The organism is Streptomyces sp. NPDC000345 (genome assembly GCF_042898825.1).
GTDB lineage: Bacteria > Actinomycetota > Actinomycetes > Streptomycetales > Streptomycetaceae > Streptomyces.
In genome coordinates this window covers 1-114,003 of the sequence record NZ_JBIAZE010000023.1, presented here as the reverse complement: position 1 = coordinate 114,003, position 114,003 = coordinate 1, and the positions used below count along the sequence as shown (strand labels likewise).

102 protein-coding genes and 1 pseudogene (1 of these 103 only partly in view) are annotated in these 114,003 nt (G+C 72.8%); 56 read left to right on the top strand and 47 right to left on the bottom strand.

Annotation, left to right across the window (positions count from 1 at the left end):
- Together ACFY30_RS37005 and rhaI are read right to left on the bottom strand one after the other, a co-directional pair.
- Positions 1-798, bottom strand: partial view of a bifunctional aldolase/short-chain dehydrogenase gene (locus tag ACFY30_RS37005; protein ID WP_390849538.1) — the start only. Its footprint begins 1,242 nt before the window's first position; the window shows 798 of its 2,040 coding nt (coding positions 1-798); it begins with the start codon at positions 796-798; its stop codon lies beyond the left edge, outside the window.
- A gap of 139 nt (positions 799-937) precedes the next feature.
- Complete coding sequence (rhaI, locus tag ACFY30_RS37000) at positions 938-2,098, bottom strand: L-rhamnose isomerase (RefSeq protein WP_390849537.1); 1,161 nt, start codon at positions 2,096-2,098, stop codon at positions 938-940.
- A gap of 272 nt (positions 2,099-2,370) precedes the next feature.
- Here rhaI and ACFY30_RS36995 point away from each other — a divergent pair, with 272 nt between their 5' ends.
- The 11 genes from ACFY30_RS36995 to ACFY30_RS36945 all read left to right on the top strand — a co-directional run bounded on the left by ACFY30_RS36995 (position 2,371) and on the right by ACFY30_RS36945 (position 13,958).
- Positions 2,371-3,888 carry a sugar ABC transporter ATP-binding protein gene (locus ACFY30_RS36995; RefSeq protein WP_390849536.1) on the top strand — a complete coding sequence of 506 codons (1,518 nt, stop codon included), beginning with the start codon at positions 2,371-2,373 and terminating at the stop codon, positions 3,886-3,888.
- Positions 3,885-4,955 (top strand): ABC transporter permease, encoded by a 1,071-nt coding sequence (locus tag ACFY30_RS36990; protein WP_390849535.1) that lies wholly within the window; start codon positions 3,885-3,887, stop codon positions 4,953-4,955. The genes ACFY30_RS36995 and ACFY30_RS36990 overlap by 4 nt, the downstream gene beginning before the upstream one ends.
- Positions 4,948-5,949 (top strand): ABC transporter permease, encoded by a 1,002-nt coding sequence (locus ACFY30_RS36985; RefSeq protein ID WP_390849534.1) that lies wholly within the window; start codon positions 4,948-4,950, stop codon positions 5,947-5,949. The genes ACFY30_RS36990 and ACFY30_RS36985 overlap by 8 nt, the downstream gene beginning before the upstream one ends.
- A 38-nt stretch (positions 5,950-5,987) precedes the next feature.
- Positions 5,988-7,067: a rhamnose ABC transporter substrate-binding protein gene (rhaS, locus tag ACFY30_RS36980; RefSeq protein WP_390656514.1), complete on the top strand. Its 1,080-nt coding sequence runs from the start codon at positions 5,988-5,990 to the stop codon at positions 7,065-7,067.
- Positions 7,068-7,086: 19 nt separating this feature from the next.
- Entirely contained in the window at positions 7,087-7,407 is a 321-nt protein-coding gene (locus ACFY30_RS36975; RefSeq protein ID WP_390849533.1) for an L-rhamnose mutarotase, read from the top strand.
- Positions 7,408-7,455: 48 nt separating this feature from the next.
- On the top strand, positions 7,456-8,880 hold the full coding sequence (locus ACFY30_RS36970) for a BNR repeat-containing protein (protein WP_390849532.1): 1,425 nt from the start codon (positions 7,456-7,458) through the stop codon (positions 8,878-8,880).
- Positions 8,881-8,971: 91 nt separating this feature from the next.
- On the top strand, positions 8,972-9,997 hold the full coding sequence (locus ACFY30_RS36965; protein WP_390656519.1) for a LacI family DNA-binding transcriptional regulator: 1,026 nt from the start codon (positions 8,972-8,974) through the stop codon (positions 9,995-9,997).
- A 103-nt stretch (positions 9,998-10,100) separates the two neighbouring features.
- On the top strand, positions 10,101-11,402 hold the full coding sequence (locus ACFY30_RS36960; RefSeq protein ID WP_390849530.1) for an alpha/beta fold hydrolase: 1,302 nt from the start codon (positions 10,101-10,103) through the stop codon (positions 11,400-11,402).
- A gap of 28 nt (positions 11,403-11,430) precedes the next feature.
- Positions 11,431-12,174 (top strand): PIG-L deacetylase family protein, encoded by a 744-nt coding sequence (locus ACFY30_RS36955; RefSeq protein ID WP_390849529.1) that lies wholly within the window; start codon positions 11,431-11,433, stop codon positions 12,172-12,174.
- A gap of 29 nt (positions 12,175-12,203) precedes the next feature.
- A complete protein-coding gene (locus ACFY30_RS36950) occupies positions 12,204-13,103 on the top strand; it encodes a sigma-70 family RNA polymerase sigma factor (RefSeq protein WP_390849528.1) in 900 nt (299 codons plus the stop codon).
- Between the two features lie 24 nt (positions 13,104-13,127).
- Positions 13,128-13,958, top strand: a complete 831-nt coding sequence (locus ACFY30_RS36945; protein WP_390849527.1) for a pentapeptide repeat-containing protein — start codon at positions 13,128-13,130, stop codon at positions 13,956-13,958.
- On the opposite strand, the gene ACFY30_RS36940 is transcribed toward ACFY30_RS36945, so the two are convergent.
- A complete protein-coding gene (locus tag ACFY30_RS36940; protein ID WP_390849526.1) occupies positions 13,920-15,479 on the bottom strand; it encodes a cytochrome P450 in 1,560 nt (519 codons plus the stop codon). The genes ACFY30_RS36945 and ACFY30_RS36940 overlap by 39 nt on opposite strands.
- A gap of 107 nt (positions 15,480-15,586) precedes the next feature.
- On the opposite strand from ACFY30_RS36940, the gene ACFY30_RS36935 reads away from it, so the two are divergent.
- A complete protein-coding gene (locus ACFY30_RS36935) occupies positions 15,587-16,198 on the top strand; it encodes a TetR/AcrR family transcriptional regulator (protein ID WP_390849525.1) in 612 nt (203 codons plus the stop codon).
- Positions 16,199-16,322: 124 nt separating this feature from the next.
- The gene (locus ACFY30_RS36930) at positions 16,323-17,048 is read left to right on the top strand and encodes a DUF2470 domain-containing protein (RefSeq protein ID WP_390849524.1); all 726 of its coding nucleotides are present in this window, start codon (positions 16,323-16,325) and stop codon (positions 17,046-17,048) included.
- On the opposite strand, the gene ACFY30_RS36925 is transcribed toward ACFY30_RS36930, so the two are convergent.
- The 4 genes from ACFY30_RS36925 to ACFY30_RS36910 form a co-directional block, all read right to left on the bottom strand.
- Positions 17,016-18,251 (bottom strand): lactonase family protein, encoded by a 1,236-nt coding sequence (locus ACFY30_RS36925; protein WP_390849523.1) that lies wholly within the window; start codon positions 18,249-18,251, stop codon positions 17,016-17,018. The two genes, ACFY30_RS36930 and ACFY30_RS36925, sit on opposite strands and share 33 nt — an antisense overlap.
- Positions 18,252-18,354: 103 nt before the next feature.
- Positions 18,355-19,440: a hypothetical protein gene (locus ACFY30_RS36920; RefSeq protein WP_390849522.1), complete on the bottom strand. Its 1,086-nt coding sequence runs from the start codon at positions 19,438-19,440 to the stop codon at positions 18,355-18,357.
- A 46-nt stretch (positions 19,441-19,486) separates the two neighbouring features.
- Positions 19,487-20,740 carry an FUSC family protein gene (locus ACFY30_RS36915; protein ID WP_390849521.1) on the bottom strand — a complete coding sequence of 418 codons (1,254 nt, stop codon included), beginning with the start codon at positions 20,738-20,740 and terminating at the stop codon, positions 19,487-19,489.
- Positions 20,741-20,860: 120 nt separating this feature from the next.
- The gene (locus ACFY30_RS36910) at positions 20,861-21,355 is read right to left on the bottom strand and encodes an FBP domain-containing protein (RefSeq protein WP_390849520.1); all 495 of its coding nucleotides are present in this window, start codon (positions 21,353-21,355) and stop codon (positions 20,861-20,863) included.
- Between the two features lie 310 nt (positions 21,356-21,665).
- Between ACFY30_RS36910 and ACFY30_RS36905 the strand changes: the two genes are divergently transcribed.
- Both ACFY30_RS36905 and ACFY30_RS36900 read left to right on the top strand, forming a co-directional pair.
- Positions 21,666-22,955 carry an ROK family protein gene (locus ACFY30_RS36905; protein WP_390849519.1) on the top strand — a complete coding sequence of 430 codons (1,290 nt, stop codon included), beginning with the start codon at positions 21,666-21,668 and terminating at the stop codon, positions 22,953-22,955.
- A gap of 64 nt (positions 22,956-23,019) precedes the next feature.
- The gene (locus ACFY30_RS36900; protein WP_390849518.1) at positions 23,020-23,247 is read left to right on the top strand and encodes a hypothetical protein; all 228 of its coding nucleotides are present in this window, start codon (positions 23,020-23,022) and stop codon (positions 23,245-23,247) included.
- A 108-nt stretch (positions 23,248-23,355) separates the two neighbouring features.
- On the opposite strand, the gene ACFY30_RS36895 is transcribed toward ACFY30_RS36900, so the two are convergent.
- The 4 genes from ACFY30_RS36895 to ACFY30_RS36880 all read right to left on the bottom strand — a co-directional run bounded on the left by ACFY30_RS36895 (position 23,356) and on the right by ACFY30_RS36880 (position 27,218).
- The gene (locus ACFY30_RS36895; protein ID WP_390849517.1) at positions 23,356-24,384 is read right to left on the bottom strand and encodes an SDR family oxidoreductase; all 1,029 of its coding nucleotides are present in this window, start codon (positions 24,382-24,384) and stop codon (positions 23,356-23,358) included.
- Positions 24,385-24,453: 69 nt separating this feature from the next.
- The gene (locus tag ACFY30_RS36890; protein ID WP_390849516.1) at positions 24,454-25,425 is read right to left on the bottom strand and encodes an SDR family NAD(P)-dependent oxidoreductase; all 972 of its coding nucleotides are present in this window, start codon (positions 25,423-25,425) and stop codon (positions 24,454-24,456) included.
- A 59-nt stretch (positions 25,426-25,484) separates the two neighbouring features.
- Positions 25,485-26,141, bottom strand: coding sequence for an HAD family hydrolase (locus ACFY30_RS36885; RefSeq protein WP_390849515.1), 657 nt, complete (start codon positions 26,139-26,141; stop codon positions 25,485-25,487).
- Positions 26,142-26,177: 36 nt separating this feature from the next.
- A complete protein-coding gene (locus tag ACFY30_RS36880) occupies positions 26,178-27,218 on the bottom strand; it encodes a PHP domain-containing protein (RefSeq protein WP_390849514.1) in 1,041 nt (346 codons plus the stop codon).
- A 215-nt stretch (positions 27,219-27,433) separates the two neighbouring features.
- On the opposite strand from ACFY30_RS36880, the gene ACFY30_RS36875 reads away from it, so the two are divergent.
- Positions 27,434-27,670, top strand: a complete 237-nt coding sequence (locus tag ACFY30_RS36875) for a hypothetical protein (RefSeq protein ID WP_390656539.1) — start codon at positions 27,434-27,436, stop codon at positions 27,668-27,670.
- Here the strand turns inward: ACFY30_RS36875 and ACFY30_RS36870 are convergent.
- Positions 27,667-28,284 (bottom strand): VanZ family protein, encoded by a 618-nt coding sequence (locus tag ACFY30_RS36870; RefSeq protein WP_390849513.1) that lies wholly within the window; start codon positions 28,282-28,284, stop codon positions 27,667-27,669. The genes ACFY30_RS36875 and ACFY30_RS36870 overlap by 4 nt on opposite strands.
- A gap of 104 nt (positions 28,285-28,388) precedes the next feature.
- Positions 28,389-29,051, bottom strand: coding sequence for a DUF4230 domain-containing protein (locus tag ACFY30_RS36865; RefSeq protein WP_390849512.1), 663 nt, complete (start codon positions 29,049-29,051; stop codon positions 28,389-28,391).
- Between the two features lie 521 nt (positions 29,052-29,572).
- Between ACFY30_RS36865 and ACFY30_RS36860 the strand changes: the two genes are divergently transcribed.
- Both ACFY30_RS36860 and tuf read left to right on the top strand, forming a co-directional pair.
- Positions 29,573-30,526: a ribose-phosphate diphosphokinase gene (locus ACFY30_RS36860; RefSeq protein ID WP_390849511.1), complete on the top strand. Its 954-nt coding sequence runs from the start codon at positions 29,573-29,575 to the stop codon at positions 30,524-30,526.
- A gap of 56 nt (positions 30,527-30,582) precedes the next feature.
- Positions 30,583-31,776: an elongation factor Tu gene (gene tuf, locus ACFY30_RS36855; protein ID WP_390849510.1), complete on the top strand. Its 1,194-nt coding sequence runs from the start codon at positions 30,583-30,585 to the stop codon at positions 31,774-31,776.
- Between the two features lie 26 nt (positions 31,777-31,802).
- On the opposite strand, the gene ACFY30_RS36850 is transcribed toward tuf, so the two are convergent.
- The gene (locus tag ACFY30_RS36850; RefSeq protein WP_390656544.1) at positions 31,803-32,183 is read right to left on the bottom strand and encodes an anti-sigma factor antagonist; all 381 of its coding nucleotides are present in this window, start codon (positions 32,181-32,183) and stop codon (positions 31,803-31,805) included.
- Positions 32,184-32,375: 192 nt separating this feature from the next.
- Positions 32,376-32,843: a MarR family winged helix-turn-helix transcriptional regulator gene (locus ACFY30_RS36845; protein ID WP_390656545.1), complete on the bottom strand. Its 468-nt coding sequence runs from the start codon at positions 32,841-32,843 to the stop codon at positions 32,376-32,378.
- A gap of 103 nt (positions 32,844-32,946) precedes the next feature.
- Here ACFY30_RS36845 and ACFY30_RS36840 point away from each other — a divergent pair, with 103 nt between their 5' ends.
- Positions 32,947-34,401: an aldehyde dehydrogenase family protein gene (locus tag ACFY30_RS36840; protein ID WP_390849509.1), complete on the top strand. Its 1,455-nt coding sequence runs from the start codon at positions 32,947-32,949 to the stop codon at positions 34,399-34,401.
- Between the two features lie 66 nt (positions 34,402-34,467).
- Complete coding sequence (locus tag ACFY30_RS36835; RefSeq protein WP_390849508.1) at positions 34,468-35,574, top strand: NAD(P)-dependent alcohol dehydrogenase; 1,107 nt, start codon at positions 34,468-34,470, stop codon at positions 35,572-35,574.
- Between the two features lie 50 nt (positions 35,575-35,624).
- Here the strand turns inward: ACFY30_RS36835 and ACFY30_RS36830 are convergent, their stop codons facing one another.
- Positions 35,625-36,575 (bottom strand): NADP-dependent oxidoreductase, encoded by a 951-nt coding sequence (locus tag ACFY30_RS36830; protein ID WP_390849507.1) that lies wholly within the window; start codon positions 36,573-36,575, stop codon positions 35,625-35,627.
- A 71-nt stretch (positions 36,576-36,646) separates the two neighbouring features.
- On the opposite strand from ACFY30_RS36830, the gene ACFY30_RS36825 reads away from it, so the two are divergent.
- Positions 36,647-37,600: a GlxA family transcriptional regulator gene (locus ACFY30_RS36825; RefSeq protein ID WP_390849506.1), complete on the top strand. Its 954-nt coding sequence runs from the start codon at positions 36,647-36,649 to the stop codon at positions 37,598-37,600.
- A 71-nt stretch (positions 37,601-37,671) separates the two neighbouring features.
- Positions 37,672-38,523 carry a hypothetical protein gene (locus ACFY30_RS36820; RefSeq protein WP_390849505.1) on the top strand — a complete coding sequence of 284 codons (852 nt, stop codon included), beginning with the start codon at positions 37,672-37,674 and terminating at the stop codon, positions 38,521-38,523.
- A 10-nt stretch (positions 38,524-38,533) separates the two neighbouring features.
- Here ACFY30_RS36820 and ACFY30_RS36815 read toward each other — a convergent pair whose 3' ends face one another.
- Positions 38,534-39,097, bottom strand: coding sequence for a TetR/AcrR family transcriptional regulator (locus tag ACFY30_RS36815; protein WP_390849504.1), 564 nt, complete (start codon positions 39,095-39,097; stop codon positions 38,534-38,536).
- Positions 39,094-39,456 (bottom strand): DUF1304 domain-containing protein, encoded by a 363-nt coding sequence (locus ACFY30_RS36810; protein WP_390849503.1) that lies wholly within the window; start codon positions 39,454-39,456, stop codon positions 39,094-39,096. The genes ACFY30_RS36815 and ACFY30_RS36810 overlap by 4 nt, the downstream gene beginning before the upstream one ends.
- Positions 39,457-39,604: 148 nt before the next feature.
- Between ACFY30_RS36810 and ACFY30_RS36805 the strand changes: the two genes are divergently transcribed.
- Complete coding sequence (locus ACFY30_RS36805; RefSeq protein ID WP_390849502.1) at positions 39,605-40,069, top strand: pyridoxamine 5'-phosphate oxidase family protein; 465 nt, start codon at positions 39,605-39,607, stop codon at positions 40,067-40,069.
- 64 nt (positions 40,070-40,133) lie between these two features.
- A complete protein-coding gene (locus ACFY30_RS36800) occupies positions 40,134-40,526 on the top strand; it encodes a VOC family protein (RefSeq protein WP_390849501.1) in 393 nt (130 codons plus the stop codon).
- A 299-nt stretch (positions 40,527-40,825) separates the two neighbouring features.
- On the opposite strand, the gene ACFY30_RS36795 is transcribed toward ACFY30_RS36800, so the two are convergent.
- Both ACFY30_RS36795 and ACFY30_RS36790 read right to left on the bottom strand, forming a co-directional pair.
- Complete coding sequence (locus tag ACFY30_RS36795) at positions 40,826-41,122, bottom strand: DUF4235 domain-containing protein (RefSeq protein ID WP_390849500.1); 297 nt, start codon at positions 41,120-41,122, stop codon at positions 40,826-40,828.
- A gap of 81 nt (positions 41,123-41,203) precedes the next feature.
- A complete protein-coding gene (locus ACFY30_RS36790) occupies positions 41,204-42,223 on the bottom strand; it encodes a glutathione S-transferase family protein (RefSeq protein WP_390849499.1) in 1,020 nt (339 codons plus the stop codon).
- Between the two features lie 138 nt (positions 42,224-42,361).
- On the opposite strand from ACFY30_RS36790, the gene ACFY30_RS36785 reads away from it, so the two are divergent.
- Positions 42,362-43,330, top strand: coding sequence for a cation diffusion facilitator family transporter (locus tag ACFY30_RS36785; RefSeq protein ID WP_390849498.1), 969 nt, complete (start codon positions 42,362-42,364; stop codon positions 43,328-43,330).
- Positions 43,331-43,447: 117 nt separating this feature from the next.
- Here the strand turns inward: ACFY30_RS36785 and ACFY30_RS36780 are convergent, their stop codons facing one another.
- Positions 43,448-43,894: a nitroreductase family deazaflavin-dependent oxidoreductase gene (locus ACFY30_RS36780; protein WP_390849497.1), complete on the bottom strand. Its 447-nt coding sequence runs from the start codon at positions 43,892-43,894 to the stop codon at positions 43,448-43,450.
- A 154-nt stretch (positions 43,895-44,048) separates the two neighbouring features.
- On the opposite strand from ACFY30_RS36780, the gene ACFY30_RS36775 reads away from it, so the two are divergent.
- Positions 44,049-44,519: a nuclear transport factor 2 family protein gene (locus tag ACFY30_RS36775; protein WP_390849496.1), complete on the top strand. Its 471-nt coding sequence runs from the start codon at positions 44,049-44,051 to the stop codon at positions 44,517-44,519.
- Positions 44,520-44,627: 108 nt separating this feature from the next.
- Here the strand turns inward: ACFY30_RS36775 and ACFY30_RS36770 are convergent, their stop codons facing one another.
- The gene (locus tag ACFY30_RS36770) at positions 44,628-45,251 is read right to left on the bottom strand and encodes a LysE family transporter (RefSeq protein ID WP_390849495.1); all 624 of its coding nucleotides are present in this window, start codon (positions 45,249-45,251) and stop codon (positions 44,628-44,630) included.
- A gap of 314 nt (positions 45,252-45,565) precedes the next feature.
- Between ACFY30_RS36770 and ACFY30_RS36765 the strand changes: the two genes are divergently transcribed.
- Positions 45,566-46,774, top strand: a complete 1,209-nt coding sequence (locus ACFY30_RS36765; RefSeq protein WP_390849494.1) for a cytochrome P450 — start codon at positions 45,566-45,568, stop codon at positions 46,772-46,774.
- A gap of 12 nt (positions 46,775-46,786) precedes the next feature.
- Positions 46,787-47,023: a ferredoxin gene (locus ACFY30_RS36760; protein ID WP_390849493.1), complete on the top strand. Its 237-nt coding sequence runs from the start codon at positions 46,787-46,789 to the stop codon at positions 47,021-47,023.
- A 149-nt stretch (positions 47,024-47,172) separates the two neighbouring features.
- On the opposite strand, the gene ACFY30_RS36755 is transcribed toward ACFY30_RS36760, so the two are convergent.
- The gene (locus ACFY30_RS36755; protein WP_390849492.1) at positions 47,173-47,718 is read right to left on the bottom strand and encodes a TetR/AcrR family transcriptional regulator; all 546 of its coding nucleotides are present in this window, start codon (positions 47,716-47,718) and stop codon (positions 47,173-47,175) included.
- Positions 47,719-47,855: 137 nt separating this feature from the next.
- Here ACFY30_RS36755 and ACFY30_RS36750 point away from each other — a divergent pair, with 137 nt between their 5' ends.
- The 3 genes from ACFY30_RS36750 (at position 47,856) to ACFY30_RS36740 (ending at position 49,900) form a co-directional block, all read left to right on the top strand.
- Complete coding sequence (locus tag ACFY30_RS36750) at positions 47,856-48,317, top strand: nuclear transport factor 2 family protein (protein ID WP_390849491.1); 462 nt, start codon at positions 47,856-47,858, stop codon at positions 48,315-48,317.
- 9 nt (positions 48,318-48,326) lie between these two features.
- Entirely contained in the window at positions 48,327-48,854 is a 528-nt protein-coding gene (locus ACFY30_RS36745) for a flavoprotein (RefSeq protein WP_390849490.1), read from the top strand.
- A gap of 77 nt (positions 48,855-48,931) precedes the next feature.
- Positions 48,932-49,900, top strand: coding sequence for an aldo/keto reductase (locus ACFY30_RS36740; protein ID WP_390849489.1), 969 nt, complete (start codon positions 48,932-48,934; stop codon positions 49,898-49,900).
- Between the two features lie 6 nt (positions 49,901-49,906).
- On the opposite strand, the gene ACFY30_RS36735 is transcribed toward ACFY30_RS36740, so the two are convergent.
- Positions 49,907-50,680: a phytanoyl-CoA dioxygenase family protein gene (locus ACFY30_RS36735; protein WP_390849488.1), complete on the bottom strand. Its 774-nt coding sequence runs from the start codon at positions 50,678-50,680 to the stop codon at positions 49,907-49,909.
- Between the two features lie 61 nt (positions 50,681-50,741).
- On the opposite strand from ACFY30_RS36735, the gene ACFY30_RS36730 reads away from it, so the two are divergent.
- Together ACFY30_RS36730 and ACFY30_RS36725 are read left to right on the top strand one after the other, a co-directional pair.
- Complete coding sequence (locus ACFY30_RS36730) at positions 50,742-51,665, top strand: helix-turn-helix domain-containing protein (protein ID WP_390849487.1); 924 nt, start codon at positions 50,742-50,744, stop codon at positions 51,663-51,665.
- 286 nt (positions 51,666-51,951) lie between these two features.
- Complete coding sequence (locus tag ACFY30_RS36725) at positions 51,952-53,964, top strand: ricin-type beta-trefoil lectin domain protein (protein ID WP_390849486.1); 2,013 nt, start codon at positions 51,952-51,954, stop codon at positions 53,962-53,964.
- 12 nt (positions 53,965-53,976) lie between these two features.
- Here ACFY30_RS36725 and ACFY30_RS36720 read toward each other — a convergent pair whose 3' ends face one another.
- Entirely contained in the window at positions 53,977-55,326 is a 1,350-nt protein-coding gene (locus ACFY30_RS36720) for an SLC13 family permease (protein ID WP_390849485.1), read from the bottom strand.
- Positions 55,327-55,371: 45 nt separating this feature from the next.
- A complete protein-coding gene (locus tag ACFY30_RS36715; protein ID WP_390849484.1) occupies positions 55,372-57,738 on the bottom strand; it encodes a SpoIIE family protein phosphatase in 2,367 nt (788 codons plus the stop codon).
- Between the two features lie 299 nt (positions 57,739-58,037).
- Here ACFY30_RS36715 and ACFY30_RS36710 point away from each other — a divergent pair, with 299 nt between their 5' ends.
- From ACFY30_RS36710 to ACFY30_RS36690, 5 genes are all read left to right on the top strand, one after another.
- On the top strand, positions 58,038-61,121 hold the full coding sequence (locus ACFY30_RS36710; protein ID WP_390849483.1) for a glycoside hydrolase family 2 TIM barrel-domain containing protein: 3,084 nt from the start codon (positions 58,038-58,040) through the stop codon (positions 61,119-61,121).
- A gap of 159 nt (positions 61,122-61,280) precedes the next feature.
- Positions 61,281-63,521: a glycoside hydrolase family 9 protein gene (locus ACFY30_RS36705; RefSeq protein WP_390849482.1), complete on the top strand. Its 2,241-nt coding sequence runs from the start codon at positions 61,281-61,283 to the stop codon at positions 63,519-63,521.
- Between the two features lie 79 nt (positions 63,522-63,600).
- Positions 63,601-63,846, top strand: a complete 246-nt coding sequence (locus tag ACFY30_RS36700; protein WP_390656572.1) for a hypothetical protein — start codon at positions 63,601-63,603, stop codon at positions 63,844-63,846.
- Positions 63,847-63,849: 3 nt separating this feature from the next.
- Positions 63,850-64,227, top strand: coding sequence for a hypothetical protein (locus ACFY30_RS36695; RefSeq protein WP_055631619.1), 378 nt, complete (start codon positions 63,850-63,852; stop codon positions 64,225-64,227).
- A 410-nt stretch (positions 64,228-64,637) separates the two neighbouring features.
- Positions 64,638-66,266, top strand: a complete 1,629-nt coding sequence (locus ACFY30_RS36690; protein WP_390849481.1) for a ricin-type beta-trefoil lectin domain protein — start codon at positions 64,638-64,640, stop codon at positions 66,264-66,266.
- 25 nt (positions 66,267-66,291) lie between these two features.
- On the opposite strand, the gene ACFY30_RS36685 is transcribed toward ACFY30_RS36690, so the two are convergent.
- The 3 genes from ACFY30_RS36685 to ACFY30_RS36675 form a co-directional block, all read right to left on the bottom strand.
- The gene (locus ACFY30_RS36685) at positions 66,292-67,461 is read right to left on the bottom strand and encodes a lactate 2-monooxygenase (protein WP_390849480.1); all 1,170 of its coding nucleotides are present in this window, start codon (positions 67,459-67,461) and stop codon (positions 66,292-66,294) included.
- A gap of 64 nt (positions 67,462-67,525) precedes the next feature.
- Positions 67,526-68,221: an alpha/beta fold hydrolase gene (locus ACFY30_RS36680; protein ID WP_390849479.1), complete on the bottom strand. Its 696-nt coding sequence runs from the start codon at positions 68,219-68,221 to the stop codon at positions 67,526-67,528.
- Between the two features lie 91 nt (positions 68,222-68,312).
- The gene (locus ACFY30_RS36675; RefSeq protein ID WP_390849478.1) at positions 68,313-68,888 is read right to left on the bottom strand and encodes a hypothetical protein; all 576 of its coding nucleotides are present in this window, start codon (positions 68,886-68,888) and stop codon (positions 68,313-68,315) included.
- 335 nt (positions 68,889-69,223) lie between these two features.
- On the opposite strand from ACFY30_RS36675, the gene ACFY30_RS36670 reads away from it, so the two are divergent.
- Positions 69,224-69,658 (top strand): protease inhibitor, encoded by a 435-nt coding sequence (locus ACFY30_RS36670; protein WP_390849477.1) that lies wholly within the window; start codon positions 69,224-69,226, stop codon positions 69,656-69,658.
- A 139-nt stretch (positions 69,659-69,797) separates the two neighbouring features.
- Here ACFY30_RS36670 and ACFY30_RS36665 read toward each other — a convergent pair whose 3' ends face one another.
- From ACFY30_RS36665 to ACFY30_RS36635, 7 genes are all read right to left on the bottom strand, one after another.
- Positions 69,798-70,154, bottom strand: coding sequence for an STAS domain-containing protein (locus ACFY30_RS36665; protein ID WP_390849476.1), 357 nt, complete (start codon positions 70,152-70,154; stop codon positions 69,798-69,800).
- Between the two features lie 112 nt (positions 70,155-70,266).
- Complete coding sequence (locus tag ACFY30_RS36660) at positions 70,267-70,509, bottom strand: CDGSH iron-sulfur domain-containing protein (RefSeq protein ID WP_390849475.1); 243 nt, start codon at positions 70,507-70,509, stop codon at positions 70,267-70,269.
- Complete coding sequence (locus ACFY30_RS36655) at positions 70,490-71,164, bottom strand: HemK2/MTQ2 family protein methyltransferase (RefSeq protein ID WP_390849473.1); 675 nt, start codon at positions 71,162-71,164, stop codon at positions 70,490-70,492. The genes ACFY30_RS36660 and ACFY30_RS36655 overlap by 20 nt, the downstream gene beginning before the upstream one ends.
- Positions 71,165-72,184, bottom strand: coding sequence for an iron-containing redox enzyme family protein (locus tag ACFY30_RS36650; RefSeq protein WP_390849472.1), 1,020 nt, complete (start codon positions 72,182-72,184; stop codon positions 71,165-71,167). It lies immediately after the preceding gene.
- Between the two features lie 39 nt (positions 72,185-72,223).
- On the bottom strand, positions 72,224-72,397 hold the full coding sequence (locus ACFY30_RS36645) for a hypothetical protein (protein WP_390849471.1): 174 nt from the start codon (positions 72,395-72,397) through the stop codon (positions 72,224-72,226).
- 35 nt (positions 72,398-72,432) lie between these two features.
- Positions 72,433-73,437, bottom strand: coding sequence for a Ppx/GppA family phosphatase (locus tag ACFY30_RS36640; RefSeq protein ID WP_390849470.1), 1,005 nt, complete (start codon positions 73,435-73,437; stop codon positions 72,433-72,435).
- 128 nt (positions 73,438-73,565) lie between these two features.
- On the bottom strand, positions 73,566-75,068 hold the full coding sequence (locus ACFY30_RS36635) for an MFS transporter (protein ID WP_390849469.1): 1,503 nt from the start codon (positions 75,066-75,068) through the stop codon (positions 73,566-73,568).
- 162 nt (positions 75,069-75,230) lie between these two features.
- On the opposite strand from ACFY30_RS36635, the gene ACFY30_RS36630 reads away from it, so the two are divergent.
- Positions 75,231-76,229, top strand: coding sequence for an SRPBCC domain-containing protein (locus ACFY30_RS36630; RefSeq protein WP_390849468.1), 999 nt, complete (start codon positions 75,231-75,233; stop codon positions 76,227-76,229).
- A gap of 17 nt (positions 76,230-76,246) precedes the next feature.
- Here the strand turns inward: ACFY30_RS36630 and ACFY30_RS36625 are convergent, their stop codons facing one another.
- The 5 genes from ACFY30_RS36625 to ACFY30_RS36605 all read right to left on the bottom strand — a co-directional run bounded on the left by ACFY30_RS36625 (position 76,247) and on the right by ACFY30_RS36605 (position 83,285).
- Entirely contained in the window at positions 76,247-79,063 is a 2,817-nt protein-coding gene (locus ACFY30_RS36625) for an NHLP bacteriocin export ABC transporter permease/ATPase subunit (protein ID WP_390849467.1), read from the bottom strand.
- Between the two features lies 1 nt (position 79,064).
- Positions 79,065-81,287: an NHLP family bacteriocin export ABC transporter peptidase/permease/ATPase subunit gene (locus ACFY30_RS36620; protein WP_390849466.1), complete on the bottom strand. Its 2,223-nt coding sequence runs from the start codon at positions 81,285-81,287 to the stop codon at positions 79,065-79,067.
- The gene (locus tag ACFY30_RS36615) at positions 81,284-82,090 is read right to left on the bottom strand and encodes an HlyD family efflux transporter periplasmic adaptor subunit (RefSeq protein ID WP_390849465.1); all 807 of its coding nucleotides are present in this window, start codon (positions 82,088-82,090) and stop codon (positions 81,284-81,286) included. The genes ACFY30_RS36620 and ACFY30_RS36615 overlap by 4 nt, the downstream gene beginning before the upstream one ends.
- A gap of 84 nt (positions 82,091-82,174) precedes the next feature.
- Complete coding sequence (locus ACFY30_RS36610) at positions 82,175-82,390, bottom strand: type A2 lantipeptide (protein WP_390656589.1); 216 nt, start codon at positions 82,388-82,390, stop codon at positions 82,175-82,177.
- 481 nt (positions 82,391-82,871) lie between these two features.
- Complete coding sequence (locus tag ACFY30_RS36605; RefSeq protein WP_390849464.1) at positions 82,872-83,285, bottom strand: PaaI family thioesterase; 414 nt, start codon at positions 83,283-83,285, stop codon at positions 82,872-82,874.
- A 189-nt stretch (positions 83,286-83,474) separates the two neighbouring features.
- Between ACFY30_RS36605 and ACFY30_RS36600 the strand changes: the two genes are divergently transcribed.
- Positions 83,475-84,890, top strand: a complete 1,416-nt coding sequence (locus ACFY30_RS36600; protein ID WP_390849463.1) for a S1 family peptidase — start codon at positions 83,475-83,477, stop codon at positions 84,888-84,890.
- A gap of 84 nt (positions 84,891-84,974) precedes the next feature.
- On the opposite strand, the gene ACFY30_RS36595 is transcribed toward ACFY30_RS36600, so the two are convergent.
- Entirely contained in the window at positions 84,975-87,131 is a 2,157-nt protein-coding gene (locus ACFY30_RS36595; protein WP_390849561.1) for a SpoIIE family protein phosphatase, read from the bottom strand.
- A 154-nt stretch (positions 87,132-87,285) separates the two neighbouring features.
- On the opposite strand from ACFY30_RS36595, the gene ACFY30_RS36590 reads away from it, so the two are divergent.
- The 6 genes from ACFY30_RS36590 (at position 87,286) to ACFY30_RS36565 (ending at position 93,773) form a co-directional block, all read left to right on the top strand.
- Entirely contained in the window at positions 87,286-89,727 is a 2,442-nt protein-coding gene (locus tag ACFY30_RS36590) for a SpoIIE family protein phosphatase (RefSeq protein ID WP_390849462.1), read from the top strand.
- Between the two features lie 94 nt (positions 89,728-89,821).
- Positions 89,822-90,004, top strand: coding sequence for a hypothetical protein (locus ACFY30_RS36585; protein ID WP_390849461.1), 183 nt, complete (start codon positions 89,822-89,824; stop codon positions 90,002-90,004).
- Positions 90,005-90,062: 58 nt separating this feature from the next.
- On the top strand, positions 90,063-91,130 hold the full coding sequence (locus tag ACFY30_RS36580; RefSeq protein WP_390849460.1) for a glucose-1-phosphate thymidylyltransferase: 1,068 nt from the start codon (positions 90,063-90,065) through the stop codon (positions 91,128-91,130).
- Positions 91,127-92,095: a dTDP-glucose 4,6-dehydratase gene (rfbB, locus tag ACFY30_RS36575; protein WP_390849459.1), complete on the top strand. Its 969-nt coding sequence runs from the start codon at positions 91,127-91,129 to the stop codon at positions 92,093-92,095. The genes ACFY30_RS36580 and rfbB overlap by 4 nt, the downstream gene beginning before the upstream one ends.
- Positions 92,092-92,973 carry a dTDP-4-dehydrorhamnose reductase gene (gene rfbD, locus ACFY30_RS36570; protein ID WP_390849458.1) on the top strand — a complete coding sequence of 294 codons (882 nt, stop codon included), beginning with the start codon at positions 92,092-92,094 and terminating at the stop codon, positions 92,971-92,973. The genes rfbB and rfbD overlap by 4 nt, the downstream gene beginning before the upstream one ends.
- Positions 92,970-93,773 carry a class I SAM-dependent methyltransferase gene (locus tag ACFY30_RS36565; protein ID WP_390849457.1) on the top strand — a complete coding sequence of 268 codons (804 nt, stop codon included), beginning with the start codon at positions 92,970-92,972 and terminating at the stop codon, positions 93,771-93,773. The genes rfbD and ACFY30_RS36565 overlap by 4 nt, the downstream gene beginning before the upstream one ends.
- A 372-nt stretch (positions 93,774-94,145) precedes the next feature.
- Here ACFY30_RS36565 and ACFY30_RS36560 read toward each other — a convergent pair whose 3' ends face one another.
- Complete coding sequence (locus ACFY30_RS36560) at positions 94,146-96,062, bottom strand: glycosyltransferase family 2 protein (protein WP_390849455.1); 1,917 nt, start codon at positions 96,060-96,062, stop codon at positions 94,146-94,148.
- A gap of 238 nt (positions 96,063-96,300) precedes the next feature.
- Here ACFY30_RS36560 and ACFY30_RS36555 point away from each other — a divergent pair, with 238 nt between their 5' ends.
- Complete coding sequence (locus ACFY30_RS36555; protein WP_390849454.1) at positions 96,301-96,801, top strand: metallophosphoesterase family protein; 501 nt, start codon at positions 96,301-96,303, stop codon at positions 96,799-96,801.
- Between the two features lie 193 nt (positions 96,802-96,994).
- Here the strand turns inward: ACFY30_RS36555 and ACFY30_RS36550 are convergent, their stop codons facing one another.
- Positions 96,995-98,122, bottom strand: a complete 1,128-nt coding sequence (locus ACFY30_RS36550; RefSeq protein WP_390849452.1) for an XdhC family protein — start codon at positions 98,120-98,122, stop codon at positions 96,995-96,997.
- A 150-nt stretch (positions 98,123-98,272) separates the two neighbouring features.
- On the opposite strand from ACFY30_RS36550, the pseudogene ACFY30_RS36545 reads away from it, so the two are divergent.
- Positions 98,273-100,232: pseudogene (locus ACFY30_RS36545) on the top strand (GTP-binding protein).
- A 121-nt stretch (positions 100,233-100,353) separates the two neighbouring features.
- The gene (locus ACFY30_RS36540) at positions 100,354-102,213 is read left to right on the top strand and encodes a cellulase family glycosylhydrolase (protein ID WP_390849450.1); all 1,860 of its coding nucleotides are present in this window, start codon (positions 100,354-100,356) and stop codon (positions 102,211-102,213) included.
- A 64-nt stretch (positions 102,214-102,277) separates the two neighbouring features.
- Here the strand turns inward: ACFY30_RS36540 and ACFY30_RS36535 are convergent, their stop codons facing one another.
- Positions 102,278-103,522: a YncE family protein gene (locus ACFY30_RS36535; protein WP_390849449.1), complete on the bottom strand. Its 1,245-nt coding sequence runs from the start codon at positions 103,520-103,522 to the stop codon at positions 102,278-102,280.
- A 188-nt stretch (positions 103,523-103,710) separates the two neighbouring features.
- Between ACFY30_RS36535 and ACFY30_RS36530 the strand changes: the two genes are divergently transcribed.
- The 4 genes from ACFY30_RS36530 to ACFY30_RS36515 all read left to right on the top strand — a co-directional run bounded on the left by ACFY30_RS36530 (position 103,711) and on the right by ACFY30_RS36515 (position 110,800).
- Positions 103,711-104,397, top strand: coding sequence for a TetR/AcrR family transcriptional regulator (locus tag ACFY30_RS36530; RefSeq protein WP_390849448.1), 687 nt, complete (start codon positions 103,711-103,713; stop codon positions 104,395-104,397).
- 176 nt (positions 104,398-104,573) lie between these two features.
- Complete coding sequence (locus ACFY30_RS36525) at positions 104,574-106,532, top strand: ricin-type beta-trefoil lectin domain protein (RefSeq protein WP_390849447.1); 1,959 nt, start codon at positions 104,574-104,576, stop codon at positions 106,530-106,532.
- Positions 106,533-106,663: 131 nt separating this feature from the next.
- Positions 106,664-110,380 carry a choice-of-anchor D domain-containing protein gene (locus tag ACFY30_RS36520; RefSeq protein ID WP_390849446.1) on the top strand — a complete coding sequence of 1,239 codons (3,717 nt, stop codon included), beginning with the start codon at positions 106,664-106,666 and terminating at the stop codon, positions 110,378-110,380.
- Positions 110,381-110,398: 18 nt separating this feature from the next.
- The gene (locus tag ACFY30_RS36515; RefSeq protein ID WP_390849445.1) at positions 110,399-110,800 is read left to right on the top strand and encodes a hypothetical protein; all 402 of its coding nucleotides are present in this window, start codon (positions 110,399-110,401) and stop codon (positions 110,798-110,800) included.
- Between the two features lie 93 nt (positions 110,801-110,893).
- Here the strand turns inward: ACFY30_RS36515 and ACFY30_RS36510 are convergent, their stop codons facing one another.
- On the bottom strand, positions 110,894-111,259 hold the full coding sequence (locus ACFY30_RS36510) for a nuclear transport factor 2 family protein (protein WP_390656608.1): 366 nt from the start codon (positions 111,257-111,259) through the stop codon (positions 110,894-110,896).
- 191 nt (positions 111,260-111,450) lie between these two features.
- Here ACFY30_RS36510 and ACFY30_RS36505 point away from each other — a divergent pair, with 191 nt between their 5' ends.
- A complete protein-coding gene (locus ACFY30_RS36505; protein ID WP_390849444.1) occupies positions 111,451-111,741 on the top strand; it encodes a hypothetical protein in 291 nt (96 codons plus the stop codon).
- A 79-nt stretch (positions 111,742-111,820) separates the two neighbouring features.
- Here ACFY30_RS36505 and ACFY30_RS36500 read toward each other — a convergent pair whose 3' ends face one another.
- Positions 111,821-113,575 carry an ABC transporter ATP-binding protein gene (locus ACFY30_RS36500; protein ID WP_390849443.1) on the bottom strand — a complete coding sequence of 585 codons (1,755 nt, stop codon included), beginning with the start codon at positions 113,573-113,575 and terminating at the stop codon, positions 111,821-111,823.
- A gap of 159 nt (positions 113,576-113,734) precedes the next feature.
- On the opposite strand from ACFY30_RS36500, the gene ACFY30_RS36495 reads away from it, so the two are divergent.
- Positions 113,735-114,003: alcohol dehydrogenase catalytic domain-containing protein (locus ACFY30_RS36495; RefSeq protein ID WP_390849442.1), on the top strand; the 269-nt coding region annotated here is incomplete at its 3' end.

The window sequence follows — 114,003 nt, the reverse complement described above, 5'->3', positions numbered from 1 at the left end:
CACGGCCTCGGAGTCGTTGTAGTGCCCGACCTGCGGCCGGTCCTGCGAGGCGATCGCCCGCACGTGCGGCGCGAGCGCGGCGGCCCGTTCCCGCCGCTCACCCTCGGGCAGCGCCTCGTAGCCCTCGACGACCGGCCCGAAGGGCTCGGCCTTCCCCCGCTCGGCGAGGAACTTCTCCGCGGTCCGGATGATGTGCAGCGAGTTGCGCTCGCACTCCTCGGCGGTGTCGCCCCAGGCGGTGATCCCGTGCCCGCCGAGGACCACGCCGATGGCCTGCGGGTTGGCCTCCTTGATGGCGGCGATGTCCAGGCCCAGCTGGAACCCCGGCCGCCGCCACGGCACCCACGCCACACGGTCCCCGAAACACTCGGCGGTCAGCTTCTCCCCGTCGGCGGCGCAGGCGAGCGCGATCCCGGAGTCCGGGTGCAGATGGTCGACGTGGGCGGCGTCCACGAGCCCGTGCATGGCGGTGTCGATGGACGGCGCCGCCCCTCCCTTGCCGTGCAGGCAGTAGTCGAACGCGGCGACCATCTCGTCCTCGCGCTCGACGCCCGGATACACGTCGGCGAGTCCCCGCAGCCGGTCCAGCCGCAGCACGGCGAGCCCGCTCTCGGTGAGCGTACCGAGGTCGCCTCCCGACCCCTTCACCCACATCAGTTCTACGTCGGAGCCGGTGACGGGGTCGGTGTCCGTCCCCTTGGCGGAGGCGTTGCCGCCGGCGTAGTTCGTGTTACGGGGATCGGAGCCGAGCCGACGGGACCGGGCGAGCAGGGCTGCGGCTTCGGGATGGGTGGACATGGAGATTCCTTACTTCTCGAACGTGGGTGGGTGCATTTCCCCAGGGGCACGGGGCTGTATTGATGTGCGGCTCCGCCGCGTGGGCGCGACCGCCCACATCCGGCCCGCACCCCGCAACGACACAGAACAAGGCGGACGCTCACGCGCCCCAGCCGGCCTGCTCTCCTCCCACCCGCTCGGCGACGATCTTCTCGGCCCACCCGCTCCGCCGGTACGCGGCCAGCGGCTCGGGGTCCAGCCCCATCTCCTCCCGCACCTCACGCAGCAGCGGACGCACGTCCGTGTTGTACGCGTCCATCAGCACGGCGTTCGCTTCCAGCACGTCCCCGGACGCCTGCGCGGCGGCCAGCGCCGACCGGTCGACCAGCAGCGCCTTCGCGGTGGCCTCCTGCACGTTCATCACGGACCGGATGATCGCCGGGATCTTCGCCTCGATGTTGTGGCACTGGTCCAGCATGAAGGCCACCTCGGAGGTGAACCCGCCCCCACGCACGACCTCGTACATGATCCGGAACAGCTGGAAGGGATCCGCCGCGCCCACCATCAGGTCGTCGTCGGCGTAGAAACGGGAGTTGAAGTCGAACCCGCCGAGCTTCCCCTCCCGCAGCAGCGTGGCCACGATGAACTCGATGTTGGTCCCCGGCGCGTGGTGCCCGGTGTCGACCACGACCTGCGCCTTCGGCCCCAGCTTCAGGCAGTGCGCGTACGCCGTGCCCCAGTCCGGGACGTCGGTGGTGTAGAAGGCCGGCTCGAAGAACTTGTACTCCAGCAGCATCCGCTGCCCGTCGCCCAGCCGTTCGTACACCTCGGCCAGCCCCTCGGCCAGCCGGTCCTGCCGGCCCCGCACATCGTCCTGGCCGGGATAGTTCGTGCCGTCCGCGAACCACAGCTTCAGATCCGCGGAGCCGGTCGCGTCCATGATGTCGACGCACTCCAGCAGATGGTCGACGGCCTTGCGCCGCACCCCCGCGTCGGGGTGGCAGACGCTGCCCAGCTTGTACGCGTCGTCCTGGAAGGTGTTCGAGTTGATCGCCCCCAGCTTCACCCCCAGGTCCTCGGCGTGTTTCGCAAGTGCGGAGTAGTCCTCCACCTTGTCCCACGGGATGTGCAGCGCCACCGTCGGGGCCACGCCGGTGACCGCGTGGACCTGCGCCGCGTCGTCCAGCTTCTCCTGCGGGGTACGCGGCACACCCGCTTGCGCGAACACCTTGAAACGGGTCCCCGAGTTCCCGTACGCCCACGACGGCGTCTCGACGGCCTGGGTCTTCAGCGCGGCCTTCACCGCGGCGAGGTCGGTCACTTCGGGCTCCTGTGACATCGGTCCGGCACCAGGGCCGGATGAAACGATTCAGAACGGGAAGCTATGAGGCCACGGCAGGAGTGTCAACCCTTTCGTCCGCGCACCCTTTTCGTGACCGCCGCGTGACCTTCGGCTATCGAAAGATTTTCGAGACGGACCCATTGACGTGACATGCCCCGCATGCCTAACGTCCCGGCAATCCAGTTGAAACCTTTCACGACGCTGTGGCGCCCCGATGGGAACGGTCCGCAGCGGTCGTCGAGGAGCCACCCATGACCCACCCGTCCGACACGGGACCGGCCCCGGTGCTGGCGCTCAGGGACGTCGCCAAGTCCTTCGGCGCCGTACGCGCCCTGCGGGGCGTCTCCCTGGAGCTGTTCCCCGGCGAGGTGCACGCCCTCGCCGGCGAGAACGGCGCGGGCAAGTCGACCTTGATCAAAACCCTCGCGGGGGTGCACCGACCGGACGCCGGCCGGGTGCTGCTCGACGGCGAGCCCGTCGTCTTCCACGGCCCCGGCGACGCCCGAGACGCCGGCATCGCCGTGATCTACCAGGAACCCACGCTCTTCCCCGACCTTTCGATCGCCGAGAACATCTTCATGGGCCGCCAGCCCCGGCGCGCCCTCGGCCGGATCGACCACAAGGCCACCCACGCCGCCACCACCGCCCTGATGGCGCGGCTCGGCGTCGACCTCGACCCCGACCGCCCGGCGCGCGGACTGTCCATCGCCGACCAGCAGATCGTCGAGATCGCCAAGGCGCTCTCCTTCGACGCCCGCGTCCTGATCATGGACGAGCCGACCGCCGCCCTCACCGGCAGCGAGGTCGCCCGCCTCTTCGGCGTGGTGCGCGCCCTGCGCGAGCAGGGCGCGGCCGTCCTCTTCATCTCCCACCGCCTGGAGGAGATCTTCGAGATCTGCCAGCGGGTGACGACCCTGCGCGACGGCTCCTGGATCGCCAGCGAACCGGTCGAGGGCATGACCGAGGACGACCTGGTCCGCCGTATGGTCGGCCGTGACCTCGACGAGCTCTACCCCAAACAGGACGTCACCCCGGGCGAGGTCGCCCTCAGCGTCCACCGCCTCACCCGCGAGGGCGTCTTCACCGACGTCTCCTTCGAGGTCCGGCGCGGTGAGATCGTCGGTCTCGCCGGACTCGTCGGCGCGGGCCGCACCGAGGTCGCCCGGGCGGTCTTCGGCATCGACCGCTGGGACGCCGGCGAGGTGACGGTCGACGGCCGCCCGCTCACCAACGGCGCCCCCTCCACCGCGATGGCCGCGGGCCTCGCCCTGGTGCCGGAGGACCGGCGCGCCCAGGGCCTGGTGATGGACATGTCCATCGAGCGCAACATCGGCCTCACCGGCCTGCGCACGACCGTCAGGGCCGGCCTGATGGACCGCGGCGCCGAACGCAGCCGCTCCCTCGACTGGGCGGTCAAGCTCCAGGTGAAGTACGCCCGGATCGCCGACACCGTCAACACGCTCTCCGGCGGCAACCAGCAGAAGGTCGTGCTCGCCAAATGGCTGGCCACCGCTCCCAAGGTGCTGATCGTCGACGAGCCCACGCGCGGCATCGACGTCGGCACCAAGGCCGAGGTGCACCGGCTGCTGAGCGAGCTGGCCGCCGACGGGGTCGCCGTCCTGATGATCTCCTCCGACCTGCCCGAGATCCTCGGCATGGCCGACCGCGTGCTCGTGATGCACGAGGGCCGGCTCACCGCCGAGATCCCCCGCTCCGACGCCACCGAGGAAACCGTGATGGCCGCAGCCACCGGGAGGGCCGCCGCATGACGGTCACCGCTCCCGAACAGGCCCCCGTCGCCGAGGCGCCCAGGTCCAGTGGCACCCGCCTCGTCGACCGCGTCTTCAAGATGCGCGAACTCGCCATCCTGCTGGTCTTCCTGGTGATGATCGCCGTCACCCAGGCCGGCAACAGCGAGTTCCTCTCCGAGCAGGGCATCAAGGACCTGCTGCTGAACGCGACCATCCTGGTCCTGGTCGCCACCGGCCAGTCCCTGGTCGTCATCACCCGCAACGTCGACCTGTCGGTCGGCTCCACCCTCGGCATCACCGCCTTCGCCGCCGGCACCTACCTGCACGGCGGCGGCGACCCGGTGATCGCGATCGCGCTGGCCGTGCTGCTGGGCATCGGCTTCGGGCTCCTCAACGGCCTGCTCGTCAGCCTCGGTCAGGTACCGGCCCTCGTCGTCACCCTCGGCACGCTCTACATCATCCGGGGCATCGACTCCATCTGGGTCGGCTCCCGGCAGATCACGGCCGCCGACCTGCCCGGCGGCTTCGTGGACTTCGGTTCCGGCGGCATCTCGGCCGTGCCGTATCTCGCGCTGATCGCCCTGGCGGTGCTGGTGGCCACGGCGTACTACCTCAAGCACTTCGGCAGCGGCCGCGAACTGTACGCCCTGGGCTCCAACCCGGAGGCCGCCCGCCTCGCCGGCATCCCGGTGCGCAAGCGGATCCTCGCCGCGTACACCTTCTGCGGCGGCCTGGCCGGCCTCGCCGGCGCGATGTACCTGGCCCGGTTCGGCAACGTCGACTCCGGGACCGGCAACGGCTACGAACTCACCGTGGTCAGCGCGGTCGTGGTCGGCGGTGTCGTCTTCACCGGCGGCTCCGGCAGCGTCTACGGCGCCGCACTCGGCGCGCTGCTGCTGACCTCCATCAACAGCGTCCTGCCCGCACTCGGCGTGAGCTCGGTCTGGGTGCTCGCCATCAACGGCGTCCTGCTCCTGCTGGCGATCGCGGTCGACCGGATCGTGGCCCTGCGGGTGGCGCTCGCCCTGAAGAAGAAGCCGGCGTCCGTGAAGCCGGCCGCAGTGAAGGGGGACGCACGTGCCTGAGTCCGGAACCCTCGTGCATCGCGTGGTCCGCTGGGACACCGTGGTGAGCGCCCTCCTGATCGTCCTGCTGCTGTTCTCCTTCTCCTTCGTCGACGGCTTCGGCAACGCGCTGAACCTGTCCTTCCTGATCGGCAACACCCTGCCGATCGCGCTGATCGCCCTGCCGATGACCCTGCTCGTGGTCTCCGGGGAGATCGACCTCTCGGTCGCCTCCACGGCCGGTCTGTCCGGCGCGGTGATGGGCGCCCTGTGGAACCAGGGCATGACCATCGAGACGATCATCCCGATCTGCCTGCTGCTCGGTGTGGTCTGCGGGCTGGTCAACGGCCTGCTCGTGACCCGTCTCGGGCTGCCCTCCCTCGCCGTCACCATCGGCACCCTCGCCGCCTACCGGGGCATCGCACAGATCGTGCTCGGCTCCGACGCGGTGACCGACTTCCCCTCCCCGTACCTGGACTTCGCGGCCGGACGGGTCGGCAGCAGCTTCCTCCCGCAGGCCTTCCTGCCCTTCCTGGTCCTGCTCGCGATCGCGGTGGTCGTCCTGCACGCCACCCCGTTCGGCCGCTCGCTCTTCGCGATCGGCGCCAGCGAGGAGGCAGCGCGGTTCGCCGGCATCCGCGTCAAGCGGCAGAAACTGATCCTGTTCACCGTGACCGGCCTGATGGCCTCCCTCACCGGGATCTTCTGGGCCCTGCACTACGCCAGCGCCCGCTACGACAACGCCACCGGCCTCGAACTCTCCGTCGTCGCGGCCGTCCTCCTCGGCGGCATCGACTTCGACGGCGGCAAGGGCACGCTCGGCGGCGCGATCGCGGGAGTCTTCCTGCTCGGCGCGCTGCAGAACGTGATGAGCCTGCTCAACGTCTCCGCCCAGTCGCAGATCGTCGTCACCGGCGTCCTGCTCGTCGTCTCCGTGCTCGGCCCCCGGGTCGCACGCCAGATCTCCGTCGCACGGGCGGGCCGTAGGGCCGCAGCCTCGACCCCGACGGCGTAAACCCCGCTTCGCTCACCTTCGTAAAAAGGAACCCCGTGATGCGCAAGTCTTCCCTCCGTCGTGCCTGCGCGGCCCTCGCCGCCGTCTCCTCCCTCGCCCTCGCCGCCACCGCCTGCGGCGGCACCACCAAGGAGGACGTCAAGAGCGAGGGCGCCTCGGCGGCCGCCACCGGCAAGGCCGACCCGAACGCGGCCACCAAGAAGGGCCTGACCGTCGGCTTCCTGCCCAAGCAGGTCAACAACCCGTACTTCACCTCCGCCGACAAGGGCGGCGAGGCGGCCCTGAAGGAGCTGGGCTCCAGCTACAAGGAGGTCGGCCCGTCCAGCGCCACCGACACCTCCGGGCAGGTGTCGTACGTCAACACCCTCACCCAGCAGCAGGTCGACGCGATGGCCGTGTCCGCGCAGGACCCGGGCGCCCTGTGCACCGCGCTCAAGCAGGCCATGAGCAACGGCATCAAGGTCGTCACCTACGACTCCGACACCAACGCCGGCTGCCGCAACGCCTTCGTCTCGCAGGCCTCCGCCGAGGACCTGGGCCGCACCGAGGTGCAGCTGCTCGCCGAGCAGATCGGTTACAAGGGCGAGATCGCGATCCTGTCCGCCGCGCAGACCGCGACGAACCAGAACACCTGGATCGACTTCATGAAGGACGAGCTGAAGGACGCCAAGTACAAGGACGTCAAGCTCGTCAAGGTGGCCTACGGCAACGACGACGCCCAGCAGTCCTTCCAGCAGACCCAGGGCCTGCTCCAGGAGTACCCGAACCTGAAGGGGATCATCTCCCCGACCACGGTCGGCATCAAGGCCGCCGCCCAGTACCTCTCGGGCTCCAAGTACAAGGGGAAGGTCAAGCTGACCGGCCTCGGCACCCCCAACGACATGCGCAAGTACGTCAAGAACGGCACCGTCGACGCCTTCGAGCTGTGGGACCCCTCGAAGCTCGGCGCGCTGGCCGCGCAGACCGCCGTCGCGCTGGTCTCCGGCCAGATCACCGGCAAGGAGGGCGAGACCTTCAAGGCCGGCTCCACCACCTACACCATCGGCAAGGACGGCGTGATCAGCCTCGGCAAGCCGACCGTGTTCGACGCCAAGAACATCGACCAGTTCAACTTCTGATCCGAAGGAGCGGTACTTCATGCAGCGCGTCTGCTTCCTGCTCAAGGTCCGTCAGGACAAGCTCGCCGAGTACCGCGAACGCCACGCCGCCGTGTGGCCGGAGATGCTCGAAGCTCTCTCGGCCACCGGCTGGCACAACTACTCCCTCTTCCTCAGAGACGACGGCCTGCTCGTCGGCTACCTGGAGACCGACGACTTCGCGGCCGCCCGGGCCGGCATGGAGGCCACCGACGTCAACGCCCGCTGGCAGGCGGAGATGGCGCCGTTCTTCGAGTCCCTCGACGGAGCCCGCCCCGACCAGGCCATGACACCGCTCACCGAGGTCTTCCACCTCGCCTGACCCCGTTCGTCCTCTCCCCTTCCTCGTACGACAATGGAGTCCCCCGCGATGAAGAGACGTACGCTCCTGGGAGCCGCCCTCGCCTCGGCCGTGCTGACCCCCGCCCTCACCACCGGCACCGCACGCGCCGCCGACCCCGGCCCCTCGGTCACCCGCAAGAGCACCACCCAACTCGACGCCACGGCCCTCTTCTTCGTCTCCTACGACGGCCTGGTCAACAACAACTCGTTCCAGAAGAACGGCCTGCTGACCTACAAGGGCTACCAGTACGCCACCTGGTACACCTCCACCGGCAACGCGGTCGTCGGCCGCCGCGTCCTCGGCGGCGGCACCTGGTCGACCGTCACCCTCCCGCACGTCCTCAAGGCCAGCGACTCCCACAACGTCATCTCCATGGGCGTCTCCAGGATCGACGGCCGGCTGCACCTCAACATGGACTCCCACAGCAACGGCTACTTCTACGTGAAGTCGGTCGCCGGGCTCATGGACAACCCCGCCTCCACCGCCTGGACGTCGTCCGTCTTCGGCGCCGTGCAGACGACCATGGACGGCCTCTCCCTCACCACGCAGTTCACGTACCCGCAGTTCGTCTCCACTCCCGAGGGCAGGCTCCAGCTCAGCTACCGGGTCGGCGTCTCCGGAAACGGCCGCAACGCCCTCGCCGAGTACGACGGTTCGACGTGGACGGCGCTGGGGGAGTGGACCAGCGCCACCGGGACCTACACCAGCGAGCACGGCTCCTCGACCGCCCGCAACATGTACCTCCACGGCATCGACTACGACGTCAACGGCCGGCTGCACTCCTTCTTCACCTGGCGCGAGCAGAACGCCGCCGTCATGTGCAACAGCGGCGGCATCACCAACCACGACACCGGATACGTCTACTCCGACGACCGGGGCCGCACCTGGCGCAACAACGCGGGCACGGTCGTCGGCACCACCGGCGGCTCCGACAAGGTGACGGTCACCGACGGCGGCCTGGTCGTCGACCCGCTCAACCCGGACCACTCCCTGATGAACCAGGAGAGCCAGTTCACCGACTCCGCCGGCCGCCCGCACGCGATCATCAGCTACGTCCCCGGCCGCTTCGGCCAGTGCACCACCAACTACGTCAGCGACCGCACCGCCAACGGCCGCGCCTTCCACGTCCGCAAGAACTCCTCGGGCACCTGGCAGAAGACGGAGATCCCCGTCGTCCTCGGCTCCAGCCAGCGCACCAAGCTGATCCTGGACAAGTACGACAACGCCTACGCGATCTTCCCCTTCGGCCGGATCGCCGGCGCCTCGAAGTCCTCCGGGTACACCGACTGGACGGTGCTGTTCGACGGCAGCGGGCTGAACGCCTTCGGCGAGGTCGTGATCGACGAGCTGCGGGTCAAGGCCGACAACACGCTGTCGTTCATGTACCAGGAGAAGTCGAGCGGGACGACCCCCTCGGCGCTCCACGTCATCGATTTCGCGCTGCCCGCATGACCCGGACAGCGCCCCGGACAGCGGTGCGGCGCCGTGACGGTAATGTGAAGGCCGTCCCGCCGTACCGCGCTCACCTGGAGGTCCCCGCCTGATGGCCCAGTCGGTGGGTATCAAGGACGTCGCCCGTGCCGCCGGAGTCTCCGTCGGCACGGTGTCCAACGTCATCAACCGCCCGGACACCGTCGCGACCGAGACCCGGGCCCGGGTGCTGTCCGCGATAGACCGGCTCGGCTATGTCCGCAGCGAGTCGGCGCGCCAGCTGCGGGCCGGCCGCAGCCGCATCATGGGGCTGCTCGTCCTCGACATGGGCAACCCCTTCTTCGTGGACGTCGCGCGCGGCGCCGAGCGGGCCGCCCGGGACGCCGGGCTCGGTGTGATGGTCTGCAACAGCGCCGAGAGCGTCGGCGAGGAGGCCGAGTACCTCTCCCTCTTCGCCGAGCAGCGGGTGCGGGGCGTGCTGCTCACCCCGGCCGACGCGACCGGCCGCAACATCGAGTCCTTCCGCCGCCACGGCATCCCGTTCGTGCTGGTCGACCGGGTCTCCGAGGGCACCACCGAGTGCTCGGTGTCGGTGGACGACGTGGCGGGCGGCGCGCTCGCCGTACGGCATCTCGTCGACGCCGGACACCGCTCCATCGCGTACGTCAGCGGGCCGCCCGGCTTCAACCAGGTCCGCGACCGCCGCACCGGAGCCCTGAACGCGCTCGCCGAGGCGGGCCTCGGCCCGGAGTGCCTGCGCGAGCTGCCCACCGAGCGGCTCGACGTGGCCGCCGGCCGGGACGCCGGCGCCCGCCTGCTCGGGCTCGCCGACCGCCCCACGGCCGTCTTCTGCGCCAACGACCTGCTCGCCCTCGGTGTCCTGCAGGCCATGTACGCGGCCGGCGTCGGGGTCCCCGACGATCTCGCCATCGTCGGCTACGACGACATCGAGTTCGCCGCCGCCGCGGCCGTCCCGCTCACCTCGGTCCGCCAGCCCGCCGTCACCATGGGTGCCCTGGCCGCCGAGATGCTGCTGGAGGAGACCGAGGAGAGCGGGAGCGGCCGCAGGCACGAGCACCGGCGGGTGGTGCTCCAGCCGGAGCTGGTGGTGCGCCGTTCGAGCCTCTCGGCGCGCTGAGCCGCCGTTCAGTAGCCGTTCATGATCCCCCGGGCTCCGCAAGCGCCCGGACATGTGCTGAAGTGGGACGCGGCCCGTACACCGAGCGTCCAGGAGACCCCTGTTGTCCTCCAGCTACCGCCAGCCCGGCGTCGTACTCACCGACCGCCGTTTCACCGTCCCCCTCGACCACACCGACCCGTCGGGGGAGACCATCGAGCTGTACGCCCGTGAGGTCGTCGCGAGCGACAAGGCCGGCCAGGACCTGCCCTGGCTGCTGTACCTCCAGGGCGGCCCCGGCTTCGGCGCCCACCGCTTCGTCGGCAGGCCGGCCTGGCTCGGGCGCGCCCTGAAGGAGTTCCGCGTCCTCCTTCTCGACCAGCGCGGCACCGGCCACTCCACACCCGCCAACCGCCAGACGCTCCCGCTGCGCGGCGGCCCGGCCGAGCAGGCCGACCACCTCACGCGCTTCCGCGCCGACTCGATCGTCCGCGACTGCGAGACCATCCGCCCCGAGGTCACCGGCGGCGCCCCCTGGACCGTCCTCGGCCAGAGCTTCGGCGGTTTCTGCACGGTCAGCTACCTCTCGCTCGCCCCCGAGGGCCTCGCCGCCGCCCTGATCACCGGCGGCCTGCCCTCCCTCGACGCCCACGCCGACGACGTCTACCGCGCCGCCTACCCGCGCATGGAACGCAAGGCCGCCGCCCACTACGCCCGCTACCCGCAGGACGTCGAGCGGGTCCGCCGGATCGCCGAGCACCTGCTGCGGCACGAGGTCACCCTCCCGAACGGCTACCGGCTCACCGTCGAGGCCTTCCAGACCCTCGGCATCATGCTCGGGGGCGGCGAGGGCAGCCACCGGCTGCACCACCTCCTCGAAGAGGCCTTCGTCCGCACCCCGCACGGCCTTGAGCTCTCCGACGCCTTCCAGGAGGAGACGCAGAGCCGGCTCTCCTTCGCCGGCCACCCCCTGTACGCCCTCGTCCACGAGGCGATCTACGGGCAGGACGCCCGTCCCACCGCATGGTCGGCCGAACGGGTGCGCGCCGAGTTCCCGCAGTTCGACGCGGCGAAGACGCTCACCGGCGACGGACCGCTGCTGCTGACCGGCGAAACGATCCACCCCTGGATGTTCGACACCGACCCCGCACTGCGCCCGCTGCGCGAGACCGCCGAACTCCTCGCCGCCCGCACCGACTGGACGCCGCTGTACGACCCCGCCCGCCTCGCCGCCAACGAGGTACCGGCGGCCGCCGCGATCTACCACGACGACCTGTACGTCGACACCGCCCACTCCCTGCGCACCGCCCGCGCGATCCGTGGTCTGCGCACCTGGGTCACCGACGAGTTCGAGCACGACGGCGTCCGGGCCGGCGGCCCCCGGGTCCTGGACCGGCTGCTGGCCCTCGTCCGTGACGAAGTGTGATGTCGGTGTCACCGATTAGTCTTCAGGCATGACCGAGCCGACGATCACTCAGCTCCGGCCCATGCCGGAGGACTGGCGGCGCGCCCTGGCCGTCGTGGCGCACCCGGACGACCTGGAGTACGGGTGCTCCGCGGCCGTCGCCGCCTGGACCGACGCCGGCCGCGAGGTCGCCTACGTCCTGGCGACGCGCGGCGAGGCGGGCATCGACACGATCGCGCCCGCCGAGTGCGGCCCGCTGCGCGAGCGTGAGCAGCGGGCGAGCGCGGCGGTCGTGGGCGTGTCGACGGTGGAGTTCCTGGACCACCGGGACGGGGTGATCGAGTACGGCCCCGCCCTGCGCCGGGACATCGCCGCCGCCGTCCGCCGGCACCGCCCCGAACTCGTCATCACCCTGAACCACCGCGACACCTGGGGCGGGGTCGCCTGGAACACGCCCGACCACGTCGCCGTGGGCCGCGCCGTGCTCGACGCCGCCGGGGACGCCGGCAACCGCTGGATCTTCCCGGAGCTCACCGAACAGGGGCTCGAACCGTGGAACGGCGTGCGCTGGGTCGCGGTCGCCGGCTCGGCCACCCCCACCCACGCCGTGGACGCCTCGGCGGGCCTGGAGCGCGCGGTGCGCTCCCTGCTCGAACACCGCGCCTACCTGGAGGCGCTCACCGACGAGGACCCGGAGACGTACGTCCGCGGCTTCCTGACCGGGGTCGCGCGGTCGGTGGGGGAGCGGTTCGGCGGCCGGCCGGCCGCGGCGTTCGAGCTGTTCAACCGATAGAGACCAGGGCCGACAGGGGGAGAGGCTGAGTGAACGACACGGACGTACTGGCGGAGCGCTTCGAGGAGCACCGCGCGCATCTCAAGGCCGTCGCCTACCGGATGCTGGGCTCGCTCAGCGAGGCGGACGACGCCGTGCAGGAGACATGGCTGAGGCTCGGCCGCAGCGACGTGGGGGACGTACGCAACCTGGGCGGCTGGCTGACCACGGTGATCGGCCGGGTCTGTCTGGACCTGCTGCGCTCGCGCACCGCCCGCCGCGAACAGCCCATCGACGAGGGGTACGACACCTTCGTGCCCGACCCGGTGATCAGACCCCTCGACCCGGCCGACCCCGAGCAGGAGGTGCTCCGGGCCGACGCGGTGGGGCTCGCCCTGCTGGTCGTCCTGGAGACGCTGGAGCCGGCCGAGCGGCTCGCGTTCGTGCTGCACGACATGTTCGCCGTCCCCTTCGACGACATCGCCCCGATCGTGGAGCGCGGCACGGCCGCGACCCGTCAGCTGGCCAGCCGTGCCCGCCGCCGGGTCCAGGGCGCCACGCCGTCGGCGGAACCGGATCCCGGCCGTCAGCGCGAGGTGGTGTCCGCCTTCCTGGCCGCGGCCCGCGCCGGGGACTTCGAGGCGCTGCTCTCCGTCCTCCACCCCGATGTGGTGCTGCGGGCCGACGCCGGGGCGCTGGTGCGGGGCGCGGCCGCCTCCAAGGTCGTGCACGGCGCGAAAACGGTCGCCGAACAGGCCATGTTCTTCCGGCAGTTGGCGCCGGCCGGGCGGCTGGCGCTGGTCGGCGGCGCGGTCGGGATCCTCAACGGTCCCGAGGGCGAGGTGCGTTCGGTCATGGGCGTCACCGTCGTCGACGGCCGGATCGTCGCCCTGCACATCCTCGCCGACCCCGAGCGCGTGGCCGCCCTGGACGTCCCGGAGGGAGTGTGAGCGCAGGTCAGTAAGGTGGAGGGCATGCGAGACCAGACAGCGGGCCGGAAAGAACTGCGCGGCGACTGCGGGAACTGCTTCGGCCTGTGCTGTGTGGCCCTGCCCTTCGCCCGCTCCGCGGACTTCGCGCGCGACAAGCCCGCGGGCAGCCCCTGCCCCAACCTGGCGGAGGACCACCGCTGCGGCATCCACGACCGGCTGCGGCAGCGGGGCTACACCGGCTGCACGGTCTACGACTGCTTCGGCGCCGGCCAGCAGGTCTCGCAGGTCACGTTCGGCGGCCGGGACTGGCGCGGTGCCCCGCGCGAGCACGCCCGGCTCATGTTCGAGGTGTTCCCGGTCGTCCGCCAGCTGCACGAGCTGCTCTGGTACCTCGGCGAGGCCCTCACCCTGCCGGCCGCCCGCCCGGTCCACCCGGAACTGCGCCGGCTCCTGGAGCGCACCGAGGCGCTCACCGGGGGGACCCCGCAGGAGCTGGCCGCGCTGGACGTCCCGGCCCACCGCCAGGAGGTCAACGTCCTGCTGCTGAGGACCAGCGAGCTCGCCCGGGCCGGCGCCGGCGGACGCGGGAAGGACCGCCGGGGCGCCGATCTGATGGGCGCCCGGCTCAGGGGAGCCGATCTGCGCGGCGCGAACCTGCGGGGCGCCTACCTGATAGCCGCCGACCTCAGCGGCGCCGATCTGCGCGGTGCGGACCTGATCGGGGCCGACCTGCGCGACACCGACCTCACCGACGCCGACCTGACCGGGGCGTTCTTCCTGACCCAGCCGCAGCTGAACGCGGCCCGGGGCAGCGCGGGCACCAGGCTGCCGGGGTCAGTCACCCGCCCGGTGCACTGGACAGCGCACCGCTGACCCCGCTTCCTGCGGTCCGGACCCGGCCGGTTGCTGCCCGGCCTGCTGCGGCTCGGGCCCGGTCCCGGCCGGTGCCGCGGGCGCCGTACGCCGCTCCAGGCGCAGCCGCAGTCCCTCCGGCATCAGTGTCAGCCGCTCGGTGACCCGCAGCCGGTACGCCGGGTCGGGCCGCAGGTCGTAGCGGCGCAGCAGCAGGCCGAGCACCAGCGTGGCCTCGTGCAGTGCGAACTGGCGTCCGATGCAGGCCCGCGCACCCGTGCCGAACGGCTTGTAGGTGTGCGGGGGACGGCCCCGTACGGCCGAGGCCTCGAAGCGGTCCGGGTCGAACCGGTCGGCGTCGGCGCCCCACACCCGCGGATCGCGGTGCAGCATCGCGGTCAGCACCAGGGCCCAGGCGCCCTGCCGCATCGGATGGTCCCCGCCCAGCAGGGTGTCCTCGCGGGCCTCCCGCGCGAAGGCGGGCGCCGTCGGCCACAGCCGCAGTGCCTCGTCGAGGACCCGGCGCACATACCGCAACTTGGCCACCTGGTCGTACCCGGGCACCGCCGTGGTGCCCCACACCCGGTCCACCTCGGCGCGGGCGCGGGCCGCGACCCGGGGGTTCAGGGAGAGGTAGTGCAGGGCGAACGAGAGCGCGCCGGAGGTGGTCTCGTGGCCCGCGACCAGGAAGGTGATGACCTGGCGGCGCACGTTCTGCGCCGACAGCCGCTCTCCCGTCGCGGGGTGCGCGGTGTCGAGCATCCGGTCGAGCAGGTCCCCGTCCCCGCCGCCCCCGCTGCGACGCGCCCGTACGAGTGCGTCGACCGTGCGGTCGAGATAGGCGATGTCCGCCTCGTTCTGCCGCGCGGCCCGCCGCAGCAGCGCGGGAAACGGCTGGGTGTTGAGGTGCTGGGCGTAGGTGAGCGTGCCCACCATCGCCGTCACGAAGGGATGGAGCCGGGCGCGCTCGAACGAGCCGAAGTCGTGCCCGAAACCGGTGCGCGCGATCGTCTCCAGGGTCAGCTTGGTCATGTCCCCGGGCACGTCGACGGAGCGTCCGGCGGCCAGCTCACGGTCCCAGTGGCCGGTGAGCCGGTCGGCGACGTCCAGCATCATCGGGTGGTAGGCCGCCATGGCCTCCCGGCTGAACCCCGGAGCGAGGACGTCGTGCGCCAGCTGCCAGTTGGGCTCGTGGTTGTACGCGGTGAACAGCGCGTCCCCGACGACCGGCCGCAGGTTGGCGATCCCCAGCCCCACGTGCTTGGCGAACCGTGACTCGTCGGCCATGTCGGCGGCGAGCTCCGCTCCCCCCACGAACACGAACTCCCTGCCGAACACCTTGCGCCGGAAGATCGGCCCCAGCTCCCGGGCGTACCGCAGGGAGTCCTGCACGGGGGTGCGCCGGCCGGCGCCCAGGATGTCGCCGAGCAGCGGGAGCCGGTGCGGGGGATGCGGAATGCGGTGCAGTTCGGGCCACCCGAGCTCCGCGCTCCGGAATCCCCTGGGCAGCACGGCCCCGGCCGTCGTCGCCGTCTCCGCCATGACGCGATCTCCCTTGATGCAGCGGCAGGTGGGAACTGTTGTACGTGGGTTCAATAACGCGCCCAGTGTCGGCCTGCCGCCGAACCGGCGTCAAGTAAGGTGCGGGCATGGCCGCGAACCAGGGCGAGCGCATCCGGCGCCGACTCAGCACCGGGGAGCGCAGGGAACAACTTTTGTCGGTGGGCGCGCGGCTGTTCTCCGAGAGTCCTTATGACGACGTCTGGATCGAGCAGGTCGCCGAGATCGCCGGGGTCTCGCGCGGGCTGCTCTACCACTACTTCCCGACCAAGCGGGACTTCTTCGCGGCGGTCGTCGAGCGCGAGAGCGAGCGGATGCTCCGGATGACGGCGGCGGTGCCGGGCGTCCCGGTCCGCGAACAGCTCGCCTCGGGCCTCGACACCTATCTGGAATACGTCGAGACCCATGCCCACGGCTACCGCGCCTTCCACCGCGCGGACGCGGCCGGGGACCAGACCGTCCGCCGTGTCTACCAGCGGGCCCTGGCCGCGCAGGAGCAGCAGATCCTGGCCGCGCTGGGCGCCGATCCGGAGTTCGGCCCTCTCTTCGGGCGCCGTCCCGAGGTGCGCCTGGCGGTGCGTGGCTGGCTGGCGTTCATCACGGCCGTCTGTCTGGAGTGGCTGCGGGGTCCGGACCTCACGCGGGAGCAGGTGCGGGAGTTGTGCGCGCGGGCGCTGCTCGGGGTCATCGCCGCGGGCTGAACGGTCGCGGCGCGCGCCGGCCGGTCCCGTCGCGGCGGAAAGGTGCCACGAAGGATCACCTGTGCGGTTGGCGCGCGCCGTGAACTCCTATAGGTTAGGCAAGGCTTACCTAAGGAGGTCTGGGATGGGTGACAGCCACAGCTGGACGGCCGTGCCCGGTACGGCCGAGCGGGCCCGTTCGGTGCTGGCCGCCGCGTGGTCCTGCGCGGTCACCGCGGACGGCGGACGCGAGGAGTTCGTCGGCGCGCACACCGTCGACGAGGACGGCCGGGTGCACCTGCGCGTGCCCGAGGACAGTTCGCTGCGCACGGCGGCGATCTGCGCGCCCCGCGGGGAGCCGTCCGCCGTGCTGGAGTTCGCCGACGTGGCGCCCGTCCCCGTACGCCACCGGGTCCGGGCCCGGCTCTGGCTCGCCGGCTGGTTCGCCCCCGAGGACGACCACCTCGCCTTCCACGCCACCCGGGTCGTGCTGAGGGACCCCTCCGGGGCGGCCGTCGTCGCCCTCGACGAGTTCGCCGCGGCCGCGCCCGACCCCCTCGCCACGGCCGAGGCCCAGCTGCTCACCCACCTGGCCGACGCCCACCCGGACGCCGTCGAGCGGCTCACCCGGCTGGTCCGGCATGACAGCCTGCACGGCGCCGTACGGGTCCAGCCGCTCGCCGTGGACCGCCACGGACTGACGCTGCGCATCGAGCGCGTCCGCGCCCACGGCGACGTACGCCTGCCCTTCCACGCGCCCGCCGACGACGTCGGACAGCTCACCGAGCGCATGCACGTCCTGCTCACCCAGGCGAGTGCCGCGGCCTGCCCGGGCGCCCTACAGTGGCAGCGCACAGACCGCGACGGGTGAGGCGAACGGGTCGCCCGCGAGCCGCAGCTCCCCGCTCCGGCCGTCCACCTCGAAGACAGCGACCGTGCCGGAGCGCTGGTTCGCCGCGAACAGCAGGCCGCCGTCAGGCGAGAGGGCGATCTGGCGGGGGAAGTCCCCCTCGACCGGGACCGTGCCGAGCAGCCGCAGTCGGGCCCCGTCCGCCTCCACCGCGTACCGCGCGAGCGTGTTGTCCCCGCGATTGGCCAGGTACGCGTACCTGCCGTCCGCGGTGACCGCGAACTGCGCCGGATAGCTGGGATCCGCCTTCGCGCCCGTGGACTGCGGCGCGCCGATCGTCAGCCGGCCGCTGGACGCCTCGTAGGAGCACACGGCCACCGTGTCGTCGGCCTCGTTGGCGAGATAGGCGTGGCGGCCGCCGGGGTGGAACGTGAGATGGCGCGGTCCGGCGCCCGGCCGGGTGTGCGCCTGCGCGACCTCGGTGAGGGTGCCCGCCCTCTCGTCCAGGCGGTAGCTGTACACCGTGTCCGTACCGAGATCGACGGCCAGGACGTGTCCGCCGTCCGGCGCGGCGACGAACTGGTGGGCGTGCGGCCCTTCCCGGCCCGGCCCGGGGGCCGGGCGGGTGTGGGTGACCCGGTCGGTGCGCTCGCCGAGCGCGCCCGAGGCATCGATCGGGTGCACGGTCACGCTGCCCGAACCGTAGTCGGCGCTCAGCAGCCAGCGCCCGCCGGGGTGCACGGAGAGCTGACAGGTGTGGGACCCGCCCGTCGCCCTGCTGCCGAGGACCTTCCGGTCCGACAGCCGCACGGCGGTCACCGCGCCCCGCGCCCGCTCGTTCACCGCGTACAGCGTGGCGCCGTCCGGGTGCACCGCGAGGTACGACGGGTCGGGGACGCCGGTGATCGTGCCCCGGCCGGTGATCCGCCCCGACGCGGGGTCGTACGAGGCGACGCCGATGCCCTTCCCCCCGCCCTCGGCGGAGGTGTAGGTGCCCAGACAGAGGGGCCGGGGGCCGGAGGGGCTCGGCGCGGGCTCCGGGGCGGCGGGCGACGTGGAGGACGACGGCCGCCGGGCCGGCGGGGCCTGCGGTGACGTCGAGGCCGCCGGCGAGCCGCCGTCGCCGGCGCAGCCGGCCGGCGCCGACGCCACCGCCGCACCGCCCAGCACGCCGACGAAGCGCCGCCTGCTCCAGCCGCCCGCCGCTCCGGTCCCACTGTTCATGCCCGCACCTCGGATCGTCCCTGGCCCCGCGCCGTTCACAGCACCTTGTCCCGGAAGGCCCGGCGAACGCAAAGCGGGAGCCCGGAGCCCGGGGGAGCGGCGGCTACCAGTCGCCGTCCTCCACCGGCTTCCCCGGCGCGTCCTTGAGGTGGTGCACCTGGCCGGGCGCGGGCGGCTGCCACGGGTCCAGGTCGGTGCCCAGCCACTCGCCGACGGGCTTGACGGCGGCCAGGGTGTCGCTGGGCGCGACGTCCTGCGCGTCCTGGTCGTAGTAGTCGTACCAGGGCAGCCCGGCGTTGGTGTACGCGGCGCGGTCCACGGGGGACGGCGGCGGCTCCTCGCCGGTGATGCGGCGCCACTCCGGGGGCGTCACGAGGTGCACGAACACGCGCCCCGCGGGTTCCCTCGCGTAGTCCGAGACCGGGCGGACGTCCTGGTAGACCTCCTGCCGCATCGAACCGCCCACCCCCAGGCCCATCGCGGCGGCCCGGGCCGGCGGCGCGCCCCCCGGGGCGGCGGCCGCGGCGGGCATCATCGGCATCGCGCCCGGTGCGGGCATCGCGCCCGGCTGCGGCATCGCGCCCGGCGCGGGCGGGGCGCCGTATCCGCCGCCGAAAGCGGGAGGCGGCGGCGGGGCCAGACGCCGACGCTCGGCCTCCCGCCAGGCGGCGCGCTTCTCCTCGTTCAGCGGGAAGGACTGCAGCTGGACCCCGCCCCACACCTCCTCGCCGGTGACCTGGCCCTCCACCGTCGCGCCCAGGCCGAGCGGCACCGCCACGAACTGGCGCACCGTGCCCTTCCCGGAATTGATGCCGTCCAGCCAGGGCTGCCGCGGCAGCGTGACGTAGTTCTGCGGGTCGCGGGAGAGCCGGCCGCTCCACGGCTTGCCGGAGACCGCGCACACCTTGCCCGCCCCGACCTGGAGCGCGGCCGGTTCCGTCGAGCCCCCGAAGCTCAGCCACATCGCCTCGCGCAGGTACATCGGCAGCATCACGCCGCCGCGCGCCAGCCAGTCGGCGGGCACGGTGTCCCGGTGGTCGCCGACCCGGCGGACGGGGAACACCCCCAGCCCGGGCGGCAGGGCGTGCGTGCCGCTCTCCGGCAGCCGCAGCGTCCGCATGAACCGCACCGCCACTCCGCCCGGCAGCCTCAGTGTGTCTCCGTCGATCCGTACCGCGGTCTCGGCCACAGGCCCGCTCCCTCTCCCTCTCGCGCCGGCCCCGTCCCGGCGCCTCTCAGGGAGAACGCCTGCTGATGCCCGTGCGGTTCCGCCACAGCTCCTCCTGCACGCCCAGGCGCTCGCGCAGCCGGGTCAGCCGCGGCAGTCGGGCACCCTGCTCGCCCGACACACGGTCCAGTTCCTCCAGCAGACGGCGCGAGCGGTGCTCGGTGTCGAGCTCGTCGAGCATCCGGTTCACCTCGGTCAGGAGCGCGCCGTGCAGCTGCCACTGGCGGGCGTCGTGCTGGAGCCGCTCCAGCAGCAGCTGGGCCAGCTTGTCGCGGGTGGCCGCGGCCTGCCGCAGCTCGGCGGTGAGCCGGGCCTCGGCGGCGTCCGCGTTCAGGCTGACGTGCGTGGTGACCAGCACCGCGAAGCTGACCACGGCGTCGGCGATCTCCGACAGCAGCCGCTCCACGACCTCGCCGGTCTCGGCCGGGAACAACGGCTGCGGCTCGCGCTCCTTGGCGAGGTCGGTCAGGGTGCGGGCCAGTACCCGCAGGACGACCGTGCAGATCTCCAGGGTGTCCAGACCGGTGCGCAGCACCACCCGGTGCAGCAGACCCTCCCGCACGCGCGGATTGAGCCGCAGACTGTCCTCGGCCTGCCGCAGCGCCGCGTCCACGTCCACGATGTCGTGGTCGAGCCGGCGCGCCTCGTGCAACCGGGCGGCGGCCGCCTCGACCGCCGGGCGGCCGGCCGCCTGCTCGCCGATGCGCAGCATCAGCTGGCGCAGCCGGCGGGCCAGCCCCTCGATCGACTCGCCCGCCTCCTCGATCCACACCGGCGGCGGCAGCAGCAGGTTGATGCCGAGCCCGACGACCGCGCCGATCAGGGTCTCCACGATCCGCGCCCACGCCGTGTCCCCGACGGTGGTGACGCCGAGCACCAGCATGGCGCTGATCGCCACCTCGGGCACGTACTCGTCGACCCGCACCAGATGCCCGACGGCCAGCGCCGCGAGGATCAGCAGCGCGAGGCTCCACCAGGTCAGGCCCACCAGCTGGCTGAAGGCGATGGCGACCAGGACGCCGGCCACCACCGAGTTGACCCGCCGGACGCCGTTGGTGAGTGTGGCGTACAGGGTGACCTGGACGACCAGCAGCGCGGTCAGCGGCGCGGTGAGGGGGGCCGCCTCGGGGCTCAGCCGCAGGGCGACGACGTACGCGAGGGTCGCCGCCGCCGTGGAGCGGAAGGCCTGGACGACCACGGGTTCCCGATGGCGCTGTACGAACCGCACGAGCGGCGCCGCTCGCTCACTTACCTGTTCCATCCCCGGACCAGTTCCCCTTCCCCACGCTGCCCGAACGTCCCTTCCGTACCCAGGGTGCGCTCACCGCGTGGGGAAGGACAGCCGGTGGCGGCGGGCCCGCCGACGTGGGGCGCGGCGCCGTCAGGCGTACAGCTTGTCGAGGAAGGCGGACAGGTTGCCCGTCGTCCGGGCGATCTGCTCCTCGGTCGTGAGGCTCTCCTCGAAGCGGCCGCCGCGCTCCGGGACCTTCCTGCCGCGTACGTACAGGGAGCAGGCCAGGTCCGTGCACATGTAGAGGCCGACCGAGTTGCCCTCGCGGCCGGCCGCGCCCGCCTTGCGGGCCGTCATCAGCGACACCCCGCCGCCGGGGTGGGTGGTCAGGCACAGCGAGCACATGCTGCGGTGCAGGAAGCCGCGCTGCGACGGCGGGAAGCGCAGGGTCACACCCACCGGTCCGCCCCGCCGCTCGGCGACCAGATAGCTCCGGTCGGGCGCACCCGGATCACGCCAGCCCAGGAAGTCCATTTCCTCCCAGGGGAGTTGGTCGAGATCGCGGGGTGTCGGCAGACGCCTGGCCTCCCCCTTGGAGCAGTTGACGAACGAGGTGCGGATGTCGCTCTCGGTGAGTGACCTCATGGGGAGTCTCCGGGTGCCGTCGTGAAAACCAATGAACCTATGCCCTCTAGGTATGCGCCTAGGGTAAATAGCCGGAGTAGGGAGAACCAGTGAATATCCGCGACGTCCCGCCGCCGCGACGACGTCCTCACCGCGCACCCCGGCAGTGAGCGCCGGCGCTGGAAGGGGGTGCGGGTGCCGCGGAGTCGACCGACCGAGGGGGCCGTCGTGGCCGCTTAGCTCACATCGTGAACTAAGGGTTGTAGGAAAGTCGCGCCGGTCCCGGCCATAAGGGTATGTTGCAGCTCGGGCAGGGTGCGAAGGGAGCGTCATGGCGGGGCGGAACGGGCGTACGGTACGCGATCTCAGGCGGGCCAACCGCACGGCGGTCCTGCAACGACTCTACTTCGACGGCCCCCTCAGCCGCTTCGAACTGGGCCCGGCCACCGGCCTGAGCTCCGGCTCGGTCAGCAACGTCGTCGCCGACCTGGTCGCCGACGGACTCGTCGAGGAGGCCGGCAGCGTCGACTCCGACGGCGGCCGCCCCCGCATCCTGCTGCGCGTCGCCCCCGCCAGCGGCCACATGATCGGCGTGGACGTCGGCGAGACCCGGGTGCGGATCGAGCTGTTCGACCTCACCCTCACCGAACTCGCCCGCGCGGAACGCCCGCTGGAGCAGCAGCGGTACGAGGTCGAGGGGATCGTCGGCCACATCCGCGACGGCGTCGCCGAGGTGCTCACGGCGGCGGGCCTCGCCCCGGACCGGCTCCTCGGCGTCGGGATCGGCGTCCCCGGCATCGTGGAGCACACCCCCGAAAGCGGCGCCGTCGTGCACGGCCAGACGATCGGCTGGGACGCCGTCCCGCTGGAGGCGCTGCTGCGCGAGGGCTCCCCGCTGCCGGCGACCGTCCCGTACTTCATCGACAACGGCGCCCGGACCCTCGGCCAGGCCGAGATGTGGTTCGGCGCCGGGCGCGGCGCCCGCAACGCCGTGGTGGTCCTCTTCGGTTCCGGCGTCGGCGCCAGCCTCGTCACCCCCGAGGCGGAGCAGGGCCGTTCCCTCGAATGGGGCCATCTGACGGTACGGGTCCGGGGCCGCCGCTGCCGGTGCGGGGCCCTCGGCTGCCTGGAGGCCTACGCGGGGGCCGAGGCGCTGCTCGACCGCTGGCGCGAGGAGGGCGGACATCCGCCCGCGGACACCGACGAGGAGACCGCGCTCACCGCGATGCTCGCCGCCGCCCACCCGGACGACGGCACCGACGCCGACCCCGTCGCCCGCGCCGTCCTGGAGGAGACCGCCGAGTACCTGGGCGCCGGGCTCTCCGACCTGATCAACCTCTTCCAGCCCGAGCGCATCCTCATCGGCGGCTGGGCCGGCCTCCAGCTCGGCGCCCGTTTCCTGCCCGCCGTACGCCGCCACGCCACCGCGTACGCGCTGCGCCATCCCGCCCGGAAGGTCACCGTCGAACTCGGCCGGCTCGGCCCCGACGCGGTCACCGTGGGGGCGGCGATCCTCCCGCTCGCCGACTTCTTCGCACGCGGCGGCAGGCGCCCCGAGCCGCCGGCCGGCGGCCCGCAGCCCGCCTGGCGCACGGCACTGGAGGAGCGCGCCCCGCACTGAGGTTTGGCCGGTCACGGCGGAGGTACCCGCGCTCCCACGAACGTCATCCGGAAGGGAGCACTCCGTGGCCGACCACCGCGACGAGGGCCCCGGCGAGAACGGCACGCCGATCCCGCGGGACCTGCCGGACCAGCAGGCCGACACCGGCGAGGATCCCTGGGACGCGCCGCGACCCGAGGAGCCCGACGCCGACGTCCCCGACACCGACGAGGCGGGCACCGGCCGCCGGGGCGCCCCTCACTCGGCCGGCGCCCACCCCGATCAGCCGGTACCGGACGAGCCCTCGGCCTGAACCGACACCGCTTCTGCACACGCGTCCGTCGCCGGCCCGTACGAGACGGGCCGGCGACGGACGCGTGTGCAGGACGGCGGCGGCCTGCCGGACGGCCGTGAGCGGTGCTCAGCCCACCTTGCGCCCCCGCATCGGCGCCGTCGCCTCGCCGTCTCCGCCGCGCAGCCCCCGCAGGAACTCCCGCAGCACCTCCGTCGCCGTACGCTCCGGCCGCCAGCCGAGCTCGGTGCGCGCCCGCGTGCAGTCCATCAGAGGCAGCCGCAGGACCGCGTCGAAGAGGTGCGGCGAGGCCGGCAGCAGATGCAGTCCCCAGGCCGCCGCGATCGCCGAGCGGGCCGCCGTACGCGGCAGACGCACCGGACGGGCGTCGAACATCTCCCCCAGCAACTCGGCGTCCACGGCGGGCTCGGCCGCCAGGTTGAACGCGCCGCGCACCCCGGTGTGCAGGGCGAGCCGGTACGCCTCGGCCGCGTCGTCGGTGTGCAGGGCCTGGACGCGCAGGCCCGGGATGTCGGGCAGGAACGGCAGCAGGTCGGGCCGGGCGACGGGGCCGGGCAGGACCCTGCCGCCGAAGATCCGCCGCTGCTCGCTCGCCGACTCCCGCTTGAACAGGAACGCCGGCCGCATCCGGACCACCCGCACCGTCGGATGGTCCCGTTCGAAGATGTCCAGGGTCCGCTCCAGATAGGCCTTCTCCCGGCAGTACGCGGCGTCCGGCCAGCCGTGCGTCGGCCACGACTCGTCCACCGCGTGCTCCTTCGGACCCGGCGAGTACGCGCCCACCGACGAGGCGTGCACCAGCACGGGCACCTTCGCGGCGGCCACCGCCTCGAACACCCGGATGCTCCCCAGCACGTTGGTGCGCCAGGTCACCGCCGGATCGTGGGTCGGCTGGAACGCCCAGGCCAGGTGCACCACCGCGTCGGCGCCCTCGAACACCTCGGTCAGAGCGATGTCCTCGGACGCCAGGTCCACCGCGGTCCACTCGGTCTTCGGCGGCGCCCAGTCCGGGATCCGCCGGGCCAGGCCCCGCACCGAGGCGACCTCCGGGTCCTGCGACAGCAGGCGCACCACACTCGTTCCGACGTTGCCGGTGGCCCCCGTGACGACGACGTCGCTGCCCGTTGAGCTGGTCACCTTCGGCTCCTCTCGGCGGTCGGTGCTGCGGACCGACCGAGTACCCGCCCCACGGGCACCTGGCACGCCCTACGAGGCGAAGGCGTTCACACCCGTCAGCTCCGCCGACAGCTCCCACAGCCGGGCCGCCTGCCCGGGGTCCGTCGCCCACGCCTTCACCCCGACCCGCTCGCCGTCCTCGGGGGCGGGCTCGGCGATGTCGCAGTCCTCCAGATAGACGCCGCCCATGCCGTCCAGCTGCGGCGAGGTCGCCGCCCACACCTGGGTGGCCGCGCCCTGCTCCGGGGTCTTGAAGCCCGGCTGCGGGACCGGGTCGCCGTTCTCGTCGATCCACCCGTTCGCCACCATCTCCTCCCGGGGCAGGTGCCGCTGCAGAGGCGTGAGGATGCCTCCGGGGTGGAGGGAGAAGGCCCGTACGCCGCGGTCCCGGGCGAGTGCGTCGAGGTGGACGGCGAACAGCACGTTCGCCGTCTTCGCCTGGCCGTACGCCTGCCACTTGTCGTAGCCGGCGCGCCAGTGGACGTCGTCCCAGCGCACGCCGGAGAAGTGGTGGCCGCGCGAGGACACGCTCACGACGCGGGCCCCGCCGGGCTCGATCGCCGGCCACAGACGGTTGACGAGCGCGAAGTGCCCGAGGTGGTTGGTCGCGAACTGCGCCTCCCAGCCGGGGCCCACCCGCGTCTCCGGGCAGGCCATGATCCCGGCGTTGCCGATGACGAGGTCGACCGTGCGGTCCGAGGCGAGGAACCGGTCGGCGAAGGAGCGCACGCTCTCCAGGTCTCCGAGGTCCAGCTCGTCCACCTCGACGTTCTCGATGCCGCCGAGGTTCTCGCGGGCCGTCGCGGGGCGGCGCGCGGGGACGACGACACGGGCGCCGGCCTTGACGAGCGCACGGGTGGTCTCCAGCCCGAGGCCGGAGTAGCCGCCCGTGACGACCGCCAGCTTCCCGGTCAGGTCGATGCCCCGCAGGACGTCGTCGGCGGTGCTCGTGGCGTCGAAGCCCGAGCCGATCTTGTGCTGTGCGGTGTCGCTGTTGCTCATGCCCGAAACGCTACGGATTGGAGTGCTCTCGAAGTCAAGCGCCGGCCGGGACGCCCCCCTCACGCCAGCGGGCTCTCCTCCAGCGCCGCCAGCAGGCCGGCCGGATCGTCGTAGACCATCTCCGCACCCGCCTCCACCAGGTCGGCGCGCGGGATGCCGCCGCACAGGACGCCCACGCACCGCACCCCCGCCCGGCGGCCCGCCCGCATGTCCCACACCGTGTCGCCCACGAACACCGCCCGCCCGGCGGGCACCCCGGCCAGCTCCAAGGCGTGCTCCACCGGCTCCGGAGCGGGCTTGCCCTCGGCTACGTCGTCCGCGCTCGCCGTCGCGGTGATGGCCTCGTCGGCGTCGAGGGCGCGGCGCAGGGCCGAGAGCTCGGCCCCGCTCGCCGAGGTGGCGAGGACGACGGTCCAGCCGTCGCCGTGCAGACGCCTCAGCAGCGCGCCGGCGTCCGCCATCGGGGGCAGCCGGTCGAAGTACTGCCCGTACAGCGCCTTGTGGGCGGCGCTCAGTGCGGCGTCCGCGTCCTTGTCGCGGTCCTCGCCCAGCAGATGGGCGATCAGGTCGTCGGAGCCGAGTCCCACGGCCCGGTGCACCGCGTGCATCGGCACCCGGTGGCCCGCCTGCCGGAAGGCCTCCCACCAGGTGGTCACATGCAGGTGGTTGGTGTCGACGAGGGTGCCGTCGACGTCGAAGACGGCGGCGCGTTCCATAGGCGGTCCTTTCTCTCGCGGCGCCCGGGTACCACGTCAGGCACCCCCCACGCCCGCCGGGACACGCCCTTCCCCGGTCCATGCCAGCAGCCCGTCCACCGGCCAGGTGGTCACCACCCGTTCCGGCGGCACCCCGCACTCCTCCGCCCGCGCGCACCCGAGGATCTGCCAGTCCAGCTGGCCGGGCGCGTGCGCGTCGGTGTCGACCGAGAACAGCACGCCGGCCTCGACGGCCCGGCGCAGCAGCCGCCGGGGCGGGTCCAGCCGCTCGGGCCGGCTGTTGATCTCCACGGCCGTGCCCGACGCGGCGCACGCCGCGAACACCTCGTCCGCGTCGAACTCCGACTCGGGCCGTCCCTTGCCCGTCACCAGCCGTCCGGTGCAGTGCCCGAGGATGTCGGCGTGCGGGTCGCGCACCGCGGCCACCATGCGCCGGGTCATCGCGCGGGCCTCCATGCGCAGCTTGGAGTGCACGGAGACGACGACCACGTCGACCCGCTCCAGCAGCTCCGGCTCCTGGTCGAGGGAGCCGTCGTCGAGGATGTCGCACTCGATGCCGGTCAGCAGCCGGAACGGCGCCCAGGTCGCGTTCAGTTCCTCGACCACCTCCAGTTGCCGCCGCAGCCGCTCCGGCGACAGCCCGCGGGCCACCGTCAGACGCGGCGAGTGGTCCGTCAGGACGGCCCACTCGTGGCCCAGGGCGGCCGCCGCCCGGCCCATCTCCTCGATCGGGCTGCCGCCGTCCGACCAGTCGGAGTGCAGATGGCAGTCGCCGCGCAGCAGCGCCCGCAGGCGCCCCCCGGCCCCGTCGGTGAGCGGCCGCCCCACCTCGCTCTCCAGTTTCCGCAGGTAGGACGGCGTCTCCCCGGCGAGCGCCTCGCGCACCACCTGGGCGGTCCTGGGGCCCACACCTTTCAGCGACTCCAGCGTCCCGGCCTCGGCGCGCCGGGCCGTCTCGCCCTCGGGCAGCCGCGCCAGCACCCGGGCCGCCGTACGGAACGCCTTCACCCGGTACGTGGGCGCCAGGGACCGCTCCAGCAGGAAGGCGATCCGGTCCAGGGCCTCCACGGGATCCATCGTCACCTCCTGGCTCCAGAGTTCCCCAGGCCGGTGCGTCCCGCACGACGGGCGGCACGGTTTCGTCCCACGCACACCCGGGTACGGCGGATCCCCGTCCCGCCTTCCCGAGGAGCCCGGTCCTGCCCGCCCCCGCCGCGCCCGGCCCCCGGGTGGTCCGTCGCCGTGAGACTCCGGCGATTCGTACCGGCCGGTTGCGATTTACGCTCTATTACATGACCGAAGTCGCGAGCCCCTACATCTCCCATCCGCGGATCATGGTGCTCGGTGTGCAGCCGGGAAAGCCACCGTTCCGGATCGTTGAAATCGACGGCGAAGTGGTCGGTGAGGCGCATGCCGTCACCGACGTCCTGGAGACGGCCGCCGCCTTCGGCATCACCGTCCACGACCTCGACGATCCCGACGTGGTGCGCTGGGTCGGCGGCGACCGGTACACCTGGAAGCCGCGCTAGCGGCGCCGGGGAGCGTGCACCGCGCGGCTCACCCGGCGTCCGAGCAGCAGGTATCCGATCAGGGCGCCCGTCGTGTTGAGGATGACGTCGTCGATGTCGAAGGCGCGCCCGGTCACCAGCGCCCCCTGCGCGAACTCCACCAGCAGCATCACGGACGCGGTCAGCAGCACCACCCGCAGCACCCCGCGCGCCTGCGGTGCGAGCACCGGCACCAGCAGGCCGAACGGCACCCCGAGCAGCAGGTTCCCGCCGATCTGCTTGACCGCGTCACGCAGCTCCGGCTGGTCCAGATAGGCCCGCAGCGAGCGGCCCGGACGCAGGTTCGAGTGCACGAGGGCCTCGGAGGCGGGCGACGGCTCCAGCGTCAGCCGCGCCAGCACCACGGCGAACCCCACCATGAAGGCGAACGCGCACAGCATCGCCAGGAAGCGCAGGACGAAAGGCAGCGGCCGGCGGCCGGGTGACGCCGGTTCGTTCTTCCCGCTCCGCTTCCCAGGTGCCCTCCCCGACTTCCTCGCGGGCTTCTTCTCCGCTGCGGCCGGACCGGGTGGCTCCTCTCCCTTCGTGAAGCGCAGGCGGAACCCGGTGAGCGGACGTGAGGCTGAGCGGGCCACGCGGTCCTCCAGTCTTCAACTTACCTTCGACGTAAGCCGGTTACCCGCGTACGGCGGGAGGATGCGGCCGGGAGCGCACCCTGCCGGGCGCGCTCGGCGGCTGGTCAGGCTCCGTAGGTGACGGTGACCTCCTTGAAGCCGAGGGAGTGCAGCAGCCCCTCCAGCATGTCGGTGGTGTTGGTCTCGGCGCGCGCGGTCAGCTCGCTGTCCTTCGCGGCCTCGCCGATGTGCTTCACGGCGAGCTTCTGCACGGCCTGCTCACCGTTGGGGTTGTCCGAGAAGAGGTCGCCGAGGCGGTCGAGGAGACCGCGCTGCTTGGAGACCGCGTAGGAGCGGTCGGGGTCGAGTGCCGGCGTGCCGAGCCGCGCGTGCGGCAGCCGGAGCGTGGCGGACGTACGGTCCTCGTCGACCGTCACGTCCTTGTCGCCGACCTTGCCGAGGTCGACATAGGCGTCCACGGTGCCGGCCCCCACGTACAGGGTGCGGGTGCCGCGGATCGCGTCCGGGAGGTACTTGGCGTCCTTCTCCAGGTCCACGACGACCTGGAAGTTGCCGGAGGCGGCGTCGTAACGGCTCATGTCCTGGATGGACTTGAGCAGGGCGGGGCCCGAACGGTCCTTGGTCTCGGTGCCGAAGAAGTCACGCAGTCCCGGCAGCAGACTGAGCCGGATCCCGGCGAACATCACGACGAGCACGACCACGACCGAGATGAGCACCTTGGCCCAGCCGGGTATCCGCTTCGGCAGGCTCTTGACGGGAGTCGTCATGGCGACGGCCCTCCTTCCTGTCTGACTGGATTCCCGCCAATGCCCGGGCCAGACCGCGCTGTTGACGTCTTGTGACAGTCCGGCGCGGCCTGCGGGCGCCCCGGCCCGTCAGGAGCGGCCCGGCCCGGCCCGCCCGGCCCGGCCCACCAGGCCCGCCCCGCCCGGCCCGGCCCACCAGGCCCGCCCGGCCCACCAGGCCCGCCCGGCCCGGCCCGGCCCGCCCGCCAGGCGCGCCCGCCAGGCGCGCCCGCCCGGCCGACCCGGCCCCGCCGGCCGCGCCCGCCGCCCCGCCCGGGGCGCGACGCGAGGGCCGGCGGGCCCGGCTCACCCATGCGCAGCAACGCCGGACCGGCGAACCGGGGGGCGGTCCCCGTCCGGCCCCCGGGGCGCTGCCACCGGCGGGCGGTGACCGGTTTCACGCCGTCCCGACGCCGTCGAGGCCGGATCGCCGCGGGTGGGCAGGACAGGCGTGGTCCGTAGCATGAGAACCCCGCCCGGACATGGTCAGCGAGGAGCCGATCGTGCGAGACATCTCCGTGTTCAGCGGCAGTGCCCATCCCGAGCTGGCCGCCGAGGTCTGTGCCCACCTCGGGGTCCCTCTGAGTCCCACCCGAGTCAGCAGGTTCGCCAACGACTGCCTGGAGGTGCAGCTGCAGGCCAACTGCCGGGAACGGGACGTCTTCCTGGTCCAGCCCCTGGTCCGGCCCGTGCAGGAGCACCTGGTCGAGTTGCTGATGATGTGCGACGCGGCCCGCGGGGCGTCCGCGGGCCGGATCACCGTCGTCATGCCGCACTATTCCTACGCCCGCTCCGACAAGAAGGACGCGCCCCGCATCTCCCTGGGCGGGCGCCTGGTCGCCGACCTGATGGAGGCGGCCGGCGTCCACCGCGTCCTCGCCATGACCCTGCACTCACCGCAGGTCCACGGGTTCTTCTCGATGCCCGTCGACCATCTGCACGCCCTGCGTGAGCTGGCCGCCCACTTCCGCCGCTACGACCTCACCTCCACCACCGTCGTCTCGCCCGACCTCGGCAACGCCAAGGAGGCCGCCGCCTTCGCCCGCATGATCGGCGCCCAGGTGGCGGCCGGCGCCAAACAGCGCTTCGCCGACGACCGGGTGACCATCAGCTCGGTCATCGGCGAGGTCACCGGGCGGGACGTCATCGTCCTCGACGACGAGATCGCCAAGGGCAGTACCGTCCTCGAACTCCTCGACCGGCTGCGGGAGCTGGAGCCGCGCTCGATACGGGTGGCGTGCACGCACGGGCTGTTCGCGGCGGGCGCCCTGAAGCGGCTCAGCGAGCAGCCCGACGTCCTGGAGATCGTCTGCACCAACACCGTGCCGGTGCCCGCCGAGGAGCACACCCACAAGCTGCGGATCCTGTCCATCGCGCCCGCCCTGGCGGAGGCCGTGCGCCGGATTCACAACGGTGAGTCCGTCAGCGCCCTGTTCGACGCGGCCCGCAGCGAATAGACAGGAAGGAGTGGAAACGCGCATGTCGTCACCCATGTGACCAGGGAGGGCCCGCAGTGGCGAAGGCGAAGTTCGAGCGGACGAAACCACACGTCAACATCGGCACCATCGGGCACATCGACCACGGCAAGACGACCCTCACGGCAGCCATCACCAAGGTGCTGCACGACAGGTTCCCCCAGCTGAATCCCTTCACCCCGTTCGACCAGATCGACAAGGCCCCCGAGGAGCGGCAGCGCGGCATCACGATCTCCATCGCCCATGTGGAGTACCAGACGGAGCGCCGGCACTACGCCCACGTGGACTGCCCCGGCCACGCCGACTACATCAAGAACATGATCACCGGCGCGGCGCAGATGGACGGCGCGATCCTGGTCGTCGCCGGCACGGACGGCCCGATGCCGCAGACCAAGGAGCATGTGCTGCTGGCCCGGCAGGTGGGTGTGCCGTACATCGTCGTCGCCCTCAACAAGACGGACATGGTGGACGACGAGGAGATCCTGGAACTGGTCGAGCTGGAGGTCCGTGAGCTGCTCAGCGAGTACGAGTTCCCCGGCGACGAGGTGCCGGTGGTACGGGTCTCCGCGCTCCGGGCGCTGGAGGGCGACCCGCGGTGGACGCAGTCGGTGCTGGACCTGCTGGACGCGGTGGACGAGGCGGTGCCGGAGCCGCAGCGGGACGTGGACCGGCCGTTCCTGATGCCGATCGAGGACGTCTTCACCATCACCGGGCGCGGAACCGTCGTCACCGGCCGGATCGAGCGCGGCACGCTCCGGGTCAACAGCGAGGTGGAGATCGTCGGCATCCACCGGCAGAAGACGAAGACCACGGTCACGGGCGTGGAGATGTTCCGCAAGCTCCTCGACGAGGGCCGGGCCGGGGAGAACGTGGGCCTGCTGCTGCGCGGGATCAAGCGGGAAGAGGTGGAGCGCGGCCAGGTGGTGATCAAGCCGGGCTCGGTCACCCCGCACACGCGGTTCGAGGCGAGGGCGTACATCCTGTCCAAGGACGAGGGCGGCCGGCACACGCCGTTCTTCCAGAACTACCGCCCCCAGTTCTACTTCCGCACCACGGACGTGACGGGCGTGGTGACCCTGCCGGAGGGCACCGAGATGGTCATGCCGGGCGACAACACCACCATGCTCGTGGAGCTGATCCAGCCGATCGCGATGGAGGAGGGGCTGAAGTTCGCCATCCGCGAGGGCGGGCGGACGGTCGGGGCCGGGCAGGTCACGAAGATCGTCGAGTAGCGCCGCTGCGGAGGGGAGCGGCGCGGTCATAACGAGCCGGACGTGGCCTCGGGCTGTCCCAGGGCCGCGTCCAGCGTCGTCGAGGGCGGCAGCAGCTTGTGGAGTCCGGTGGCCCGCAGGATGCGCAGGGTCAGCGGGTGCGTGCAGACCAGGTGGAGGTGGCCGCCCTGGCCGAGCACCCGGCCCCGGGCCCGGTACAGCAGGCGCAGCCCGGAGCAGTCGAAGAACTCGATCCGCGACAGGTCGAGGACGACCCGTGGCGCGGGTCCGGTGGTCGCCTCGTCGAGCCGTGGGCCGATCTCCGTCGCCGCGACGATGTCGATCTCGCCGCGGAACTCCAGCACCGTGTATCCCCGCTCCTGCCGGACACGCAGATGCGGGGTGTCCGCGGCGGGTTCCTGCTGCACGACGACATCGCCTCCAACCCGCTCCACCGGTCGGGAGCCTCCAACGGCGGGGGAGCGCGCAGCAGTTCCCCGCCCCAGCAAGGTACCCCCGATGGAGTGAATTTCAGCATGTTCGATTGACATATGTCTTCGAATTGCGGGCGTGTCTCGATCGAGTTTTTTCGCGTCGTGAGCGAAGGGGTGCGAGACAGGTTACGACAGGGCGTGCCACGCCTTGGAGAGGGCCGCGCGGAACTGCTCCGTCTGGTGCGCCGTGAGCTCCCGCACCATCCGCTCCTCCAGCTCCCGCACCGGCCCCGCGCACTGCTCCAGCAGCGTGCGCCCCTCCTCGGTGAGCAGGATCAGCAGCTCGCGCCGGTTGCGAGGATTGCGCTCCCGGCGGATCAGTCCGCGGTTCTCCAGGGAGCGCACCAGATCGGCGATGGACTGGGCGGTCACGAAGGAGTCCCGGGCCAGCTGGGCGGCGGACAGCCCGTCGTGCCGCTCCAGGACGGTGAGCGCCGTGTACTGCAGGGCGGTGATTCCGGACGGCTTGACGAGTTCGTCCAGCCGGGATCGCACGACGAGCTCCACCTGCTTCACCATGTAGAGCAGGGACGGGGGTGCCTTGTGCGGCGGACGCGCGGGTGCCGCTGCCTGGGTCGTCTGGGTGCCGGCCATGAGTCGAGCGTAGACCATTGACAGGAAACCTGTCCGTAAAGAGACTGCGGACCAACAGGAATCCTGTTGGTTGAAATCTTGGCGACGATGCTGAGGAGTGGCGATGACCACCTTCGAGACCGACCCCGGTCGGCTGTTCATCGGGGGACAGTGGCGCGAGGCCGCGGACGGAGCGCGGACCGAGGTGGTCGACCCCTCCCGGGGCGCGGTCGTCACCACCGTCGCGGAGGCGGGCGCCGCCGACGTGGACGCCGCGGTACGGGCCGCCCGTGAGGCCTTCGACTCCGGCAGGTGGTCCGGGCTCAGCGGCCGCGAGCGCGGCCGCGTCCTGCTGCGCGTGGCGCAGCTGATCCGCGAGGAGGCCGACGAGATCGCCCGCCTGGAGAGCCTGGACGTCGGCAAGCCGATCACCCTGGCCCACGCGGTCGACGTCACCAACGCCGCCAACGACTACGAGTACTACGCCACGCTCGCCTTCTCCCTGGAGGGCGGCAACCGCGACACCCCCATGAACGCCCTCGCCTACACCAGGCGCGGGCCGATCGGTGTCGTCGCCGCCATCACCCCGTTCAACTTCCCGCTGATCCTGGCCGGTTCGAAGATCGCCCCGGCCCTCGCCACCGGCAACACGGTCGTGCACAAGCCGGCCGACGAGACCCCGCTGAGCGCCCTGTACATGGCGGGCCTGCTCCAGCGGGCCGGTGTCCCCGACGGTGTCGTCAACGTCGTGACCGGCAGCGGCCCGGTCGCCGGTGAGGCCCTGCTGCGCCACCCCGGCGTCGACAAGATCGCCTTCACCGGCTCCACCGCGATCGGCCGGCACGCCGCGAGCATCGCCGGCGAGAACCTCAAGCCGGTCACCATGGAGCTCGGCGGCAACGCGGCCCACATCGTCTTCGAGGACGCCGACCTGGAGAAGGCCGTCGGCGCGGTCATCAAGGGCTTCGTCTTCAACACCGGCCAGTTCTGCATGGGCGGCCCCCGCCTGCTGGTCGCCCGGCCGGTCTACGGCACCCTGCTGAACATCCTCGGCGAGGCCGTCCCCGGCGTCCCCGTCGGCGACCCCCGGGCGGTGGAGACCGTCGTCGGCCCGATGGCGGGGGAGAAGCACCTGCGCAAGGTCGAGGAGTACGTCGACCTCGCCCGCAAGGAGGGCGGCCGCATCGTCTGCGGCGGTGAGCGGCTCGACCTCGACGGCGGCTACTACTACAAGCCCACGGTCATCGCCGACCTGCCCAACGACTCCCGGGTCGTCCAGGAGGAGATCTTCGGCCCGGTCCTCACCGTGCAGCCCTTCGACTCCGAGGACGAGGCCGTCGCCCTCGCCAACTCCACGCCGTACGGCCTGGCCTCGGGCGTCCAGACCGGCAACCTCGCGCGCGCCCACCGCGTCGCCGACCGCCTCCAGGCCGGCATCGTCTGGGTCAACGACTGGGCGATGCTCGACCCGGCCGTCCCCTTCGGCGGGGTGAAGGACTCCGGATTCGGCCGCGAGTACGGCCCCGAGGCGCTCGCCTCCTACACCAAGGTCAAGTCCGTCGTCGTCTCGCTCGACTGAACGCGCCCGCACCGTCGCCCGCACCACTGCGCACAACGCGCCCGCGGAACCCAGGGAGTTCAACCGATGTCCATCACCACACGCGCCGCCGTCGTCGAGTCCGCCGGAGCGCCCTTCACCCTCTCCGAGGTCGTCCTCGACGAGCCCGGCCCGCACGAGGCGGTCGTCCGGCTGGTGGCGGCCGGCCTGTGCCACACCGACCTCGGCGTGGCGAGCGGCGGACTGCCCTTCCCGCTGCCCGGCGTCCTCGGCCACGAGGGCGCGGGCGTCGTGGAGGCGGTCGGCCCGAACGTCACCGGCGTGGCCCCCGGCGACCATGTCGTGCTGTCCTTCACCTCCTGCGGCGAGTGCCGCAACTGCCACGGCGGCCACCCCGCCTACTGCGCCGCCTGGCTGCCGCTGAACCTCCTCGGCGGCCGCCGCGCGGACGGCACCAGCACCCTCAGTCGCGACGGCGAACCCCTCGGCGGCCACTTCTTCGGGCAGTCCTCCTTCGCCGAGCGTGCCCTGGTCGACGAGCGCAGCCTGGTCAAGGTCGACCCCGACGTGCCGCTGGCGTCGATCGCCCCGCTGGGCTGCGGTGTGCAGACGGGTGTCGGCGCCGTATGGAACGTGCTGAAGCCCACGACCGGTGGCACGGTCGTCGTCCTGGGTGCCGGAGCCGTCGGCCTGTCGGCGGTCATGGCCGCCGCCCTCACCCCGGCCACCACGATCATCGCCGTCGACCGCGTCACCGAACGCCTGGCACTGGCACGGGAGTTGGGCGCCACCCACACCGTCGACGCCGGACAGGCCGCGCTCGGCGAGGCCATCGCCGAGATCACCGGAGGCCGGGGCGCCGACGGCATCGTGGAGACCACGGGCAGCACGGCCGTCCTGCGTCAGGGCGTGGACGCGCTCGCCGCCCGCGGCACGCTGGTCGTGGTGGGCGCCCCGCCGTTCGGCAGCGAAGTCGCCCTGGACGTCAACGGGTTGCTCGGCGGCAAGCAGGTCGTCGGTCTCACCCTCGGCGACAGCGAGACGCAGACCTTCATCCCGGCCCTGGTCGAGCTGGTCAAGAAGGGGCGGCTCCCGCTGGACCGCCTGATCGGCACCTATGCCTTCGAGGACATCGGCCAGGCGGTCCAGGACATGACCTCGGGCAAGACCATCAAGCCGGTCCTGACCTTCTGACGAGCGGTCAGTACTCCCTGACGGCCGATCAGTACGGTTCCGGTGGAGGGTCAGTCCACCGTCAGGACCAGCTTGCCGGTGGTCCGGCCGGTGTCGCCGAGCCTGTGCGCCTCGGCGGCATCGGCCAGCGGGAACGTCCCCGCGATCGTGGCGCGCAGCCTGCCCGCCCCGGCCAGCCCGGCGATCGCCCGCATCCCGGCCCGGTCGGCGTCCACCAGCATCCGCACCGCCCGCACCCCCTGCCGCTCGGCCTCCTCGTGGAACTGCCGCGTCCCCACCGGCAGGATCGACACCACGATCCCGCCCGGCCGCACCACGCTCAGCGAGCGCACCGAGGTCTCCCCGCCCAGGGTGTCCAGGACGACGTCGACGTCCTTCACGGCCTCGGTGAAGTCGGTCTCCCGGTAGTCGATCACCTCGTCGGCGCCCAGTCCGCGCAGGAAGTCGTGCTTGCCCGCGCTGGCCGTCCCGATCACGTACGCGCCGCGCTCCTTGGCGAGATGCACGGCCACATGCCCCACGCCCCCGGCGGCCGCGTGGATCAGCACCCGTTGGCCCGCCTCGAGCGCGGCGGTCTCCACCAGCGCCTGCCAGGCGGTCAGCGAGACCAGGGGCAGCGCGCCCGCCTGGACGTGGTCGAGGGCGGCGGGCTTGTGCCACAGGGCACGGACCGGGGCGACGACGTACTCGGCGTGGGAGCCGTGGCCGAACGGGTACGGCAGCATGCCGAAGACCTCGTCGCCGGGCACGAAGGCGGCGACGCCGATCCCGACGGCCTCGACGGTGCCGGAGACGTCCCAGCCCAGCACGAAGGGCGGCTCGCCCAGGAACCCGCCGGTCGCGCGGTGCTTCCAGTCGGTCGGGTTGACGCCGGCGGCGCGCACCCGGACCAGCACCTCGTTCGGACGCGGCGCGGGCCGCTCCACCTCCACTTCCCTCAGTACCTCGGGGCCGCCGAGGACGTCCTGGCGGATGACACGCATCGTGTTCACAGTGCTCATGGAGAACCAGCGTGCCGGGCCCGGCCCCACCGGGAAATGGCATGATTGCCAACCTTCGATAGAATCGTGCCATGCCCCCGGGACACCAGCACCGCGTCGTCGTCCTCGCCCTCGACGGCGTCTACCCCTTCGAACTCGGCATCCCGAGCCGCATCCTCGGCGCCGCCGACGGCCACTACGAGGTGCTCACCTGCACGCTCGACGGCGCCCCGGTGCGGACGAACGCAGACTTCACCATCGGCGTCGAACACGGCCCCGAGGTGCTGGAGACCGCCGACACGGTCGTGATCGCGCCCGTGGCGCCCGAGCGGGTGACGGACCATCTGCCCGAGGGGGTGGCCGAGGCCCTGGCCAGGATCCGCCCCGACGCCCGGATCGTCTCCATCTGCACGGCCGCCTTCGTCCTCGCCGCCGCCGGGCTGCTCGACGGCCGCCGGGCCACCACCCACTGGCACGTGGCGGAGAGGTTCCGCCGGATGTACCCCCAGGTCGATCTCGACCCGGACGTCCTCTTCGTGGACGACGGCCGGGTGCTGACCTCGGCCGGCGCCGCCTCCGGCGTCGACGTCTGCCTGCACCTCGTCCGCAAGGACCACGGCAGCGAACTGGCCAACAGGGTGGCCCGCCGCTGTGTGGTCCCCCCGTTCCGCGACGGAGGCCAGGCGCAGTACATCGAACAGCCGGTGCCCGAGGCCGGCGCGGCCGGCACGGCGGCCACCCGGGCCTGGGCCCTGGAGCGCCTGGGCGAACCCCTCACCCTCGCCGACCTCGCCGCGCACGCCCGGATGAGCCTGCGCACCTTCGCCCGCCGCTTCCACGACGAGGTCGGCCTCAGCCCCGGCCGCTGGCTGATCCAGCAGCGTGTGGTGCACGCCCGGCATCTGCTGGAGGCCAGTGACCTGTCCGTGGACCAGATCGCCGGCCGTGTCGGCTTCGCCACCGGCGCCTCGCTGCGCCAGCACCTGCGCGCGGCGATCGGGGTCTCCCCGCAGACGTACCGCAGGACGTTCCAGGAGGCTCGCTGACGGTACGCCGAACGTTCCGGGCCGCCACGGCGTCGAAGTGGCGCGGGAACGATCGTGAATGGGGGGCGGACATGCGCAGAGGGCTCGTCGCGGTGACGGCCGCACTGGCGACTGTCGTGGGATGCGGCGCCGCGGACGACGGGGACCTGATCGTCGACTACGGGCCCGCGGCGACGCCGTACAGCGGTCCGCTCCACCTCGCGACCGAGGAGGTGGACGAGGACACCCCGGAGGCCGTGCTGCTCGCCTCGGGCGCCGCGGGCCGGGCGCTGGAGTGCGACGGTGAGATCTCCTGGGGCGGCGGGCCCGACGGCTGGGGGAGGGGCGACGGCGGCGAGACGCCGGAAGACGGGCTGAGGCTCTACTTCCACATGTTCGAGCCGGGAGGCCCGCGCTCGAAGTTCCGCGTGGAACGCGAGGAGACCGACCGCGTCCTGTACTCGTACGACGTCGACGGCCGGACGAAGGTGGCGGTCGTGGTCGCCAAGGACCAGGAGGACAGGCCGGGTTGGGGCCCGGAGACCTACGCCTCCTGCGACCCCGCCGAACTCCCGGCGAGCGTCACCGACTCCGGCGACGAGGAGATCTGGACCGACCGGGACGGACGGCGGGTCCCGACCACGACCTTGAGCAGCTACGCCGGCGCGGAGCACTGCGACTGGCAGACGGCGCACTTCCTGGGGATGGGCCGGGGCGAGGACCACCGGCAGTACGTCCGCGACCCCGACGGCGTGCTCCCGGGCGAGCTCCTCACCGCGCCGTACGACGGCGACGTCCGCATGCCCGCCGGTGCGCACGACACCGGATACCGCTACCGGGACCGGCAGTTGTGGCTGACGGACGAGCGCACGACGGCCTACGTCCGCACGCCCGACGGCGTGGAGGCCTGGCCGCTGGCGAAGGACATGGTGGCCTGCGCGTGAGGGCCGCCGGTCAGCGGCTGGCGTGCAGCGCGACCAGCAACTGCCAGACCTGGTCGGCGATCTCGGAGGGCGTGCCGGCCAGGTCGCCGTGCAGCCAGTCGGCCAGCACGCCCGCGAAGGTCGCGGCGACGGCGGAGGCGACCAGGGGGGCGTCCGCCGCGCCGGCCCGCTCGCGCTCGCGCAGGCTGTACGCCCGCAGGTCGCGGTGCAGCACCCGGCCGAGCGGGCCGCCGCCACCCGGGGCCAGCAGGGTGCGGTAGAGCCGGGCGTGCGGGGCCAGCGAGGCGAAGAACCCCGCGAGCGCGGCGGGCGCCCGCACCGGGTCCGGCCGCCCCTGCCAGGCATGCAGCGCCTCCACCGCCTCGCGCACGACGTCGGCGCAGGCGTCGACGGCGAGGGCCTCCAGGTCGGGATAGTGCACGTAGAAGGTGGCCCGCCCGACACCGGCCCGCCGCACCAGCGCGGCCACGCCGACCTCCTCCAGCGGCCGCTCGGCACACTCCGCCAGCAGCGCGGCCCGCAGCCGCGCCCGGGTGCGGGCCGCCCGCGGATCCCCGGGCTCGGCGCGGCTCACTGCGCGATCAGGACGGCGGCCAGGGCGAGCGCACCCGGGAGGGCCTGCGCCACCAGGATCCGCCGGTTGGCGGTGACGGCGCCGTACACCCCCGCGACGATCACACACGACAGGAAGAACACCTGCGCCCGGAACCCGGTCGGATCACCCGCCACCAGCCCCCACACCAGCCCCGCCGCCAGGAACCCGTTGTAGAGCCCCTGGTTGGCGGCCATCGGGGCGGTCCGCTTCGCCAGCTCCGCGTCGAAGCCGTGGAAGCCCATCCCCGGCTTCTTCTGCCACAGGAACATCTCCATCACCAGGATGTACCCGTGCAACGCGGCTACCAGCCCGACCAGCACGTTCGCCAATATCGCCATGATCTCCCTCAACTTCCTGGACAGGTGTCCACTATAGTGGGACACCTGTCCAGGAAGTCCAGTCCCGTGCCGCGGCGGACCCCGGCAGACGCGCGCCGCCTTCGTCGGCACCGGGTGCGGGCGGGGCGGTGGCGGCGACACTGGAGGCATGACCCGAGCAGCGGCACGCACCGCCGAGCAGCGCAAGCACGACACGATTCACCGGCTGGAGCACGACGTCGACGTATGGGTCGCCACGGCCTCCGGGGACGGTGAGGTGCCCCACCTGGCCCCGCTCTCCTTCGTCTGGGACGGCGCCGTCCTGCTGACCGCCACCGCGGCCACCACCCCGACCGGCCGCGGCCTTCGGGACCACGGGGTCGCACGCCTCGCCGTCGGCCCGGCCGACGACACGGTCATGATCGAGGGCACCGCCGTGGCCGTCTCGCCGGCCGACCTGCCCGAAGAGGACGCCGAGATCTTCGCGGGCAAGACCGGCTTCGACCCCCGTGAACTCGCCGCGCCCCACCTGTACTTCCGCATCCATCCGCGGCGGATCCAGGCCTGGCGGGCGCGCGAGGAGGCCGAGGCGACCGACGTGATGCGGGACGGGGAGTGGCTGCTGGCCGACTGAAACCGGGGTATCCGCAAGGTCCGGGGCGGGAGCGGCCCGCCACGGACCTCGTGGAGGAGAAGACATGGCACTGGTGAAAGCGGGCGTCGTGGTGCTCGACTGCGCCGAGCCCGAGAAGCTCGCCGAGTTCTACAAGGGGCTCCTGGAGGCCGAGGAGACCGACGTGACCGCCAACCGTGTCGAGATCAGGAGCGCCGACGGCACCCGTCTGGCCTTCCGGCGCGACGCCAACGCCACCCCGCCGAGCTGGCCCCGCCCCGAGAACTCCCTCCAGGCCCACCTCGACTTCCTCGTCGACGACCTCGACGAGGCGGAACGCAGGGTCGTGGGCCTGGGCGGCAGGCCCGTGGACACGAAGGGCGCCGTCGGCCCCCACGAGGAACGCGGCTACGCCGACCCCGCGGGCCACTCCTTCACCCTCCGCCGCACCCCGTCCACGGCGCCGAAGCAGGGGTGACTGGCCGGGGGTCCAGGGGGCGTGCCCCCACCGGAAGGCTCTGCGAAGCGCACCGGGGAGGCCTCAAGGACCTGCCTGATGAGGGTTCAAGAGAGGGCTTCCAGGGAGCGCCCCCGGCGGGGCCGAAGAGAGGGCCCCCAGGGAGTGCCCCCGGGAGGCCCCGGGGGCGTGTCTCGGTGAGCGGCCTGAGCGAGGGCCCCCAGGGAGTGTCGCCGGGAGGCCCCGGGGGCGTGCCTCGGGGAGTGGCCCAAGCGAGGGGCCCCGGAGGGTCCAAGGAAGGGCCCCCCCGGGGAGGAGCCTCAGTCGCGGCCCCCCTTCTCCTTCGCCGGCCACACCCCCGTAGACCGTTCGATGGCCTTCGCGCCCGTGCGGTCGGCGGCGCTGCGGGCCGCGGCGAAGATCGCGCCCTGGAGCGCCGCGGCCAGCACGACCTCGGTCCAGCCGCGATCGCGGTCCAGGGCGTCGGGCGCGTTGTCCTCGTGCCGGATGGCCTTCCACGCCTTGCGGAAGGCGAGCCCGGCCAGCGCGCCGCTCGCCCAGCCGAAGATGAAGCCGACGGGCTGGTAGACGAGAGGGAGCTTCCTTTTCTTGGCCACGGGGTTCTCCTTGAGATGTGTCCGTTCGGCCGCCGAGGGATGTCCAGGGGGCCGCACCGAATGATGAGGACCGGGGTGGGATCAGGGCCGCCCCTGCGGCGGGACCTCCTCGCCCGCGGGCACCGGCCCCGGCGGCGTGCCGTCCCCGAACGGCCGGCCGCCCAGCCGCTCGCGGTCGTGCGGGGTGAGCCAGCCGGCCAGGTCAGGTCCCACGGGGACGATCCTCGTCGGATTGATGCCGTCGTGCACCTGGTAGTAGTGCCGTTTGATGTGGTCGAAGTCGACGGTGTCACCGAAACCGGGCGTCTGGTAGAGATCGCGGGCGTACGCCCACAGCACCTGGTTCTCCGTCAGCTTCCAGCGGTTGCACTTGAAGTGGCCGTGGTAGACGGCGTCGAAACGGACCAGCGTGGTGAACAGCCGGATGTCGGCCTCGGTGATCGTGTCGCCGACCAGATAGCGCTGCCGTGCGAGCCGTGGCGTCAGCAGTTCCAGCCGCCGGAAGACGGCCGCGCAGGCCTCCTCGTACTCCTCCTGCTCACTGGCGAACCCGGCCCGGTACACCCCGTTGTTCACGTCCGTGTACACCTCGGCCATCACCGTGTCGATCTCGTCGCGCAACTCCTCCGGGTAGAGGTCGGGCGCCCCGGGACGGTGCAGGGCCCGCCATTCGGTGGCCAGGTCGAGGGTGATCCGCTGGTAGTCGTTCGTCACCAGCTTGCCGCTGGGCACGTCCACGATCGCCGGCACGCTGACCCCGCCCGGATAACCGGTCTCCCGCCTGTCGTAGGCCTCGCTGAGGTGGCGGATGCCGAGGACCGGGTCGCGGTCGTCCGGGTCGAGGGTGAAACGCCAGCTGCGGTCGTCCTGGATCGGATCGGCGATCGCCATCGACAGCGCGTCCTCGAGACCGAGCAGCCGCCGGGAGATCACCGCCCGGCTCGCCCAGGGGCAGGCACGGCTGACCACCAGACGGTAGCGGCCCGCCTCCACCGGCCAGCCGTCCCGGCCGTCGGCGGTGACGCGGTCCGCGAAGTGGCTCTTGGACCGCCGGAACCGCCGGTGCCCGTAGGCGCTGTTGCCGTCGCCCCCGCCGCTCATGGATCCTCCTGGTTCTCGCGGGTTCTCGCCGGAAGGGGGGCCCGCGCGCGCCGGCGCGCGCCCCGTTCTGCTGAACGCGTTCCCCGTTTTCGGCCGACGGCACGGTGTGATCCCGACCTGCCCGGGCATTCGGCTCGGATGAGCGGGACATCATCGAACACGCATGCCGACCAGAGGACACGCCTCACGGTTCTGGTGGCACTGGCCGCCAATCTCGTCATCGCCGCCGCCAAGGCGGTCGGCGGACTGCTCGCGGGCTCCCCCGCGCTGCTGTCGGAGGCCGCGCACTCCGTGGCGGACAGCCTCAACGAGGTCTTCCTGCTGGCCGCGCTGCGCCGCAGCCGCCGCCCCGCCGACCGCCGCCACCCCTTCGGCTACGGCAAGGAACGCTTCTTCTGGTCGCTGCTCGCCGCCGTCGGGATCTTCGTCATGGGCGGCTGTTTCTCCTTCTTCCAGGGCGTCGAGGCCCTCAGGACCGGCGCCGACGAGAAGCTCAGCGGCTATGTGGCGGGCCTGGTCGTCCTCGGCGTCGCCTTCCTCGCCGAGGGCGCCTCCCTCCTGCGCGCCCTGCACCAGGTGCGCAGGCAGGGCGGCACCGCGCGGTTGCGCGACCCGGCCCTGCGCACTGTCGTCGCCGAGGACGGCACGGCCGTGCTCGGGGTCACCCTGGCCGCGGCCGGCATGGTCCTGCACATGGTGACGGGGGACGTCGTGTGGGAGGCGTCCGCCTCGCTCGCGATCGGCGCGCTGCTCGTCTACGTCGCCTATCGCCTCGGCCGGGAGGCCCGTGACCAGCTCATCGGCGAGGCCGCCGACCCCGAGACCTCGGACCGGATCCGGGAACTGCTGGCGACGCAGCCGGAGATCGACAGCGTGGAGGCGGTCTTCACGATGAAGATGGGCCTGGACACGGTGCTGGTCGCGGGCCGCGTGGACCTGGTGCCCGGCATGGACAGCGAGCGGGTCGAAGAGGTCGCCGTCCGGATCAAGCGTGCGGTCGCCCACGCGATCCCGGAGGCGGGCGAGATCTTCATCGATGTCACCGACCGCCTCGCGCGTGAGACACGGGAAAGCCCCGCCGCGACGGGGGAGCGCGGCGGGGCCTGACGTTCGGTTGCCCGGTGCGCGCCCGTTCATGCGCTCCCCGGCGGATTCTTCTACGATCCCTGCCGGGGAACCGTCCGGGATCTGCCGGGGAACCGCCGGGAAACCGTTCCGGCCGGCTCAGCCGGCGGCCGGCTCCGCGACGAACAGCGGAATCTCCCGGTCGGTCTTCTTCTGGTAGTCGGCGTAGGGCGCGTACGCGGCGACGGCACGCTCCCACCATTCGGCCTTCTCCGCACCGGTCACCTCACGGACCGTCATGTCCTGCTTGCGTGGTCCGTCCTGGAGCTCCACGCGGGGGTCGGCCTTGAGGTTGTGATACCAGACGGGGTGCCGGGGCGCGCCGCCCTGGGAGGCGACCAGGGCGTACCGCCCCTGGTGCTCGACCCGCATGAGGGGCGTCTTGCGGAGCTTCCCGCTCTTCGCCCCCCGCGTGGTCAGCAGGATCACGGGCAGCCCCGTCTCCCTCAGCGTGGTGCCCTCGGTGCCGCCGGAGCTCTCGTACAACTCCACCTGCTCGCGCACCCAGTCGGTCGGGCTGGGCTCGTACTCGCCTTCGAGAGGCATGGCATCCGTTCCCTTCGTCACGTCGTCGGTCGGCCTGACTGGGTCCTTCAACACCGGCGTCCCGGTGTTTCATCCGTACCGGGCCACCCTCTCGGGTACGCCCTTACCTCGCGCGTAATCGTGCCGCGCGCGTCCCTTCGGCAGACTCGGCCCCATGACGAGGACGCCTGAATCCGGCACGCACACCGCCCCCGCCCCTGCCCCCGGCACCGACACCCGCGCCGTCGTCGAGGAGCTGCTGCGCCGTATCGCCGAAGGCGACCCTGAGCGGATCGCCGAGCTGTACGCCGACGGCGCGGACTGGCGGCTGTCCTGGCCCGAGGACGAACACGGCCGGGCCGGGACGCCCTGGATCCGGCACCGCGCCACCCGGGCCGACGCGGCCGACCACTACCGGGACCTGGCCGCCCACCACACGCCCGCAGAGGCGGACACCCGGGTCGAGCGCGTCCTCGTCGACGGCGCCGACGCCGTGGTGCTGGGCGAGATCCGTCAGACCGCCGCCCCCACCGGGCGCCCCTACCGGGCCGCATTCGCCCTGCACCTCACCGTCGCCGGCGGACTCGTGGTCCGTCACCACGTCTACGAGGACAGCCTGGCCGTGGCCCGCGCCTTCGAGGCGTGACCGGGGCGCCCCCAGGACCAGTGGGTCCCGCTCGGCGCGCGCCCCTGCCCGGCCACCCACCGTCCGGCCCAACCACCATCCCCTCGGCCCGACCCCCATTCCCTCGGCCTACACCACCATCCCCACAGCCAGCACGGTCATCACCCCGCTCGACACGAGCGCCGTCGCCAGCCGGCCCCGGCGCCCGGTCAGTGCCCGGCCCAGCAGCGCCCCGCCGCCGGCCAGCAGCAGCTGCCAGCTCGCGGACGCGGCGAAGGCCGCCAGCACGAACACGCCCTGTTCCAGGGGGCGTACGGAGCCCGTGGTGCCGTTGCCCAGCACCAGCGCGGCGAAGTAGACGACGGTGGTCGGGTTGAGCAGCGTGATGCCGAGCAGACTCAGCCAGGCCCGGGCGGGGGTCGGCGGCGCGGGCGCGGAGCGGGTGGCGAGCCGGTGGGCCCGGTACTCGCGCAGGGCCGTCCGAGTGCCGCGGACCGCGAGGACCAGCAGCACCAGCGCCGAGACCCAGCGCAGCGGAACCAGCACCGGCCGCAGCGCGGCGGCGACGGCGGAACCGCCGACGGTGGCCACGAGGGCGTAGAGCCCGTCGGCCGTGGCGACGCCGAGCGCGGCGCACGCGCCGGTGCGCAGGGACGTACGGGCGGTGAGCGAGACGAGGTAGGTCGCGACGGCCCCGACGGGCACGGCGATGCCGTAGCCCGCGACCAGGCCCGCGACGAGCGCGCCCGTCACGGGCGCGCGGGACCGGGCCTCCGGGGACGGCCGGGCTGCTGCTGGACCCGCGCCGGAAGGACGGCGTCGGACATCAGCGACAGGCGGGCTTCGAAGGTGTGCATGGCCGGATCCTGCGGTCCGCGGCTGCCGAGGGCAAGTGAGTTTCCCGGCCCGTCCCCGGGCGCACGGGCGTGGCCCGGGACGTGGAGCGGTCGGTTCCGGCCATCTCGCCCCGTTCGCCGATCTGGCCGAACTCCGTGTCGCCACATAGGTGCCCGGGGCATCTAATGAAGATCGGCACGAGGACGCACCCTTCGTCTGCGAGGTCTCCCATGACGGAACTCACGGAACTCACGGAACCCGTCGCCTTCCCCCAGGACCGCACCTGCCCCTACCACCCGCCCCAGGCCTACGACCCCCTGCGCGCCGCCCGCCCCCTGTCCCGCGTCACCCTCTACGACGGCCGTACCGCCTGGCTGGTCACCGGCCACGACACCGCCCGCGCCCTGCTCGCGGACCCCCGTCTGTCCACCGACCGCACCCGCCCCGGCTACCCGGCCACCTCACCGCGCTTCAAGGCGCTGCTCGACCGCCGGGCCGCCCTGCTCAACGTCGACGATCCCGACCATCACGCCCAGCGCCGGATGCTGGTGCCGAGCTTCACCCTGAAACGCGCCACCGCGCTGCGGCCGGCCATCCAGCGGATCGTCGACGAGCGGATCGACGCGATGCTGGCCCAGGGCCCGCCCGCAGAGCTGGTCTCCGCCTTCGCGCTGCCGGTGCCGTCGATGGTGATCTGCGAACTGCTCGGCGTCCCGTACGCCGACCACGAGTTCTTCGAGGAGCAGTCCCGGCGGCTGCTGCGCGGCAGGCTGCCGGAGGAGGTCCGGGACGCCCGTGACCGGCTCGACGACTATCTCGGCGCGCTGATCGACCGCAAGCTGGACGGCCCGCGCGGCGACGGACTCCTCGACACCCTGGTCCACGAGCAGCTGCGCGACGGCACGGTGGACCGGGAGGACGCGATCGCCCTGGCCACGATCCTGCTGGTGGCAGGCCACGAGACGACCGCCAACATGATCTCCCTCGGCACGTACACCCTGCTCCAGCACCCCGAGCGGCTGGCCGAGCTGCGCGCCGATCCCGCGCTGCTGCCGGGCGCCGTCGAGGAGCTGATGCGGATGCTGTCCATCGCCGACGGGCTGCTGCGGCTGGCCACCGAGGACATCGAGGTGGCCGGGACCACCATCCGGGCCGGGGACGGGGTCGTCTTCTCGACCTCGGTCATCAACCGCGACGCGAGCGCCTACCCCGAACCCGACACGCTCGACTGGCACCGTCCCGCCCGCCATCACGTGGCGTTCGGCTTCGGCATCCATCAGTGCCTCGGCCAGAACCTGGCCCGCGCCGAGCTGGAGATCGCCCTGCGCACCCTCTTCGAGCGGCTTCCCGGGCTGAGGCTCGCGATCCCGGCCGAGGAGGTCCGCCACAAGCCAGGCGACACCATCCAGGGGATGCTGGACCTCCCCGTGACCTGGTGAGAGGCGCCCGCCATGCACCGCGACACCCCCGCCCACGGCCACAGCGGCCCACGCATCGAGATCGACACGGACGTCTGCATCGGCGCCGGCCAGTGCGCTCTGGCCGCGCCCGGCGTCTTCACCCAGGACGACGACGGCTTCAGCGCCCTGCTGCCAGGCCGGCCGGACGGCGCCGGCGGCCCGATGGTCCGCGAGGCGGCCCGCGCCTGCCCGGTCGGCGCGATCAGGATCTCCGGCCCGCCCGGCTGATCCCCGCCTCGGCGCCCACCGGCACCGGCGCACGACGCGTGCGGGCGCCGGCGGGCACGCCCGAGTCCGACGTGCGCGGGCGCCGGCGGGCACTCCGGCGCCCGCGCACGTCATGCGCCGGATGCGTCGTCCGCGGCTACGGGTGACCCTCACCCCAGCAGCCGGCGGGCCGCCTCCCGGGCCTCCGCGGCCGGGGCGGCGGCCCCGCTGATGCCGGCCGTCACCATCGCGCCCTCGGCCAGCAGGAACAGCGGGCCGGTCAGGTCGCCCGGCAGGCCGGCGTCGGCGACCAGCGCGCCGAGGTACTCCCGGAACGCCCCCTTGTGCGCCCGTACCTGACCGGCCACCCGCTCCGAGGTCGCGCCCAGCTCGCCGTACGCGTTGATCCAGGCGCAGCCCCGGAAGTCCGGCTCGCCGAACCACTCCTCCAGCCAGTCGAAGACGGCCAGGACCCGCTCCCGGGGATCCTCCCGCCGCGCGACGAACTCCGCGAGCCGCCCGCGCCAGCGCACGTCCCGCCGCTCCAGGTACGCCTCCACCAACTGCTCCTTCGCCGGGAACAGCTGGTACAGCCGCTTGAGCGAGACACCCGAGGCGCCCCGGACGTCGTCCATCCCCACGGACTGCACGCCGCGTCCGTAGAACAGCCGCTCCGCGGCGTCCAGTGCCTGCTCGCGGGCCGTCGCGCTGTCCATGGGCGTCACCACCGTGTCCTGTTCTCCTCGGCAGGGTTCTCCTTGACGGGAGAACGGCCGTTCTCTACGTTGTGAGCATACCGGAGAACGATCGTTCTCCACTCATGTGCCCGCCCTCCACCAAGCCGGGAGATCCCATGTCCGACCCTCGCCCGCCCCTGCCGCCCTTCACCCGGGAGACGGCCGCGCAGAAGGTCCAGGCCGCCGAGGACGCCTGGAACACCCGGGATCCGCACCGGGTCGCGACGGCCTACTCCGAGGACTCCGTGTGGCGCAACCGCGACACCTTCCTCACCGGCCGCGCCGCCATCGTCGACTTCCTCACCGCCAAGTGGGCCCGCGAGCGCGCGTACGCGCTGCGCAAGGACCTGTGGGCCTTCGACGGCAACCGCATCGCCGTCCGCTTCCAGTACGAGTCGCAGGACGCCGACGGCCGGTGGTGGCGCTCGTACGGCGTCGAGCTCTGGGAGTTCGACGAGCGCGGGCTGATGACCCGGCGCGAGGCCGGCATCAACGACGTACCGATCGAGGAGAAGGACCGCCGTATCCACGGCCCCCGCCCCGCCGCCGAACGCGGACTCACCTTCCCCGTTCAGTAGGGTTCCCGGGTGAGCGCACAGGACGAGAAACCGGACGAGAAACCGCCCTTCCTCTACGTCGTCGTCTGCGCCGCGGGCATCGCGGCCGGCGTCGGCAAGCTGATCACCGCCGCACAGGAGCGGCAGTGGCAGGTCGGCGTCATCGCCACGCCCCTCGCCATGAACGGCTTCTTCGACACCGCCGCCGTGGAGGCGCAGACGGGCCGGCCGATCCGCTCGGCCTGGCGCCGCCCCGGCGATCCGCGCCCCTTCCCGGACCCCGACGCGGTCGTCGTCGCCCCGGCCACCTTCAACACCGTCAACAAGTGGGCGGCCGGGATCGCCGACACCCTCGCCCTGGGCACCCTGTGCGAGGTGTCCGGCCAGGGGGTCCCCGTCGGCGTCCTGCCCTGTGTCTCCGGCGCGCTCGCCGCCCACCCCGCCTACCGGGAGAGCCTGACGCGCCTGCGCGGGATGGGCGTCCGCTTCGGAGCTCCCTACGACGGCGGGGACGGCCGGGAGTTCGGCTGGGAGCGGGCACTGGACCTGCTGGGGTGAGTCGCCGGGGGGAGCGGCGCGGGGCGACGTACGCTCCCCTGTGACTCCCTCCCGCACCGACGTCAGGAGCAGCAACGATGCAGTACGTGAAGCTCGGTTCGACCGGTCTGGACGTCTCGCGGATCTGTCTGGGCTGCATGACCTACGGCCTCCCCGACCGGGGCGTGCACGAGTGGACCCTCGACGAGGAGGCCTCGCGTCCGCTGATCCGTCAGGCGCTGGACGCCGGCGTCAACTTCTTCGACACCGCGAACGTCTACTCCGACGGCACCAGCGAGGAGATCGTCGGCCGGGCGCTGCGCGACTTCGCCCGCCGCGACGAGATCGTCCTCGCCACGAAGGTGCACGGCCGGATGCGCCCCGGCCCCAACGGCGGCGGGCTGTCCCGCAAGGCCGTCCTGTCCGAGCTGGACCACAGTCTGCGCCGCCTCGGCACCGACCACGTCGACCTCTACCAGATCCACCGCTTCGACCCGCACACCCCGGTCGAGGAGACGATGGAGGCGCTCCACGACGTGGTCAAGGCCGGCAAGGTCCGCTACATCGGGGCGAGTTCGATGTACGCCTGGCAGTTCTCCAAGATGCAGTACACCGCCGAGCGGCACGGCTGGACGAAGTTCGTCTCCATGCAGAACCACTACAACCTCCTCTACCGCGAGGAGGAGCGCGAGATGCTGCCGCTCTGCGCCGACCAGGGCATCGGCGTGCTGCCCTGGAGCCCGCTGGCCCGCGGCCGCCTCACCCGCGACTGGGGGACCCACACCGAGCGCAGCGCCACCGACAACTTCGGCAGCACCCTCTACCTGGAGGGCGACCACACCATCGTCGAAGCCGTCTCCCGCATCGCCGCAGACCGGGGCGTCCCCCGCGCCCAGGTGGCCCTGGCCTGGCTCCTCCACCAGCCCACGGTGACGTCCCCGATCATCGGCGCGTCGAAGCCCCGGCATCTCGAGGACGCGGTCGCGGCGGTGGAACTGGAGCTGAGCGAGAAGGAGTTGGCGGAGCTGGAGCGGCCCTACACCCCGCACCCCGTCGCCGGTCACTGACTACGGTCAGTGCGGACCCGCCGGCGGGACGAACTCCGTGCCGCACGGCCCCGCACCCTCGCTCTCCGGCAACGAGACCCGCGCCCCGCTCATGGACAGGGTCCGGTAGTACCCGCCGATCCGCTCCGCGGACCGCCCCACGTAGTGCCCGATGAACGACCGCCGGAACCGGTCGGAAGACCGGTTCGGCTGCGACCCGTGCACCAGGCTCCCGTTGAAGAACAGGACGTCCCCCGGCTCCATGTCGACCGGGACGGGGGCGAGTCCGGCCGGCGGCGGCACGTACTCCCGCGCGAAGGACAGCTCCGCGTCCGCCTCCTCCGGGCAGAACAACCCCGTCCGGTGCGTACCGGGGACGACTTCGAGCCCCCCGTTCTCCCGGTCGATCACGTCGCACGCCAGCCATGCCGCCACACACGTGCCCGGCTCGACCCGCAGATAGAAGTTGTCCTGGTGCAGCGCCTGCCCCCGGGCCCCCGGCGGCTTGAAGTAGAACATGCTCTGCGCGGCCAGCACCTCCTCGCCCAGCAACTCCTCCAGCACCTCGCGCAGTCGCGTGTCCAGCAGCGTCCGCCGGGCGAGCGCGTTGATCTCGTGCGGGTGCATCACCCTCGGGAACCGGTCCAGCGGATCGTCACCGGGCCGCGGCAGGAAGTGCCCCGGCACCGGCCGGCCCGTCGCCTGCAGCGCCGCGAACTCCGCACACAGCCGGTCCACTTCGTCGTACCCGAACAGCCCTCGGACGACGGTGAAGCCGTCCTCCTCGTACTGTCGAAGCATCCAAGTCCTCCTTCGCCGATTCGCCCATGGTGAGGCGGACGCGGCCCACCGGAGGATGCCCATGCGTGCTGACGACCTGCCCGTTCCTGCCGGCTCCGGGGACCCGTCCCCGCCGCCCGGCCTGGTGGTGGTCGGGCACTTCGACGAGGGAGCCGGTTACCGCGTCAACCGTCCTCTTGGCTCGGACAGTTGGCTGTTCACCTGGACGACGGGCGGACAGGGACGCCTGCGGCAGGGCGGCGGCGAGGTCCGGGCCGGCGCCGGCGATCTGGTCGCCCTCGCGCCGGGCGTCAGGCACACCTACGGGGTCGAACCCGGCGCCGCACACTGGCGGTTCTGGTGGGTCCACTGCCAGGCCCGCCCGTCCTGGACCCCCTGGCTGCGCCCCTACGGCACCGACGACGGCCTGTACGCGGTCACCCCCGTCCCCGAAGCCCTGCACGAACGGGTCGGGGCGGCGTTCCGGCGCATGTACGCCGACGCCCGGTGGCCCCGAGAGGCGCCGCCGGACCCCTCCGCCCCCGTCCTGGCGCACGGCACCGCCGCCCGCGAACTCGCCCTGTGCGCACTGGAGGAGGCCGTCCTGGTCAGCACCGCCGCCGCGCGCCCGCCCGTGCCGCCGCCGGGTCTCGACGACCGCGTCCGGCGCGCCCAGGCCGTCATGGCCGCCGACCCCGGCGCCCCGCACACGGTCGGCTCCCTCGCCGCACAGGTGGCGCTGTCCCCCTCGCGCTTCGCCCACCTCTTCACCGAGCGGACCGGCCAGTCCCCGATGCGGGCGCTGCGCGAGGCGCGGCTGCGGCACGCCGCCCGACTGCTGGAAGGCACCGACCTGTCCGTGGAACGCGTCGCGGCCGCCTCCGGTTTCGTCAGCCCCTTCCACTTCACACGCGTCTTCCGCGCCCGGTACGGGAGACCTCCGGGCGCGTACCGGGACGGAATGCGCGCCGCAATTACCCTCCCGAAAGGGACACCAATACCGTGACCGCCGCGAAAGGCGGATGGTATTGACGAAACGTCAAATCCTTTTCCTCCCCGCACCCTGCACGAAACCGCGGCATCTCTTGTTCCTCCTGGTCCGGCTGTGCAAAGGTGTGCCGTGTCGGCGCGCGGACAACGTTTTCCCCTCTGCGCGCACGAGGCCCCTGTGTTCCGTAGCACCCCCCATGCTTCACAAGAGCCGCTCCCCGCTGACCTCGCACAGGTGCCGAACCCTGCCTATTGCCGCATGTCCGTCTCCCCGGGGACGTGCCTCCAGGAGGAATGCAGCCGTGAATGACGCAGGCCTGTCGAATTCCCCTTCGGCTCGCCGCCTCGACGCGACCGACGAACAGCTGAGCGCCGAACTGACGCAGTGGACGGGGGAGGCGCCCGCGCTCCATCCCGTCGGCGAGCTGCTGGACCGGCACTGGGAGGCGGTCTTCGCCTACGCACGGCTGTGCACCGACGGCGAACGCGCGGCCGGCATGCTCACCACGGCGGCCTTCACCCGGCTGTTCGGCGCGAGCCAGCACCAGGACGGGCCGACCGCCGCATGGCGTCCCCACCTGCTGGCCACCGTCCGCCGGATCGCCGCCGAATGGGACTCCGACGGCCCCCGCGACCTGCTCCACCCCGATCTGCGCGTCCAGGACGACGACAGCATCCCCGTCGCGGCCCGGCTGCTCCCGCCGGCCAACCGGCGCATGCTGGCCCGCGCGTTCCAGCGGCTGCCCCAGTCGGCCCGCTGCCTGCTGTGGCACACGGAGGCCGAGGCCGAACCCCTCGCGATCCCGGCCGGTCTGCTCGGCCTCGACGAGGAGGGCGCCCGGATCGAACTGCGCCGCTCCCGCGAACGGCTGCGCGAGGAGGTTCTCCAGGTCCACCGCGAACAGGCCACCGACGACGAGTGCCACCGCTACCACCGGCTGCTGGACGTCACCTGCCGGCGCGGCGGCGTGGACGTCGACGCCGATCTGCGCGCCCACACGGACCAGTGCCGGCACTGCGGGCACACCGCCGACCAGCTGCTGCAGTTCGAGGGCCTGCTGGGCGTCGCCCTGGCCGAGGGCATCCTCGGCTGGGCGGCCGGTGCCTACCTGGAGGGCCGGGCCACCGCGGACGGACGCGAGCGCGCCGCGGCGCCGGAGCGCACGCGGGGCGCGGCCGTCGCCGGCGAGGCCTTCCACGACGAGCCGGCCGAACCGGCCGCGCCCCGGGACGCCGCCGCGTCGGGCGGGGCGGCCGACGCGGCGCACCCCCTGGCCGCCACCCCCACCGCACCCGGCCCGCTCCCCGAGTCCGGCACCCCCGTCGCCTCCGGCCGTCACCCCGAGGCCGCCCCCCGTCCCACGTCCAGCCGCTCCGACCGGAAGGCGGCCCGCCGCGCCCGCCGGCGCAACCTCACCGCCGCCGTCCTCACGGTCAGCGGCATGGTCGTCCTCCCGCTCGTGGTGTGGGCCGCCCTCGGTTCCGACGGCGGCACCAGCCAGGCCACCGGGGGCGGGGCGGCGAGGACCCCGGCCGCCGACCCGGACACCGCCGCCGACGGCCCGTCCCGGGTGGACGCCGAGCAGGCGACCCAGGGCACCCTGCGCGGCCGGCTGCACAACGTCGCCTCCGGGCTGTGCATCGGCATCGCCGGCGACAAGGCCGTCAAGGGCGCCGAGACCCTGCTCGCCACCTGCTCGTCCGCCGCCGGCCAGCAGTGGACGTACGAGACCGACGGGCTGCTGCGCAGCACCGCCGACCCCGACCTGTGCCTCGACTCCCACCTCGGCTACTCGGTGCGGCTGGGCCCGTGCACGGACTCCTCCGCGGCGACCGCCGAGAACGTCCGGTACGACTTCACCCTCCAGGGCACGCTCGTCCCGCGCTCCGGCCAGAACCTGGCCCTCGCCCCCGCCGCCACGGACGGTTCGGGGGCCCTGGTCCTGAAGAACCGCGCCAACGGCACTGCCCAGCGCTGGGTGATCGACACCTCGCAGCCCGACCCGCAGATGGAGTTCGTCAACTGGGGCGCCGACAGCAGTCCGTCCGGCACCCCGGCGCCGGCCCCGACCCCCGAGGCGGCCAGGACGCAGGCCGCCGACCCGGCGCCGTCGAGCACCCCGACGACCCCGACGGGTTCCTCCGCGGACCCGTCCGGCGCCTCCTGCTCGTACTACTCCTGGTACTCCTGCACCTGGGGCGGTCAGTCCAGCGGCTCCGGGTACGGCTACGGCGGCTCGGACGACGGCTACCCCGGCAGCGGGGACGGCGGCTACGGGCCGGGAACCGGCTCCTCGGGCGGCGGGCGCCACTGACCGGCCGCCGGGTCACACCACCTGGAGGGACACCCACAGCGCCACGACCGCGCCGCCCAGCGTGGCCGGCACCGTGAGCAGGCCGAGCCGGGTGAACTCCCCGACCCCCACGTGCTTCTCGTGCCCCTGCACCACCCGCCGCCACAGCAGCGTCGCCAGCGAGCCGGCGTACGTCAGGTTCGGGCCGATGTTCACCCCGAGCAGCACCGCGAGGACGGCCCCGGTCCCGGCCGGGGCGGCCAGCGGGACCAGGACCAGGACCGCCGGCAGGTTGTTGATCAGGTTGGCGAGGACGGCGGCCAGCGCGGCGACGCCGAGCAGCGCGAGCAGTCCCGAGCCGTCCGGCAGGACGTGCCGCAGCGCGCCCGCGAGTCCGTTGTCCACGACCGCCCGGACGACGACCCCGAGCGCGAGCACGAACGCCAGGAACCCGGGCGCCGCCGACCGCACCACCGCCACCGGCGTCACCCGCCGGCGCGCCAGCGCCCGTACCGCCATCACCAGCGCGCCCGCGAACGCCGCCCACGCCGGTTCGACGCCGAGCGCCGAGGCCAGCACGAACCCGGCGAGCGTGCACGCCACCGTGACCAGGGCGAACATCGGCACCCCGGGCGCGGGGCCGGCGTCGGGAGCGGCCTCGGCGGCGGGGGGGCCGGCGGTCAGGTCGGCGGCGAAGAAGCGCCGGAAGACCGCGTACTCCAGACCCACCGCGACCAGCCACGGCAGCGTCATCAGCGCCGCGAACCGGGTGAAGCTCAGCCCGCTCGCCGTGAACGCCAGCAGGTTGGTGAGGTTGGAGACCGGCAGCAGCAGCGAGGCCGTGTTCGACAGATGGGCGCAGGCGTAGACGTGCGGTTTCGAGCGCACCCCCATCCGGGCGGCGGTGGCGAAGACCACAGGCGTCAGCAGCACCACCGTCGCGTCCAGGCTGAGCACGGCCGTGACGACCGAGGCCAGCGCGAACACCGCGGTGAGCAGCCGCCCGGGCCGGCCCGCCGCCCGGCGGGCCATCCACGCCCCGCACGCCGTGAACAGGCCCTCGACATCGCACAGGTGCGCCAGGACCAGTACCGCGGCGAGGAACCCGACGACCGGTCCGAGGCGCTCGGCCTCGGCGAGGGCGTGCTCCGGCGAGATGGCCCCCAGTCCGACCGCCACGGCGGCGGCGGGGACGGCGACGGCGGCCTCCGACCGCCCGGCGGGGCGCAGGACGGCCCACGCCAGGGAGGCGATCAGCAGGCAGACGGACAGCGTTTCGGCGAGCGGGGCGTTCAGGGTGGTACTCCGGGAGCGGGGTCGGGTGGTGCCCGCCCATCGAACTGGTCGGGGTGCCGCTCCAGCTGGCCGGGGTCTGTGCCCCATGAAAACACGTCCGGGTAAAACACCCGCCAAACGTCCGGGGCTGCCTCAGTCCTCCTCGAACAGCGCCAGCTCCGCCCAGATCGTCTTGCCGTCGGCGGTGTGCCGGCTGCCCCAGCGCTGGGTGAGCTGGGCCACCAGCAGGAGCCCGCGGCCGCCCTCGTCCCAGGTCTTCGCCCGGCGCAGGTGCGGCGCGGTGTGGCTGCTGTCGGACACCTCGCAGATCAGGGTGGCGGCGTCGTGGATCAGGCGGAGCCGGATGGGGTGGGAGCCGTACCGGATGGCGTTGGTGACCAGTTCGCTCACCACCAGCTCGGTCGTGAACGACGCCTCGCTCAGCTCCCACCGGTCGAGCTGGTCGACGACCTGCTTGCGGATCGGCGCGACGAGCGCCGGGTCGGCGGGGATGTCCCAGGTCGCGACCTGGGAGGCCGGCAGCCCCCGGGTGCGCGCCAGCAGCAGTGCCACGTCGTCGGCGACGCCACCGGCCGGCAGCAGGGCGTGCAGCACCCGGTCGCACGTCTCGTCCAGGGAGTCCGATTCCGCGGCGAGGGCCTCGCTCAGCAGCCGCAGACCGGCGTCCGGGTCCCGCTCGGGGAAATCGATCAGCCCGTCCGTGTAGAACGCCAGGACGCTGCCCTCGGCCAGCTCCAGCTCGGTGGACTCGAACGGCAGCCCGCCCACGCCGAGCGGGGGACCCGGGGGCAGCTCGACCGCGCGCGGGGCGTCGTTCGGCCGCAGCAGCAGCGGCGGGGGATGGTCGGCTCCGGCCATGGTGCAGCGCCGGGACACCGGGTCGTACACCGCGTAGAGGCAGCTCGCGCCGACCTCGCCGGGGCTGCCCTCGCCGCCGGCCTCCTCCGACAGCCGTACGACGAGGTCGTCGAGATGGGTGAGCAGCTCGTCGGGGGCCAGGTCGATGTCGGCGAGGGTGCGTACGGCGGTGCGCAGCCGGCCCATGGTGGCCGAGGCCTGGACGCCCTGCCCGACCACGTCCCCGACGACCATGGCGACCCGCATCCCCGACAGCGGGATCACGTCGAACCAGTCCCCGCCCACTCCGGCACGGGCGGCCGGCAGATAGCGGGAGGCGGCGTCGACGGCGGCGGTGTCCGGCAGGGTGCGCGGGAGCAGGCTGCGCTGCAGGGCGAGGGCCGTGTCGCGCTCGCGGGAGTAACGGCGGGCGTTGTCGACGCAGACGGCGGCCCGGGCGGTGATCTCCTCGGCGAGCAGCACGTCGTCCGCGGTGAACGGGTCCGGCCGCCGGTACCGGGTGAGGACCGCGACCCCGAGGGTCACGCCCCGGGCCCGCACCGGCACGGACATCGTGGAGTGGATGCCGAACTCGCGCACCCGCTCACCGCGCAGGGTGTCCCAGGACAGCCAGGCGTCGAGGTCGTCCACGGAGGCGACGATGGTGCGGCCCGCCACCAGCGAGTCGGCCTGCGGCGATCCCGCCGGATAGGTCTGGGCCTCGCCGGGCTTGACCACGGCCATCGGGTTGCCGGGATGGACCGAGTGGTGCGCGGCGCGGCGCAGGCTCAGCGGGGCGGTGAACCGCGTCGGGGGGTCCCCGCCCTCCTGCGGGTCCAGCAGGTCGACGCTGACGAAGTCGGCGAGCGCGGGCACACAGACCTCGGCCAGCTCCTGCGCCGTGCGCGTCACGTCGAGCGTGCTGCCGATCCGCACACTCGCCTCGTTGACCAGCTGCAGCCGCTCGCGGGCGAGGTAGTTGTCGGTGAAGTCGTGCGCGGCCAGGCACACGCCCCGCACCCGGCCCTCGGCGTCCGTGACCGGCGCGAACCGCGCCAGCCAGGCGTGCGCGTGGTCCTCGCCGCCGGTCCGCGTGTAGGTCTGGACGTCCTCGGCCCGCCCGCTGGCGAGCACCCGGACCATGTACCCCTCCAGCTCGTCGCTCTGCGGCCGGCCGCCGATCTCGGAGAGTCTGAGCCCTCGGGCGCGTTCCTCGGTCAGCCCGGTCACCTCGGCCATCGCGGCGTTCATCCGGGCCAGCCGCAGCCGCTCGTCGTAGACCGCGACCGCACACGGCGACTGCATCAGCGCCGCCGTGGCCAGCGGGTCGTCGGGGGAGAGGGGGCCGTCGCCGGTCAGCGGGGTCACGACGAGCCAACTGGCCGGTGTGCCGTCCCGGGGCGGCCGGCGGTGGGCGAGCAGCCAGACCCGTACGGACCGGCCGTCCCGGTGGCGCAGAGCGAGCGTTCCGTCCCAGCGAGGGCCGGTGGGCACCGGTGGGGCCTGCTCGGCGAGGAGCGCGGCGGCGGGCCGCCCCACGACCTCGGCCGGGGCCCAGCCCAGCAGGGACCGGGCGCCCTCGTTCCATCCGACGACCGTGCCGGTGTCGTCGACGACCACCCGGGCCGTCGCGGCTTCGTCGAAGGGATACTCCGGGCTCATCCTCGCCACTCCATCGCGGACACTCACAGTGAACAGGCGCGCCACATCCGTTCCAGCCTAGTCCGTCCCGCTCACCTGCGGACGGGAACCCCCTGAGAGGGCCGGACAGATGCGTCCCGGCCGAGGTCGCGGGGCAATTCCGGCCCAACCGGCCCGCTGGACGCGTACGTCACCCGTGGGGCGTCGGGCCTACCGTCCTCTTGACGGACAGGAGGGGATCGTCGTCACATTCTGTTTGGTGACGATCAGTTGTGAGATCAGTTGTGAGTACTTCTGGGTCCTCAGAGGGAGAGCCGCCAGTGACAGTCACTCGCAGATCCGTCTTGATCGCCTCCGCGGCCGGACCGGCCGCCGGAGCACTCCTCGGCGGCCCGGCCGAGGCCTCCCAGGCCGTCACGGGGGCCGCGGGCCGCCAGACGGTCGCCCTGCGCGACGGCTGGCGCTTCGCGCTGGCCGACCCGGTCGGGACCACCGACCCGGCCGGGCGGTACGCGGACGCCACCGCCCCCGGATTCGACGACTCCGCCTGGCGCGAGGTGGCGGTCCCGCACGACTGGAGCATCGAACAGACCCCCACCACACAGAACGGCACCACCAGCGGCACCGGGTTCTTCCCCGGCGGCCTCGGCTGGTACCGCCTCGCCTTCACCCTGCCGCCCGACCACGCCGGCAAACGGATCTCCGTCGAGTTCGACGGTGTCTACATGGACTGCGTCGTCCACTGCAACGGCACCGAGATCGGCCGTCACCCCTACGGCTACACCGGTTTCGCCCTCGACCTCACCGGCCTGCTGCACACCGACGGCACCACCGAGAACGTGCTCGCGGTCATGGTGCGCAACCGTCTCCCCAGCAGCCGCTGGTACTCCGGCAGCGGCATCTACCGCGAGGCCCGACTGGTGGTCACGGAACCGGTCCACGTGGCCCGCTGGGGCACGTACGTCACCACTCCGGAGGTCACCGGCGCACACGCCCTCGTCCGGGTCGCGACCACCGTCGAGAACACGTCCGGTGCGGGCGCGGACGTGGAGGTCGTCTCGCGGATCCTCGGCCCGAACGGCCGTACGGTCGCCCGGACGGCGTCCACCGTCGCGGTCACCGAACGGGCCACAGAGACCCACGAACTCACCGTCCCTGAACCGCAGTTGTGGGACTTCACCGCGCCCCGCCGCTACACCCTGGTGACCGAGCTGCGGACCGGCGGCAGACGCACCGACACCTACCGCACCCCCTTCGGCATCCGCACCTTCCGCTTCGACCCGGACGAGGGGTTCTTCCTCAACGGCCGGTATTCCAAGATCAGGGGCGTCGACCTCCACCACGACCTGGGCGCCCTCGGCGCGGCCGTGAGCACCGACGCGATCCGCCGCCGGATGACCCTCATGAAGTCGATGGGCGTGAACGCCTTCCGCACCTCGCACAACCCGCCCTCGCCGGAGATGATCCGGGTCTGCGAGGAACTGGGCATCGTGATGACGGTGGAGGCCTTCGACTGCTGGAGGACCGGCAAGACGCGCTACGACTACGGCCGGTTCTTCGACGAATGGTGCGAGAGGGACGCCACCGAGATGGTCCTCGCCGCCCGCAACTCGCCCGCCGTCGTCCTGTGGTCCATCGGCAACGAGATCCCCGACTCCACCCGGACCGCCGGTCTCGCCATGGCCGACCGGATCATCATCGCGATCCGGGCCGCCGACGACACCCGCCCGCTGGTCATCGGCTCCGACAAGTACCGCACCCCGCCCGCGAAGGGCTCCGCCGCCGACCTGATGCTGGCCAGGCTGGACGGCCTCGGCCTGAACTACAACACCGCGAAGTCGGTGGACGCCCTGCACGCCGCCTACCCGCACCTCTTCCTCTTCGAGTCCGAGTCGTCCTCGGAGACCTCCACACGCGGGACGTACCAGGAGCCCGACCACCTCAACACCGGGGAGAACCACACCCCCGGCAGGCGGGCGACCTCCTCCTACGACAACAACCTCGCCTCCTGGACGATGAGCGGCGAGTACGGCCACAAGAAGGACCGGGACCGCAAGTGGTTCGCCGGGCAGTTCCTGTGGTCCGGCATCGACTACATCGGCGAGCCGACTCCGTACGACGTCTTCCCCGTGAAGGCGTCCTTCTTCGGCGCGGTCGACACGGCCGGGTTCCCGAAGGACATGTACCACCTCTTCCGCAGCCAGTGGACCGACGAGCCCATGGTCCATCTGCTGCCGATGACCTGGAACCACGAGGAGGGCGACACGGTCGAGGTCTGGGCGTACTCCAACGTCGACACCGTCGAGCTGTACCTCAACGGAAAGTCCCTGGGCACACGGAAGTTCGACACCAAGACGACCGTCGACGGCCGCACCTACCTGGAGACCACCGAGGCCACCGGCGACGACAGGACCTTCACCACCGGTCCCTACCCGGGCAGTTACACCAGCCCCAACGGCAGCGCCGGCAAGCTGCACCTGACGTGGAAGGTGGCCTACGAGCCGGGGGTGCTGAAGGCGGTGGCCCGCAGCGACGGCAAGACGGTCGCCACCGACGTCCTGCGCACCGCCGGGGCCCCGCACGCCGTACGCCTCACCGCGGACCGCAGCTCTCTTCCCGCGGACGGGCGTTCGCTGGTCTTCGTCACCGCCGACGTGGTCGACGCGCGCGGAGTCGTCGTACCGGACGCCGAACACCTCATCTCCTTCGCGGTGAGCGGAGGTTCCCTGGCCGGGCTCGACAACGGGCGGCAGGAGAGCGCCGAGCGGTACCAGGCGAGCACCCGGACCGCCTTCCACGGCAAGGCGCTCGCCGTCGTGCGCGCCGGGACCGAACCGGGCGCCGTGAAGGTGACCGCGAGTGCGGAGGGCTTGCGCCGGGGCGGCACGACCGTGCGCGCCGTCCGCGCCCGCCCTGCGATCGTCACGCCTGCCGCCGTGTTCGCCCCCGACCATCCGGCTCCTCCGAACTACCCGAGTGCGGACGCCAGTTACTCCGGACGGGCCGACACCCTGCCCGCCGCCGTGCTGGACGGCGATCCGGCCACCGGCTGGTCCAACGCCTTCACGAAGGCGGCCACGGCCCTGCTGCCCGCCTTCGGCGGGGCCCGGCCCGAGGACTGGATCTCGGTCGACTGGGGGCGGACCCGCGACTTCGACCGGGTTGCGGTCTCCTTCACCGTCGACGCCACCCACAGTCTGCCCGCCTCGGTCGAGGTGGCGGTGTGGGACGGGCGGCGGTACGCGCCGGTCACCGGGGCCGCCGTCGACTGGGCCGGCGACTCGGACGCGCCGACCGTCGTCACCTTCGACGCGGTGCGCGGTTCCCGGCTGCGGCTGACACTGACCAGCGGCGCGCCGGGCGAGGTCCGGGGGGCGGTGCGGATCAGCGGGCTGGAGGCGTAGCCGGGCGGGGGTCCGGAACGGGAGGCCGTCCCGTCCGGACCCCGACGGGGTGTTGACGGGGTGTCATCCGTGGCACAAGCATGTCCTGCGACCCCTCCCTGGGAGCGCTCCCATGTGCGCCGACGGCGAGCGTCCCGCAACTCCCCGAGGAGCCTGGACGTGAAACGACGCAGAACCGCCCTGCTGTCCCTCGCGGCCCTGCTGGGCGCGGCGCTCACCGCGCTGCCCGCCCCGCAGGCCGGGGCCGAGGAGGTCGAGCAGGTCAGGAACGGCAGCTTCGACACCACCGCCGACCCCTGGTGGACCAGCAACGTCACCGCCGGCCTGTCCGACGGACGGCTGTGCGCGGACGTGCCGGGCGGCACCGCCAACCGCTGGGACTCCGCGATCGGCCAGAACGCGGTCACCCTGGTCAAGGGGTCCTCGTACCGGTTCTCCTTCTCCGCCTCCGGGGTGCCCGACGGGCATGGGGTGCGGGCGATCGTGGGGCTCGGAGTCTCGCCGTACGACACCTGGTACGAGGCCACCCCGGTGCTCACCGAGTCGGGTGACGCCTACTCCTACACCTTCACCTCGCCGGTCGACTCCACCCAGGCCCAGGTCGCCTTCCAGGTCGGGGGCAGCGCGCAGCCGTGGCGGTTCTGCCTGGACGACGTGTCACTGCTGGGCGGGGTGCCCCCGGAGGTGTACCAGCCGGACACCGGGCCCCGCGTGCGCGTCAACCAGGTCGCCTACCTGCCCACCGGACCGAAGAACGCCACGCTCGTCACCGACGCGACCTCGAAGCTGCCCTGGCAGCTGAAGAACGCCGCCGGGGCGACCGTCGCCCACGGCTGGACCGTGCCGCGCGGCCTCGACGCCTCCTCCGGCCAGCACGTCCACTCCCTCGACTTCGGCCGCTACCGCACCCGCGGCACCGGCTTCACGCTGGTCGCCGACGGCGAGACCAGCCGCCCGTTCGACATAGGCACGGCCGCCTACGAGCAGCTGCGGCTGGACGCGGTGAAGTACTACTACACGCAGCGCAGCGGCATCGCGATCCGGGACGACCTGCGCCCCGGCTACGGCAGGGCCGCCGGGCACGTGGGCGTCGCGCCCAACCAGGGCGACACGGACGTCCCCTGCCAGCCGGGTGTCTGCGACTACCGTCTCGACGTCAGCGGCGGCTGGTACGACGCCGGTGACCACGGCAAGTACGTCGTCAACGGCGGCATAGCCACCTGGGAGATGCTCAGCACCTATGAACGCTCCCTCCACGCCCGCACCGGCCGGCCCTCGAAGCTCGGCGACGGCACCCTCGCCCTCCCCGAGAGCGGCAACGGCGTGCCGGACGTCCTCGACGAGGCCCGCTGGGAGCTGGACTTCCTGCTGAGGATGCAGGTGCCGGACGGACAGCCCCTCGCCGGCATGGCCCACCACAAGATCCACGACGAGCAGTGGACCGGACTGCCGCTGCTCCCGAGCGACGACCCGCAGAAGCGCGAACTGCACCCGCCCACCACCACCGCCACCCTCAACCTGGCCGCCACGGCGGCCCAGGCGGCCCGCCTCTACCGGCCCTACGACAAGGCGTTCGCGGCGACGGCCCTGAAGGCCGCCCGCAAGGCCTGGGCGGCGGCGCTCGCGCACCCCGAGGTGTACGCGGACCCCGCGGACGGCACCGGCGGCGGCGCCTACAACGACGACAACGCGACCGACGAGTTCTACTGGGCGGCGGCCGAGCTGTATCTCACCACGGGCGAGAAGGAGTTCGCCGACCACGTGCTCCACTCTCCGGTCCACACCGCCGACGTCTTCGTCCCCACCGGCTTCGACTGGTCCCGCACGGCCGCCGCGGGCCGGCTCGACCTCGCGCTCGTCCCCAGCAGGCTGCCCGGCCGCGACAAGGTACGCGCGTCGGTGGTGAAGGGCGCCGACACCTACCTGGCCACCCTCGCGTCCCAGCCGTACGGGATGCCCTACGCCCCCGACGGCAACCGCTACGACTGGGGCTCCAGCCACCAGGTCCTCAACAACGCGGTCGTCATCGCCACCGCCTACGACCTCACCGGTGCCTCGAAGTACCGGGACGCGGCCGTCCAGAGCATGGACTACGTGCTCGGCCGCAACGCGCTCAACGTCTCGTACGTCACCGGTTACGGCGAGGTCGCCTCCCACCACCAGCACAGCCGCTGGTACGCCCACCAGCTCGACCCGAATCTGCCGGACCCGCCGCGGGGCACCCTCGCGGGCGGCCCGAACTCCGCCATCCAGGACCCCTACGCACAGACCAAGCTCCAGGGGTGCGTCGGCCAGTTCTGCTACATCGACGACATCCAGTCCTGGTCCACGAACGAGACCGCGATCAACTGGAACGCCGCGCTGACCCGGCTGGCCTCCTTCGTGGCGGACCAGGGGTAGTCACCCGTTCGGTACCGCCCGGACACTCGCTTGACCTGGGGATATTTACGAGTCAGTACCCGGGCGGTACCGTGAGGGCATGCCAGCCCTCAATGTGGAGTTCAGCGATCGCGAGCTGGAGGACCTGCGGCAGATCGCCAAGGAGCGCGGTACGTCGATGAAGGCACTCGTGCGGGAGGCGGCCGCCGCCGACATAGCGCGGCACCGGGCGCTGCAGGAGGGCGCGGAGGCCTTCCGGACCTTCTTCGCCTCCCATGCCGACGAGTTCGCCGCCGCCTTCCCCGACGACGAACCGTCCGCCAAGGGCGAGGGGCGGGTCGCCTGACCGATGACACCCGTCATCCACATCGACGTGCCCTGGCTGCTCCAGCGCCACGAAGAGGTCCTGCCGGACCAGCCCACCGTCAACGACTTCTCCGCGCTGGTCGCGGCCGTCGCCCGGCACCGGGTCGACCCGCCCCGGCTCGGCGTCGACTCCGACCCGGCCTGGCGGGCCGCCGCCCTGCTGCACACCCTCGCCCTGCTCAAGCCCCTGCCCTCGGCCAACGCCCGTTTCGCCTGTGCGACGGCGGTGGCGTACATGTTCGTCAGCGGCGTCGGAATCGACCCGCCCTACGGCGCGCTCGTCGACCTGGCCCGGGACCTGATCGACGGCAAGACCGACGTCTACGGCGCGGCGGACCGGCTGCGGTCCTGGCAGATATAGCCGTATCGGGAGTTCGTGGGCCGCCGGCCGAGGGCGGGAGGAACAAGGCCGGCGGCCGTGGCGCGCAGGAGAGCCGCCGTCCTGCGCGGGGCCTCCGAGGAAGTGGCCGGTTCCAGTCCACTACGCGCCGACACCCGCCGGGAAGGTGCGCGACCCCCGTACACGTGCGCGTGTTTCACACGGGGCGCAGGAAACGGACCAAAGGAATGCCGTGGGGCATTCGGCCTGCCGTGTTGTCGACTTTCTTTCAACAAGGGGCAGCTTGTCCGCGCGCCTTGTTGCGCGCGACTCACTTGTGCAAAGGTGAACCCTCCGAGCGGGGGGTGACGGCCGGGTCCCTGTGTGCGCCGCGGAGGCGAACACGCGCTCCCCGTCGCGCCGAACCAGGTACGTACCAAAGGAACCACTCAGTGCCCACCCCCCAGCCTCCTCGTCCCCCCTACCCACCGCCCGGAGGTGGCCCCGGGGAATCCGACGAGTCCCTCGCCGCCGGGATTCGCGGAGGCACGGACAACGAAGTCGCCGAGTCCACCGCGCTGTTGATCGCCCGGCACTGGCGGCCGGTGCACGAGTACGCGGTGATCTGCCTCGCTTCCTCCTCGAGCGTCGCGAACATGCTCACCGCGGCCGCCGTGCACCAGGTCTTCGACCGGCTGAAGCTGGGCGAGCCGGGCACGGCGCTGCGCCCCCGACTGCTGGTGACCGTACGGGACATGGCCCGGCTGTGGGCCGCCGACGAGAACATATCCGGGGTCCTGCCGGTGCTGAAGAAGCCCGCCGGGGCCCGGGGGATGCGGGCCGCGAAGTCCCTGATCCCGGAGAACCGGGTGCTGGCCGAGCGCTCCTTCCAGAGCCTGCCCGCCGTCGCCCGCTGCGTGCTGTGGCACGTGGAGGTCGAGGCCGAGTCGATCACCGAGACCGCCGGGCTGCTCGGCATGGACACCGACACCGTCGCCGGCGTCCACGAACAGGCCCGGGACAAGCTCCGCGAGGGCCTGGTCCGCGCGCACCGGGACCTCGCCCCGAGCAAGGAGTGCCGCTTCCACAACCGTCTTCTCGACGTGCCCATCCGCCGGGGCGGCGAGCTGCTGCCGGACGTGCGCAAGCACCTGGACGAGTGCCGCTACTGCCGTGCCGCCGCCGAGCAGCTCGGACACTTCGAGGGCGGGCTCGGCATCCTGCTCGCCGAGGCGGTGCTGGGCTGGGGTGCCCGCCGCTACCACGACTCGCGCCCCGGCCGGGCCAAGCAGCAGACCGCACGGATCAGGGGCTCCGCCCGGCACCGGGGCGGACGTCCGCGCGGCGGCAGGCTGCTCTCCCGCATCCCCTCGCCGCGCCGTCGGGCCTCCGGGGAAGCGCGGTCCCCGCGCGCCCTGTTCACCGGTGTGGGCCTCGCCTCCGCCGGTCTGCTGACCACCTTTCTCGCCGCCGGGATGTGGGTGGACGACGGCGGTGCCGACCCGGCCGCCTCCACCAGCGGCGTCGTCCCCGGCTCCGACGCGCCGAGCGCCGGCGCCTCCCCGACGGCCCCCGACACCGTCCACCTCCCCACCGCACCCCAGCGGACCAGGCTGCGCAACGCGGAGGCAGACCTCTGCCTCGACATCCGGGACGAGGCGAAGGCCGGCGCGGCCCTCGAACTCGCCGACTGCGGCACCGACGTCACCCAGCAGTGGTCGTACGCCGAGGACGGCCAGCTGCGCAGCGCCGCCCAGCCCGGTCTGTGCGTGGACTCCCACGCCGACGCCGGCGTGGTCATCCTCGGCGACTGCGTGGACGCGGGGGAGGCCCGCGCCGACGACGTCCGCTACGACTTCACCGCCCAGGGCGAACTGCTGCCCGGCTGGGACGACGCCCTCGCCATGGCCTCCGCGGGCACGGAGCCGGGCGCCGACGTCGTGGTGAAGGTCCGTGACCGCTCCGCCGCCCAGCGCTGGCTGCCCGACACGGCCTCCGCCACCCCCGGTTCCCTGGCCGTCACCGGCACGGACGCACCCGCGCCGGCCCAGCCGGTCGACCTGTCGGAGGGCACCGCCTGAAGCCCGCCCCGTCCCGCGGTGTCCGTCACTGCGCTTCCCCGGCCAGGTCGTCGGGGCCGACGGTCGCCGGAGTGGCGTGGCCGGACAGGGCCAGGGTGAGGTCGAGTTCGGCCAGCAGGCAGCGGATGACGTGTTCGACGCCGGGCTGCCCGTCCAGGCCGAGGCCGTAGACGTACGGGCGGCCCAGGAGGACCGCCTCGGCGCCCAGGGCGAGGGCCTTGAAGACGTCGTCACCGGTGCGCACACCGCTGTCGAACAGGACGGTGAGACGGTCGCCGACCGCCCGCGCGACCCGGGGCAGGGCGTCGGCGGCGGCGACGGAACCGGCCACCTGCCGGCCGCCGTGGTTGGAGACCACCACGCCGTCCATCCCCGCCTCGGCGGCGAGCCGGGCGTCGTCCGGGTGCAGGACGCCCTTGAGGACGATCGGGCCGTCCCAGTTCTCGCGCAGGAACGCCAGGTCCGGCCAGGTCTTGCCGGGGTCCGCGAACAGGCTGATGAAGTGCAGCACGGCCGCGTTCAGATCCTCGTGCACGGGCTTGGCCAGGCCCGCCAGGAAGGCCGGGTCCGAGAAGTAGTTGGCCGTGCCCACGCCGTGCAGGAACGGCAGATACGCCTGGTCGAGGTCGCGCGGGCGCCAGGCCAGGAGCGGGGTGTCGAGGGTGACGACGAGCACCGTGAAGCCGCTCGCCCTCGCCCGGTCCAGGAAACTCCGGGTCACCTCCCGGTCCTTGGACCAGTACAGCTGGAACCAGCGCTCGGCGTCCCCCATCGCCTCGGCCACCTGCTCGATCGGCGTACTGGACGCGGAGGACAGGATGTACGGCACCCCCTGTGCGGCCGCCGCCCGGGCCGCCGCGGACTCGGCCTGCGGATGCATGATCGACAGCACCCCGACCGGCGCCAGGGCCAGCGGCGCGGGCAGGGCTCGGCCGAGCACCTCCACCGACAGATCCCGCTCGTGCACGTCCCGCAGCATGCGCGGCACGATCCGGCGGCGCTCCAGGGCCGCACGGTTCGCCCGCGCCGTGCTGCCGTCACCCGCGCTGCCCGCCACATAGCCGACCGGACCCGGCCCGAGCCGCTGCTCGGTCAGCGTCTCCAGCCGGGTCAGATCGGTGGGCAGCCGGGGGACCGTGCCGGTCATGCCGTTCAGGTAGATCTCGTACTGGAAGTCCGCCCAGTGCTTCGCCATCCGTACGTTCCGCCTCTCGTCGTCGAGCCCGCGTGCACGGTGACGATACCGGCCGGTACGCAGGTCAGCGGATCGCGGCCGACTCCCTGAGGATCCGGGCCAGTTCGCCCGGCCGCGAGAACATCGGCCAGTGGCCGGTGTCCAGTTCGACCAGCTCCCACCGGTCGCCCTTCAGCAGTTCGGCCACGGCGGGCGGCGGTGCGTCCCCGTCGAGCAGGCACTTGACGTACGTCGAGGGCAGGTCGCCGGGCGAGCCCTTCAGCGCGGCGGGTTCGGTGAGCGTGGCGCCGGGGTGCGCGGTGCCCTCGGACCGGATGCGGGCGATCTGCTCGGCGGTCAGCTCCTGGCCCTCCGCGCCGTCCCCGTCGAGCGGCGGCCAGAAGCCGCCGTGGGCGTCGATCGAGGCCCGGACGTGATCGCTGGGCCAGCCCGACAGGAAGGACTCCCCGTCGAAGGGGACGCTCGCGTCGACGTACACCACCCGCCTCAGCCGCTCACCGATCCGCTCCGCCGCCTGCCCGACCGGGACACCGGAGCAGCTGTGCCCGACCAGGACCACGTCCCGCAGGTCCAGCCGCTCGACCTCGTCGACGATGTCCTGGACGTGCCTCTGCTGTCCCGCCGGGACACCTTGCTTCTCGGCGAGTCCCGTCAGCGTGAGCGGGTGGGCATCGTCGCCGGCGGCGCGCAGTTCGGCCGCCACCTCGTCCCACGCCCACGCACCCAGCCACGCACCCGCCACCAAAACGAAATCGGTCATGCCCGCAACGTAGCGGAGGGGTCTGACAACGGCCCCTCGCCAACTCCCGTACCCGGAGCCGCGATCGGCGGGGGCGCGGGGACGGGGGGTGCTACGCGTCGGGGGAGTCGTGCGCGTCCTCGGCGTCCCCCGCGTCCGCCGCCTCCTCCGCGTCCGGTCCCTGGGCCCGCACCCGCTGGACGTGCTCCAGGGACTCCCGCAGCTCGGCGAGCCAGTCGTCGGTGTGCCGCTGCACCAGCCGGACGCACCAGGCGAGCGCGTCGCTGCGGCTGCGGGCCACCCCGCCGGCGATCAGGGTGTCCAGGACCTGGCGCTCGGGCTGCCGCAGCCGGGTCATGACCGGCGCCGCCACATGCGTGAACAGGGCGCGCTCCCCGTCGCAGACCACGCCCCAGGAGACCTTCCGGCGGAACCGGTGCTCGGCGTCCCGGGCCACCGCCATCCGGGCCTCCCGGGTGCGCTCCCGGAACTCCTGGATCCGGGCGGACACGGCCGCCTCGCGTTCGGCGGCGGAGGCGTCCCCGGCCAGCCGGGGCGCGGGGACGCGGCCGATCACCGTGATCTCCTCGCGGTCCACGGCCACCTCGACGAGTTCCTCGAACAGGTCGTCGGGCAGCCGCCCCGCGAACCAGCCCCTCAGCTTCTCTCGCTGCTCCGAAGTAATCATGTAATGACCATTACTCCGCTGGTCCATGAACACAAGGGATCGCGAAGGAGTCCGCCGAAGGCGAAAAGAGGGTAGGAGCGGAATGTTTCAGGCCGATTAACGAACCGGTGGGAACCGGCCATCCGGCCGAGAGGGGGGATCATGAAGCGCTTGCTTCCGGCGTTGGAACGTTCGAAGCCCGTGACTTCACGCCACTGATTCAATACGCAAGGTTACTGAAACCTGTGGGGTCGATGTGAGTTTCGGCTGCGGACTCGGCAGACTCGCGCTCGCCGCTCCGGCACCGATCGCGCCGGCTGCGGCACACCCCCGAATCGAGCGGAAGGATGCACACAATGCGGAACACCGCGCGCTGGGCAGCGACCCTCGGCCTCACGGCCGCCACCGTCTGCGCACCCCTCACCGGGGCCGCGCTCGCCGCCCCGGCCGCAGCACCGGCCTCGCTCTACGCCCCGTCCGCCCTGGTACTCACCCTGGGCCACGGCGAGAGCGCCGCCACCGTGGGCGCCGCCAGGGCCGTGACCCTGAGCTGCGCCCCCGGGCCCTCCGGCACCCATCCGGCGGCGGCCCTGGCCTGCGCGGAACTGCGCGCCGCCGGAGGCGACATCGACGCCCTGGCGGGCCCGGGCAGCGCCATGTGCACCAAGCAGTACGACCCCGTCGTCGTCACCGTCGACGGCGTGTGGCAGGGCAAGCGCCTCTCCTATGAGCGCACCTTCGCCAACGAATGCGTGAAGAACGCTGCCGGGAGCAGCCTCTTCACCTTCTGAGACCGGGGTCGCGTGGCTTCCGTGGACGCCGCGACAGGCTCGTGACGTGGGGAGTGCGAGCCATTGGACACGGGACGACCGCGATCTCGTAACCCAGGGGCCGGACGGGCGGAGTGGGGCCGCCCGCCGGCCCCTGGGGTCATTCGGTACGGTTCCGGACGCCTCCGGGGACCGAGGTGAGCGGCGGGAAGCGGCCCAGCAGGCCCGTCGCGCCGAGCAGCCGGTGCAGGTACGGCTGATCACAGACCACCCGCAGCCTGCCCCCGGCCCGCACCGCCCGCTCCTGGGCCCGGCACAGCACCCGCAGCCCCGAACAGTCCAGGAACTCCACCTCGCGCAGATCGACCAGCACGTCCGGGGCCGGCACGGCCGTCGCCGCGTCCAGATGGTCCGCGACGAGGCCCGCCGTGGCCAGGTCTATCTCGCCCGCCACCTCCACCAGGGTGTACGGGCCGCTGACACGAGTACGCGCGTGCGGATTGGCCGGTGGCGTCATGTCCGTTCCACCTCGGCAGGGGGTGCTGTCGGAGCCGGTGGCTACCCCGGCGGGACGCACGGCATCCCTGCGCGGCGGGACGCAAGAGCTGGTTCACTCGGCCCGGTGAACTTCAGGCCGATGGCTTGTCTTCCGGGTCCTGGGTCTTTCGGGCTCTGCGGTGGGAGTCCCGGTGGCTCGTGTCGCACCAGGGATAGCGGCGACTGCGCCGGCAGGTGCACAGGGCGACCTGGAAGCGGTCGGAGGAGACCGTCGTCCCGTCCTCGAGTTCCACTTCCACGGGACCCTCGACGAGCAGCGGCCCCCGGCGCTGGACACTGATCCGGCGCGGCCGGTCAGCAGGGGAGTTCGGCACGGACGACCACCAGCTCCTCGTTCTCCTCGTCGGCGGACAGCAGCCCCCGGTCCCGCAGCCAGTCCTCCCGTGCGCGCAGCACCGGCCCGAACGGGATGCGGCGCCGCCGGGTCACCGAGGCCTTCAGGCCCGAGTCGCGCAGGAAGGCGACCGTGCTTCCGGGGTCGCTGAGCGCGGAGTGGACCAGCAGCAGCACCCCGCCGGGCCGCAGCAGCCCGGGTGCCTCGCGGCAGATCCGGTCCAGCAGCAGCCGGCCGTCGCCGCCCGCGTCCCAGGCCCGGGCCGTGCCCTGCGGCACCCGGTCACCGGCCGGCGCCGGAACGTACGGCGGGTTGCTCAGGATCAGGTCGAAGGACAGCCCGCGCACGGGGTCGAAGAGGTTTCCGCGCCGCACCCGCACCGGCAGCCGTTCCCGCCAGGCGTTCAGCCGGGCCACGTACACCGCCCGACGCGACACGTCCACCGCGGTCACCCGCGTGCCGCGCCGCGCCGCCGCCAGGGCCAGCGCGCCGGAGCCGGTGCCCACGTCCAGGACATGGGCACCCGGTGACAGCGGTTCCTCGGACAGCGCCCCGGCCAGCAGGGCGGTGTCCTCCTGTGGGGCGTACACGCCCGGGAGCACCAGTGGTTGCACGCGGATCAAGTACCCCGGCATTCAGGAAATATGGGCTTTTCCGGAAGTCGCGGCGGTGGGGAGGGCCGTGCGCAGGGACGAGCGCCCCGCTCGCCAGGAGGTGAGCAGATGGTCGCCGAGACGGTCCTCCAGCAGACCCGTGGCGTCGACGCCGAACGCGACGTCGGGGGCGAGATGCGGCTCCTCGGCGAGCAGACCGCCGATGACGTCGTGCCGTACGACCTGCTCGTGCACCGCGTCGGCTTCCACATGCTCGTCGTAGAAGTGGACGGCGGCGGGCCCGGCGTCCGCGCGGCGCATCGCCTCGGCGAGCCGGCGGGACCCGGGGGAGGAGGTGATCTCGACGGAGGCGAAGTGGCCCACCAGGGCACCCCGCAGGGAGCGGTGCAGGCCGAACAGGGACATCAGGTTTACGGTGGCGAGCGTCTGCGCGCACGCGGCGTCGAGGTAGCGGCCGTAGGCGGTGTCCAGGCCGAGGTCCGTCATCAGGTTCGCGAACAGGAGCGCGTGGACCCGGTCGGGCCGGCCGCCGCCGAACTCGTCGAACTCCACCGCCGCCATCGCCGCCTTGGCCCGTCCCCACAGCCGGGGCAGCACCCACGCGTGCGGGTCCGCCTCCTTGAGGTGGTACAGCGAGCGCTGGGCCGCGTACTCACGCAGCTGCCACAGCTCGCCCTCGGCGGCCAGGAAATGGCTCACGCCCGTCCCGACGACGGGCTCGACGAGAAGCTCGGCGAGCGCCTCGTCGACGGTGTCGTGGACGGGTGTGTCCTCCCGCAGGGCGGTCAGGAAGCGGTGCTCCAGCGCGGCGCGGACCCGCAGCAGGTCGGGGTCCCACTCGCGGTCCGCGGCCACGCCGGCGAGCCCTCGGTAGTGCAGTTCGTAGCAGAGGTAGAGGGCCAGCTGGAGATCGTCGCCGTAGGGGTCGGCGGACGCGACCGCCGCGGCGGGCGGGAGCGGACCCCTGTCCAGCAGGTATGCAGCCACGGCCGCCGAGACCGGGCCCCGGGCGGCGGGCAGCCGCGGACCTTCGTCTGTCATGCGCGCCGGGTACCCCGGTGGCGCCGGGTCACCCCCGCGTCAGTCCCCCCGGGACTCCTCCCGCGCCCGCTGGTCGGGGGTGATGGCCTCGGCGGCCTCACCCCGTCGGCGCCGCCGCTCGTCCTCGGGGTCGTCGGCGCGGGCCTCGGCGTCCTCTATCTCCCGCAGGACCTCTTCGAGCGCGCTCTTCGGGGGCTCGCGATCGTCGGACACGGCAGGCTCCTCACGTCTCACGTCGTCGGGTGCTCTCAGTGTCGCGCGACGCGCAGCGGCACCAACCCCGGGGTGCCGGCCGCCTCGTCGGCGAGACGGGTGACCTCCGCCCACCAGGCCGCGCCGTCCTCGATGTGCCGCAGCATGACGCCCTCGCGGATCGCCCACGGGCAGACGGTGACCGTCCGCAGCCCGGTCAGCTTCATCGCCGTGTGTCCCACCACCGCCCCGGCGAGGCTCTGCGCGGCGCGCGGCGCGGAGATGCCGGGCAGCAGGGCACGCTCCGCCGCGGGCAGCGAGGCCAGCCGCTCGACCGCGGCGCCCAGGTCGCGGCGGTGCATGACGCGGTCGACGAACGGGCCGTGCCGTCCGGGCGAGGCGCCGCACAGCCGGCCCAGCTGCTGGAAGGTGCGGGAGGTGGCCACCGCCGTACGCGGGCCCTCCCAGCGGATCCGGGCGGCCACGTCCCGGAGCTGATGGCGGACCCTGCGGCGCATCGCCCGGACGAGATCGGGGGACGGCGGGTCCTGGCCGGCGAAGAAGTCGTGGGTCAGGCGGCCGGCTCCGAGCGGCAGCGAGGCCACGAAGTCCGGCAGCCGGCCCCGGCCGAAGGCCACCTCGAACGAGCCGCCGCCGATGTCCAGCAGCGCGAGCGGTCCGGACCGCCAGCCCATCCAGCGGCGGGCGCCGAGAAAGGTGAGTTCGGCCTCCACCTCGCCCGGCAGGGTGCACAGCGCGACACCGGTCCTGGTCCGCACCGCGCGCAGCACGTCCATCCGGTTCGGGGCGGCGCGCACCACGGCGGTCGCGAAGGCCAGGGGGCCCGTCGCGCCCCACCGGTCGGCGGTCCTGGCCGCCGCGGCGACCGCGGCCACCAGCCGTTCCACGGCCTCCCCGGGAATCGGTGCCCCCGGTCTGACCTGCTCGGACAGCCGCAGCCGCCATTTGGCCGTGTGCACCGGAAGCGGCACCCCGTCCTCCGCGTCCGCCACCACCAGCCGCACGGTGTTCGATCCCACGTCCAGCACACTGATTCTCATGGCCCGGCGCGTACCCAAAGCGACCCCTCCCTACGCTGAGCGACACGCGCGAGGGGCCGCCGTCCCTCACGGACGGCGGCCCCTCGCTCCCCGGTGCGGCTCCCCGGACGGTCACACGAGCGGGCCGGTCACATGTGGACGACCGGTGCGGCGTCCGCGTCCTGCTGCGGCACCCCGCGGCGGAAGAGCGCGAACGCGATCACCGCGCCCGTCGCGAACAGGCCCGCCGACCACCAGAACGCGGTCGTGTAGCTCTCGATGGTCGCCTGCGCCTGGACCAGCTCGCTGGTGGCGTCCCGGCCGGCCAGATAGTCGGTCGCGGCGCTCGAGGCGAGGGTGCTCAGCAGGGCCGTACCGATCGAACCGCCCACCTGTTGCATGGCGTTGACCGTCGCGGACGCCACACCCGCGTCCTCGGCGGCGACCCCGCCGGTGGCCATCTGCATGGCGGGCGGCATGACCAGGCCGAGGCCGACGCCGATGACGATCAGCTGCGGCAGCACCGCGCTCGTGTAGCTGGAGCCCACGCCGATCCCGGTCAGCCAGGCCATGCCCGCCGCGGCGATCGCGAAGCCCAGCGGGATGACCGCCTTCGGTCCGATCCGGGGCACCAGGACCGTGGTGCCGACCTGCGCCGTCACCATCAGCGCGCCGACCATCGGCAGGAACGCCACGCCGGTCCTCGTCGGGCTGAAGCCCAGGTTGAGCTGCAGGTAGTAGGTGAGGAAGAGGAACACGCCGAACATGCCCGCGCCCGAGATCAGCACGGCGAGGAAGGAGGCCGCGCGGTTGCGGTCGAGCAGGATACGCAGCGGCAGCAGCGGGTGCGCGGCGCGCGTCTGCCACCAGGCGAACGCCGCCAGCAGCACGCCGCCCGCGATCAGGAAGCCCCAGGTCAGCGGGGAGTCCCAGTCGTGGGTCTCGGCGTTGGAGAAGCCGTACACCAGGGAGAACAGACCGGCGGCGACCAGGACGGTGCCCGGGACGTCCAGCTTGGAGTTCGCGGCGTCGCGGTGGTTGGCCAGCAGGACCCAGCCGCCCGCGAAGGCGAGGACGGCGATGGCCACGTTGACGTAGAGCGTCCAGCGCCAGTCGAGCGCGTCGGTCAGGATGCCGCCGAGCAGCAGGCCCACCGCGCCGCCCGCGCCGGCGATGGCGCCGTAGACGCTGAACGCCTTGGCCCGTTCCTTGGCGTCGGTGAACGTGGTGTTGAGCAGGGAGAGCGCGGCCGGTGCGAGCAGCGCGCCGAAGGCGCCCTGGAGCGCGCGGGCGGTGACCAGCATCTCGAAGTTGGCGGCGGCGCCGCCCAGCGCGGAGACGGCGGCGAAGCCGACGACCCCGACGAGGAAGGCGGTCTTGCGGCCGAAGAGGTCGGCTGTGCGGCCGCCGAGCAGCAGCAGCGAGGCGAACGCCAGCGCGTACGCGGTGACGATCCACTGCCGGTTGCCGTCGGAGAACCCGAGATCGGCCTGGGCCGAGGGCAGGGCGATGTTCACGATGGTGGCGTCCAGCACCACCATCAGCTGGGCCAGGGCGACGACCGCGAGGATCCACCATTTCCTGGTGGAGGCGTCGGGCGGCGCCTGTCCGGTGCCCGTGCGGGCGCCGTCCGTCAGGGTCTTCGAGGACATGGGGGAACCCCTCCAGGGAGGTGAGTGGGACGAAGCGGGGAAGGCAAAGAGGCAAAGAGTACGTAAACGAAACTGTTTCGTACACATCGAGGCTAGAACACTTTCAGCGAAACGGCAAAGTTTCGTTGGGAAGGCGGCGGGAGGGGCCTTAGCGTGGATCTCATGCCGGAACTCGCCGGAATCCATCACGTGAAGATTCCCGTCACCGACCTCGACCGGGCCCGCGAGTGGTACGGCCGGGTGTTCGGCCTGAAGGTCACGCACGAGTTCCCCGACGCGGACGGCGTCCTGCAAGGCGTGGGCGGCCCGGTCCCCGGGCTCGGGGACACCCTGCTCGCCCTGCGCGCGAACCCGGAGGCGGCCCGCGGCTGCCGGAACTTCGACCCGGTCAGCTTCGGCGTCCCCGACCGCGCCGCCGTCGAGGCCTGGGCCGCCCACCTAGACACGCTCGGCGTCCCGCACTCCCCGCTCATCGAGGCCACCCTCGGATGGCTGCTGGTCTTCGACGACCCCGACGGGATCCAGCTGCACCTGTACGGCCCGGCGGAGCACGCCGCGGACCGCTCCGACCGCCCCGAGACCGACCGCCCCGAGACCGACCGTCCCGAGACCGACCGTCCCGAGACCGGCCGCCCGGCCGCCTCCCCCGATCTCACCGGCATCCGCCTGACCCTGGACGACGGCCGCCCCGCCGTCCGCTTCACCCGCACCTACGGCCACCCGGTCGGCAGCATCTGGCACCTGGTCACCGACCCCGCGGAACTCGCCGGCTGGTTCCCCTCCCGGGTCGAGACGGAGCTGCGCCCCGGCGCCACGATCAGGTTCGGCGGCGACCCCCGGATGCCGGAGTCGACCGGCCGCATCCTCGCCGTGGACGTCCCCCGCCATCTGTCCTTCGCCTGGGGCGGCGACGAACTCCGCTTCGACCTGGAGGCCGACGACGACGGCACCCGGCTCACCCTCACGAACGTCCTGGCGTCCGCCGACGCCTCGGCCCGCAACGCCGCGGGCTGGGAGGTGTGCCTGGCCGCCCTGGACGCACTGGCGGAGAGCGGCGCGCCGGTCGCGTCCGACGGGGGCACCCGGTCGTGGGAGGCGTACTACCGCGCCTACGTCGAGGCGGGTTTCCCGTCCGGCGCGCCGGTGCCCGGCCGCGACTGACCGCTCCCGCACCCGGCCTACGCCAGCTGCCGCCGCACCAGCTCGTGCAGCCGCCCGCCCGTCTCCGCGAGCAGCCGCGCGGGCGGACCCTGCTCGGCCACCCTGCCGTTCTCCATGACGACGACCCGGTCGGCGTCCATCACCGTCGACAGCCGGTGGGCGATCACCACGCGGGTGGCGTTCAGCTTCCGGGTGCTCTCGATGACCGTGCGCTGCGTCTCGTTGTCCAGGGCGCTGGTCGCCTCGTCGAAGAAGAGGATCCGCGGCCGGCGGATCAGCGCCTGGGCGATCATCAGGCGCTGGCGCTGGCCGCCGGAGACCGAGCCGCTGCCGGAGACGATGGTGTGCAGCCCCATCGGCATCCGCCTGATGTCCTCCGCGAGCCCCGCCAGCTCGGCGGCCGCCATCGCCTCCTCCGGCGTGTACGCCTCGGTGCCGCAGATGACGTCCAGGATCGACCCGGTGAACGGCTGGGCGTGCTGGAGCACGACACCGCACTGCCGGCGCACCGCCGACTGGTCGAGCGCGGCCAGGTCCTGGCCGTCGTACAGGACACTGCCCGAGAGCGGCTTGTCGAAGCCGATCAGCAGGCGCAGCAGGGTCGACTTGCCGCAGCCGCTGGGGCCCACCACGGCCACGAACTCGCCCGGCCGGACCTCGAAGGAGACGTCGTCGAGGACGAGGGGGCCGTCGTCGGAGTAGCGGAACGACAGCCGGCGGGCCTCCAGGGCGCCGGAGAGCGGGCCCGGGCGGGTGCTCGCGGTGCGGACCTCGGGGCTCGCCTCCAGCACCGGGCGGATCTCCTCGAAGAGCGGCAGCGCGGCCACCGCCGACACGAAGGCGCCGGTCAGCGAGGTGACCGAGGTGAGCAGCATCGTCATCGACGTGTTGAAGGTGAGGAAGTCCGCAGCCGACAGCGCGCCCCGCGCCGGACCGGCCAGCAGCATGAACATCAGCAGGGAGCACAGCGGCAGGTACACCGCGCCCAGCACCGTGCTGAGGTTCTTGATCCGGCCGAGCCGCTGCTGGAGCTCACGGCTGCGGGCGAACCGCTCCGCCCAGGCCGCGTACGCGTAGTTCTCGGCGGCCGCCACCCGCAGCTTCGGCAGCCCCCGCAGCGTCTGGAACGCCTGGTTGTTCAGCTTGTTGGAGAGCACCACCAGCCGCCGCTGCCAGCGCACCTGCCACAGCCCGAGGCCCAGGAACACGGCCGCGACGACCACCAGCATCCCGATCGCGGCCAGCGCCATCGGGACGCTGTACCAGAGCAGCAGCCCCAGGTTCATCGCGCCGATCGTCACCGACTGCGCCACCGAGGGCCCCAGCCCCGCCAGCAGCCGGCGGATCGCGCTGATACCCATGGCGGCACTGGCCAGTTCGCCGGTGGACCGCTCGGCGAAGAACCTCGTCGGCAGCCTCAGCAGCCGGTCCCAGACCGCCGGCTGGAGCGTCGCCTCGATCCGGCCCTCCAGGCGCAGGACGGTGAGGTTCTGCAGCAGCATGAACGCCGCCGCGACCACACTGCTGACCATCACGGCCAGACACACCTGCACGATCAGGTCCCGCTCGGCCTTCGGCACGTACTCACCGAGCACCTTGCCCGTGGCGATCGGCACCAGCGCCCCGATCGCCACCGTCACCAGCCCGCTCAGCAGCAGGTTCGCCAGGTCGCCGCCCGTGCCCCGCATGCTGAACCGCAGCAGCCCGAGCGGGCTCGGACCGCGTTCCGGCAGCGGCCGGTAGAACATGACCGCACGGGGCTCGAACTCCTCCGCGTTCGCCTTCTCCACGGGCGTCTCCCGCCCGGTCGTGGGATGGACGGCGACATAGCCGCCGCGCCGCCACAGCAGCGCGACCGGTGCCCCCGACAGCGCCCGGTGGCCGACCAGCGGGCCCACGTCGTCCCGCCACCAGCGCCCGTCCAGCCGTACGGCACGGGTGCGCACCCGGGAGGCCAGGGCGATCTGTTCGACCGGGTCCAGCCGGTCGTTGCCCGCGCCCATGCGCGCGGGTTCGGCGAGGACGATCCCGGCCGCCTCGGCGACCAGCCCGCACGCGGCGAAGGTGGCGTCCGCGTCGGCGGACGTCGCGCGCTGCCCCGGCCCCCGGCCGATCGAGGCCAGCAGTGTGCGGTCGGCCCGGTCGCGGACCGCCTCACCCGCCTTGATCCCGGCGGCGGTACGCGACGCGTGGGTGTTCTCCAGTTGCTCGATCCAGCGGTCCAGCGCGGTCAGCAGGCGGTACTGCTGGTCGACCATGGACTGCCACACCTGAGGGTCCATCAGCAGATCGGCGGCGGCCTCCGCGCCGTACAGAGCGCCGTACTGCACACTGCCGGGCGGGACCTGCATCCAGAAGACGTCCTCGTCGGTGACCTCCGCGGCCCTCTCGCCGGCCGTCGGCGCCTGGAAGAGAACGGACAGGCCCCGGCCGACGCCGAGTGCCAGGGCGTACTCCAGGGGGCTCGAAGCCGGCGGCACGTACTGGGGGTTGCCGTACTCGTCGTAGGACCAGGTCTGCGTCCCGGTGCTCTGGTACAGCTCGCGCAGACCGATGCGGTGGACCACACAGTCCCGCAACGGGCGTGCGACCAGGGTGTGCTGGGCTCCCGCGACCGGGCCGAGCAGCAGTGAGCCCGCCTCCAGACGGCCCAGGTGGTGCCAGTGGCCCTGCTGTTCGGCGTCCACCGCGAACAGGTCCAGCGCGCCGGACGCGACCAGCCACAGCACCTGCGGCCCTTCGAGGTCCAGACGGCCGAACCCGGCGCAGTCGACGCGGGCCCCCATCCGTCCCAGCGCGGCGAGCACGTAGTCGCCGTCCTGTACGGCCGTCATCTCAGCGCTCCCTGACCAGTGCCGCGTACGCCCCGCCCCGCGCGAGGAGTTCCCCGTGCCGTCCGCGCTCGACGACCGTGCCGTGCCGGAGGACCACGATCTCGTCGCTGTCGCGGACCGTGCTGAGCCGGTGGGCGATCACCACGCAGGCGCAGCCGCGCCGGCGCAGGTTGTCCATGACCTGCTGCTCGGTCTCCGCGTCCAGCGCGCTGGTCACCTCGTCCAGCACGAGGATGCTCGGCCGGCGCACCAACGCCCTCGCGATCTCCAGGCGTTGGCGCTGGCCGCCGGAGAAGTTGCGGCCGTCCTGCTCGACCCGGCTGTGGATGCCGCCGGGCCGGCGCAGCACGACGTCGTACAGCGCCGCGTCCCGCAGCGCCTCGATCACGGCGTCGTCCGGGATGGACGGGTCCCACAGCGCCACGTTGTCGCGGACCGTCCCCTCGAAGAGGAACACCTCCTGGTCGACGAAGGAGACGGACGCGGCGAGCGCGCCGCGCGGGATGTCCTCCAGCCGCTGCCCGTCGATGCGGATCACACCTTCCCAGGGCGTGTACAGGCCCGAGATGAGCCGGGAGACGGTCGACTTGCCGCTGCCCGAGCCGCCGACCAGCGCCACCTGCCGGCCCGGCCCGACCGTCAGGTCGAACCCGGACAGCAGCGGCTGGTCCAGGGGGCTGTAGCCGAAGGTGATGTTCTCCAGTTCCACATGGCCCCGCAGCCGGCGGGTGGAGTCCGCCCCGGCACGGCGGTCGTAGAGCGGATCGGCGCGGAAGTTCTCCACGTCCTTGAGCCGGGCCACGTCCGCCGCGAAGTCCTGGATGCGTCCCGCCACGCCGTTCAGCCGGGTCAGCGGGGCCGTGAAGCGGGTGACCAGCGCCTGGAAGGCGACCAGCAGGCCCACCGAGACATGGCCCTCGATCGCCCGCATCCCCCCGATCCACAGGATCAGCGCGCTGTTGAGGGAGGCGAGCGTCGGCGCGACCACGCCCAGCCAGGCGCCCGGCACCCCGAGCCGCTGCTGCTCCTCCAGCGTGGTGGCGTGCTGCCCGGCCCACTTGCGGAAGTAGCCGTCCTCACCGCCGGTCGCCTTCATCGTCTCGATCAGCTGCAGACCGGTGTACGCCGTGTTGGTGAGCCGCGCGTTGTCCGCGCGCAGCTTCGCCGTACGGGTCGCCCGCAGCCGGATCACGATCCGCATGGCGACAATGTTCAGCAGCGCCACGCCGACGCCGACGAACGTCAGCTGCGGATCGTAGGTGTAGAGGAGCACCGCGTACAGGACGACGACGATCGCGTCCACGCCCGCCGAGGCCAGGTCGCGGGCCAGGGTCTCGGCGACGGCGTCGTTGGACTGGAGGCGCTGCACCAGGTCGGCCGGGCTGCGCTGGGAGAAGAAGGTCACCGGCAGCCGCAGCAGATGGCGCAGGAAGCGGGCGCTGGAGAGGGTGGAGGAGATGATCCGGCCGTGGTGGAGGTTGGCCTGCTGGAGCCAGGTCAGCGCGACGGTCAGCAGGACGCAGGTGCCCATGGAGGCGAACAGCACCTCCAGCAGCGAGGTCTGACCGCCGATCAGGAACATGTCGATGTAGGTCCGGCTCAGCGCCGGCACGGCGGCACCGACCAGCACCAGCAGCAGGCTGGCCAGCACGGCGGCGGGCAGGGTGCCCGCGGTGCCGCGCAGCCGGGCCGGCATCGCCCCCAGCACGCCCGGCCTGCGCCCGCCCCGCTCGAAGCCGTCCCCCGGTTCCAGCACCAGCACGACACCGGTGAAGCTGCCGTCGAAGTCCTCCGTCGGCACGAAACGCCGGCCCTTGCCCGGGTCGTTGACGAACACGCCCCGGCGGCCGAAGCGGCGGCCCATGCCGTCGTAGACGACGTAGTGGTTGAACTCCCAGAACAGGATCGCGGGTGTCTTCACCTCGGCGAGGGCGGCCAGGTCCATCTGCATGCCCTTGGCCGTCAGACCGTAACTGCGCGCGGCCTTCAGCAAGTTGCTCGCGCGGGAACCGTCGCGCGAGACACCGCACGCGATGCGCAGCTCTTCCAGCGGGACGTGCCGGCCGTAGTGGCCGAGGACCATCGCGAGGGAGGCGGCGCCGCACTCCACCGCCTCCATCTGGAGGACCGTGGGCGTACGGACGGTCTTCACCCGGCTGCTGGGTACCGTGCGCCGCGGCGGTGCGGCCCGGCGCCGGCCGCGGGTCTCCTGGGTGGCGGTCACGGAAGCAGCCAATCGACGGGACGCTGGTCGGCCAGCCGGATGGAACCCCTGGCCATGGTCATGGAGGTGAGCCGGTACGGCGGTCCGTCCGCGGACGACCAGCGGTACCCGCTCTTCGTGGACGGCGACCTGTCGAGGCGCACCAGCACGGCCACCGGGCGCCCGTCCTCGGTGAACTGCTCGCCCAGCCGGGTGTCGCCCAGGAACGCGGCGATCTGCTGCGCCGACTGCGCCGTGCGGTCCACCGACTTCACATGGCCGCGCAGGACGCCGTACTCCTCGGACGGCACGGTCTGCACGGTCAGGTCGACGGCCGCGTCCTCGGGGATCGACGCGGCGCTCTCCGCGGGGACGTACACCGTCGCGTACAGCGGATCGCCGGCGCCGGCGACCTTCTCGACGGCGGCCACGTTCGCGCCGGTGGAGATGATCTGCCCGATGGTGGCGGCGAGCGCGGTGATCCGGCCCGCGGCGACCGTCCGCACCTCGGTGTCACCTTCGGCCGTACGCACCCTCAGCACGGGGGAGCCGGCGGGCAGCCGCTCGCCCTCCTTCGCGAGGACGGCGGTGACCTGGCCGGCCGCCGGGCTCTGCAGGATGTAGCTGCCCTCGCCGTGCGTGAGCACGGCGGGCGCGCTCACCGTGGACGCGACCGAACCGGTCACCGCCCACACGGACGCGGCGGCCATGACGACCACGGTCACGGACAGCACCAGCCAGCCCTGGGGGCGTGCGAAACGCACCGGCAGGTCGAGTTCCTCCGGTGACTGGAGCTTGGCGAGGGCCTGTTGGCGGAACTGCACGGGCTTCTCTCGGGGGTCGGGGACGCCGACGAGTCCCGGAGCCGGGTGAGGGCTCCGGGACTCGGAAGGTCACACAGGGTGCGATCAGAGACCGGCGACCAGGTTGGTGACCGGGGCGGTGTTCAGACCGGTGACACCCTCGACGGTGCCCACGACCGTGTCGACCAGGCCGGAGACCGGGGCGACGCCGTCCACCAGGCCGGTGGCGGTGCCGAGGGCGTTCACCGACAGACCACCGGAGACGTTGTCGAGGTCGGCGTCGGAGATCTCGACGGTCTCAACCTGGGGGGTGGAGTTCATGATGGAACTTCCCTTCACATGGATATCTCATCAGGGGGAGCGGCCCCCTCTGGGGACAGACGACGGCCGCGACCGCGGGCCCGGGCCCCCGTTTCCGGGAGCCGCCGGACTCCTGCGGTGCGATGGATCAAAGCAGGTCCGCGGCCGGCGCATCCACTCAACCACCGCTCTCACCTGGGCACTTGCGTCACAGACGCGTCAAACGGTGCAGGTGCGCGCACGACTTGTCGCCCACTCCTTCACAGCCCGGACCGGATCCGCTCGGATGAGCGGCGGGGGCCGTCGCGGCGAATCCGACACTCCTGCCCCAATGACGTGGGCGCCGCCGGAGAGTTGTGCAGAATCCCCGCTCGCCGTGACCCGCTTGGGCAATCGATGTGCAGATTCTCTGAAGCGGGGATTCCGCTCACCGTGGGGAACGGAACGTCAGGTCCCGGTCACCGTCGGTGTCGGTGTCGGCGGTGTGCCGCGGTCGCCTGGTTCAGCCGAGCAGCGCGTAGACCGTGCTCGCCCGCGCCGCCAGCTCACCCGTCCGCTCGGCCGTCATCGCGATGTCGGCGAACGCCATCCGGCGGCCCAGCTTGGTCAGGACCGCTTCGATCAGGACATCCGAATCGGCCACCGCCCGCTGGAACGAGGTGGACTGCTGCACCGTCGTCATGGGGACGAAGGCCCCCCGGGCGGCCGACACGGCGATCACCGTGGCCGTGTCGGCGGCCGCCATCAGGGCCTGCCCCGACAGGCCTCCGCCTTCCCGGGCCAGCGTCGCCGACCAGGGCAGACGCAACAGCGCGCGGTCCTCGCCCAGGCTCTCGACGGACAGGCCGAGGGCGCGCACCCAGGGCGCGAAGCAGTCGGAAAGGATCTTGTCGGCTTCGGTGGTCGTCATCGTCATATGGGCGATTGTTCCCCGCGCGGTTCCGTCAGACGCCGGTCATGGCCGATTCCGTGTTTCGCAAAGGAAGTTGGCAAACGCGATTGAACGCATCACGCGCCCCCTGCGTACCCAAGGCCAACCAGGCGCCGCTGTACGGGGCTGCCGATCGCCGGCAGCCAGACCCCGTCCCCCAGGAGGTCGAGTTTTTTGAGTCACAAGCGAGTTACGAAGCGCAAGGCCATCATCGCGGTCGGTGGTGTGGCAGCGCTCGGAGCGGCGGCCATCCTGCTTCCCCAGGCCAACGCCTCCCAGGACGGCGGCTCCCCCGACGCCGGCTCGGTGAAGGCCCTGAAGGCGGGCGACGCCTCGGACCTCGCCGCGCAGCTCGAGAAACTGCTCGGCGACGCCTTCGCCGGCTCGTACTACGACTCCGACGGCCAGCAGCTCGTGGTGAACGTCGTGGACGTCTCCGGTGACGACAACAACGTCATCGTCCAGGCGAAGAAGGCAGGCGCCAAGGTCCGCGAGGTCGAGAACAGCGCGGCCGAGCTCAAGTCCGCCGCGCAGACCCTGAAGACCAAGGCGACCATCCCGGGCACCGCCTGGGCCGTCAACCCCAGGACGAACCAGATCCTGGTCACCGCCGACTCCACGGTCACCGGCAGCAAGTGGGACCAGCTGGAGTCCACCGTCCAGGGCCTCGGCTCGGGCATGGCGACCATCCAGAAGTCGGCCGGCACCTTCAAGACCTTCGTCTCCGGCGGCGACGCCATCTTCGGTGGCGGGGCGCGCTGCTCCCTCGGCTTCAACGTGACCGCGAGCGACGGCTCGCCCGCCTTCCTGACGGCGGGTCACTGCGGGGTCGCCGCCGAACAGTGGTCCGACTCCGAGGACGGCCAGCCGATCGCCACCGTCGACCAGGCGGTCTTCCCCGGCGAGGGCGACTTCGCACTCGTGAAGTACGACGACCCCAACACCGAGGCGCCGAGCGAGGTCAACGTCGGTCAGCAGACCGTCGCGATCAGCCAGGCGGCCGAGGCGACGGTCGGCACGCAGGTCTTCCGGATGGGCAGCACCACCGGACTCAACGACGGCACGGTGCTCGGCCTCGACGCCACGGTCAACTACCCCGAGGGCACCGTCACCGGCCTCATCCAGACCGACGTCTGCGCCGAGCCCGGCGACAGCGGCGGCTCCCTGTTCACCCAGGACGGTCAGGCGATCGGCCTGACCTCGGGCGGCAGCGGTGACTGCACCGCCGGCGGCGAGACCTTCTTCCAGCCGGTGACCACCGCCCTGGAGGCGACGGGTGCGACCCTCGGCGACGGCGGCGGCATCGGTGCCGGCGACCAGGTCGGCGGCGAGGGAGCGGGTGCCGGTGCCGTGGACGAGAACGGTGACGGCATCGACGACCAGACGGGCGAGGCCGTCCAGGGCGGCGGCGAAGCCGGTGCCGGTGCCGTGGACGAGAACGGTGACGGCATCGACGACCAGACGGGCGAGGCCGTCCAGGGCGGTGGCGAGGAGGCCGCCGACGGCGGTGCAGGCCAGAACGCCGACGGCGGCGCGGCCGACACCGGCGACGGCCAGCAGGACGGCTCGGGTGTGACCGAGTCGCACTGACACAGGATCATGTGAACGGTCCGGCCCTCCGGCGGGGGCCGGACCGTTCGCGTCCTGCGCCGGTCACGCTCCGCCGGACGCCCCTCAGCCCTCCGCCCCGAGCGCCCGCAGCAACAGCAGCGCCACGTCGTCGATCCGCTCCTCGGCCGCCGCGTAGGGCCCCACCAGTTCGTCGGCCAGCTCCTCCAGCGGACGGTCACCTCGCTCGCCCAGCCGCCGCCCGAGGTCCGCCACCGCCTCCTCGATGTCCACCCCCGGCGTCTCGATGAGCCCGTCGGTGTACAGGGCGAGGACACTGCCCGGGCCGAGCTCGAACTCCGTCGTCGGATACGTCGCCGAGCCGTCGATGCCCAGCAGCGGACCGCCCGCGAGGTCGAGGACCCGCACCTGGCCGTCCGCCCGGCGCAGCAGCGGCGGGGGATGCCCGGCCCGCGCCATCACCGCGCGCCCGCGCCCCGGGTCCAGCCGCAGGTACAGACAGCTGGCGAACAGCTCGGACCCCAGGTCGATCAGCAGCCGGTTGGTGCTGCGCATGACCTCCGCCGGCTCCTGCCCGACGGTCGTGTACGCCCGTACGGCCGTACGGATCTGCCCCATCAGACCGGCCGCGGTCACGTTGTGGCCCTGGACGTCCCCGATCACCGCGGCCGGCAGCGGCCGGGACGGCACCAGGTCGTAGAAGTCGCCGCCGATGTCCATGCCCCGGGTGGCGGGCAGATAGCGGGCGCTCGCCAGCACACCGGGCAGCCGCGGCAGCGAGTGGGGCAGAAGGGCCGCCTGCAGGCCGTGGGCGAGCTGGTGCTTGACGTCGTAGAGCAGGGCACGGTCCAGGGCCTGCGCCACCATCCCGGCCAGGCTGGTCAGCACCGCGCGCTCGTGCGTGGAGAAGTCGTGCGGTTCGGCGTACGCCAGCACACACGCGCCCACCGGGCGGCCGGAGGCGATCAGCGGGAGATACGCCCAGGCCGCGAAGCCGTCCGGGGTGGACTGCCGGGCCGGATACAGGTGCTCCAGGTGGTGCCGCGACTCGAAGAAGGCCGGGACACCATGGGCGACCGCGTGCGCACCCGGCGTCGGCGCGGACAGCGGCATGCCGTCGAACCGCTCCACGACGTGCGGGTCGGAATACCCGTGCAGGCCCAGCACGTGCAGCCGCCCCGCCCGAGCCCCGAGCAGCGCCAGGGCCTGGCTGCCCACGGCCGGCGCGATCTCGTGGGCGACCAGCCCCACCACGTCCTGCACGCTCACCGTCTCGGTGAGCGCCCCCGCCATGCTCAGTGCCTGGGACATCGACACCAGCCGGATCGGCGCGGCCCCCGTCCGCGTCTCGGGCGGTCCGGTCCCCGTCACCCCCCGGGCCCGGCTGATCCGGGCGCTGATCCCGGTGGTGCTCGGGTACAGCCGGAACGACAGCCAGTCCGAGGGCGGCCGCAACGCCACGAACGACACGGGCTCCTGGCTGAGCAGCGCGGCCCGGTGGCGCTCCTCGTAGGAGGGGTCGTTGAGCCAGGGCACCGCCGCCCACAGCTGCGTCCCCAGCAGCCGGCTCGCCGGCACCCCGAGCAGCTCGGCCGCGGCGGTGTTGGCGAAACCCACCCGCCCGCTCAGGTCCAGCGCGCACAGCCCGTACGGCAGCCGGGCCACCATCCGGGCGGCCTCCAGGGTGCCGAGCGTGGAGGCGGTCCCGCCGATCGGCCCCGCGTCCACCAGATCGGACTCGGCCGGCAGCGGACGGTTCTCCGACGCCGCCCGCTCCAGCCGCGCGGCCAGCCGGTCGCACGCCGACGTCAGCTGCTCCCGCTCCCACTCCGCCAGCTCCGGCGGATGCGAGCCGGGCCAGGTCACGTACACCGCGCCGAACACCCGGGACGGCGTCGCGACCGGCAGCGCGGCCAGCGCGAAGGGGTACGGCAGGACGACGGCGATACGGGGGTAGCGGCGGGCCATCTCCTCCTCCCCGCCGACCCACACCAGCCGCCGCTCGCGCACCGCGTCGGCGACCGGGACCGGCGCGCTCAGCACCACCCGCTCCCAGGGCGCCGCGAACGACCGGGGCAGCCCAGCCATCACCGCCATCTGCAGCACCTGCTCGTCGCCCGGGCGCAGATACACGGCACCGGAGTGCGCGCCGACGGCGTCCATCATGGAGGTCAGCGCCAGGGACAGCAGCGGCCGGCCGACCGGCGTCCGCACGGTCGTGATCGTCTGACCGGACTGCTGCCCGTCGGACACGGCGGCCACCTCCTCGGCCCACTGGTCGCCCGGCGTTCCCAACGTTCAAATCTGCCCCCTGGCGGCCCGGCGCGCACGGCGAGCGGGGAGCGGCAGGGATCCAGGGGGCCTGTGCGCGGAACAGGGGCTGCGCACAGGGTCCATAAGCGCTGTAATTGCGGACGTGGTCAGTGAGGGTGCTGCGGAGCGCAGAACGGGACCCGTGCGTGCCGAAATCGCCCTCAAGACGATCACGGCCGATCCCGCCTCCCCCGATCGTACGAGGCGTGTCCTCGAACAGGCGCTCGTCTTCACGGCGGCGTCCCTCGCCGCCGTGTACACCCCCGGCGACGACGGTCTGCTCCGCCTGACCGAGTCGGCCGGCGTGCCCGGCACGCTGTACGGGCTGCGCGACGGCTACCCCGCCGACGGGCACTCCCCGGCCGCCGAGGCCCACCGCACCGGGCAGCCGGTGTGGCTGGACCCGGACCGGCTCGCCGACTACGCGCCCGCGCAGGGCACGGCCGCCCGGGACGTCCATCTGGCGGTGCTGCCCCTGCCCGACGGCGGGGGCGGCTGTCTGCTCGCCGTCAGCGAGCGGCCCGCCGGCTTCGACGGCGCCGACCGCGCCTGCCTCGCCCTCCTCGCGGAGGCCGTCGCCACGCCCGCGCCGGCCGCCCCCGAAGAGGCCGAACCACGCGCCGACGCCTTCGGCCTCGCCATGGACACCGGCCGGGTCGAGGTCGGCGACACGATTCTGGAGCTGTTCGGCATGGACCGGCCGGACTTCGACGGCCGTGTGGAGACCCTGCTCGGCCGGACCGTCCCCGAGGACCTGCCCTCGCTGATGTCCGTCGTCGAGGCCGACCACATGTCCATCGGCGAGCGCGAGCTGGAGTTCCGGGTGCTCCAGCCCGACGGCCCGCCCAGATGGCTGCGGCTGCGCGGCCGGCTGCTGCCCGGCGGGGAGGGCCAGCCGGCGCGGCTCGTCGGCACCGTCGCCGACGCCTCCACCCTGCGCGCCGAGATCACCGACGTGGCCCGCGTCCAGCGCCTCGCCGCCGCCCTCGCCACCGCCGGGACCGTACGGGACGTCAGCCAGGCCGTCGTCACCGCCCTGCGCAAGCCGCTGCGCGCCGACCGGATCGCGCTCGCCGAGCTGGAGAACGAACGACTCGTCGTCACCGTCCTCGACCCGCCCGCACCCGAGTCCTGGCCCGAGCTGTGGCAGTCGGAGTGGCGCGGCGAGTGGCCCGACGCGCCCGTGCGCGCCATGCCCACCCTGGCCGCCGCGCTGCGCGAGGGCCGCGCCCAGATCTGGCCCGCCGGCGCCACCGAACTGGAACCCGCCCTCGCCGAGGTCGGTCCCGGCGGCCTCGCCGTGCTCCCGCTGCCCGCCGGCGGCCGCATGGCGGGCGCCTGTCTCATCGGCTGGGACAGCCCGCACGACTTCGGCCCCGACGAGCGCGCCCTGCTCACCGCCTCCGCCGGCCTCGCCGGGCAGGCCCTGCTGCGCGCCCACGCCTTCGACGCCGAGCACGAACTCGTCGGCATGCTCCAGCGCCAGCTGCTCCCGCGCCGCCTGCCCGAACTCCCCGGCGGGGTCGCCGTCGCCCGCTATCTGCCCGCCACCGCGGGCCTGGAGGTCGGCGGCGACTGGTACGACGTGATCCCGCTGCCCGACCACCATGTCGCCCTCGTCATCGGCGACGTCCAGGGACACAGCGCCGGCGCCGCCACCCTGATGGGCCAGATGCGCACCGCCCTGCGCGCCTACGCCGCCGAGGGCCATCCGCCGGACGTGGTCGTCGCCCACGCCAACAGGCTGCTGATGGAGCTGGAGACCGACCTCTTCGCCACCTGCTGCTACGTCGACGTCGACATGGAGACCGGCACCGGCTGGTGCGTGCGCGCCGGACATCCGCCACCGGTCCTGCGGCACCCGGACGGCGCAACCGACATCGCCGAGGCCGACGGCGGGCCGCCGCTCGGCGTGCTGGCGCAGGCCGAGTTCCCAATGACCCCGCTGCGGCTGGTGCCCGGCACGGTCGTCGCCCTGACCACGGACGGCCTGGTGGAGGCCGCCGACCTGGACATCGACACCGGTCTGGCCCGGCTCGCCCACGAACTGTCCGTCTCCGACCCCGTCCACCTGGGCCAGGTCGCCGACAACCTCCTCGGCGGCGCCCACCGAACCGACGACATCGCCCTGCTCCTCCTGCGCTACGACGGCATGGCCGTCAAGCCCCGGCGCGAGGGCTGGACCGTCTGGCGCGTGCCCGAGGCGGCCCGGCAGGCCCGCCGCTTCACCCGGCGCACCCTGCGCTCCTGGGGCATGCCCGAGGACCCCGTGGACACGGCCCTGCTCGTGGTCTCCGAACTCGTCACCAACGCCCTGGTGCACACCGACGGCCAGGTCCGCCTCGACCTCACCCTGATCGGACACCGTCTGCGCGTCGCCGTCACCGACACCTCGCCCCGCAGCCCGGTCAAACCGACCAGCCTGGGCTGGGAGGCCACCGGAGGCCGCGGCATCCTCCTGGTGGAGGCCGTGTCCGACGCGTGGGGGACCCTGCCGGTCAGCGGCGGCAAACAGGTGTGGGCGGAGATCTCCCCGCAGAGCTGAGCGCCACGTGTCCGCGCGGCGCAGAAGGGTACTCGCCCGTCCGTGGCCCCGCGTGAAGCGTTCCGGGGGCCCATGGGAAAGGTGTTGAACCGTCGTGACCTCGTCCACTGAGGAGAAACCCGCCGTCCGCCGGGCCGAGACCGGCTGGGCCCGCGCCCGCCGCCTGCGCCGCGACCTGTGGGCCCTGCGCACCTGTCTGCCCGCCGTCGTCACCCCCGCCACCCCGCCCGGGATGCGCTCCGGCGCGGAATGGAACATCGTCAGGGGAGAGGACTGAACGGAAGTGACCACGACGATCTAGGGCATCCGGACGCACCGGGAGCCGAGGTGAGGCGATGAAGGCTCTCGTGCTGGCCGGTGGTGCCGGAACCCGACTCAGGCCGATCACCCACACCTCGGCCAAACAGCTCGTCCCCGTGGCCAACAAGGCCGTGCTCTTCTACGGCCTGGAGTCCATCGCCGCCGCCGGCGTCACCGAGGTCGGCGTGATCGTGGGCGAGACGGCCGACGAGATCCGTGCGGCCGTCGGCGACGGCTCACGCTTCGGCCTCGACATCACGTACATCCCGCAGGAGCGGCCGCTCGGTCTCGCCCACGCGGTCATCGTGGCCCGGGACTTCCTCGGCGACGACGACTTCGTGATGTACCTGGGCGACAACTTCATCGTCGGCGGCATCACCGACCTCGTCGACGAGTTCCGCGGCACCCGCCCCGACGCCCAGATCCTCCTCACCCGCGTCCCCGACCCGCGCGCCTTCGGCGTCGCCGAACTCGACGCGGCCGGACAGGTGGTCGGCCTGGAGGAGAAACCCGAACGGCCCAAGAGCGACCTCGCCCTGGTCGGCGTCTACCTGTTCACCCCCGCGATCCACGCCGCCGTACGCGCCATCGGGCCGTCCCGGCGCGGCGAACTGGAGATCACCCACGCCATCCAGCACCTGATCGACGCGGGCGCCGACGTGCGCTCCACGATCGTCAAGGGCTACTGGAAGGACACCGGGAACGTCGTCGACATGCTGGAGGTCAACCGGACCGTCCTGGAGGCCCTGGAACGGCGGATCGACGGCGAGGTGGACGAGGCCTCCGAGACCGTCGGCCGGGTCGTCGTCGAGGCGGGCGCCCGGATCGTCGGCTCGCGGCTCGTCGGACCCGTCGTCATCGGCGCCGGCACCGAGGTCCGCGACTCCTACGTCGGCCCCTTCACCTCCGTCGCGGAGAACTGCCGGATCACCGACAGCGAGCTGGAGTTCTCCATCGTGCTGCGCGACTCCTCCATCGACGGAGTGGGCCGCATCGAGAACTCGCTGATCGGCCGACATGTCGAAGTCACCCCCGCGCCCGGCGTGCCGAGCGCCCACCGTCTCGTCCTCGGCGACCACAGCAAGGTACAGATCCACACATGAACCTCCTCGTCACCGGAGCCGCGGGTTTCATCGGCTCCACGTACGTCCGCGGCCTCCTCGCCCGCGACACCGCCCTCGACATCACCGTCCTGGACAAGCTCACCTACGCGGGCACCCTCACCAACCTGCCCGCCGGCCACCCCCGCCTGGAGTTCGTGCAGGGCGACATCTGCGACGCCGACCTCGTCGACAAGCTGACGGCCGCCGCCGACCAGGTCGTGCACTTCGCCGCCGAGTCCCATGTGGACCGCTCCATCGACGGCGCGGGAACCTTCGTCCGCACCAATGTGCTCGGCACCCAGACGCTGCTGGACGCGGCCCTGCGGCACGGCGTCGGACCGTTCGTGCACGTCTCCACCGACGAGGTCTACGGCTCCATCGAGACCGGCTCCTGGCCCGAGAACCACCCGCTGAGCCCCAACTCCCCGTACTCGGCGTCGAAGGCGTCCTCGGACCTGATCGCCCTCGCGTACCACCGCACCCACGGCCTGGACGTCCGCGTCACCCGCTGCTCCAACAACTACGGTCCCCACCAGTTCCCCGAGAAGGTGATCCCGCTCTTCGTGACGAACCTCCTCGACGGCGAGCGCGTCCCCCTCTACGGCGACGGACGCAACGTCCGCGACTGGCTCCACGTCGAGGACCACTGCCGGGGCGTCGACCTCGTCCGCACCAAGGGCCGACCGGGCGAGGTCTACAACATCGGCGGCGGCACCGAACTGAGCAACCGTGAACTGACCGGGCTGCTGCTCGACGCCTGCGGCGCCGGGTGGGACCGGGTCGAACAGGTGCCGGACCGCAAGGGACACGACCTGCGCTACAGCGTCGACTGGACCAAGGCCCGCACCGAGCTGGGCTACCGGCCCCGGCACGACTTCGCGGCCGGGCTCGCCGACACCGTCGCCTGGTACCGGGACCACCGCGACTGGTGGGAGCCGCTGAAGCGGGGGGCACGGACCGTATGAGATGGCTCGTCACCGGCGCGGGCGGCATGCTCGGCCGCGACACCGCCGAGGAACTGGCCCGGCGCGGCGAGGACGTCACCGGCCTCGACCACGCGGCCCTGGACGTCACCCGGCCCGACTCGGTCGACCGGGCCTTCGCCGCGTACGGCCCCGGCCTGGTCGTCAACTGCGCCGCCCACACGGCCGTCGACGACGCCGAGACCGACGAGGCCCGCGCCCTGCGCATCAACGGCGACGGCCCCCGGCTGCTCGCCCGGGCCTGTGCCGCGCACGGCGCCCGGCTGATCCACGTCTCCACCGACTACGTCTTCGCCGGGGACGCCTCGGTCCCGTACCCGGAGGACCACCCCCCGGCCCCGCGCACCGCCTACGGCCGCAGCAAGCTGGCCGGTGAACGGGCCGTCCTCGCCGAACTCCCGGACGCGTCCGTCGTCGTCCGCACCGCCTGGCTCTACGGCGTCCACGGCCCCAGCTTCGTCCGCACGATGCTCGCCCTGGAGGCGAGCCGCGACACCGTCGACGTCGTCGACGACCAGCGCGGCCAGCCCACCTGGAGCGCGGACGTCGCCGCCCGCATCGCCGATCTGGGGCCCCGCACCGGCCGTACGGCCAGGGGCGTCCTGCACGCCACGGCGGCCGGCGAGGCCAGCTGGTACGAACTGGCCCGTGAGATCTTCCGGCGGATCGGCGCCGATCCGGACCGGGTGCGCCCCACCACCAGCGACGCCTTCCCCCGGCCCGCCCCGCGCCCCGCGTACAGCGTGCTCGGCCACGGCCGGTGGCGGGAGACGGGCCTCGCCCCGCTGCGCGACTGGCGCGCCGCCCTGCACGAAGCCCTGCCCCTGATCCGCAAGGAGACCCAAGGAGTCCGTTCGTGAAACGCCATGAGTTCCTGCGGGAACTGCACAAGGTCACGGCCAACCGCAACTACCTGGAGATCGGCGTCAACGACGGCCGCAGCCTGCGCCTGTCCCGCGTCCCCAGCATCGCCGTCGACCCCGCGTTCAAGGTGACCGCCGAGATCCGCTGCGACGTCCATCTGGTGCAGGCCACCAGCGACGACTTCTTCGCCCGCGCCGACCCCCTCCAGCACCTCAAGGGCGGCCGTCACCCCTGGCGCAACCTGCGCCGCGGCCGGCACCCGCTCGGCCACTGGCGGCGTCCCACCCTCGACCTCTCCTTCATCGACGGCATGCACCTGTTCGAGTACGCGCTGCGCGACTTCATCAACATCGAGCGGCACTCCGACTGGACCAGCGTGATCGTCTTCGACGACATGCTCCCGCGCAACGTCGACGAGGCGGCCCGCGACCGGCACACCGGCGCCTGGACCGGCGACGTCTTCAAGGTCGGCGAGATCCTCGCCCGGTACCGCCCCGACCTCGTCACCGTCCTCGTCGACACCCAGCCCACCGGCCAGCTCGTGGTCTTCGGCGCCGACCCCCGCGACCGGGTGCTCAGCCAGAAGTACGACGAGATCGTCGCCGAGTTCGACGTGCCCGACCCGCAGAAGGTCCCCGAGACGGTCCTGGACCGGGTGCGCGCGGTACCGCCCGAGGCCCTGCTGGAGGCGAACTTCTGGCGTCCCCTCGTCCGCGCCCGCAACCTCGGCCTCTCCCGCTCCCGCGGCTGGGGCGCGCTGCGTGCCGCGCTGGAACAGGTGACGATCAGCCGCTGACCCGGGGCGCCGGCCCCGCATCCGCTCCGCGGCGGGGGGGGGGGGGGCCCCCCTGCGGTGGTTCTCCCCCCCCCCCCCCCCGGGGGGGGGCCCCCCCCCCCCCGGGGGCGGGGGTGGGGGGGTGGGGCCGGGGGGGGGGGGGCGGGGGGTGGGGGGGGGGCCCCCCCCGGCGGGGGCGGGGGGGGGCCCCCCCGCCGGGGGGGGGGGGGGGCCCCCCCCCCCCGCGCGCGCGCGCCCCCCCCCCCCGCCCGCGTCGTCGATGGCACCCGTGCCCCGGTGGCGGCATTCGTGCTCGGTGACGGCCGGGTCGTGTCGTCCCGTGTGTGGCGTGTGCCGGTGGCGGCATTCGTGCTCGGTGACGGCCGGGCCGCGTCACCGCCTGCGTGCCGTGGCCCGTCCGAGCAGCCGGTGCAGGGCCCGCCGCACCCGGCGGGCCGCTCTCCGTACTCCGCCCGGACGGGGCGCGGGTACCGCACGCACCCCGTCCGGGCCGACGCGCAGCGCCACGGGCAGCGGATGGAAACGCGCCCCCTCCACGCCCGGGGTGAGACACAGCGCCGTACGCCAGGTGCGCCCCGCCAGGTCCGCGACGGGCAGCACGGCCTCCAGCCGGCCCCCGGAGGCGAGCACGGCGGGAACGTCGTGCGAACCGGTCCCGGTCAGCCGCAGCAGCGCCCCGGTGCGCGCGGGCACGTGCAGCGGCAGGTCCACACCGATCCGCTCCCCGGCGACCCGGACGTCCTCGGCGGTGAGCCGGCCGAGGCCCAGCCGCTTGCCGGCCCGGCCGACGTCCAGCGCGAGACCGGCGTGCCGGTCGGTCCAGTACGGCAGCACCACGCGGCCGGCGACGACCCCGGCGGGCGGGGCGGGGCGGTCGTGGCGGGGCGCCGGGCCCAGCCGCAGCTCCTTGGTCCAGCCGCCGAGACCCACCCGCACGTACGCGTCCCACAGACCGTCCGCCGGCAGCACCGCGCGGTCCGCGGGGTCGACGGTCGCCGTCCCCCGCAGCACCAGCCGCACCCGGCTGCCGTCCCCGGCCGGAACCGTCTCCCGGACCACCTCCACCGGATGGAAGTACTGCGCCGCGCTGGCGCGGTCCCGCAGCAGCAGGTCCGGCTTCGCCTTGCCGAACCGGCCGACGGTGTCCTCGCCCAGCCACCGCACCGCCTCGCCGACGTCCGCCGGCGGCCACTGCGGGGAGCCCCCGGCGGCCGGGAACGTCATCGGGCCGCCGTCGTGCGTCAGCTCGGCCGCGAACGCGATCCGCAGCACGCCGCCCTGCCAGCGGACGTCCTCCGGGTCGACGGTGAGCGCGACGCCGGCCTCCCACTCGGCGAACGCGACGACGTCGTCGTAGCGCCCGTCCGCGACCAGGGCGGCGACCACCCGCTGGGTGGGCTGCAGCGGTGCCGCCACGCCCGGCCCGAACCGTTCGACGACCACCGCGTGGATCTCGTCGAACAGCTCCCTGCGGTAGTCCTCGGGCAGCTTCAGGAACCGGCCGCCGCGCAGCCGCTCGACCATCTCCACGCGCAGCCAGCGCCGGAACAGCCGGTCGCGCAGCGGACCCGGCTCGGTGTACCTCTCCACGACGTCGAGGGCCTCACGGAGGTTCTTGAAGTACCCGACCGGGTCGAAGCGCTGGAAGCCCGCGTTCGCGTCGTCGTCGCGCCGGACGTGGTAGTAGCAGACGTAGTCGGACAGCACCGAGACGTTGTCCGCGCGCAGATAGGCCTCGGTGACGAAGACGTGGTCCTCCAGGCGGCGCCGCCCCTCGGGGAAGCGCAGCCCGGTGCGCTCCAGGAACGCCCGCCGGACCATCTTGTGCGGGGTGAGACTGTCGATGAGCGGCGCGTTCTCCACGTTCGCCTTCGGCCGGTTCACCCGGAACAGCTCCACCGGCACCCCGCGGCCCCGGCCCACCATCTTCCCGACGACGACGTCGGCGCCATGGGCCACCCCGTAGGCGTACATCCGCTCCAGGGCCTCGTCGCCGAGGTGGTCGTCGTTGTCGACGAACATCAGGTACTCGCCCCGCGCCGCGTCGATGCCGACGTTGCGGGGCTTGCCCGACCAGCCGGAGTTCTCCTGGTGGATGACCCGCACCCGGGGGTCCTCGGCGGCCAGCGCGTCGAGGCGGGCCGGGGTGGTGTCGGTGGAGCCGTCGTCGACGAAGATCACTTCGTACTCGTCGGGCGGCAGCGACTGCCGCAGCAGCGACGCGACGCAGTCCTCGATGTAGGGACCGGGGTTGTAGACCGGGACGATGACGCTGACCTTGACCGGCATCGGGCTCCTGGCCCCCTTTTGGGTCTGTGCCGTCGGGCGGATGAGCGTGGCCCGATGCTAACTCCGCGGGCCGCCGGCCACCTGTCCTGTTCCCCGGCGTTCACGCACCGTTGCCCGGCGCTGCGGGGCCCCGGCGCCGGAGGGGGCTTCGGCCGACCGGGGGAGAGCCGCGGGCGGGGCCGGGGGAGGCCCGTCCCGCCGCGGGAGAGGGTCGGCCGGGCGCGCGTAGCCTGGCCGGGTGCGTCTGCTCCTGATGTCCGACACCCACCTGCCCCGGCGCGCCAAGGCGCTCCCCGCCCCGCTGCTCGACGAGCTTGCGCACGCCGACGTCGTCGTGCACGCCGGGGACTGGGTCGACGAGGCCACCCTCGACCTGCTGGAGAGCCGCAGCCGCCGGCTGATCGGGGTGTACGGCAACAACGACGGCCCGGAACTGCGCGCCCGGCTGCCCGAGGTCGCCCACGCCGAGCTGGGCGGGCTGCGCTTCGGCGTGGTTCACGAGACCGGCCCAGCCCAGGGCCGCGAGACCCGCTGCGCCGCCCGCTTCCCCGAGCTCGACGTGCTCGTCTTCGGCCACAGCCACATCCCCTGGGACACCACGGCCCCCGGCGGACTGCGCCTGCTCAACCCGGGCTCCCCGACCGACCGCCGCAGACAGCCGCACTGCACCTATCTGACCGCCGCCGTGGCCGACGGACTCCTCACGGACGTGGTCCTGCACCGGCTGCCGCCCCGCTGAGAGCGCGGCCCCGCCGCACACGGGAACCGGGGCCGAACGAGGGAACCGGGCCGCGCCCGGCCGAAACGGTCGGGGGCGGCCCGGCTGCTGCGAGTGTGCGATGTCTCACGGACCTCCTTCCCTCGCGGAAACAGAGGGCACAGGACATGCATGCCTGTCCGTTGAAGGGGCGACTACCCCGCCCGGAGGGTTCTCACACGCCCTGATCCGACGGATTTATATGCTTTTGACCATGGATTGCCCCCGCCGTCGCCGTCAGCGGGGCACCGCTGCCGCCCCAGCGCAGCGCGACGATCTCCGCGGCCACCGAGACGGCCACCTCCTCGGGCGTACGCGCACCGAGGTCGAGGCCGACCGGAGAGCGCAGCCGGGCCAGCTCGCGCTCGGTCAGCCCCGCCTCGACGAGCCGCCGCCGACGGTCGTCGTGGGTGCGCCGGCTGCCCATCGCCCCGATGTAAGCGGCCGGCCGCCGCAGCGCCTCCTCCAGGAGGGGCACGTCGAACCGGGGATCGTGGGTGAGGACGCAGATCACCGTGCGCCCGTCCGTGTCCGTGCCGCGCAGGTAGCGGTGCGGCCAGTCCACGACCACCTCGACGCCCTCCGGGAAGCGCCGCGGAGTGGCGAACACGGGACGCGCGTCGCACACCGTGACCCGGTAGCCCAGGAAGGCGCCGATGCGGGCCACGGCCGCCGCGTAGTCGATCGCCCCGAACACCAGCATGCGCGGCGGCGGGGCGAAGGAGTGCAGGAACACCGCGACCGCGTCCTCGCGCCGCTGCCCGCGCGGTCCGTAGTGCCGCAGGCCCGTGGCGCCGAGCGCGAGTTCCCCGCGCGCGTCGGCCGTGACCGCCACGTCCAGACCCTCCGTGCCGAGCGAACCCGAGACACGGTCCGGCCAGACCGCGCGGGTGGCGCCGCGTGGGGCCGGACCGTCGGTCACCGTCGCCAGGGTCACCGGCTCGCCCGCGGCGACCGACGCGGCGACCGCGCCGAAGACGGGGTCCAGCGCGGGCGCGACCGGCCGCACCAGCACGGTGATCTCGCCGCCGCAGGTCAGTCCGACGGCGAACGCGTCCTCGTCGCTGTACCCGAAGGACTCCAGCCGTGCCCGACCGCTCGCCACGACCTCCTGGGCGAGCTCGAACACCGCGCCCTCCACACAGCCCCCCGACACACTGCCCACGACCTCGTCGTCCGGCCCCACCGCCATCGCCGCCCCCGGGCCGCGCGGCGCGCTGCGGCTGACCGTGACCACCGTGGCCAGCCCGAACGGCACACCGGCGGCGTACCACCCGTTCAGCACCGGGAGAATCTCGCGCATCCTTGAACGTTAATCCGTTGCCGCGCCCCCCGCCGTTCTGCTGCACTGCGCGGGTACCACTCCCGGGAATCGCAGGAGCCGAGATGCGCACATCGTTCATGTCCACCCAGCAGGAAGGAACACCCCCCATTTCAAAGGACATGACACTTCGTGCACTTGCTCAACCTCGGCATCCTGGCGCACGTCGACGCAGGTAAGACCAGTCTCACCGAGCGGCTGCTGCACTCGGCCGGGATCATCGACGAGATCGGCAGCGTCGACGCCGGCAGCACACAGACCGACACCCTCGCGCTGGAGCGTCGGCGCGGCATCACCATCAAGTCCGCCGTCGTCTCCTTCCCGGTCGACGACGTCACGGTCAACCTCATCGACACCCCCGGCCACCCCGACTTCATCGCAGAGGTGGAGCGGGTCCTCGGCGTGCTCGACGGGGCCGTCCTCGTCGTCTCGGCCGTCGAGGGCGTCCAGGCGCAGACCAGGATCCTCATGCGGACCCTGCGCAGGCTGCGCATCCCCACGCTCGTCTTCGTCAACAAGACCGACCGGCGTGGCGCCCGCGGGCAGGGCGTGCTGACGGAGCTGACCGAGCGGCTGGCGGTTGCCGGCCGTCCCGATGGGCACGGTCACCGGACTCGGCACCCGCGAGACCGCCTTCCACCCCGGTCCGGTGCGCGAGGACGTCCTCACCGAGCACGACGACGACCTGCTCGCCGCGTACGTCGACGGCACCCTCACCCCCCGTCGGGTACGGGCCGCCCTGGTCGCCCAGACCGGCCGCGCCCTGGTCCATCCGGTGTACTTCGGCTCCGCGGCGACCGGCGCGGGTGTGCCCGAACTCATCGCCGGCATCAAGGAGTTGCTGCCCGCCGCGGCGGGCGACGCCGAGGGCCCGCTCTCCGCGAGCGTGTTCAAGGTGGAGCGCGGCCCGGCCGGCGAGAAGATCGCCTACGCGCGCCTGTTCTCCGGCACCCTGCGCACCCGCGACCGGGTCCCCTACGCGCGGACCGAGGGCAGGGTCACGGCGATCAGCGTCTTCGACCACGGTGCCGACGTGCGCCACGAGTCGGTCCGGGCCGGACGGATCGCCCGCCTCTGGGGCCTCACCGGCGTCCGCATCGGCGACAGCATCGGCGCACCCCGCGAGGCCCCCGGCCACGTCTTCGCCCCGCCGACCCTGGAGACGGTCGTGGTGCCGGGCCCGGACGCCGACCGGCGCTCCCTGCATCTGGCCCTCACCCAACTGGCCGAACAGGACCCGCTGATCGGTCTGCGGCACGACGAGCTCCGCCAGGAGACGTCCGTGTCCCTGTACGGCGAGGTGCAGAAGGAGGTCGTCCAGGCGACCCTCGCCGAGGACTACGGCCTTCAGGTCGCCTTCCGCGAGACGACACCCCTGTGCGTCGAGCGCCCGGCCGGCACCGGGGCGGCCGCCGAGTTCATCAAGAAGGGTGCCAACCCCTTCCTCGCCACCGTCGGTCTGCGCGTCGAGCCCGCCCCGCCCGGCACCGGTGTCACCTTCGGCCTGGAGGTCGAGCTGGGTGCGATGCCGTACGCCTTCTTCAAGGCGGTCGAGGACACCGTCCGCGCCACCCTCGGCCAGGGCCTGCACGGCTGGCAGGTAACCGACTGCGCGGTCACCATGACCCACTCCGGTTACTGGCCCCGCCAGAGCCATGCCCACCAGGGCTTCGACAAGAGCATGTCCAGCACCGGGTACGACTTCCGCGCGCTCACCCCGCTGGTCCTGGTCGAGGCGCTGCGGCGGGCGGGCACACAGGTGTACGAGCCGATGCACCGCTTCCGCCTCCGCGTCCCGGCGGACACGCTGGGCGGGCTGCTGCCCGTGCTGGCCGCCCTGGGCGCGGTTCCGCAGACGACGGACCCCCGGGGCGACGGGTGCGTGCTGGAGGGAACCGTGCCGGCCGCCCGGGTGCACGGCCTCGAACAGCGGATTCCCGGGCTGACGCGCGGCGAGGGGGAGTGGGAGAGCGCCTTCGGCCACTACGCGCCGGTCGTCCGCGGCACGGTCCCGGAGCGGCCGCGCACCGACCACAACCCGCTCAACAGGAAGGAGTACCTGCTCCGTGTGGCGGGGCGAACGGGCGGCTGAGTGACGTGGGTGACGGGAGCGGCGGCTGAGGTGCGTCACGGCAGTGGGGTGACTGATAGTCAACTTACTCGTGGGTCAGAAGCTATTGACGGTGTCCGGAAATCGCCCGACTGTAGTGGACATGCCGAATATCCGGGCACGTATGCTCGCTGTTCTGGTTGTCCTCTGCGGACTCTGCGGCTTCCTGACGGCGGCGGGCACCCCCGCCGCCGCGGCCACCGTCCCCGACTCCCTCTCCTTCGACGGCACGGCGCTCACCGTGTCGAACGGCCGCTTCGTCGACGGGTACGGCCGTGAGGTCGTGCTGCGCGGCTACAACGTCTCCGGCGAGACGAAACTCGACGAGAACAAGGGCCTGCCCTTCGCCTCGGTCGCCGACGCCAGGAAGTCGGCGACCGCCCTGCGCGCCCTCGGCGGCGGCAACGCGGTGCGCTTCCTTCTCTCCTGGGCCTACGCCGAACCGGTGAAGGGCCAGGTCGACACCACCTATCTGGCCTCGGCCACGGCGCAGATGCAGGCCTTCCTCGACGCCGGCATCCGCGTCTACCCCGACTTCCACCAGGACCTCTACTCCCGCCACCTGTTCAACCCGGGCAGCTGGTACACCGGCGACGGGGCACCCAAGTGGGCCGTGGCGCTGGGCGGTTACCCCACCGAGTACTGCGGGATCTGTCTCCTGTGGGGGCAGAACATCACCCAGAACGCGGCGGTGACCAAGGCCCAGTACGACTTCTGGCACAACACCTACGGCCTCCAGGACTACTTCCTGGCCACCGCCCAGAAGACCATGGCGTACCTCAAGGCGAACCTCTCCGCCGAGGAGTTCACCGGCGTCCTGGGCTTCGACCCCTACAACGAGCCCTACGCCGGCACCTACGACTCCGGCCAGAACAGCCGCACCTGGGAACGCGACCTGCTGTGGCCCTTCTATGTGAAGTTCCGGGCCCGGATGGACGCCGCCGGCTGGCAGGACAAGCCCGCCGTCGTCGAGCCGAACCTCTTCTGGAACGGCAACGTCAGCAAGGAGGAGGGCGGTCTGCTCGACGCGGGCACGCTCGGCTCCCGGTACGTCTTCAACACCCACTTCTACGACCAGAAGGCCATCTCCGGCATCCTGATGTGGGGCAACGCCGCGGACGGCCAGTACGTCACCGACTTCGGCACCGTCCGTGACCGGGCCTCGGCGGCCGGGACGACCGCGATCGTCAGCGAGTTCGGCCATCCCCTGAACGGCACCACCGCCGGCAAGGCGCCGACCGTCCTGAAGGCGATGTACCAGGCCCTGGACTCCCGGGTGAAGGGCGCCAACTGGTGGACCACCCCCGCCGCTTCGGGCCCGGTCCTGTCCGGTTCGCAGTGGCAGTGGGACATCTACAACGGCCGTCACCACGAGCTGATGAACGGCAACGCGGACAAGGTGCAGACCTCCGGCGACGGCTGGAACGACGAGGACCTCTCCGCCGTACGCCTCGACGACAGCGGCGCGGCGACGCTCCGTCAGGACGCCCGGCTCCTGGACCGCGTCTACCCGAGCGCCACCGCGGGCAGCACCGTCGCCTTCACCTACGAGGACCGCTCCCGCGACGGCTCCTCCACCCTCACCTGGAACCCGGTCCCCGGCAGCCTGCCGAACGTCGGCTCACTGGTCGGCTCCGGACAGTACGGCGTGCTGGTGTGGCGCTCCAACGGCAGCACCGCGCCGACCGAACTGCATCTGCCCGCGTCCTTCCCGACCGCGTCCACCACGGTCGTCTCCGACCTGGGCACGGTGTACGGGCCGCCGGCCCACACCTCCTCGACGAAGATCGGCGCCGCCGTGGAACCGGGCGGCACGGGCAGCCGCCGACTGCTGCTCGGCGCCCCGGACTCCGGTGTCGTGCACTACGCGCTGGTGACCAACGGGGCGACCTCCCCGTCCGCGACGCTGCTGGCCGCGGCCCGCAGCGAGCTGGCGGCATGGGTGGCGTCGAAGATCGGATAGGTCCCGCGCGCACGGAGGAGGGCGGGCGCCCGGCGCCCGCCCTCCGATGCCGCGACCGGTCGGATCAGCTGCCGGTCCCGGTCCAGTTCGCGGCCACATGGCCCAGCCGGACCCGCTGCGGGTGGTCGCCCACCGGGACGGACAGGACCTTCTGTCCGGTGGCGAAGTCGATCACCGTGACCTGGTCCGCGCCGCTCTCGGAGATCACGCAGTCCTTGCCGTCGCCGCTGACCGTGGCCCAGTACGGCTTGGAGGCGGTGACGAGCGGGCCCTCCTGGAGGGTGCCGCGGTCGACGACCGTCGCGTAGTCGTCCATCGTGCCCGCGACGCACAGCTTGCCGCCGTCCGGGCTCATCGACAGGCCGTGATGGCGCGAGTCGTTGACGTACGTGGTGCGGTCGTCGCTGGTCGCCGCGTTCTTCGGCAGGGTCTTGGTGCGCGTGATGCGGTCGGTGGCCAGGTCGTACTCGAAGAAGCCGTTGAAGAACGACACCTGGAAGTACAGCTTGGACTCGTCGGGCGAGAACACGGCCGGGCGCACGGCGTCCGAGTAGTCCGTGAGGCCGATCGCGTCCAGCCTGCTCCGCATGTCGATGACCTTGACCTGCTTGTACGTGGTCGCGTCGACGACGGTGATGCGCCGGTCGCCCTTCGTCCAGTCCAGCCACGGGGCGTCGAGATCGGTGTTCACGTCACCGATCGCCATGTTGTAGATGTACTTGCCGTCCTTGGTGAAGATGTTCTCGTGCGGCTTGTCGCCCGTGGCGAACGACCCGACCTGCTTGCCGGTGTTGATGTCCAGCACGTGCACGGTGTTCGCGGTCGACGCGGAGACCGCGACCCGGGTGCCGTCGGGGGAGACGGCCATGTGGTCGGAGCGGTAACCGGACACCGGGAAACGCCAGTTGATGGCCCCGGTGGACAGGTTGATCGAGACGACGTCGGCGAAGCTGGGCCGTGAGACGACCACCGACGAGCCGTCCGGCGTGGAGTACATGTCGTCCACGAACTGGTCGTGGCCCTCGCCGACGCCGTTGCGGATGGCCATGAAGTAGATCCACTTGATCGGGTCGGCGTTGATCTCCGCCATCCGGGCGTCCTTGTCGGGGATCACGTTGATCCGGCCGACCTTGGCGAAGTCACCGGTGGACTTGATGACGTCCGCGGTGCCCTCCCAGTTGTTGCCGACGAACATCACCTCGCGCAGGGAGGCGTCGGACGCCGCCATGGCCGCGGTCGCGGGGGCGGTGACGGTCAGGACGAGGGCGGCGGCTACGGCGCAGAGGTGCCTGGTTCTGAAGGCAGCCATCGGTGCTCACTCCTCTGGAGTGGGGAAAGGGGCGGGGCAGGGCTGAGCGGCTCTAGGGGTCCGAATCTGAACACAGCTGCGTTCAGAGTGGACTTACTGGAAAGTAAGGAAGGGGTGCCCTTCGCCACAAGACTTCTGGCACGACAAAATTGGCGGCGGGGGAGCACGGAGCGACGAGGGAGGGTTCAGTGGCGGGCAGGCTCAGGGCGCCGACCGGCAGGTACGGCGGCAGGACCGCGGCCGAGCGGCAGGCCGAGCGGCGCGGAAGGTTCCTGACCGCCGCGCTGCAGTTGTTCGGGGGCACCCCCGGCTACCGCGGCACGACGGTCGCGGCGCTCAGCGAGGCCGCCGGCCTGTCGACCCGTCAGTTCTACGAGGAGTTCCACACCCTCGAGGACGTCCTCGCCGCGCTGCACCTCCAGGTCAACGACTGGGCGGAGGAGGCGGTCGTGGCCGCGTTCGCCGCGGCGCAGGGCCTGCCGCTGGCCGAACGGGTCACGGCGATCTTCCGCGCCTATGCCGGGAACGTCACCTCGGACCCGCGCCGCATCCGCATCACCTTCGTCGAGATCGTCGGCGTCAGCCCCCGCCTGGAGGAACAGCGTCTGGCCCGCCGCGCCCGCTGGGTCGACCTGATCTGCGCCGAGGCCACGGCCGCCGCCGCCCGCGGAGAGGCGGCGGCCCGCGACTACCGGCTCGCGTCCACCGCCTTCATCGGCAGCGTCAACGGCCTGCTCCACGACTGGAGCGCCGGCTGGGTGGACGCCACCCTGGACGAGGTGGTCGACGAGCTGGTGCGCCAACTGCTGGGGATACTAAGGCCGGTGGGGTGGGAGCCGAGCGGACGATCCCCCGGGGCGGCCGCCCCGGTGTGAGGGCCTCCGGTCCGTCGCCGAGGGGGCGAACGACCGCGCGAGAGCGGTCACTTCGCTTTTGAGACCGGTCACATGACTTCTGTCGCAGCCGTTGACTTCATCCTCCCGCGGCTCTACTTTCGGCGCGCCGACACGTTCGGATCACCGACCCTTGTTCGATATCCCGGAGCCGCCGCATGTTGCCCCCACCGCGCTCAGGACTCCTCCGGCGCTGCAGAGCCACCGCCGTACGCGTCCTCGTCCTCCTGCTCACCGCGACCGCCGCCCTCCTGTTCGCCGGTCCCGCGCCGGCGCAGGCCGCGACGAGCCGTCAGATCCCGGTACCCACCGCCCCCATGGGCTGGGCCTCGTGGAACAGCTTCGCCGCGAAGATCGACTACAGCGTGATCAAGCAGCAGACCGACGCGTTCGTCGCGGCGGGACTGCCGGCGGCCGGGTACCAGTACGTCAACATCGACGAGGGCTGGTGGCAGGGCACCCGGGACAGCGACGGCAACATCACGGTCGACACGTCCGAGTGGCCCGGCGGGATGAGCGCCATCGCCGACTACATCCACAGCAAGGGCCTCAAGGCCGGCATCTACACCGACGCCGGCAAGGACGGCTGCGGCTACTACTACCCGACCGGGCGCCCCGCCGCCCCGGGCAGCGGCAGCGAGGGCCACTACGAGCAGGACATGCTCCAGTTCTCGAAGTGGGGCTTCGACTTCGTGAAGGTCGACTGGTGCGGCGGTGACGCCGAGGGCCTCGACGCGGCGACGACGTACACCGCGATCAGCGACGCGGTCGCCAAGGCCACCGCCACCACGGGCCGTCCGCTCACCCTCTCCCTCTGCAACTGGGGCTACCAGAACCCCTGGAACTGGGCCCCGGGCCTCGCCCCCCTGTACCGGACCAGCACCGACATCATCTACTACGGCAACAAGCCGTCGATGACGAACCTGCTGTCCAACTTCGACCAGACCCTGCACCCCACCGCCCAGCACACCGGCTACTACAACGACCCGGACATGCTGATGGTCGGCATGGACGGCTTCACCGCCGCCCAGAACCGCACCCACATGAACCTGTGGGCCGTCTCCGGCGCCCCGCTGCTGGCCGGGAACGACCTCACCACCATGACCACCGAGACCGCGAACATCCTCAAGAACCCCGAGGTCATCGCCGTCGACCAGGACCCGCGCGGCCTCCAGGGCGTCAAGGTCGCCGAGGACGGCAGCGGGCTGCAGGTGTACGGCAAAGTCCTCGCCGGCACCGGCAAGCGCGCCGTCGTCCTGCTCAACCGCACCTCCGCGGCCGCGAACATCACCGTCCGCTGGTCCGACCTGGGCCTGACGAACGCCTCCGCGACCGTCCGTGACCTGTGGGCCCGCGCCGACGTGGGGTCGTACAGCACGAGCTACACGCAGAGCGTTCCGGCGGGCGGCTCGGTGATGCTCACCGTCACCGGCGGCACCGAGGCCTCGGGCAGCACCTACTCCGGCACGTCGGGCTTCTCCGGCGTGGTCGCCGGTGCCACCGGCACCAAGATCGTCGACGTCGCCTACACCAACACCGCCGCCACGGCCCGTACCGCCACCCTCAAGGTCAACGGTCAGACGTCGACGGCGGTCTCGTTCCCGCCGACCGGTTCGAGCCAGGGCACGATCAGCCTGCTGGTCGGCCTGTCCAAGGGCTCCTCCAACACCCTGACGTTCACGGGCGCCCCGGCCCTCGCCGACATCACCGTCAAACCGCTGCCCGGCATGAACGGCAGCCTGGTCGTGGGCAAGCAGTCCGGCCGCTGCCTGGACCTCTTCAACAGCACCGTCACCAACGGCACCCAGGCCGAGATCTGGGACTGCAACGGCGGTTCCAACCAGGCCTGGACGTACACCTCCCGCAAGGAGCTCGTGGTGTACGGGAACAAGTGCCTGGACGCCTACAACCTGGGCACCACCAACGGCACCAAGGTGGTGATCTGGGACTGCAACGGCCAGGACAACCAGAAGTGGAACGTCAACAGCGACGGCACGATCACCAACGTGCACGCGGGACTGTGCCTCGACGCCAACGGGGCGGGCACGGCCAACCGCACGCCGATGGTGCTCTGGTCGTGCAGCGGCGCCGACAACCAGAAGTGGACGCTGACCTGACGACGCGTACGCCTGTCCGGGTGGACCCCACGGACGCACCCGCAGGTAATCATCTGTAAATCACACTGTCCCGCCGATCATGACGGTCGGCGGGACACACCCGCCCCCTCACGACCCGGGCGGAGCGGCGCATGCGGAGCAGGTTCGGTTTCCTGGCACCTCTGGTGACGGCCTGTCTGCTGGCCGGCGCCCTCACCACCCCCTCCCTGGCCGCCGCCCCCGACGACCGGCGCTCCCGCGCCGCCGACGTCACCACCGTCTCCGAGGACACCTACCGGACCGGCTGGGACGACAACGAACCCGGCCTCGCCCCCGACCAGGTCTCCAGCTCGGACTTCGGACAGCAGTTCTCCACCACCGTCGACGGACAGGTCTACGCCCAGCCGCTGGTCGTCGGGAAGACGGTCGTCGTCGCCACCGAGAACAACAAGGTGTACGGCCTGGACTCGGCCACCGGCGCCAAGACCTGGACGAAGAGCCTGGGCGCGGCCTGGCCCGCCTCGGCCATCGGCTGCGGCGACCTCGTGCCGAACATCGGCGTCACCGCGACCCCCGTCTACGACCCGGCGACCGGCACCGTCTACCTCACCTCCAAGGCCGACGACGGCGCCGACGTCCAGCACCCCAACTGGTACGTCCACGCCCTCAATGTCACCACCGGCGCCGAGCGCAGCGGGTGGCCGGTCAAGGTGGCCGGCGCCCCGGTCAACGACCCGGGCCGCCCCTTCAACGCCTACACCGCGATGCAGCGCCCCGGGCTGCTGCTGATGGGCGGCGCGGTGTACGCGGGCTTCGCCTCCCACTGCGACCACGGGCCGTACGTCGGCCACGTCCTGCGGGTCAGCACCTCGACCCGCAAGCAGACCCTGTGGGCCACCGAGAACTCCTCCGCCAACGGTATGGCCGGCATCTGGATGAGCGGCGGCGGCCTGGTCTCCGACGGCCCCGGACGGATCCTCTTCTCCACCGGCAACGGCATCTCCCCGGCCCCCGGGCCGGGCTCCAGGCCCCCGGGCCAGCTCGCCGAGGCCGTCGTCCGGATCGGCGTCAACAGCGACGGCACGATGTCCGCACAGGACTTCTTCAGCCCCACCAACGCCCCCACCCTCGACCAGAACGACACCGACTTCGGCTCCGGCGGCCCGGTCGCCCTCCCCGACGACGTGTTCGGCACCGGCGGGCACCCCCACCTCCTGGTCCAGATCGGCAAGGACGGACGGCTGTTCCTCCTCGACCGCGACAACCTCGGCGGCCGCGGCCAGGGCTCGGGAGGCACCGACAAGGTCCTCGGCAACTTCGGCCCCTACGAAGGCGTCTGGGGCCACCCGGGCGTGTACGGCGGACAGGGCGGTTACGTCTACACCACCGGCAGCCGCGGCCCCCTGCGGGCCTTCAGGTACGGCGTCACCGGCGCCGGCCTGCCCGCGCTCACCAACACCGGCCGCTCCACCGAGACCTTCGGCTACACCTCCGGCTCCCCGGTGATCACCTCCACCGGCACCACGGCGGGCTCGGCGGTCGTCTGGGCGGTGTACTCGGACGGTTCGAGCGGCGCGCACGGCCAGCTGCGCGCCTACGACGCCACACCGGTGAACGGCACCCTGAAGAAGCTGTGGTCGGCCCCGATCGGCGTCGCCTCCAAGTTCTCCGTCCCCGCCACCGACGGCGGCCGCGTCTACGTCGGCACCCGCGACGGCCACGTCCTCGCCTTCGGCCGGCCCTCGAACGCCGCCCTCATCGGCGACCCCGTGGACTTCGGCGACGTACCGGTCGGCGCCACCGGGCACGCCACCGCCACCGTCACGGCGACCCGCGACGTCCGGATCGACGCGGTCACCGCCCCGCCCGGCAGCCCCTTCTCCGCCGCCGCCACCGGACTGCCCCGCACCCTGCACACCGGCGACACCTACGCCGTCCCGGTCTCCTTCGCCCCGACCGCACCCGGCCCCGACAACGCGGTCCTCAACTTCGCCACCGACCTCGGCGACACCGGCCTCGGCCTGACCGGCTACGGCACCCAGGACGGCCTGCTCGCCTCGCCCTCGTCGCTGGCCTTCGGCACCGTGCCCACCTCCACCGACAAGACGCTGGGCATCACCTTCACCAACACCGGCACGCAACCCGAGACCATCTCCGCCGTCACCGCACCCGACTTCCCCTTCACGGCCGGGGGACTGCCCGCCGACGGCACGGTCGTCCAGCCGAAGCAGTCCGTCTCCGTCCAGGTGACCTACGCCCCCACCGAGGCCGGCGACGACTCCTCGGCCCTCTCCGTCACCGGAACGCACGGCACCGTCACCGTCGAGCTGACCGGCTCCGCGATCACCGGTGAGGCCCATCTGACGATCACCCCGTCCTCCACCGACTTCGGGCAGGTCGGGGTCGGGAAGTCGGTCACCAGGACCTTCGACATCAGCAACACCGGCAACATCCCCCTGACCATCACCAAGGCCAAGGCCCCCGCGGCCCCCTTCCACGTCAGCAACCCGCTCAGCGAAGGCCAGGTCATCGGCCCGGAGGACGTCGTCCACCAGTCCGTCACCTTCTCCCCGACCTCCGTCGGCGCGGTCAGCGGCACCTACGAGATCACCGCCGACGACGGCACCGGCGCCCACAACGAGGCCCTCACCGGCACCGGCACCACGGGCAGCGGCGTCACCCTCCCGGCGCCCGGCGCCGGCGGCTGGCAGCTCAACGGCTCCGCGCAGCTCTCCGGCGACGACCTCCAGCTCACCCAGGCCACCCGCAGCCAGGCGGGCTCGGCGGTCTTCCCGGTCCCGGTCCTCACCGACGGCCTGAACACCACGTTCACCACGGTCATGGGAGGCGGCACCGGGGCCGACGGCCTCACCTTCGCCCTCGTCGACCCGGCCAGGGCCACCCCGAGCGCCCTCGGCGGCACGGGCGGCGGCCTCGGCTGGACCGGGATGCGGGGCATCGCGGTCACCCTCGACACCTACCGCAACGGCCGCGACCCCTCGGCGAACTTCGTCGGCATCGCCCTCACCGGCAGCGACGCGTCGATCACCTACGCCTCCACCACGACAGCCGTGCCCGACCTGCGCGCGGGCCCGCACGCCGTGGCGCTCTCCGTCTCCGGCAAGACGGTCACGGTGTCGATGGACGGCGCGCAACTCCTGCGGACCACCGTGTCGGCGCTCCCGCCGGCCGCGTTCGTCGCCTTCACCGGCGCCACCGGCTCACGGACCGACATCCACACCGTCCGGGACGTCGCCGTCACCGCGGCCTCCTACGCCGTACCTCCGCCCGGCCCCAACGGCTGGAAGTACAACGGCTCCGCCGTCCTCTCCAACGGCACGGACCTCGTCCTGACCCCCGCCACCGCCCGCACACGGGGCAGCGGCATCCAGGGCACCGCCGTCCCGTCCGCCCGGCTGCGCGCCCGCTTCACCGCGAGGATCGGCGGCGGCACCGGTGCCGACGGCCTCGCCCTGCTGCTCCTCGACGCGTCGAAGACGACGTCGACGGCGCTCGGCGCGGGCGGCATGGGTCTCGGCTACGCCGGGCTCCCCGGCGTCGCGGTCGCCCTGGACACCTACCGGAACGACACCGAGCCGTCCGCCAACTTCGTCGGCATCGCCGACGGCAGCACCAGCGGCCGGCCGAAGTACATCGCCACCTCCACCGCCGTCCCCGCCCTGCGCACCGGCACGCACACCGTCGACGCCGACGTCACCGCCGCCGGACACCTGGTGGTCAGCGTCGACGGCACCCAGGTCCTCGACAAGGCGGTGAACCTCCCGCCGAACGTACTCGTCGGCTTCTCCGGCGCCACCGGCACCCGGACGGACACACACACCGTGACCGGCATCAGGGTCGGTTACTGAGGGATGTGAGGAACTCCCATGCGCGCGTTCACGAAACCCCTGCTGGCGGCGACGGCCGCACTGGCCTGCCTCGCCGCCGCCCCGGCACCCACGGTCCTGGTCGGCACGACCGAGACGATGGGCCAGGTCCTGACGGACCCCTCCGGACTCACCCTCTACGTCTACGACCAGGGCCCGTGCACCGGGTCCTGCCTCGCCGACCGCAAGCCGCTGCACATCGCCGCCGACGAGACCCCGACCCTCCCCCCGGGAGTCGCCGGCGTCCTCGGCGCCGCCCCCCGCCCCGACGACGGCACCCTCCAGGTCACCTACGACGGCTCCCCGCTCTACACGTACGCCGGTGACACCCAGCCGGCCGAGACGACCGGCGTCACCGTCGACTGGCACGTGGTCCCGGCCCGCTACCTCCCGGCAAGCTGATCACCGACGATCCGAGCGACCGCCCCGGCCGGGCCCGCACGGAACGGGTCCAGGCCGGCCCGGAGGCGACCTGGACCCCGGTGCACGTGCCCCCTACTCGTCCCAGGCCTGGACCATCGTCTGCTGGACGATCTTGCCGTCGCGCAGCCGGATCATCGAGTCGGCGAGGACGCGCACGCCGTCCGCGTACTCGCAGGACTCGCTGAAGGCGGCGCGGTCGCCCTGGACCACGCACTCCTCCAGCTTGTGCGTCATGTCCCGGCTGTAGACGTCGTCGAGCAACTCGGCGATCTCGTTCCGGCCGTGCAGCACACGGGGACTGCTGGGCTGGGTGTTGTGGTCGACGACGCGCAGTTCCGCGTCGTCCGCGTAGAGCGACAACAGCGTGTTCGGGGCCGGGCCTTCGATGGCCCTGCGCAGTATCTCGGTGTCGAAGGCGGAATCTGCCGCGGTGCCCATGATGACCTCCTCAAAGGGCCGCGGCCCAGGGAGGAGGACCGCAGCGCCCTCACCTTCGAGGCTCCTCCGCCGCACCCGCCTCGGCAAGCGCAGCCGCCACCGCCCGGCCGTGCGGCACGGCGGCTGCACCCGTCGGGTGAGCGGTGACCGCCACCCGTGTCCCGGACGGCACCGGTCGCGTTGGCCAGGGCATGATCTCCCCCCGACGCATCGCCGCCGCCGCCGCTCTCGCCGCCGGGGCCGCGGGCCTCGCCGCGCCCCTGGCGCACGCCGCCGAAACCCCGGACACCGGCCGGAGCGGCCCGATGGCCACGCTCGACGCCCTCGCCGCGAGCGGGATCCCGGCCGAGCACCGGGCCGGCCTGCCGCCGGTCTCCCGTCAGCTGGCCGAGCTGAACAACGTGCGGCGGCTCGACGAACTGCACCAGGTCACCGACCTCGCCGCCCCGGTCACCGGACTGCTGCCCGCGATCGCGACCTGAACCGCCCGTTCCCCGAAGGGCCGTCGCCGACCGCCGGCCCGCTCGGCCGTCCCGGGGGAACCGCCGCCGGCGGCGCTCCTCACTCGGCCGTCGCGAGGAACTGTGTCGCCGCCAGCTCCGCGTAGAGCGGATCGCCCGCCACCAGTTCACGGTGGGTACCCACCGCCCGCACCCGGCCCGCGTCCATGACCACGATCCGGTCGGCCATCGTGACCGTCGACAGGCGGTGCGCGACGACCAGGACCGTGGTCGTCCGCGCGACATCGGCGACGGTGTCGCGCAGCGCCGCCTCGTTCACCGCGTCCAGCTGCGAGGTCGCCTCGTCGAGCAGCAGCAGCCGGGGGCGGCGCAGCAGGGCCCGCGCGATGGCCACCCGCTGCCGCTCGCCGCCGGACAGCTTCGTCCCCCGGTGCCCGACCAGCGTCTCCAGGCCCTGCGGCAGCCGGTCGGCCAGCCCGTCCAGACGGGTCGTCTTCAGCACCCGCCGCACGGTGTCGTCGTCCGCCTCCGGGTTGCCCAGCAGCAGATTGTCGCGCAGCGAGCCCGACAGCACGGGGGCGTCCTGCTCGACGTACCCGATGGAGGACCGCAGCAGGGACAGCTCCCAGCCGGCGAGGTCGCGGCCGTCGAGGCTGATCGTGCCCGACTCGGGGTCGTAGAACCGCTCGATGAGCGAGAACACGGTGGTCTTGCCCGCGCCCGAGGGGCCGACGAACGCCGTCATGCCCCGCGCCGGGACGTCGAACGTCACCCCGTGATGGACGTACGGCAGATCGTCGGCGTACCGGAAGCGGACGTCGGTGAACGCGAGCGAGGCCGGTGCGGCGGCGGGGGAGGGCAGCGGAGCCGGCCCGGTGGCCGGTTCGGCCGGCAGCCGCAGCGCCTCCTGGATACGGCTGAGGGCGGCCGCGCCCGTCTGGTACTGGGTGATCGCGCCCACGACCTGCTGGATCGGCGACATCAGATAGAAGACGTACAGCAGGAACGCCACCAGGGTGCCGACGTCGATGGCGTCGGTGGCGACCCGTGCCCCGCCCACCGCCAGCACGGTGATGAACGCGGTCTGCATCGCGAGCCCGGCCGTGTTCCCGGCCGCCGCCGACCACTTGGCGGCGCGCACGCTCTCCCGCCAGGACTCCTCGGCCGCCGCGTGCAGCGTCTCCTCCTCGCGGTGCTCGGCGCCCGACGCCTTCACCGTGCGCAGCGCGCCCAGCACCCGCTCCAGCGAGGCCCCCATCACCCCGACCGCGTCCTGCGCCCGCCGGCTCGCCCGGTTGATACGGGGCACGATCACCCCGAGGACCGTGCCCGCGCACAGGATCACGGCCAGGGTGACCGCCAGCAGCACCGGGTCGACCAGGCCCATCATCACGACCGTCGCGGCCAGCGTGAGCCCCCCGGTGCCGAGGCCGACCAGCGAGTCGGTGGTCACCTCGCGCAGCAGTGTCGTGTCGGAGGTGATCCGGGCCATCAGGTCCCCGGGCTCGCTGCGGTCCACGGCCGTGATCCGCAGCCGCAGCAGATACGAGGACAGCGCCCGCCGCGCACCGAGCACCACCGACTCGGCGGTGCGCCGCAGCACGTACGAACCCAGCGCCCCCACCGCCGCGTTGGCGACGACGAGCGCCGTCAGGGCCACCAACGCGCCGGTGATCGCGCGGTCGTGGCCCAGGTCGTCGATCAACCCCCTTGCCACGAGCGGCAGAAGCAGTCCTGTCGCCCCGGTGACCAGCGACAGCAGCGCCCCCGCCAGCAGGGCCGGGCGGTGCGGTCGTACGTAGTCGAGCAACAGCCGCCACGGGGGCCGGACGCCGCCTGTCTCTGCGTTGGTCACGGGACTCCTCGGAGGTCGGACGGAGCCTTCAGGCTACGGCCGGCGATCGCATGGCGTGGCCGGAAGGGGAGGCTCCGGACCGTCGGCCGCGCCCTTACCGATCAGTCACGCGTAGGGTCGGACCTGGGACGGATGACCGCCGAAGAAAGGGGCAGCACCATGCCGCAGGAAGTACGCGGAGTGATCGCACCGGGCAGGAACGAGCCGGTGCGGGTGGAGACGATCGTGGTGCCGGACCCCGGTCCGGGGGAAGCCGTCGTGAAGATCCAGGCCTGCGGGGTCTGTCACACCGATCTGCACTACAAACAGGGCGGCATCAACGACGAGTTCCCGTTCCTGCTGGGGCACGAGGCGGCGGGTGTGGTGGAGTCGGTGGGGGAGGGTGTGACCGATGTGGCGCCCGGGGACTTCGTCGTTCTCAACTGGCG

Excerpts from the sequence above, each read along its gene's own strand:
- ACFY30_RS36775 (WP_390849496.1), top strand. The coding sequence starts at position 44,049 with ATGACGAGGACGCCTGAATCCGGCACGCACACCGCCCCCGCCCCTGCC.
- ACFY30_RS36820 (WP_390849505.1), top strand. The coding sequence starts at position 37,672 with ATGCGCAGAGGGCTCGTCGCGGTGACGGCCGCACTGGCGACTGTCGTG.
- ACFY30_RS36880 (WP_390849514.1), bottom strand. The coding sequence starts at position 27,218 with ATGGATCCCGTGGAGGCCCTGGACCGGATCGCCTTCCTGCTGGAGCGG.
- ACFY30_RS36760 (WP_390849493.1), top strand. The coding sequence starts at position 46,787 with ATGCACCGCGACACCCCCGCCCACGGCCACAGCGGCCCACGCATCGAG.
- ACFY30_RS36750 (WP_390849491.1), top strand. The coding sequence starts at position 47,856 with ATGTCCGACCCTCGCCCGCCCCTGCCGCCCTTCACCCGGGAGACGGCC.
- ACFY30_RS36700 (WP_390656572.1), top strand. The coding sequence starts at position 63,601 with ATGCCAGCCCTCAATGTGGAGTTCAGCGATCGCGAGCTGGAGGACCTG.
- ACFY30_RS36580 (WP_390849460.1), top strand. The coding sequence starts at position 90,063 with ATGAAGGCTCTCGTGCTGGCCGGTGGTGCCGGAACCCGACTCAGGCCG.
- ACFY30_RS36625 (WP_390849467.1), bottom strand. The coding sequence starts at position 79,063 with ATGACGGCCGTACAGGACGGCGACTACGTGCTCGCCGCGCTGGGACGG.
- rhaS (WP_390656514.1), top strand. The coding sequence starts at position 5,988 with ATGCGCAAGTCTTCCCTCCGTCGTGCCTGCGCGGCCCTCGCCGCCGTC.
- ACFY30_RS36955 (WP_390849529.1), top strand. The coding sequence starts at position 11,431 with ATGACCGAGCCGACGATCACTCAGCTCCGGCCCATGCCGGAGGACTGG.
- ACFY30_RS36845 (WP_390656545.1), bottom strand. The coding sequence starts at position 32,843 with ATGGCCGGCACCCAGACGACCCAGGCAGCGGCACCCGCGCGTCCGCCG.
- ACFY30_RS36890 (WP_390849516.1), bottom strand. The coding sequence starts at position 25,425 with ATGAGCAACAGCGACACCGCACAGCACAAGATCGGCTCGGGCTTCGAC.
- ACFY30_RS36640 (WP_390849470.1), bottom strand. The coding sequence starts at position 73,437 with ATGAGAATCAGTGTGCTGGACGTGGGATCGAACACCGTGCGGCTGGTG.
- ACFY30_RS36945 (WP_390849527.1), top strand. The coding sequence starts at position 13,128 with ATGCGAGACCAGACAGCGGGCCGGAAAGAACTGCGCGGCGACTGCGGG.
- ACFY30_RS36715 (WP_390849484.1), bottom strand. The coding sequence starts at position 57,738 with ATGAGCCCGGAGTATCCCTTCGACGAAGCCGCGACGGCCCGGGTGGTC.
- ACFY30_RS36905 (WP_390849519.1), top strand. The coding sequence starts at position 21,666 with ATGGCGGGGCGGAACGGGCGTACGGTACGCGATCTCAGGCGGGCCAAC.
- ACFY30_RS36520 (WP_390849446.1), top strand. The coding sequence starts at position 106,664 with ATGCGGAGCAGGTTCGGTTTCCTGGCACCTCTGGTGACGGCCTGTCTG.
- ACFY30_RS36655 (WP_390849473.1), bottom strand. The coding sequence starts at position 71,164 with ATGCCGGGGTACTTGATCCGCGTGCAACCACTGGTGCTCCCGGGCGTG.
- ACFY30_RS36630 (WP_390849468.1), top strand. The coding sequence starts at position 75,231 with ATGCCGGAACTCGCCGGAATCCATCACGTGAAGATTCCCGTCACCGAC.
- ACFY30_RS36990 (WP_390849535.1), top strand. The coding sequence starts at position 3,885 with ATGACGGTCACCGCTCCCGAACAGGCCCCCGTCGCCGAGGCGCCCAGG.
- ACFY30_RS36830 (WP_390849507.1), bottom strand. The coding sequence starts at position 36,575 with ATGAGCACTGTGAACACGATGCGTGTCATCCGCCAGGACGTCCTCGGC.
- ACFY30_RS36785 (WP_390849498.1), top strand. The coding sequence starts at position 42,362 with ATGAGCGGGACATCATCGAACACGCATGCCGACCAGAGGACACGCCTC.
- ACFY30_RS36510 (WP_390656608.1), bottom strand. The coding sequence starts at position 111,259 with ATGGGCACCGCGGCAGATTCCGCCTTCGACACCGAGATACTGCGCAGG.
- ACFY30_RS36940 (WP_390849526.1), bottom strand. The coding sequence starts at position 15,479 with ATGGCGGAGACGGCGACGACGGCCGGGGCCGTGCTGCCCAGGGGATTC.
- ACFY30_RS36825 (WP_390849506.1), top strand. The coding sequence starts at position 36,647 with ATGCCCCCGGGACACCAGCACCGCGTCGTCGTCCTCGCCCTCGACGGC.
- ACFY30_RS36680 (WP_390849479.1), bottom strand. The coding sequence starts at position 68,221 with ATGACCGATTTCGTTTTGGTGGCGGGTGCGTGGCTGGGTGCGTGGGCG.
- ACFY30_RS36840 (WP_390849509.1), top strand. The coding sequence starts at position 32,947 with ATGACCACCTTCGAGACCGACCCCGGTCGGCTGTTCATCGGGGGACAG.
- ACFY30_RS36525 (WP_390849447.1), top strand. The coding sequence starts at position 104,574 with ATGTTGCCCCCACCGCGCTCAGGACTCCTCCGGCGCTGCAGAGCCACC.
- ACFY30_RS36550 (WP_390849452.1), bottom strand. The coding sequence starts at position 98,122 with ATGCGCGAGATTCTCCCGGTGCTGAACGGGTGGTACGCCGCCGGTGTG.
- ACFY30_RS36670 (WP_390849477.1), top strand. The coding sequence starts at position 69,224 with ATGCGGAACACCGCGCGCTGGGCAGCGACCCTCGGCCTCACGGCCGCC.
- ACFY30_RS36930 (WP_390849524.1), top strand. The coding sequence starts at position 16,323 with ATGGGTGACAGCCACAGCTGGACGGCCGTGCCCGGTACGGCCGAGCGG.
- ACFY30_RS36915 (WP_390849521.1), bottom strand. The coding sequence starts at position 20,740 with ATGGAACAGGTAAGTGAGCGAGCGGCGCCGCTCGTGCGGTTCGTACAG.
- ACFY30_RS36695 (WP_055631619.1), top strand. The coding sequence starts at position 63,850 with ATGACACCCGTCATCCACATCGACGTGCCCTGGCTGCTCCAGCGCCAC.
- ACFY30_RS36805 (WP_390849502.1), top strand. The coding sequence starts at position 39,605 with ATGACCCGAGCAGCGGCACGCACCGCCGAGCAGCGCAAGCACGACACG.
- ACFY30_RS36995 (WP_390849536.1), top strand. The coding sequence starts at position 2,371 with ATGACCCACCCGTCCGACACGGGACCGGCCCCGGTGCTGGCGCTCAGG.
- ACFY30_RS36740 (WP_390849489.1), top strand. The coding sequence starts at position 48,932 with ATGCAGTACGTGAAGCTCGGTTCGACCGGTCTGGACGTCTCGCGGATC.
- ACFY30_RS36605 (WP_390849464.1), bottom strand. The coding sequence starts at position 83,285 with ATGACGATGACGACCACCGAAGCCGACAAGATCCTTTCCGACTGCTTC.
- ACFY30_RS36765 (WP_390849494.1), top strand. The coding sequence starts at position 45,566 with ATGACGGAACTCACGGAACTCACGGAACCCGTCGCCTTCCCCCAGGAC.
- ACFY30_RS36780 (WP_390849497.1), bottom strand. The coding sequence starts at position 43,894 with ATGCCTCTCGAAGGCGAGTACGAGCCCAGCCCGACCGACTGGGTGCGC.
- ACFY30_RS36560 (WP_390849455.1), bottom strand. The coding sequence starts at position 96,062 with ATGCCGGTCAAGGTCAGCGTCATCGTCCCGGTCTACAACCCCGGTCCC.
- ACFY30_RS36935 (WP_390849525.1), top strand. The coding sequence starts at position 15,587 with ATGGCCGCGAACCAGGGCGAGCGCATCCGGCGCCGACTCAGCACCGGG.
- ACFY30_RS36675 (WP_390849478.1), bottom strand. The coding sequence starts at position 68,888 with ATGATTACTTCGGAGCAGCGAGAGAAGCTGAGGGGCTGGTTCGCGGGG.
- ACFY30_RS36540 (WP_390849450.1), top strand. The coding sequence starts at position 100,354 with ATGCCGAATATCCGGGCACGTATGCTCGCTGTTCTGGTTGTCCTCTGC.
- ACFY30_RS36665 (WP_390849476.1), bottom strand. The coding sequence starts at position 70,154 with ATGACGCCACCGGCCAATCCGCACGCGCGTACTCGTGTCAGCGGCCCG.
- ACFY30_RS36755 (WP_390849492.1), bottom strand. The coding sequence starts at position 47,718 with ATGGACAGCGCGACGGCCCGCGAGCAGGCACTGGACGCCGCGGAGCGG.
- ACFY30_RS36535 (WP_390849449.1), bottom strand. The coding sequence starts at position 103,522 with ATGGCTGCCTTCAGAACCAGGCACCTCTGCGCCGTAGCCGCCGCCCTC.
- ACFY30_RS36925 (WP_390849523.1), bottom strand. The coding sequence starts at position 18,251 with ATGAACAGTGGGACCGGAGCGGCGGGCGGCTGGAGCAGGCGGCGCTTC.
- ACFY30_RS36875 (WP_390656539.1), top strand. The coding sequence starts at position 27,434 with ATGACCGAAGTCGCGAGCCCCTACATCTCCCATCCGCGGATCATGGTG.
- ACFY30_RS36730 (WP_390849487.1), top strand. The coding sequence starts at position 50,742 with ATGCGTGCTGACGACCTGCCCGTTCCTGCCGGCTCCGGGGACCCGTCC.
- ACFY30_RS36965 (WP_390656519.1), top strand. The coding sequence starts at position 8,972 with ATGGCCCAGTCGGTGGGTATCAAGGACGTCGCCCGTGCCGCCGGAGTC.
- ACFY30_RS36685 (WP_390849480.1), bottom strand. The coding sequence starts at position 67,461 with ATGGCGAAGCACTGGGCGGACTTCCAGTACGAGATCTACCTGAACGGC.
- ACFY30_RS36505 (WP_390849444.1), top strand. The coding sequence starts at position 111,451 with ATGATCTCCCCCCGACGCATCGCCGCCGCCGCCGCTCTCGCCGCCGGG.
- ACFY30_RS36975 (WP_390849533.1), top strand. The coding sequence starts at position 7,087 with ATGCAGCGCGTCTGCTTCCTGCTCAAGGTCCGTCAGGACAAGCTCGCC.
- ACFY30_RS36970 (WP_390849532.1), top strand. The coding sequence starts at position 7,456 with ATGAAGAGACGTACGCTCCTGGGAGCCGCCCTCGCCTCGGCCGTGCTG.
- ACFY30_RS36610 (WP_390656589.1), bottom strand. The coding sequence starts at position 82,390 with ATGAACTCCACCCCCCAGGTTGAGACCGTCGAGATCTCCGACGCCGAC.
- ACFY30_RS36790 (WP_390849499.1), bottom strand. The coding sequence starts at position 42,223 with ATGAGCGGCGGGGGCGACGGCAACAGCGCCTACGGGCACCGGCGGTTC.
- ACFY30_RS36515 (WP_390849445.1), top strand. The coding sequence starts at position 110,399 with ATGCGCGCGTTCACGAAACCCCTGCTGGCGGCGACGGCCGCACTGGCC.
- ACFY30_RS36650 (WP_390849472.1), bottom strand. The coding sequence starts at position 72,184 with ATGACAGACGAAGGTCCGCGGCTGCCCGCCGCCCGGGGCCCGGTCTCG.
- ACFY30_RS36885 (WP_390849515.1), bottom strand. The coding sequence starts at position 26,141 with ATGGAACGCGCCGCCGTCTTCGACGTCGACGGCACCCTCGTCGACACC.
- ACFY30_RS36835 (WP_390849508.1), top strand. The coding sequence starts at position 34,468 with ATGTCCATCACCACACGCGCCGCCGTCGTCGAGTCCGCCGGAGCGCCC.
- ACFY30_RS36800 (WP_390849501.1), top strand. The coding sequence starts at position 40,134 with ATGGCACTGGTGAAAGCGGGCGTCGTGGTGCTCGACTGCGCCGAGCCC.
- ACFY30_RS36810 (WP_390849503.1), bottom strand. The coding sequence starts at position 39,456 with ATGGCGATATTGGCGAACGTGCTGGTCGGGCTGGTAGCCGCGTTGCAC.
- ACFY30_RS36735 (WP_390849488.1), bottom strand. The coding sequence starts at position 50,680 with ATGCTTCGACAGTACGAGGAGGACGGCTTCACCGTCGTCCGAGGGCTG.
- ACFY30_RS36865 (WP_390849512.1), bottom strand. The coding sequence starts at position 29,051 with ATGACGACTCCCGTCAAGAGCCTGCCGAAGCGGATACCCGGCTGGGCC.
- rfbB (WP_390849459.1), top strand. The coding sequence starts at position 91,127 with ATGAACCTCCTCGTCACCGGAGCCGCGGGTTTCATCGGCTCCACGTAC.
- ACFY30_RS36720 (WP_390849485.1), bottom strand. The coding sequence starts at position 55,326 with ATGGGGCACAGACCCCGGCCAGCTGGAGCGGCACCCCGACCAGTTCGA.
- ACFY30_RS36910 (WP_390849520.1), bottom strand. The coding sequence starts at position 21,355 with ATGAGGTCACTCACCGAGAGCGACATCCGCACCTCGTTCGTCAACTGC.
- rfbD (WP_390849458.1), top strand. The coding sequence starts at position 92,092 with ATGAGATGGCTCGTCACCGGCGCGGGCGGCATGCTCGGCCGCGACACC.
- ACFY30_RS36635 (WP_390849469.1), bottom strand. The coding sequence starts at position 75,068 with ATGTCCTCGAAGACCCTGACGGACGGCGCCCGCACGGGCACCGGACAG.